The sequence below is a fragment of the Saccharothrix sp. DSM 118769 genome (assembly GCF_052936295.1).
On the sequence record NZ_CP193627.1, the window covers coordinates 4334427 to 4449769 of the forward strand.

The 115343-nt window shown below is 70.0% G+C and carries 82 protein-coding genes, 4 pseudogenes and 3 CRISPR repeat arrays (2 of these 89 cut by a window edge); of the genes and pseudogenes, 29 read left to right on the forward strand and 57 right to left on the reverse strand.

Annotated elements, in window-relative coordinates:
• Window positions 1-4405, reverse strand: the 5' portion of a protein-coding gene (gene mobF / locus ACRAKJ_RS18945) for a MobF family relaxase (RefSeq protein ID WP_447009060.1). Its footprint begins 614 nt before the window's first position; the window shows 4405 of its 5019 coding nt (coding positions 1-4405); the start codon lies at window positions 4403-4405; its stop codon lies off the left edge, out of view.
• A 422-nt stretch (window positions 4406-4827) separates the two neighbouring features.
• Here mobF and ACRAKJ_RS18950 point away from each other — a divergent pair, with 422 nt between their 5' ends.
• A complete protein-coding gene (locus ACRAKJ_RS18950; RefSeq protein WP_438923363.1) occupies window positions 4828-5397 on the forward strand; it encodes a hypothetical protein in 570 nt (189 codons plus the stop codon).
• A gap of 120 nt (window positions 5398-5517) precedes the next feature.
• Here ACRAKJ_RS18950 and ACRAKJ_RS18955 read toward each other — a convergent pair whose 3' ends face one another.
• From ACRAKJ_RS18955 to ACRAKJ_RS18980, 6 genes are all read right to left on the reverse strand, one after another.
• Window positions 5518-6621 (reverse strand): hypothetical protein, encoded by a 1104-nt coding sequence (locus tag ACRAKJ_RS18955; protein WP_447009061.1) that lies wholly within the window; start codon window positions 6619-6621, stop codon window positions 5518-5520.
• A gap of 963 nt (window positions 6622-7584) precedes the next feature.
• Entirely contained in the window at window positions 7585-8175 is a 591-nt protein-coding gene (locus ACRAKJ_RS18960; RefSeq protein ID WP_438924423.1) for a hypothetical protein, read from the reverse strand.
• A 95-nt stretch (window positions 8176-8270) separates the two neighbouring features.
• Window positions 8271-9323, reverse strand: a complete 1053-nt coding sequence (locus ACRAKJ_RS18965; RefSeq protein WP_438924424.1) for a hypothetical protein — start codon at window positions 9321-9323, stop codon at window positions 8271-8273.
• A 319-nt stretch (window positions 9324-9642) separates the two neighbouring features.
• Window positions 9643-10131, reverse strand: a complete 489-nt coding sequence (locus ACRAKJ_RS18970) for a hypothetical protein (RefSeq protein ID WP_438924425.1) — start codon at window positions 10129-10131, stop codon at window positions 9643-9645.
• A gap of 1017 nt (window positions 10132-11148) precedes the next feature.
• The gene (locus ACRAKJ_RS18975; protein WP_438924426.1) at window positions 11149-12192 is read right to left on the reverse strand and encodes a phosphotransferase; all 1044 of its coding nucleotides are present in this window, start codon (window positions 12190-12192) and stop codon (window positions 11149-11151) included.
• Between the two features lie 24 nt (window positions 12193-12216).
• Complete coding sequence (locus ACRAKJ_RS18980) at window positions 12217-13551, reverse strand: helix-turn-helix domain-containing protein (protein WP_438924427.1); 1335 nt, start codon at window positions 13549-13551, stop codon at window positions 12217-12219.
• A gap of 465 nt (window positions 13552-14016) precedes the next feature.
• Window positions 14017-14410: a CRISPR direct-repeat array (repeat unit 28 nt; unit sequence GTCTTCCCCGCGCGAGCGGGGGTGGTCC).
• Window positions 14411-14650: 240 nt separating this feature from the next.
• Here ACRAKJ_RS18980 and ACRAKJ_RS18985 point away from each other — a divergent pair.
• Window positions 14651-15148 carry a DUF6933 domain-containing protein gene (locus tag ACRAKJ_RS18985; protein WP_438924428.1) on the forward strand — a complete coding sequence of 166 codons (498 nt, stop codon included), beginning with the start codon at window positions 14651-14653 and terminating at the stop codon, window positions 15146-15148.
• A 60-nt stretch (window positions 15149-15208) separates the two neighbouring features.
• On the opposite strand, the gene ACRAKJ_RS18990 is transcribed toward ACRAKJ_RS18985, so the two are convergent.
• Both ACRAKJ_RS18990 and ACRAKJ_RS18995 read right to left on the reverse strand, forming a co-directional pair.
• Complete coding sequence (locus ACRAKJ_RS18990; RefSeq protein WP_438924429.1) at window positions 15209-15658, reverse strand: Imm1 family immunity protein; 450 nt, start codon at window positions 15656-15658, stop codon at window positions 15209-15211.
• Between the two features lie 6 nt (window positions 15659-15664).
• Window positions 15665-15940, reverse strand: a pseudogene (locus ACRAKJ_RS18995) (DddA-like double-stranded DNA deaminase toxin); the annotation flags it as partial.
• 101 nt (window positions 15941-16041) lie between these two features.
• Between ACRAKJ_RS18995 and ACRAKJ_RS19000 the strand changes: the two are divergent.
• Window positions 16042-16566 (forward strand): hypothetical protein, encoded by a 525-nt coding sequence (locus ACRAKJ_RS19000; RefSeq protein WP_438924430.1) that lies wholly within the window; start codon window positions 16042-16044, stop codon window positions 16564-16566.
• 143 nt (window positions 16567-16709) lie between these two features.
• Here the strand turns inward: ACRAKJ_RS19000 and ACRAKJ_RS19005 are convergent, their stop codons facing one another.
• The 6 genes from ACRAKJ_RS19005 to ACRAKJ_RS19030 all read right to left on the reverse strand — a co-directional run bounded on the left by ACRAKJ_RS19005 (window position 16710) and on the right by ACRAKJ_RS19030 (window position 21486).
• Window positions 16710-16844 carry a hypothetical protein gene (locus tag ACRAKJ_RS19005; RefSeq protein WP_438924431.1) on the reverse strand — a complete coding sequence of 45 codons (135 nt, stop codon included), beginning with the start codon at window positions 16842-16844 and terminating at the stop codon, window positions 16710-16712.
• Between the two features lie 69 nt (window positions 16845-16913).
• Window positions 16914-18041: a CRISPR direct-repeat array (repeat unit 28 nt; unit sequence GGACCACCCCCGCTCGCGCGGGGAAGAC).
• A 144-nt stretch (window positions 18042-18185) separates the two neighbouring features.
• A complete protein-coding gene (locus ACRAKJ_RS19010; RefSeq protein ID WP_438924432.1) occupies window positions 18186-18725 on the reverse strand; it encodes a pyridoxamine 5'-phosphate oxidase family protein in 540 nt (179 codons plus the stop codon).
• Window positions 18625-19545 carry an ATP-binding protein gene (locus ACRAKJ_RS19015; protein ID WP_438924433.1) on the reverse strand — a complete coding sequence of 307 codons (921 nt, stop codon included), beginning with the start codon at window positions 19543-19545 and terminating at the stop codon, window positions 18625-18627. The genes ACRAKJ_RS19010 and ACRAKJ_RS19015 overlap by 101 nt, the downstream gene beginning before the upstream one ends.
• Complete coding sequence (locus ACRAKJ_RS19020; protein WP_438924434.1) at window positions 19542-19859, reverse strand: hypothetical protein; 318 nt, start codon at window positions 19857-19859, stop codon at window positions 19542-19544. The genes ACRAKJ_RS19015 and ACRAKJ_RS19020 overlap by 4 nt, the downstream gene beginning before the upstream one ends.
• 436 nt (window positions 19860-20295) lie before the next feature.
• The gene (locus tag ACRAKJ_RS19025) at window positions 20296-21201 is read right to left on the reverse strand and encodes a phosphotransferase (protein ID WP_438924435.1); all 906 of its coding nucleotides are present in this window, start codon (window positions 21199-21201) and stop codon (window positions 20296-20298) included.
• Window positions 21202-21243: 42 nt separating this feature from the next.
• The gene (locus tag ACRAKJ_RS19030; protein ID WP_438924436.1) at window positions 21244-21486 is read right to left on the reverse strand and encodes a hypothetical protein; all 243 of its coding nucleotides are present in this window, start codon (window positions 21484-21486) and stop codon (window positions 21244-21246) included.
• 1314 nt (window positions 21487-22800) lie between these two features.
• Here ACRAKJ_RS19030 and ACRAKJ_RS19035 point away from each other — a divergent pair.
• Entirely contained in the window at window positions 22801-23283 is a 483-nt protein-coding gene (locus ACRAKJ_RS19035) for a hypothetical protein (protein ID WP_438924437.1), read from the forward strand.
• Between the two features lie 42 nt (window positions 23284-23325).
• Here ACRAKJ_RS19035 and ACRAKJ_RS19040 read toward each other — a convergent pair whose 3' ends face one another.
• From ACRAKJ_RS19040 to ACRAKJ_RS19065, 6 genes are read right to left on the reverse strand one after another with little or no spacing between them, the layout of a single operon-like run.
• Window positions 23326-24651, reverse strand: a complete 1326-nt coding sequence (locus ACRAKJ_RS19040) for an aminotransferase class III-fold pyridoxal phosphate-dependent enzyme (protein ID WP_438924438.1) — start codon at window positions 24649-24651, stop codon at window positions 23326-23328.
• Complete coding sequence (locus tag ACRAKJ_RS19045) at window positions 24648-26816, reverse strand: FAD-dependent oxidoreductase (RefSeq protein WP_438924439.1); 2169 nt, start codon at window positions 26814-26816, stop codon at window positions 24648-24650. The genes ACRAKJ_RS19040 and ACRAKJ_RS19045 overlap by 4 nt, the downstream gene beginning before the upstream one ends.
• Entirely contained in the window at window positions 26813-28294 is a 1482-nt protein-coding gene (locus ACRAKJ_RS19050) for an amino acid adenylation domain-containing protein (protein ID WP_438924440.1), read from the reverse strand. Before ACRAKJ_RS19050 ends, ACRAKJ_RS19045 begins: the two co-directional genes overlap by 4 nt.
• Window positions 28291-29430 carry an acyl-CoA dehydrogenase family protein gene (locus ACRAKJ_RS19055; RefSeq protein ID WP_438924441.1) on the reverse strand — a complete coding sequence of 380 codons (1140 nt, stop codon included), beginning with the start codon at window positions 29428-29430 and terminating at the stop codon, window positions 28291-28293. Before ACRAKJ_RS19055 ends, ACRAKJ_RS19050 begins: the two co-directional genes overlap by 4 nt.
• A gap of 9 nt (window positions 29431-29439) precedes the next feature.
• The gene (locus tag ACRAKJ_RS19060) at window positions 29440-32427 is read right to left on the reverse strand and encodes a beta-ketoacyl synthase N-terminal-like domain-containing protein (protein WP_438924442.1); all 2988 of its coding nucleotides are present in this window, start codon (window positions 32425-32427) and stop codon (window positions 29440-29442) included.
• On the reverse strand, window positions 32412-32732 hold the full coding sequence (locus ACRAKJ_RS19065) for a phosphopantetheine-binding protein (RefSeq protein WP_438924443.1): 321 nt from the start codon (window positions 32730-32732) through the stop codon (window positions 32412-32414). The genes ACRAKJ_RS19060 and ACRAKJ_RS19065 overlap by 16 nt, the downstream gene beginning before the upstream one ends.
• 411 nt (window positions 32733-33143) lie before the next feature.
• Here ACRAKJ_RS19065 and ACRAKJ_RS19070 point away from each other — a divergent pair, with 411 nt between their 5' ends.
• On the forward strand, window positions 33144-34478 hold the full coding sequence (locus ACRAKJ_RS19070) for an MFS transporter (RefSeq protein WP_438924444.1): 1335 nt from the start codon (window positions 33144-33146) through the stop codon (window positions 34476-34478).
• Window positions 34479-36304: 1826 nt separating this feature from the next.
• A CRISPR array of direct repeats spans window positions 36305-37309; the repeat unit is 28 nt; unit sequence GGACCACCCCCGCTCGCGCGGGGAAGAC.
• 130 nt (window positions 37310-37439) lie between these two features.
• Here ACRAKJ_RS19070 and ACRAKJ_RS19075 read toward each other — a convergent pair.
• The 11 genes from ACRAKJ_RS19075 to ACRAKJ_RS19125 all read right to left on the reverse strand — a co-directional run bounded on the left by ACRAKJ_RS19075 (window position 37440) and on the right by ACRAKJ_RS19125 (window position 48808).
• Complete coding sequence (locus ACRAKJ_RS19075) at window positions 37440-38357, reverse strand: bifunctional DNA primase/polymerase (protein WP_438924445.1); 918 nt, start codon at window positions 38355-38357, stop codon at window positions 37440-37442.
• Window positions 38358-38682: 325 nt separating this feature from the next.
• Complete coding sequence (locus ACRAKJ_RS19080) at window positions 38683-39741, reverse strand: DUF4192 domain-containing protein (RefSeq protein WP_438919831.1); 1059 nt, start codon at window positions 39739-39741, stop codon at window positions 38683-38685.
• 101 nt (window positions 39742-39842) lie between these two features.
• On the reverse strand, window positions 39843-40043 hold the full coding sequence (locus ACRAKJ_RS19085; protein WP_438919830.1) for a hypothetical protein: 201 nt from the start codon (window positions 40041-40043) through the stop codon (window positions 39843-39845).
• A gap of 738 nt (window positions 40044-40781) precedes the next feature.
• Entirely contained in the window at window positions 40782-41333 is a 552-nt protein-coding gene (locus ACRAKJ_RS19090) for a hypothetical protein (protein ID WP_438919829.1), read from the reverse strand.
• Window positions 41334-41631: 298 nt separating this feature from the next.
• Window positions 41632-42177, reverse strand: coding sequence for a hypothetical protein (locus tag ACRAKJ_RS19095; RefSeq protein WP_438919828.1), 546 nt, complete (start codon window positions 42175-42177; stop codon window positions 41632-41634).
• A 121-nt stretch (window positions 42178-42298) separates the two neighbouring features.
• Window positions 42299-42469 carry a hypothetical protein gene (locus tag ACRAKJ_RS19100; protein WP_438919827.1) on the reverse strand — a complete coding sequence of 57 codons (171 nt, stop codon included), beginning with the start codon at window positions 42467-42469 and terminating at the stop codon, window positions 42299-42301.
• Window positions 42470-42724: 255 nt separating this feature from the next.
• A complete protein-coding gene (locus ACRAKJ_RS19105) occupies window positions 42725-44146 on the reverse strand; it encodes a hypothetical protein (RefSeq protein WP_438919826.1) in 1422 nt (473 codons plus the stop codon).
• Window positions 44147-44225: 79 nt separating this feature from the next.
• Window positions 44226-45695, reverse strand: coding sequence for an ATP-binding protein (locus tag ACRAKJ_RS19110; protein WP_438919825.1), 1470 nt, complete (start codon window positions 45693-45695; stop codon window positions 44226-44228).
• A 256-nt stretch (window positions 45696-45951) separates the two neighbouring features.
• Window positions 45952-47202: a hypothetical protein gene (locus ACRAKJ_RS19115; RefSeq protein WP_438919824.1), complete on the reverse strand. Its 1251-nt coding sequence runs from the start codon at window positions 47200-47202 to the stop codon at window positions 45952-45954.
• A gap of 307 nt (window positions 47203-47509) precedes the next feature.
• Entirely contained in the window at window positions 47510-48190 is a 681-nt protein-coding gene (locus ACRAKJ_RS19120; RefSeq protein WP_438919823.1) for a hypothetical protein, read from the reverse strand.
• Between the two features lie 3 nt (window positions 48191-48193).
• Complete coding sequence (locus ACRAKJ_RS19125; protein ID WP_438919822.1) at window positions 48194-48808, reverse strand: hypothetical protein; 615 nt, start codon at window positions 48806-48808, stop codon at window positions 48194-48196.
• A gap of 848 nt (window positions 48809-49656) precedes the next feature.
• Here ACRAKJ_RS19125 and ACRAKJ_RS19130 point away from each other — a divergent pair.
• Window positions 49657-51837, forward strand: a complete 2181-nt coding sequence (locus tag ACRAKJ_RS19130; protein WP_438919821.1) for a tetratricopeptide repeat protein — start codon at window positions 49657-49659, stop codon at window positions 51835-51837.
• A gap of 853 nt (window positions 51838-52690) precedes the next feature.
• Here the strand turns inward: ACRAKJ_RS19130 and ACRAKJ_RS19135 are convergent.
• From ACRAKJ_RS19135 to ACRAKJ_RS19145, 3 genes and pseudogenes are all read right to left on the reverse strand, one after another.
• Complete coding sequence (locus tag ACRAKJ_RS19135; RefSeq protein WP_438919820.1) at window positions 52691-53047, reverse strand: hypothetical protein; 357 nt, start codon at window positions 53045-53047, stop codon at window positions 52691-52693.
• A 328-nt stretch (window positions 53048-53375) separates the two neighbouring features.
• A complete protein-coding gene (locus ACRAKJ_RS19140; protein WP_438919819.1) occupies window positions 53376-54299 on the reverse strand; it encodes an alpha/beta fold hydrolase in 924 nt (307 codons plus the stop codon).
• A gap of 102 nt (window positions 54300-54401) precedes the next feature.
• A pseudogene (locus ACRAKJ_RS19145) lies at window positions 54402-54536 on the reverse strand (IS5/IS1182 family transposase); the annotation flags it as partial.
• On the opposite strand from ACRAKJ_RS19145, the pseudogene ACRAKJ_RS19150 reads away from it, so the two are divergent.
• The 3 genes and pseudogenes from ACRAKJ_RS19150 to ACRAKJ_RS19160 all read left to right on the forward strand — a co-directional run.
• Window positions 54535-55071, forward strand: a pseudogene (locus tag ACRAKJ_RS19150) (transposase); the annotation flags it as partial. The pseudogenes ACRAKJ_RS19145 and ACRAKJ_RS19150 overlap by 2 nt on opposite strands.
• Window positions 55072-55271: 200 nt before the next feature.
• Window positions 55272-56489: a SpoIIE family protein phosphatase gene (locus ACRAKJ_RS19155; RefSeq protein ID WP_438919818.1), complete on the forward strand. Its 1218-nt coding sequence runs from the start codon at window positions 55272-55274 to the stop codon at window positions 56487-56489.
• A 400-nt stretch (window positions 56490-56889) separates the two neighbouring features.
• Window positions 56890-57300: an anti-sigma factor antagonist gene (locus tag ACRAKJ_RS19160; RefSeq protein ID WP_438919817.1), complete on the forward strand. Its 411-nt coding sequence runs from the start codon at window positions 56890-56892 to the stop codon at window positions 57298-57300.
• Window positions 57301-57699: 399 nt separating this feature from the next.
• On the opposite strand, the gene ACRAKJ_RS19165 is transcribed toward ACRAKJ_RS19160, so the two are convergent.
• The 7 genes from ACRAKJ_RS19165 to ACRAKJ_RS19195 form a co-directional block, all read right to left on the reverse strand.
• Complete coding sequence (locus ACRAKJ_RS19165; RefSeq protein WP_438919816.1) at window positions 57700-57912, reverse strand: hypothetical protein; 213 nt, start codon at window positions 57910-57912, stop codon at window positions 57700-57702.
• The gene (locus ACRAKJ_RS19170; protein WP_438919815.1) at window positions 57900-58220 is read right to left on the reverse strand and encodes a hypothetical protein; all 321 of its coding nucleotides are present in this window, start codon (window positions 58218-58220) and stop codon (window positions 57900-57902) included. Before ACRAKJ_RS19170 ends, ACRAKJ_RS19165 begins: the two co-directional genes overlap by 13 nt.
• Window positions 58221-58510: 290 nt before the next feature.
• Window positions 58511-58900 (reverse strand): hypothetical protein, encoded by a 390-nt coding sequence (locus tag ACRAKJ_RS19175; RefSeq protein ID WP_438919814.1) that lies wholly within the window; start codon window positions 58898-58900, stop codon window positions 58511-58513.
• 1096 nt (window positions 58901-59996) lie between these two features.
• The gene (locus ACRAKJ_RS19180) at window positions 59997-60125 is read right to left on the reverse strand and encodes a hypothetical protein (protein ID WP_438919813.1); all 129 of its coding nucleotides are present in this window, start codon (window positions 60123-60125) and stop codon (window positions 59997-59999) included.
• Between the two features lie 79 nt (window positions 60126-60204).
• Window positions 60205-60726 (reverse strand): hypothetical protein, encoded by a 522-nt coding sequence (locus tag ACRAKJ_RS19185; RefSeq protein WP_438919812.1) that lies wholly within the window; start codon window positions 60724-60726, stop codon window positions 60205-60207.
• 587 nt (window positions 60727-61313) lie between these two features.
• Window positions 61314-61682, reverse strand: a complete 369-nt coding sequence (locus tag ACRAKJ_RS19190) for a hypothetical protein (RefSeq protein WP_438919811.1) — start codon at window positions 61680-61682, stop codon at window positions 61314-61316.
• Window positions 61683-62168: 486 nt separating this feature from the next.
• Window positions 62169-64604: a DUF7617 domain-containing protein gene (locus tag ACRAKJ_RS19195; protein ID WP_438919810.1), complete on the reverse strand. Its 2436-nt coding sequence runs from the start codon at window positions 64602-64604 to the stop codon at window positions 62169-62171.
• A gap of 1024 nt (window positions 64605-65628) precedes the next feature.
• On the opposite strand from ACRAKJ_RS19195, the gene ACRAKJ_RS19200 reads away from it, so the two are divergent.
• Window positions 65629-66129 (forward strand): ricin-type beta-trefoil lectin domain protein, encoded by a 501-nt coding sequence (locus ACRAKJ_RS19200; protein ID WP_438919809.1) that lies wholly within the window; start codon window positions 65629-65631, stop codon window positions 66127-66129.
• Here ACRAKJ_RS19200 and ACRAKJ_RS19205 read toward each other — a convergent pair.
• From ACRAKJ_RS19205 to ACRAKJ_RS19215, 3 genes are all read right to left on the reverse strand, one after another.
• Window positions 66126-66659 (reverse strand): sortase domain-containing protein, encoded by a 534-nt coding sequence (locus tag ACRAKJ_RS19205; RefSeq protein WP_438919808.1) that lies wholly within the window; start codon window positions 66657-66659, stop codon window positions 66126-66128. The two genes, ACRAKJ_RS19200 and ACRAKJ_RS19205, sit on opposite strands and share 4 nt — an antisense overlap.
• A gap of 68 nt (window positions 66660-66727) precedes the next feature.
• Window positions 66728-67066 carry a hypothetical protein gene (locus ACRAKJ_RS19210; protein ID WP_438919807.1) on the reverse strand — a complete coding sequence of 113 codons (339 nt, stop codon included), beginning with the start codon at window positions 67064-67066 and terminating at the stop codon, window positions 66728-66730.
• 550 nt (window positions 67067-67616) lie between these two features.
• Complete coding sequence (locus tag ACRAKJ_RS19215) at window positions 67617-68252, reverse strand: haloacid dehalogenase-like hydrolase (protein ID WP_438919806.1); 636 nt, start codon at window positions 68250-68252, stop codon at window positions 67617-67619.
• Window positions 68253-68676: 424 nt separating this feature from the next.
• On the opposite strand from ACRAKJ_RS19215, the gene ACRAKJ_RS19220 reads away from it, so the two are divergent.
• The 5 genes from ACRAKJ_RS19220 (at window position 68677) to ACRAKJ_RS19240 (ending at window position 79867) form a co-directional block, all read left to right on the forward strand.
• Window positions 68677-69573 (forward strand): alpha/beta fold hydrolase, encoded by an 897-nt coding sequence (locus ACRAKJ_RS19220; protein WP_447009062.1) that lies wholly within the window; start codon window positions 68677-68679, stop codon window positions 69571-69573.
• Window positions 69574-69908: 335 nt separating this feature from the next.
• Window positions 69909-72674 carry a DUF6603 domain-containing protein gene (locus ACRAKJ_RS19225; RefSeq protein ID WP_447009063.1) on the forward strand — a complete coding sequence of 922 codons (2766 nt, stop codon included), beginning with the start codon at window positions 69909-69911 and terminating at the stop codon, window positions 72672-72674.
• 13 nt (window positions 72675-72687) lie between these two features.
• A complete protein-coding gene (locus tag ACRAKJ_RS19230) occupies window positions 72688-74808 on the forward strand; it encodes a hypothetical protein (protein ID WP_438919803.1) in 2121 nt (706 codons plus the stop codon).
• A gap of 17 nt (window positions 74809-74825) precedes the next feature.
• Window positions 74826-78248 carry a hypothetical protein gene (locus ACRAKJ_RS19235; RefSeq protein ID WP_438919802.1) on the forward strand — a complete coding sequence of 1141 codons (3423 nt, stop codon included), beginning with the start codon at window positions 74826-74828 and terminating at the stop codon, window positions 78246-78248.
• Complete coding sequence (locus ACRAKJ_RS19240; RefSeq protein ID WP_438919801.1) at window positions 78245-79867, forward strand: hypothetical protein; 1623 nt, start codon at window positions 78245-78247, stop codon at window positions 79865-79867. The genes ACRAKJ_RS19235 and ACRAKJ_RS19240 overlap by 4 nt, the downstream gene beginning before the upstream one ends.
• Window positions 79868-80009: 142 nt before the next feature.
• On the opposite strand, the gene ACRAKJ_RS19245 is transcribed toward ACRAKJ_RS19240, so the two are convergent.
• Window positions 80010-80582 carry a DUF6247 family protein gene (locus ACRAKJ_RS19245; protein WP_438919800.1) on the reverse strand — a complete coding sequence of 191 codons (573 nt, stop codon included), beginning with the start codon at window positions 80580-80582 and terminating at the stop codon, window positions 80010-80012.
• A gap of 953 nt (window positions 80583-81535) precedes the next feature.
• Here ACRAKJ_RS19245 and ACRAKJ_RS19250 point away from each other — a divergent pair.
• The 4 genes from ACRAKJ_RS19250 (at window position 81536) to ACRAKJ_RS19265 (ending at window position 83752) form a co-directional block, all read left to right on the forward strand.
• Window positions 81536-81685: a hypothetical protein gene (locus tag ACRAKJ_RS19250; protein ID WP_438919799.1), complete on the forward strand. Its 150-nt coding sequence runs from the start codon at window positions 81536-81538 to the stop codon at window positions 81683-81685.
• 931 nt (window positions 81686-82616) lie between these two features.
• A complete protein-coding gene (locus ACRAKJ_RS19255) occupies window positions 82617-82853 on the forward strand; it encodes a hypothetical protein (protein ID WP_438919798.1) in 237 nt (78 codons plus the stop codon).
• 255 nt (window positions 82854-83108) lie between these two features.
• Window positions 83109-83360, forward strand: a complete 252-nt coding sequence (locus tag ACRAKJ_RS19260) for a WGxxGxxG family protein (protein ID WP_438919797.1) — start codon at window positions 83109-83111, stop codon at window positions 83358-83360.
• Between the two features lie 257 nt (window positions 83361-83617).
• Window positions 83618-83752 carry a hypothetical protein gene (locus tag ACRAKJ_RS19265; protein ID WP_438919796.1) on the forward strand — a complete coding sequence of 45 codons (135 nt, stop codon included), beginning with the start codon at window positions 83618-83620 and terminating at the stop codon, window positions 83750-83752.
• Between the two features lie 8 nt (window positions 83753-83760).
• Here ACRAKJ_RS19265 and ACRAKJ_RS19270 read toward each other — a convergent pair whose 3' ends face one another.
• The 3 genes and pseudogenes from ACRAKJ_RS19270 to ACRAKJ_RS19280 all read right to left on the reverse strand — a co-directional run bounded on the left by ACRAKJ_RS19270 (window position 83761) and on the right by ACRAKJ_RS19280 (window position 87896).
• The gene (locus ACRAKJ_RS19270; protein WP_438919795.1) at window positions 83761-84894 is read right to left on the reverse strand and encodes a cytochrome P450; all 1134 of its coding nucleotides are present in this window, start codon (window positions 84892-84894) and stop codon (window positions 83761-83763) included.
• Window positions 84895-86302: 1408 nt separating this feature from the next.
• A pseudogene (locus tag ACRAKJ_RS19275) lies at window positions 86303-87316 on the reverse strand (IS481 family transposase); the annotation flags it as partial.
• A gap of 148 nt (window positions 87317-87464) precedes the next feature.
• Window positions 87465-87896: a transposase gene (locus ACRAKJ_RS19280; protein WP_438919794.1), complete on the reverse strand. Its 432-nt coding sequence runs from the start codon at window positions 87894-87896 to the stop codon at window positions 87465-87467.
• 367 nt (window positions 87897-88263) lie between these two features.
• Here ACRAKJ_RS19280 and ACRAKJ_RS19285 point away from each other — a divergent pair, with 367 nt between their 5' ends.
• A complete protein-coding gene (locus tag ACRAKJ_RS19285; protein WP_438919793.1) occupies window positions 88264-89289 on the forward strand; it encodes a calcium-binding protein in 1026 nt (341 codons plus the stop codon).
• Window positions 89290-91277: 1988 nt separating this feature from the next.
• Here ACRAKJ_RS19285 and ACRAKJ_RS19290 read toward each other — a convergent pair.
• Window positions 91278-91598: a hypothetical protein gene (locus ACRAKJ_RS19290; RefSeq protein WP_438919791.1), complete on the reverse strand. Its 321-nt coding sequence runs from the start codon at window positions 91596-91598 to the stop codon at window positions 91278-91280.
• A gap of 553 nt (window positions 91599-92151) precedes the next feature.
• Between ACRAKJ_RS19290 and ACRAKJ_RS19295 the strand changes: the two genes are divergently transcribed.
• The 9 genes from ACRAKJ_RS19295 (at window position 92152) to ACRAKJ_RS19335 (ending at window position 106299) form a co-directional block, all read left to right on the forward strand.
• Window positions 92152-93444 carry a hypothetical protein gene (locus tag ACRAKJ_RS19295; RefSeq protein WP_438919790.1) on the forward strand — a complete coding sequence of 431 codons (1293 nt, stop codon included), beginning with the start codon at window positions 92152-92154 and terminating at the stop codon, window positions 93442-93444.
• A gap of 119 nt (window positions 93445-93563) precedes the next feature.
• On the forward strand, window positions 93564-94859 hold the full coding sequence (locus tag ACRAKJ_RS19300; RefSeq protein WP_438919789.1) for a GDSL-type esterase/lipase family protein: 1296 nt from the start codon (window positions 93564-93566) through the stop codon (window positions 94857-94859).
• Window positions 94860-95258: 399 nt separating this feature from the next.
• A complete protein-coding gene (locus ACRAKJ_RS19305) occupies window positions 95259-95708 on the forward strand; it encodes a hypothetical protein (RefSeq protein WP_438919788.1) in 450 nt (149 codons plus the stop codon).
• A gap of 557 nt (window positions 95709-96265) precedes the next feature.
• Complete coding sequence (locus ACRAKJ_RS19310) at window positions 96266-97147, forward strand: hypothetical protein (protein ID WP_438919787.1); 882 nt, start codon at window positions 96266-96268, stop codon at window positions 97145-97147.
• Window positions 97148-97292: 145 nt separating this feature from the next.
• Complete coding sequence (locus ACRAKJ_RS19315) at window positions 97293-97523, forward strand: hypothetical protein (protein ID WP_438919786.1); 231 nt, start codon at window positions 97293-97295, stop codon at window positions 97521-97523.
• A gap of 420 nt (window positions 97524-97943) precedes the next feature.
• On the forward strand, window positions 97944-103937 hold the full coding sequence (locus tag ACRAKJ_RS19320) for a golvesin C-terminal-like domain-containing protein (protein WP_438919785.1): 5994 nt from the start codon (window positions 97944-97946) through the stop codon (window positions 103935-103937).
• A gap of 13 nt (window positions 103938-103950) precedes the next feature.
• The gene (locus ACRAKJ_RS19325) at window positions 103951-104340 is read left to right on the forward strand and encodes a hypothetical protein (protein ID WP_438919784.1); all 390 of its coding nucleotides are present in this window, start codon (window positions 103951-103953) and stop codon (window positions 104338-104340) included.
• Between the two features lie 106 nt (window positions 104341-104446).
• Window positions 104447-105463: a YncE family protein gene (locus tag ACRAKJ_RS19330; RefSeq protein WP_438919783.1), complete on the forward strand. Its 1017-nt coding sequence runs from the start codon at window positions 104447-104449 to the stop codon at window positions 105461-105463.
• A gap of 134 nt (window positions 105464-105597) precedes the next feature.
• On the forward strand, window positions 105598-106299 hold the full coding sequence (locus ACRAKJ_RS19335; RefSeq protein WP_438919782.1) for a hypothetical protein: 702 nt from the start codon (window positions 105598-105600) through the stop codon (window positions 106297-106299).
• 57 nt (window positions 106300-106356) lie between these two features.
• Here ACRAKJ_RS19335 and ACRAKJ_RS19340 read toward each other — a convergent pair whose 3' ends face one another.
• From ACRAKJ_RS19340 to ACRAKJ_RS19370, 7 genes are all read right to left on the reverse strand, one after another.
• The gene (locus ACRAKJ_RS19340) at window positions 106357-107010 is read right to left on the reverse strand and encodes a hypothetical protein (protein ID WP_438919781.1); all 654 of its coding nucleotides are present in this window, start codon (window positions 107008-107010) and stop codon (window positions 106357-106359) included.
• A gap of 717 nt (window positions 107011-107727) precedes the next feature.
• Window positions 107728-108165 (reverse strand): hypothetical protein, encoded by a 438-nt coding sequence (locus tag ACRAKJ_RS19345; protein ID WP_438919780.1) that lies wholly within the window; start codon window positions 108163-108165, stop codon window positions 107728-107730.
• Complete coding sequence (locus ACRAKJ_RS19350) at window positions 108147-108581, reverse strand: lanthionine synthetase LanC family protein (protein ID WP_438919779.1); 435 nt, start codon at window positions 108579-108581, stop codon at window positions 108147-108149. Before ACRAKJ_RS19350 ends, ACRAKJ_RS19345 begins: the two co-directional genes overlap by 19 nt.
• Window positions 108581-111673 carry a lantibiotic dehydratase gene (locus ACRAKJ_RS19355; RefSeq protein WP_438919778.1) on the reverse strand — a complete coding sequence of 1031 codons (3093 nt, stop codon included), beginning with the start codon at window positions 111671-111673 and terminating at the stop codon, window positions 108581-108583. Before ACRAKJ_RS19355 ends, ACRAKJ_RS19350 begins: the two co-directional genes overlap by 1 nt.
• 72 nt (window positions 111674-111745) lie before the next feature.
• Complete coding sequence (locus ACRAKJ_RS19360) at window positions 111746-111916, reverse strand: FxLD family lanthipeptide (RefSeq protein WP_438919777.1); 171 nt, start codon at window positions 111914-111916, stop codon at window positions 111746-111748.
• A 43-nt stretch (window positions 111917-111959) separates the two neighbouring features.
• Complete coding sequence (fxlM, locus tag ACRAKJ_RS19365; RefSeq protein WP_438919776.1) at window positions 111960-113195, reverse strand: methyltransferase, FxLD system; 1236 nt, start codon at window positions 113193-113195, stop codon at window positions 111960-111962.
• A 184-nt stretch (window positions 113196-113379) separates the two neighbouring features.
• A protein-coding gene (locus ACRAKJ_RS19370; RefSeq protein ID WP_438919775.1) for a thiopeptide-type bacteriocin biosynthesis protein crosses the window boundary here: on the reverse strand, window positions 113380-115343 show its 3' portion. 193 nt of this gene lie beyond the right edge of the window; 1964 of the gene's 2157 nt are visible here — the last part of the coding sequence; its start codon lies off the right edge, out of view — the gene reads right to left on this strand; it ends in the stop codon at window positions 113380-113382.

Consider the following 115343-nt stretch of genomic DNA (forward strand, 5'->3'; position numbering starts at 1 on the left):
GGTCGGCCTGCTCGCGGAGCCGGTGCAGGTGCTCGTCGAGCGCCCGCACGGCCGGACCGGTTTGGGCGTCGACCTGGATCCGCAGTTCGTCGGCCTGTCGGCGCGCTTCGCCGAGGGCACGGTCGAGGGCGGCGAGGCGCTGTTGCCCGGCCGCGAGCAGGCGGTGGAGGTGCTCGTCGTCGTGGCGGCCGTGTTCGCGTTCCGCCCAGTGCCACGCATCTCGCGCTTCGGGCTGCCGGACGTCGAGGCGGTGGCCGGCGCTTTCCGGGGCGGTCTTCGCGGGCTCGACCTGCTGTTGTGCGGCGCGCTGGAAGGCGGCGGCTGCCAATGCCGAGGGGTTGTTGACCCGCCGGCCGCTGACCTGCACCGGTGAGACCCGGCGGAGCGCGGCGTCCACGTCGACGCCGGCTTCGGCGGCCTGCTCGATGCGCTGGGCGAGCGCGCCGAACGCAGGCCCGCCGGCGACGAGGTCGACGACCTCGGGATGATCGGGCCACGCCTGATGTAGGTGTTCGAGGGCGATGCGTCGGCGGTGGCGCTCCGCGGCTGCCCGGTCGCTGCCCCGCTGCGCTTTGCCCGCCTCCCACTGGTGGGCCCCGGCGGTGCGTTTGATGAAGTAGGCGGTGAGGCGGGCCGGGTCCTCGACGTTGTCGTGGCCGACCTTGGCCAGCGGGACGCGTGCCAGCAGGGTGCGGGCGTCCAGTCCACCGACCGCTTGACGGTCGAGTTGGCGCACGACGGCGTCGAACGTGGAGCTGGTGATGACCGCTTCGGCCAGTTCGGGACGTGCGGTCCAGGTCTCGCGCATCAGGTCGGCGACCTGGTCGCGCAGCAGTTGCCATTGGTGTCGGTGTTCGGCCTGCTCACGCTTGGCGTCGACGCGGCCGTCGGCGAGGCGTTCGGCGGCGTCGCGTACAGCCCACGCGGTGAACGCCGCAGGGTCGGCGACCGCGTCGGAGGCGACGGTGCGCAGCGGCACCTGGCCCAGCACCTCACGCACATCCAGCACTGATTCCTCGGCCTCGGCCAGGCGTCGGGCCACGGTGGTGAACGCGGCTGCGGCGATGATCCTCTCCACCAGGTCTGGTTCGTGGCGCCACACCTCGCGCAGCAGGGCCGCCGCTCGGTCTCGCGATTGCTGGTCCCGTTCGGCGCGTGCCTGCTTGGCTTCGTCGCTGTGCTCGGCGCGCTCCTGGCGGCGGCGGACGGCTTCGCGTGCCGCTGCTTCGGCGTCGTGGGCGTGCTGCTCGCGGGTTTGGGCGTCGGTGAGGTCGCGGAACTCGGCGAGCCCGAGTTGGACGACGACGGGGAAGTCGTCGGGTGAGGTCTCGGTGGCGCGGGCGCGGTGGGCGAGTTTCTCCACGGCGCGTTCCATCCGCTCGGCGCGGGTGTGCGGCTCGGGTCGGTCGGTGGCTTCGAGTTCGGTGTCGAGTGCGTCGAGTGGGGCGAAGAGGTGCACGGCGCTGCGGTGGCGGCTGGTGGCGACGTGGGCTGCGGGGTTGTCGGCTCCGGCGGCGTGGAACAGCACCGTGCCGCCGGACCATTTGCCGTCGGGGCCGCGCCACTGGTCACCGACGGTGAGGCCCTCGGATTTGTGCACGGTCATGGCGTAGCCGAGGGACACTCCGCCGCGGGCGATGTACTCGGGGGTGAGCCGGCCGAGGCGAGTGGTGCGGCCGTCCGCGATGTCTTCTTGCCATTCGACGGTGAGGGTGCCGTCGTCGGCGATGTGGGTGACGACGGCGCGGTAGCCGTTGAGGATGTCGGTGTCGGCCAGCGTGCGGCGCTGCACGGCGTTGATGCGCATCAGTACGTGGTCACCGATGTGGAAGCGGATCTCGCCACCGTGTCGCAGCGCGTAGGTGCGTCCGGGTCCGAGTTCGTCGCCGGCCAGGCGCAGGGCTTGGGCGCCTTGGTTGAGCCGGTCGACCATGTCGCGGGTGGCGCTGAGCATGACCAGGCCGCGGATCTCGGTGTGCGGGTCGGGTGCTCCGGTGCGCATCCGCGCCCAGGCGGCGAGCATGGCGGCGGTGGCCTCCGAGGTGGTGTCGGTGGCGACCAGCCGGTTGTTGAGCATCCAGATCGCGAGGGATTCGCTGTAGCGGCCCTCGCGCCACATCGCGATGGCTTCGCGTTCGTCCTCGTCGCGCTGTCGCCGGTTGTCGACCAGTTCGGGGCCGTCGACGAGGCGGTGGACGTGGCCGAACAGCGAGCCCGCGCCGACGCCGCGCAGTTGGAGCTTGTCGCCGACCTCGACGATCCGGGTGCCGGTGTGGGCGGCCCGTTGGTAGAGCCGGGCCCGGTCGCGGTCGTCGGTGAGGTTGGCTTCGTCGACCACGAGCACGTCGACGCCGACGAGCACCGTGCTGTCCGGGGCCTCGACGCTGCTCAGCAGCGAGGTCAGGGTCTTGGAGGGGATGCCGGACTCGGCTTGGAGGTTGCGGGCGGCGACCGCGGCGCTGGCCGCGCCCCGCACCACGTACCCGGCTGCCTCCAGGATCGTGCGCAGGGCGCGCAGCAGGGTGGTCTTGCCGGTGCCGGGAGCACCGTTGACGGTGTCGATCATGCGGCCGTCGGTGGCCAGACGTGTCACAGCGGCGCGCTGCTCGTCGGAGAGCGGATAACCCTGGGCGGCCTCGACAGTGTCGAGGGCCATCTGGAGCAGGTCCGGGTCGGTGACGCGGACCGGTGACTGGTCAGGGTGGCTGGCCCGTGCGGCGCGCAGGATGATCGTCTCGGCGTCGACGACGTCGGTGGTGGTGAACTGCTGCGCGTTGACCATGTGCTGCGCGGCCAGGGACCGCTTCGCGCCCACCCCGTGCACCAGTTCCGCGCCTTGGGGTAGCCGGACGAAGCCGAGGTGGGCCAGGACGCGGTCGGTCATGGCCTCGATCGCCTCGGGCGACTCGTAGCCGCCGGGCATGGCGTCGGCGACGTGGCGCAGCGCGTCGGCGCGGGTGAAGCGGCGGCTGTGCGAGGTCAGCCCGACGGCCGGGTCGAGCAGCTGCCGGGCGATGGTCTCGGCGGTGACGACCGGCTCGGGTTCGGGTGGCTGACCGTCTTCGGGCAGGTGTCCGCCTGCGAGGACACGCCGCAACTGCTCGGCCGGGTCGCGTCCGGCGGCGAGTTCCTGTCCTTGCCAGATGTCCTGGAGGGTGGAGTCGGGCCTGTCCGCGTAGTTGCCGTGGGCGCGTCCCGGGGCGTGTTTGGGGCGGCGGGTCAGCCGGGCCGCGAGGTCCTGTTGGACGCGGGTCGCGGTGTCGGGATCATGTCCAAGCTGGGTGAGCAGGGAGCGGATGTCGGCGTTGCGTTTGCTGAACTGGCGCAGCGTGTCGTCGGCAATGCCGGCGATTTCCCACCGTCCGGTGCGTTCGCTGCGGCGGTAGCGCACCCCGAACCGGGTGGTCATCTGGTGCCGGATCAGCGCATGCACCATGTGCTGCACCACCGGGGCGTGCCGTACCAGGTCGCGGCCTCCGGCGGCGATGGTGCTCCACTTGCCGTCCTCCACTCCGCGGGTCATGTTGGCCAGGGTGAGGTGGACGTGCCAGTGCGGATCGCCCACGGGCATGCCCTCGACCGGGCGGGCGGTGCGTTCGATCATCGCCCAGCCGAGGAAACCGGAGCCGGGGACGGTGGCCGCTGTCTTGCCTTGGCCGTGTTTGCCGCGCATGCCGTAGGCGGTGCGCTTCTCCAACCAGTCGAAGGTGCGCAGCACCTGCTGGAGGTACATCGGTTCCGCCTGCGCGGCCAACTCCGGGGTGGCGAGAGCCAGGAAGACCGAGTCGCCCTTGGGGATGTCCACGGTGAGGTCGTAGGCGGCGTTGCCCGTGACGACCCGCCGCGGAACCCGCTTGGCGCGCGGCTTGCCGGTACGGCCGGTGGTCTGCACGACGGTGAACAGGTTCGCTGTCGCCTTGGCGAAAGCGCCAGGCTGCCACACCTCGTCCGGGGCCAGGCCCAGGGCGTCGAGGATGAGACCGGCATGGTCGGCGCGCAGACGTGCGGTTTCTCCGTCGGCCCGCCACACCCGCTCTGCGGTGGCGAACATGTCGCGCAGCTTCCGATCCGCGAGCACTTCCGAGACCGGCACCCCGGCTTGGGCGGCGATGCCGTGTACGGCGCGCACCAGCGGCGAGATCGGTAGCTTCGCGTCCTCCGGTACGGCCTTCTTCGGCTCCACCAGCACCTCGCCGGTGTGCGGATGATGGCCGGTGGCCAGGGCCCGTGCCTGAGGGAACTGGTCGCGGGTCAGCGGACTCAGCGGGGTGATACCGACCTCGCGCAGCCCCTGCCCGATCCACAGCAGCCCTTGCGGCCCGCCTTGGGGGTGTGTTGAGAGTCGTCGTTCGCGGTCGGAGCCGCTGCACGAGCCATGCTCGCCGAGTCGGTAGTCGATCTCCACCGGGTTGAACCCGATGGGCTTGACGTAGGCCACTCGATCACCTCCCCACGCGCCGCTCGGCGACCAGGAGTACGTCCTGTCGCCGTTCTGCTCTTGGCGTGGGGGCCGAGATCACCACACCGGGCATATCAGCTCGACGTGGTGATCTCGTCGATACCATAGTACAAACTCGTCGATCTTGCTGCGGATTGTTCGCAATGGGCGGTGTGATACCGACCTTTCGTCGGATGAAAAGGTATCCGACGGGCAAACGCAGTCGCACGCCCCAGGGTGCGTCACAGCAGGTCTGTGCCGCTGTGACGCGTGTTCTTTGTGCTGGAGTCGGGCCGAAGCGGCGTTTACTGTGGTGGTGCTCCCAGGGGGATGTGCGTGGAGCGGAGGTCGGGATTGTGGCTTTGTCGGCGAGGGATATCGCGCGGCAGGTGGCGGAGGAGGACAAGCGGCGGGCGCGGTTGCGCACGACGGCGATCCGGGATGTCGCGCGGGCCGTTGAGGCTGCCGAGGATGTGGAGCGCGGTAGTGACGAGCGGATCGCGGTGTTGCGGAGGCGGCATCGTGAGCGGGTCGCCGTGCTGCGTGAGCAGCTCGGGCGGGATGTCGGTGCGGAGCGGGCGAAGAAGCAGGCGGCCCGGGTGGGGTTGGCGCAGACGGTGATGGCGGCGCTGGAGGTGTTCGGCGAGGTCGAGTTGGCGCGCTACACCGGGATGTCGGATCAGATGGTGGCGTCGCTGGTGCGTGTGGCGCGTTCGGCGTCGGCCGGGGATGAGTCGGTTGAACCGGGGGAGGGCGTCGGCGACGCGGGCCGTGTCGGTGGGGATGTCACCGGTGTGGGTGTCGAGGGTGAACCGGACGTGCCGAGTGGCGTGGTGTCGCCGGACGGTGATGGTGGCGGTGGTGTTCGCGCGGTGGGTGGGGGGCAGCGCTGGGGTGCGGGCGGTGTGGGGGTTGGCGGGGGTGAGTATCCGCCGCAGGCGGGTTCGATGTCGCCGTGAGGCGGTCGGGGGTGGGTGGGTGAGGCCAGCTCTGTGGCGGGGTGGCCGGTTCGGTGCCGGCCACCCCGCTTACGCGGCGGGGCCGGCGGACGGGGTGGCCCGTCCGCCGGCGAGTGGGGATTAGGCGGCGACCGGTTCGGCGTGCTGCTGCGGCTGCTGGGCGCTCTCCTGCTCCAACCGTCGGCAGTCCAGGCACAGACCGTGCCGGACCTGCTTCACGTCTCCGCACGTCCCACAGGAACCACCGTTCACCGTGGGAATGTTCTCCGGCTCCGGCTCCGGCGCGGCCTGGTGCTGCGGCTCGGCTTCGGGCTGGTGCGTCTGTTCGGGCTGCTGCTGGGGTTCGGGGGTGTCTTCGGGGGCAGTGGCGGCGTCGGCGCAGGTGCGGGAGCAGTAGCGCGGGTCGTGCGGCGTGGCGCGCTCGTCGTGCTGGTTGGGCACGTCGAGGGGGTTGGGGCTGTTGTTGAGGTTGGCGTCGCAGTGGGCGCAGCAGGGCACGCCTTCGGTGATCGTGACGGCGGTGTGCCGCTGCTGGTAGGTGGTCGCCCACTGTTCGATGGTGGTGGCGGTGAGGTGGCGGTGTTGCCGCATGGCGCGTCGCCACTCGGCGCGCACGGCGGGCATTCCGGTGTGGGTGACGTGGTAGGCGCATCGGGCGTGGATGGCGTCGGCGTAGGTGTGGCCGGTGGGCAGCTCGGGGATGCCGGGGCGGTCGAGTGAGCGGCACTCGGTGCACAGCCCGTCGTCACCGTGACCGGCCTTGACGCGGTCGGTGTAGACGTCGATGACGGCGCGTTCCCCTGCGCACCACACGCATGGGCGGGTGCGCAGGTCGGCGACGGCGGCGCGGTCGTAGTCCAGTTCGTAGGCGATCGGCCGCTCTACGCGTGCGGGGGTGTCGTCCACTCCGGCGCGGGTCTCGCTGTACTCGATGACCGCGCGCGGTTCGGCCTGGGCGCGGGAGTGGCGGCGCTGCTCGGGCACGGTGCGGCGGGCGCTGCGCTCGTAGCGGGAGCTGCTGTCGCGCGGTGCCTGGTAGTTGCCGCGACCGTAGCGGGGCGCGTCGGCGGTGTCGGGGCTGTAGAGGCCGGGGTCCTGCGCGGGGACACAGGCGGCGATGACGGCGCGGTCCTCGGGGCTGGTGGTGCGCTGCCAGGCGTTGCGCAGCTTCGCGACGGCGATGTCGTAGGGGTAGCTGCTGAGCGTGGCGGCGCACTTGCCCATCAGGGCCAGTGTCTGTGGGTCGGTGTTGTTGACCACGGTACGAACGCGCCGCTTGGCGGCGGCCAGATCGCCGGACCTGACCAGCGAAGCGACATCGGCAAGGGTGGTCGGAATGGAAACGCGCTGCGACATGATTAACCTCGAAAGTGGAATTTACACGTCCGCCAGGCTTGGTCTTCCCGGCGTTTCTTGCAGTTTTAATCCTAGTAAGGATTGCAGTGGTTTGCAAGACGGAAGGCGTTTCGATTGGTCTCGTTGTCGAAGCGTTACTGTGTTCTGTGGGGCTTTGAACTGCGAGTTTGGTTTCCGGTGGCGCGAGAGGCACGCATTGCTGAGTGTGCACTGAATGATGGCTAACCTTTTTCTCCCGCCCCCCTCGCGTAGTGCCGGTCTCGTGTCGCGCAGGTCGGGTCAAGGTGGGTCCCAAAATAATTGTTCGGAGCTTGCGGAGAAGAATTATTTTGGGTGCCTTGATGCGGCCTGCGCGACATGGCAGCCTCAGGGCACGAGGGGGGCGCCGGTGACACGCGCCTCTGGAGACAGGGTCCGCTTGGTCGCGTACGCAACTGTGGACGCGACAAACCGCCAGTTCAGCCTCTTTTTGAGCTGTTCTGGCGCACTGTGGCACAGGGCTGTGGTGATGACTTAAGGGATCGCTACACTGAACCGTGTAGCGCATCGGGATAGGGCCCTTGGGAGCCTGCACGGTCCTGATGCGTTGTTTCCCGCGGTCTTGGTCGAGCCACCGCCTGGCGGTGGCAAGCCTTCGGGCTTCTGCGGGGGACGCGGGGCGTGCCTGGCTTCGGCCAGGCACGCCCTCACCGTCTCTCGGGCTTCCCGGGCTCCGCTCCTGCCCACCACGGCTTCTCGCGAGCGATCCGTCTGCTGATGGCTGCCGCCGCACCACCAGCTCCCGTGCTCGCTGATGCGTCCTCGGACCGGGGGCAGGCTATGGAGGACGGTCTACTCGCATGCGTCGGCTTCGCCAACCGTGTTGGTGTTTTGGACGAGGTCGGTGACGGCTTGGATTGCTGTGCTCTGCAACCAGTCGAGGAACGTTTCCGGCAGGCCGGTGCTGGTGCCCGTGGTCTCGTCGCGTCCGAGGAGCAGGCACGGTCCGGAGATGCGCGGCCTGCCTGCGGTGAGCAGCCGTCGGGCGAGGGCCTGGTCGCGGTTGGTGGCGGTGTAGGCGTCGGAGGCGATGTCGGTGAGCAGGTCGTCGAGCAGGGTGTTCACGGTCGGGTTGGGCGGGTGGTTCTCGAGGCTGCGGTCTCCGATCCAGAAGTCGATGCCGCGTACGACGTGGACGCGGTCGGCGAAGGGGTCGCCGACGAGGCCGATCGGCAGCAGGGCGAGTTCGTCGGGGTCGTCGGGCAGGGTGAGGAAGTAGACCTGGTCGTCGTGGCAGAACATGCCGAGTCGTGAGCGCGGTCGAGACGTCAAGGTGAGGCCGGCCGTGTCGGTGTCGGGTCGCACGACGGCCGGGTCGGCTATGGGCACGGTGGTGGGCAGTTGCTGGATCAGGGTTGTGGGCTTTGTGGCGGAGTTGTCCATGAGGTGGTGTCCCTTCGGTGGAGGTTGGGTGCGGTCGGTCGGGTGCTGCTTTCGTGCCGTCGGCTGTGCCTGCCGGGGGATGTGGGCAGTGGGTCTCACTGGTCCGCGGGTCGGTCCCAGACGTGGACGGTGTGGCCGGTCCGGAGCGGTTTGTCCTGTGGGCCTCGGACCTGGGGGTTGATCCAGACGAGGCGGCGTAGGGACCGGTCGGGGCCGTGGGCCTGGTTGCGCCAGTGGCCGCGCACCAGCCAGCGCACGGAGTAGCGGCGTTCACCGCCGCCGGAGGGTTGCTGGTTGGTGGGTGTGTCGTGGTGGCGGCGGTGTACGTGGACGATGCGGACCTCGGAGCCGCGTACGCCTTCGCGGGCCTCTCGGCGCTGGAGGCGCCGGTTGGGGGTGATCTGCTCGGTCTGGCTGATGCCGGGTTGGGTCATCAGTAGCCAGGCGGCGTAGAGCACTTTCATCCATGGTGCGACGGCCTGGCCGAGCAGGAGCGTGCTCATCTGGCCGATGAGGTCGAGGTCGGCGATGGTGGTGCCGTGGTGCAGGGTGATCTCGTTGTCCCACATCCACTCGGGTGAGGCCTTCAACGCGGCGTCGAGTTCGGCGTGCTTGGGTGGTCGGCCGAGGATGCGGGTCAGGCAGTGGCGGGCGTAGTCGCGGTCGCGGACGCTGTAGAAGGTGACCCCGGTGGCGTCGGGTACACCGGGGAGTGGTCCCCAGGAGGCGGCGGTGATGTCGACGCGCCGGTCGCCCAGTGCGTCGCCGAGGTAGGAGCCGATGGGGTCGGCGAAGACGATGAACCCGTGTTCGGCGGGCTGGTGGGTCTGGTCGATGCGCAGGTCTTCGGGCAGGGTGTCGGCCGCGGCGGTGGCGACCTGGGTCATTTCCGGGGAGACCCAGTACAGGGCGGCGTGGGCGAGGCGTTCGCGTTCGCCGTGGAGGATGAGCTGTGCGGCCTGTTCGGGGTGTGGTGAGCGGATCAGGTCTCGGGAGAAGCGGCCTTCTTTGACCATCGTGGTGTGGAAGGCGAGCGCTTCCGGTTGGGCGAAGACTTCGCGGAGGTAGAGCCGCACGGCGGGTAGGTCGTGGGGTGTGGGTGGGGTGTAGGTGCTGTCCCAGATGCCGGTGTCGGGGTTGAAGGGCATGACGGTGTGGCTCCCGAGAGGCGAAGAAGTGGCTGACGTGGTGCGCGGCGTGCTGGGCGCGCGCGAGCACCGCGGGCCCGGCTGAAGCTGGGCCCGCGGTGGGGTGCTGGGGGAGGTGGCCTGTGGGCAGGGGCGTCGTTGCGGCCCGCCGTGTTCGGGGCTGGTTACTGCTTCCCCGGCGGTGTCCGGTGGTGGCGTCGTCGAGGCGCGTGCTCCGGCGCGGAAGGCAGGTCGCTTGGTGGGACCTGGTGTTCCGGTGTGCGGTACCGATTGCTTTGTCGAGCAGGCCCGTGCCCGGTGGGGTGCGCTGGGACCGGGGTCAGGGCCGGGTGTCGATCGACTGCGGATCGGTTCCCGGTACGGGGCGCTGGTCCTGGTGCAGTGGGATGGTGCCGTGCCGCTGCTCGTTGAGCTGCCGTGGTGCCGGGATGCGGCGCCAGCCGATGCGCTGGCAGGCGTAGAAGCGGCCGTCGACGGCGACGACGTCGCCGATGGACAGCGACCGGTTGCCGCGGTGGCGGTAGCGGACGGCGCGCGGGTCGGGTCGGCCGAATTCGGGGTCGTCGCCGATGTTGCACAGTTGGAAGGCCGACTCGACCAGGTCCACGTCGCGGCTGCGGGTGCTCGGCGGCTCGCGGTAGGCGAGGACTTCGGCGACCGGCTGTCCCTGGTGGCCGACCAGCAGTGCGCGGTCGTGCAGGTTGTGGAAGACCCGGATGGTCACGGGGCGGCGTGCCCAGCGCAGCAGCGTGTGCCTGTACCGGTCGATGAGCGCTGAGAGGCGGTGTCGGGACGGTCGGATGTTCATCGTGTCGCACCCTTTTACGGCTCGGGAGTGCCCTGCGGTTGCGGGGTGCGTCCGCCGAGACAGGGGCAGGGGTGGGGGCGGCGTTGTGTGCCGCCTCCACCCCTGCCCCTGTACGGTGCGGCGCCCCGCAACCGCAGGGCGTATCCCGGGCGCGTCCGCAGCCCTCCGAACGCGTGGGCAGGTTCGAGGCCGAGTACGGGTTCTTCTTCCTGGGGAGGCAAGTAGCCAGCAGGGCAGCGGACCTGCGCGGTTGGCTACGTCTCAAGCGAGCCTGGCGCTGCCGGTTGTCTGCCGTGGGCCAGGAGCCGTTGAACTCTTTTCATCTTGAGGTCCATGTCGTTCACGCCAGGGCGTTGACATGCATGTCATACCGATGAGATTGCACCGGTGACGTCATGCCCTGCCGAGCGTCAGAGCGATATTCGAGACTCCGACGAACCGAATGAAAATGCGGGCAATGACCTGTAACGTTGCAGCTCAGGAAGTGTCTTCCCCGCGCGAGCAGGGGTGGTCCGCACCGCGACACCCGCCGGTACCTCAACCTCGAGTCTTCCCCGCGCGAGCGGGGGTGGTCCGTTCGCGATGCCGTGCGTCACGTGCTGCGCGGTGTCTTCCCCGCGCGAGCGGGGGTGGTCCTCGCTCCGCGCGGCGGGCGTCTACGCCATCGCCGTCTTCCCCGCGCGAGCGGGGGTGGCCCGCCCGGCAGCGCTGAGCGCCGATTCCACCTGTGGTCTTCCCCGCGCGAGCGGGGGTGGTCCTACAAGGGCGTCACGCCGAGGACGTGATCGGACGTCTTCCCCGCGCGAGCGGGGGTGGTCCGCCCGCGTGGGCAGGCATCCAGGTGGCAGCCTCGTCTTCCCCGCGTGAGCGGGGGTGTTCCCTCAGCCAGCTGCGCGGCGTCGACCTGCATCACGTCTTCTCCGCGCGAGCGGGGGTGGTACTACATCGGCACCGGCGCCAGGTGGTCTTCTCCGTGCGAGTGGGGGCGGGCCGGTCGTGGTTAGTCCTTTTCTAGGTCTACAGGATCCGCCAGCGCCGGTTCGGAGGGCCGTCGAGGCTATCGATGCGGCGGTGGACTTCGGCTGCGGGAGGGCTGGAGGGCTGGGATTTGCGTGCGTTGGTGGCGATCATGCGTAGTTCTCGCAGGTCACGGAGGTCGGGGTAGCTCGGCCAGTCGCGGATGTCGCGGCCGTAGGCACTGCAGAAGGTGTCGTAGTCGGCGGCGTCGTGGCCGAATCGGCGGTGGTGGATTTCGATGGTGACCAGGTCCCATTCGACGGGGCCGAGGGTGATGTCGTCGAGGTCGCACAGTACGGCTTGGTCCGCGGTTTGCTTGATGGACCGGCGAGGCCGGTCGGCGGGGTGGCGCCAGAGGGTGTTGCGGTGCTGGGGGTCGGTGTGGACGAGTCGGGTCGCCGAGTCCAGGCACAGCGAGGTCCAAGCGGGCATGAGCCGGTCGAGGCGTTCGAGCAGCATGTTCCGTTGGCGGGCGGTGAGGATGCGGCTGGCGGTGATCGAGCGGGTGATCGCGGTGTGTGGGTCCAGTGCAGGGCGGGGGATCGGTGGAAGAGGTGCCTGGTGCAGGGCCCGTAGCGGCGCGGCGATGGCCTGCGTGGTGATCGGCTGCTGCTGGTGTAGGTAGTGCCACATGGTGATCACGTGGCCGTCGATGAACAGCGGCTGGGGTGCTGTGTCGAGCAGGGTTGTGGTGGGGACGTCGTGGTGGGTGAGCCACTGGGTGAGTTCGACCAGGCCGTGGGCGTTGCTCAGATCCTGGTCGGGATCGGGTCCGGGGCGTCCGATTTTGACCACGACTTCGCGGGAGGGGGGTCCGACGAGGTAGACGGCGTTGCTGTGGTGGCGCAGCGTGCGGACGCGACTGGTGTCCAGGTCGGCGATGCGGCCTGCCTGTTCCAGCAGCGGTCGGGTGGTGGCGGTGGTGAAGTCGTGTGCGGTCGCCTCGTACGGCCCTGAAGTCACCGCTCCAGTGTCCGGGCGGCCGGGTCCGTCGACGTCTGCGGGGTGATGCAGGCGACGGTGGTAGTGGTTCTTCGGCAACACCGGGGGATTGCTGCCGCGAGGTGGCTACACCGCGGTGAGTTCGCGTAGCTGCTCCACGGCCTGCACCGCGTTTCTGTGCACACGGGGTAGGGCTTCGGCGACGGCGACGATGTCGCGGGCGCGGGTGAGTACGACGGCGGTGCGGTGAGCCGGTGTGAGGTCGGTGAGGGTGGTCACGGCGAGGTCGGCGCCACCGGCGGGGTCGCCCGAGGTGGCGTGGACGAACGCCCGGTCCAGACGGATCAGCGCCGGGTCGATGACAAGTCGCGGGTCGGCCGCATAGGTGTGCAGGGCCTGGGTTTGGGCCTCGTGGGCATGCGTGACGTCGCCGAGGTTGGACAGCGCGCCGGAGGCGTAGAGTGCCAGCCGGCCGTGGTTGAAGTGGTAGGCGGCGTGGGGATCGTCGCTGGTACGCAGTTCGGCAAGCCGGTCGGTCAGTCGGCGGGCGTCAGCGAGTGCCTGGTGGACCCCGCGGGTGTCGCCGAATTTGCCGAGGGCGCGGGCTTCGGCGGCTGCGGCGAGGGCGGCGGCATCGCATACCGCATCGGCGGCCAAGTCCCGTGCGCGCCGGGCCAGGCTGATCGTCCGCTCGGGTGTCTCGTAGTAGTAGGCGAGCATGGTCTGCTGGGCGAGGACGAGAGCGGCCAGCAACGGGTCGTCGCCGTCGCGGGCGGCCAACAGCGCCGTGCGGTACCAGCGCCGTGCGTCGACGATCAGCCCTCGCTTCATGTGCGCGTCGGCCACCAGCAACGTCAGCATGGTGACCGCCGTGGACAGGGTTCGATGGACCGCGATCGGATGGCGGCGCGCGGCCAACGCGTGGACCTCTGCGAGATCGGGGATCAGCAAAGCCAGGGCTTCGGCCGGGCCTGTGCGGGTGTACTGCGTGAGATGGTCGCGCACCTGCTGCTCGACCATCTCCAGCCTGGCGGATGACGCCGTCTCCGACAGCAGCGAGTCCAGGCGCGTCCGCAACCGCTCGGCATCACCGCTGTCCACCGCCGGAACGCAGGCGGTGTTCAGCAGCAGCGCGCCGCTCGCCGATTCCTGACTGTCGGCTACCGGTGTCGCCTTTGCTACGTCGTCACGTAGTGCGTCGGGCATGTGGAACCAGAGTAGGTGTCGTGGGATGCGGAGGGTGTGCGCCCAGCGGGTGAGTTTGGCCAGGTTGTTGACGGGTTCGCCGTTCTCGATGCGGCTCAGCCGCGTGGAGGACACACCGATCCAGGCTGCGACGGCCTCCTGCCGGAAGGGCCGACCGTGGTGAGGGTGTCTGCGGTAGGCGCGGATGACGGCGCCGATATCGCGGGTGGCCAGGGCAGTGCGCAGATCGGGGCGGTCCCAGAACTCGGCGGGCACCTCGGGAGGTTCGGTCGGGCCACGCCGCCCGGCTCGAGTACAGGCGCCGCAGCGGGAGGTGCGGTTGTCCCGTGCGAGTCGGGTGCCGCACGCGCAGTGCCGCACCGCGTCCGTCTCGTTCATGACGACCGCCTCCCCTCCAGCACCGGTCACGTCACCGGCCGTGCCGGTCAACCCGGTCACGCTACCGATGCCCCAACGTAGCGATACTTGCGTTTTCCGCAGATCAACCCGCCCCTCTACGACACCGCTGCCACCTGATGGGGGACTTGCCGGGCAGTGCCCGGCGGAGTAGCACTCGACACGCGGTACGACGATCCGCACGTGTCGCACGCCCTCCCCGATCACGACGTGCCGCACCTGCCGACGTGAGAAGACCGGCGTCAACCGACCACCGATATCCGATACCGCGACGAACCGAATAAAAAAGCATGCCGGGGCCTGTAAAGTCGCTGGTCACGAAGTGTCTTCCCCGTGCGAGCGGGGGTGGTCCGCGGGCGGTCCACCGCGCGCGTCGACGCGGGCGGTCTTCCCCGTGCGAGCGGGGGTGGTCCGTGCACACGATGTGCCTGCTCAACCCCGGCATGGTCTTCCCCGTGCGAGCGGGGGTGGTCCGTGCACCCGGACGTCCGTCGGCCGCCCGAAGTCGTCTTCCCCGCGCGAGCGGGGGTGGTCCGGCGGCCCAGGAGGTCGTCGGGCTGAGGTTGTGGTCTTCCCCGCGCGAGCGGGGGTGGTCCGACCAGCCCGGCCCAGGACGGCATCAACCGCCTGTCTTCCCCGCGCGAGCGGGGGTGGTCCTCGCCGGGTCTGGACGTACTTGATCCGGGCCGCGTCTTCCCCGTGCGAGCGGGGATGGTCCGATGTGTCAGCGACCAGCGAAGATTCCCCGAGGACGGCTGGCTGTGGTGGCCAGTTGCAGTCCCCGTTCGCGGCCAGATGCGCGGTCGGTGACGGGCCCGGGCTTGCCTCGGTGCTCGTCACGTCGGACGGGTTCGCGCCGCTGCGGACAAGCCGTGTCGGGCCGGGCTCCGTGGCCGGCATCGGCCTCGACGGCTGAGGTGATGGTGTGCCGTAGGGGGGATCAGGGCAGGATGGTCGGGTGTTGATCGTGCGTGCCACCAGGAAGCTGCTGCGTCTGACGGGTCCGCCCACCGCGCCCGACGGCGATCGTGGCACGACGTTGCTGGGACCCTGGTATGCCACGGTCCTGTTCTGGCGGCCTCGGGTCGTGTTGCTGGTCAACGAGGTGACGTTGCTGCCCGTGCTGCTGCCTTTGGCGCCCGCGAGGACACTGACCGGCAGGATCTCCGAGCAGATCGGCACGGTGCTGACCACCCTCGACGCGCCGTCCGCGATCGTCGACCGGGAACGGCAGCACATGCGGACTGCGCAGCTCGGTGTCACCGCCAACCGCAGCGTCGTGGGCGTCATGACCGACTTCGCGCGCCTCGCGGAGATCCACCACCACAACGATCCCACCGTGGACCTTGTCGCGCTGGCGGTCCGACTGGCCTCGACCCCCTGCAGCCCGCTGTACGGCAGGAACATCAGTCCGGACCGTGAACTCGCCGCCACGTTGCAGGCGATCACGATCTGACATCGGGCACGAGACCGGTCACGTCCGCGTCTTAGCTGTCCGCGTAGAGCGGCAGGAGCGTCAGTCCGTCTCGACCCAGGTCATCCCGCTCGGTCGCCCACCGCGGCTCGTCAGCAGTCCCCAAAGAGCTTCGCGGACGAGGCTTAGCCGCACTGCGGCATCGGCCGGGAACTCGGCGGCCGTGCCGAAGTAGCCGAAGGACACGTCCTCGGGGTTGGTCTGCTCGCCTCGGAGGTAGTACGTGCCGTCTCCGCCGGAGTACCGCACGGCACCGAGGCCGGTTTGCCCACTGGCGCCGATGAGCAGCTCGTGGTCAGGGAGCACGTCACTGCCTTCCTCGACGGCGTAGGCAGTCGCGGCACTGTAGGCCGGGCCAAGAGTCACCAGCTCGTCAACGAAGGTGTCGACGTCTTCGCGCGTGCGGAGGTGCCTGGGCTCCTGGTCGTGCCGGTAGGCGACATCAAGCACGTACCCCACCGACTGGCGCTCCTTCCCGGTGTAGGTCTTCACGCCACCCGGCCAGTAGACCGTCAGGCTTTGCCCCGGCCGAAGCACCCTCGGCACGATGCGGTCACAGGACAACGGGCCGAAGTCGCACGGCCGATTGTTCACCGCCAACGTAGCGTCAGCCCCGCCGGCCCCTTGCACCTGCACGGCTACTTGCACCTCTACGTGGTCGGCAGCGGTAAGGGTTCCCCGCGCAGGGGCGAGGCCAAGGCGACGCAACCCCTCTACGGCTTGCTCACGCAGCTCGCCCCGGCCGCTCATGATCGGCCCGTGCACCTGGCCGCTCCGGTCGACCCAGTAGCTTTCTGGTAGTCATCACCCACCCGGACAAGATCGCGGACAAGCCCCTGCGCGGGCGCCGACATCGCCGAGGAGCAGAGCTGCTGATGACCGCCCCCACGGTCACCCACGACCTCGAAGTCCAGATCGACCACGGTCAGCTCTACATTTACTCGCACGCCCCCTGGAACGACGACCCCGACAGCGACGCCAGGGAACGCGCCCTCAACGACGCCCGCAACTCACACCGATGGGTGGGCATCGCCGACGGTCTGGTCGATCTTGTTACTCCGGTCCAGTGGAATCTGAACGCACCGATCCGCGTCGAGATCTGGACGACGGAACCACCTGCCGACGACGACCGATGGGACCATGTGGTGGACGTCGACCTCGACCTGATGGGCGACACACTTCACTTCCAGGCGTCCGGGGGCTGGTCGCCGATCACGTGCGAGCTACCCAGCGGCGAGTACCGAGCACGCGTCGCAGGACGGGGATACCAGGAGGCGGGACGCGAGGGGGCCGAAGGGCTCGACGCCTACCAACTTCGGTTGTGGCCCCGGACGACACCGGCCGAACCGGCGTTGCGGAAGTGCTGGCCCGGATGGTCGGTAAGTGCTGATAAGAGCTGAACAGGTGACCCGGTAGCGAGGCATGAACGTGGTGGGGAGACGGCTGTCCCCCCACCGGCTACCTGGTTGGTTCCTCGGGGACCAACAGCCTTGATGAGCAGCTCAGGACCCTGAGCAGCCACAACTGAGTTCATGCTGTGGCCTCAGCTCCCCCGCTCGCGCGGGGAAGTATTGACGACGAGGTACGCGGCCGGGCCGCCGTGGAGCGTGTCGGCGCCGGTGCCGTCGTCCCCGGCGTAGATGGTGTCGTTGCCGCCCAGGCCGCAGATCACGTCCACCGCTCGAGACCGCCCCCCGCTCGTGTGGGGAAGACCGACGACCCCGTGCTCATCCGTTTCCAGCAGGGCGGACCATCCCCGCTCGTGCGGGGAAGACGAACACAATCGGGCACCGCAGCGCCCCAATCTGGGACCACCCCCGCTCGCGCAGGGAAGACGTGACGGTCCGTGTGCAGGACTACAACCAGCACGGACCACTCCCGCTCTCGCGGGGAAGACGAGTCCGGGTTGCAGTTCGTGCTGGGCGTCGGCGGACCACCCCCGCTCGCGCGGGGAAGACAACGCCTGCTGGACACGCTGGTCGACCGGCTGGGACCACCCCCGCTCGCGCGGGGAAGACCTTGATTTCCGGCGCGCCCGGGGCGGGCCACGAGGACCACCCCCCCGCTCGCGCGGGGAAGACGTCGAGACCGGCGACGGTGATGTTGCGGCTGCGGGGACCACCCCCGCTCGCGCGGGGAAGACGTGTCGATCGTGGCCTGATCGGTCGGGCAGTCCGGACCACCCCCGCTCGCGCGGGGAAGACATGCTGACGTTGTTCAGCTCCCGCACGATCGGGGGACCACCCCCGCTCGCGCGGGGAAGACAGCAGGCCCGACTTGCCACTGCCCGTGACCTCGGGACCACCCCCGCGCGCGCGGGGAAGACGTGAAGATGGGCCACCGGACGTGATCGGAGAGCGGACCACCCCCGCTCGCGCGGGGAAGACCACGGCGCGAGGTCGGCCGGCCGGGCCAGCATGGGACCACCCCCGCTCGCGCGGGGAAGACCGGCGCGGTCAGGACCCCGTCGGGCTGCTGATCGGACCACCCCCGCTCGCGCGGGGAAGACGGACCGGGGCGCCGGACGCGTTCGGTGCGCCGCGGACCACCCCCGCTCGCGCGGGGAAGACCCAACGATGATGCGTTGCTGCTCATCGCGTCCCGGACCACCCCCGCTCGCGCGGGGAAGACGCGCCCGCGCCGCTGCTGCTCGTGGTGTGGGCGGGACCACCCCCGCTCGCGCGGGGAAGACCGCGCCGGCAGCGAGCAGGCGGTCCGGTGGGACGGACCACCCCCGCTCGCGCGGGGAAGACAACGGCTCGGGCAGTAGGCGGGCGCCGTCGAGCGGACCACCCCCGCTCGCGCGGGGAAGACAAGGACGACAGCGTGACCGAGTTGGCGGACGGGGGACCACCCCCGCTCGCGCGGGGAAGACACTTCCTGAGCTGCTACGTTACAGGCCGATGTCCGCGTTTTCATTCGGTTCGCGGCGGTCTCGGATATCGCCCTGACGTCTGGCTGAAGATGTCAACCTCGGCTGGCTTCGGGGTGACGGCCTGGGGGCCCGCGCGTGCTTTCGTCAGACCGGCGGTTGTTGGTCGAGCAGCCCGACGGGGTCGGTGCTGTAGGCGACCATCCAGCTGGGGTCGATGCGGTACCAGACGTTCTCGTCCCAGAACGGGTCGTCGCCGTCGCCGTCGTAGTGGGTGACGAGGTGGTCGCGGACGGCCGGCCAGGTCGGGTCGCCGCTCGTCCCCTCGGGGTTGAGCGGGACGGCGTGTCCGTGCGTGAAGATGCCGAACTGCTCGCCGCGCAGGAAGGTCGCGCTGATGCCGGGCCGCGCCGCGAGATGACGGGCCTTGGCGGCCTGGCGGTGGGTGCCGAAGATCCAGCGGCCGTGCAGGAAGTGCCCGTCGACGCCGCTGATGCGCGGCTCGCCGCGCCGGGTGACCGTGGCGACGGCCAGGGTGCACATGCCGCGGCAGACCCGGACGACCTGCTCGGCGTCCAAGGTGCTGTCACCTGGCCGGATGATGGATGTGAGGTGGCTGCCGGAGCCGGCCAGGGACGTGTCGAGCAGGACCTGGAGGCTGCGGATCTCGTCGGGGGTTTCGAACACCCGGCCAGTCAACCAACTCCCACCGACAGTGTCGGCTCGGTGCGGTCGCCGACCGGGCGTGGGCGAGTCGGTAGGAGGTGGTGCCGGTCCCGAGGATGTCACCGGCGAAGGCGAGCCGGTCGACGATCGCGGCGCGGAGACGTGGGTCGGTGAAGGTGTGGGTCCGGCCGGGGAAGGGCTGGCTGGAGGCGATGGGGTTGGTCTTCTCGCGTTCAGTGGGAACTTGGAAGAGCGGTTCGGCGCCGCGGCGGCCGGGTTCCCTGTAGCCGAACTCGTCGATGCGGAGCAAGTCGATTCGGCTGTAGTGGGCGGTGGTCTTGGCGAGCCGGCGTTCGTCGGCGGCCTCCGCTGGCTCGTTGGCCGGCTTCGTGGCCAGGGCGTGGCGGACGCGGAACCTTTGCCGGGCGGCGGTGCCCAGCCCGATGAGCGGGTGGGACTTGCCGGTGCCGGAGTCGCCGATCAGGCGGAGCGGCTCGCCTGCGGTGATCCAGGCGCCGGCGGCGAGGGTGCCGACGCTGGCGGGGTTGATGTCGAGGTCGAAGTCCTCGGGCCACTTCTCCCGCAGGAACCCGGCGGCCTTGACCTGGGCGCAGCGGCGACGGTCACGGTCGTCGCACTCGCCGAGCAGGAGCTCGGCGAGGAACCCGCCGTAGGGACAGCTGCTCGTGCCCGGCCGCGGTGACCATGTCCTCGACCGGAGTTCGGACCGTCGGCAGCCACGGCGCTTGGCATGCCCGGTCGATCGCGGTCGTGGCGGCCTGGTCGGACAGTCCCCGGCTGCGCCGGCGCGATCGGGCCGGTGGCGGGTCGGGCTGGTCACGACACCTCATTCCTGGTCGTCGTCGGACCGTCCGGGACGGTTGTCGGGTGGGGGTCGCGGCGGCGCGCGAGCAGCTCGTCGTGGGCGTCAACGCTTGGGAGCGGCCGGATGTCGGCGGGCAGCGCAGCGATGGTGGCGGTCGGATCTGCGAGCCGACACCCGGTCAGGCTCACCACCCGCCCGGCCGGTGCGGTGAGGGTTCCGCCGCCCTGGGTGGTCCTACTGGCGTTGCCGTGGTGCTCGGCGATGCGGCGGGCCTCGACGGCGACGACGTCGGCGTTGGTCGCCCCGACGGTGGCGGCGGCGCGCAGCACGGCCAGGACGTGGTCTCGATGCAGGTGGCTGTGGCTGACATGCCCGGCAGAGCAGAGGGCGCTGCATCTGACGCTGTGCCCGGCTGGAACCGGCCGATGATGGCCTGTCATGCCCGGAGGTCCGCTTCGCCGACCTGACCACGTCCTCAGGTGTTGAGCGCGAGCGGCAGTTCGGATCGGCGAGTTCGCGGCAGGCGGCGTCGGTGGTGGGGTGCCCGGGTCGAGGCCGCCGTCGGGGAGTTCCCGCCAGTGGTGGGTGGGCTGGTCGGAGTCGCCGGCGTGGGCGGGCAGGGCGCGGTCATGGGGTCGTGTATGAGGACGCGGGCGCCGATGCGGGATGGGGTGATGGTCAGCCGATCACCGGGCTGGGTACGGGGTGGTCGGTTGTGGAGCCTGTCGGCGTCGTGCGATCGGGTGAAGGACATGGCCCTGCCGGTCACCCGGTCGGGGAGGGTGGGGCGAGTCGGTGGTGGAGCCAGGTGGTGGCTGCGGTGGTGAGGTGGTGGCCGGTGGGGGTGGGGCGTAGTCGGGTGCGGCGGTGCCAGAGGCCGGTGAGGGTGATGGCGTAGGTGGTGATCGCGCTGGGTGCGGCGGTGTGCCAGGAGGGGGTTTGTTGTGCCCAGGTTTCGGCGTCGTCGGGGGTGTGGCCGGTGGCGATGAGGCGGACGACGGTGTAGGCGGTGTCGGCCCAGGCGGGGCCGGTGCAGGCCAGGGCCCAGTCGATGACGTGCAGTCGGGTGGTCGGCTGGTGGGTGATGAGCAGGTTGTGGGGGTTGAGGTCGGCGTGCAGCAGGGTGTCGCCGTGCAGCAGGTCGGGAGCGGCCGCTTCGGCGGCGAGGAACTCGTCGAGGTGGGCGCGGGTCCACGGGTCGAGGGTGTCGGGGGTGGCGGCGAGGGCGTGCCAGCCCGGGCGCGCGGCCCAGCGCCTGGCCATGGGCACTGCGTCGGCCCAGGGGTTCGGGGTGAGCGCGGCGACGTTGTCGGTGAGGGTGCGGGCGAGCAGGGGCAGGTCGGGGGAGTGGGGGGAGAGGTCGGCGTGACGGCCCTGGACGTGTTCGAAGACGAGGGCGAGCCAGCCGTCGTGTTCGATCCGGGCGAGCAGGCGGGGCGTGGTGCGGGGGAGATGGGGGTTGGCGGCTGCTTCGGTGCGGTGCATCCACGCGGTCGGCGCGTCGGTCAGGGTGGCTTTGCAGAACACGCGGCCCTGACCGGTGTGCAGGGTGGCGGAGAACGCGGAGTTGACGCCGGTGGTGGCGGGTTCGGTGGTGGTGACGGCACCGAAGCGGTCCTCGATCGCGGTGGTGATACCGGCGGGGAGGTCGTGCCAGAGCTGTCGGGGCACGCGTGCCGCTCCTCGATGGTGGCGTGGTCGGGGGTGGGCAGTCTAGGAGGAGCTGTCGGCGTAGCACTGGGTGCAGTCCGCGCCCGCTCGCGGCCACAGGGCGGGGTCGATCCGGTAGCCCAGGGCGTGGATGGCGGTGACGGTGGCCGTCACCCGGTCGGTGGATTCGGCGGGGTCGGTGGTGTCGTCGGGGACGTGGTGGATGAAGCGTCCGGCGAGCCCCTGGCAGAAGCGGGCGTAGTCGACGGTGTTGAGGATGAAGGTGTGCCGGCCGGTGTCGACCACGCGGCTGGAGGCCAGGGTGTACCGAGGCCGGCGCCTGGCGAACCGTGCGCCGGTGCACCCATAGTGGCGGGCGAGCTCACGCCCCCCCGGCATCCTCGCGCCGGATCGCCTCGAACAGTTCCACCCTCGACGACCCCGTTCCGGCCCACGTCATGCCCCAGCGCTCTTCGCCAGGTGGGGCCACTTCAAGCCGTCACAGGCCCCGGCGTGCCGCCAGGTGGGGCCAACTCGAACCGTCGCAACCTCCCGGCGAGCCAACCCCGGTGGAGCCAGAGCAGACTGTCACGGTGGGGCCAGAACAGCCTCACACCCTCACATCCGCAGCTTCGAGGCGATCTCCTCGGTCTTCTCGCCCTGGGCGAACCGCGCACCGGCCTGCAATCGGATGCGCTTCCGCCTGTTGCTCGTGGAACGTCAAGCCGCCACCTTGCGTACACCTCGTCCATCCGGCTTGCCGTGATGATCAAGAACCGTCGCGGGGCCGGTTCAATCCGCGATACGAATTCAACCTCTGTGCCGAATGTCTCGCCACATTGTGGTCACCGCACGCCGCCGGTCGCCACCTTTGAAATACGACCTAGTCCGGTTGGCATCCAGGAGTATAATTTGGTACCGCAGTGCCGGGATATCCGTGCCTTTGTCCCGGTCGCTCAAGGGCGGCAGGCGCGGCAGTGCGAACACCTTGGGCACGCCCGGGTAGGCCGGTCGGAGCAGCGCAGTCGGTCATCATGCCAGGACGGTCGACGAAGTGTGGATCACGGGCACTTCTGCGGGCTGCTCGAGCCCTTGTCCTGCTCACGCGTCTCACCTGCATTGATGAGGTTATCGGCAGGCACACCGGGTGCGACGACCTCTTCCGGTGACGCCGCAGGGAGTCGACGCCGCCATCAGGGAAGAAGAACCATGGTCGTTGACCACTGCGAGTAGATGGATTGTGTATTCCGTGGTCGCTCTTGGCGCTGCTGCGACACCGAGGATGTAATGACGGACACGGCGGCGTTGCCGCGCTCACCGCATGCAACGAGATTTGCGGGGTGGATGTGTTCCGGGTCTTCGCCTCAGTGCTGTTGCGGTGGAACAAGTCCGAGGATCGAGCTGGATGCGATCATTGCCGACAGATGGTGTGATGGAGGTGTGAGCATAGAAGACGTGGAAGATTTAAGCATCACAGCAGGCGGGCTCCTTCCAGTCGCTATCGTGAACGCGCCGCCAGCTTATCGGAGGGGTCTGATGTTGGCACTTGCCGCACGGGGCTGCGGCCCGTCGGATCCACAGGACCCGCTCCGCTGGGCCGAGAAGCAGGAACGATGCGCCGTGCTCGTGGTGGTCGACGGCCCGGGGAGCGCCGCGAAGCAACTGCTCGAGTACACCCGTCTCGACAACACCCACGTCGTGGCCCTGCTGCGCGAAACGACGGGCACGGCTGCGGCGGCCGCCATCAGGGTCGGTGCGGACGGCGTGTGCGCGTGGGACTCCACGACCGAGCAGTTGGTGGTAACGATCACCGCCGCGGCCAGCGGCTTCGTCATGCTCCCCGCGTCCATCGCCCTGCAACTCGTTCGGCCGGAGCGGCGCATCCCGGATGACCTGGCCTGGGTGTCCGACAGTCAGCTCCGCTGGCTGCACGAACTGGGGCGCGGCTCCACCATCGCGCACCTCGCGCGCACCGCGGGCTACTCCGAGCGCGCGATGCACCGCCTGCTGCGCGACCTCTACAGCAGGCTCGGGGTGCACAACCGCAGCGACGCGCTCGTGCTGGCGGCGCGCTGCGGTCTGTTCGAGAAGGAGATGGCGTGATCCTTCAGAGCCGGTGACCGCCACGGACCCCGGGCGGTCGGATCAGGTGTCGAACGGCGGCTGCCACCAGCGCTCGACGGTGCGCCTGGTCGCTCCGAACGCCTGTCGCCCGAAGGCTATCGCAGGTTCCCACGACGGACGGCTCAGTGCGCTGCGGTCCTGCGGTTTCCCGGACCGGCTCCGCGCGTTCTGCAGGATCGACCGGAACGCCCGCAACAGACCGGCCACGTCGGAGTCGCTCATTGCGCAGGAGAGCATGTGGGTACCGCCGAACTCGGCGAGGAAGCCGGCCCGGCGGAGCCCGGCGTAACAGCGCTCGCCGAGGTCGAGGTCCTCGAAGACCACGTGGAAGACCGCAGGGTGGCGCAGGGCGACGGCGGCGGTGTCGAACTCGTCGAACAGTGCGTTGAGGCCGTCCATCACGGTCGTCCCGAGCTGGTGGACCCGGGCCAGTGTCGCCGGGTCGGTCATGATCGGCAGCGACGCCAGCGCAGCGGCGAAGGGGGTCGTCTCGCGCTGGTAGGTGTTGCCGACGTAGGTGTGCTCCAGCGCCTCCAGCACCTCGGCCCGCCCGAGCACGGCCGACAGCGCAGTGCCGTTGGCGATGCCCTTGCTCATCGTTATCAGGTCCGGGGCGAGCCCGTGGTGCCCGTGGTAGCCGCCTGCGGCGTAGCGCAGGCTGAGGATGATCTCGTCGAGCATGAACAGGGCACCGTGCTCCCTGGCCAGCTCCTCGACGCCGCGGGCGAACTCCGGGGGGAAGAAGTTGACCTCCGGAGTCAGGAAGACCCCCGCGACGGCACCCCGGTGCTCCCGCAGCAGCCCGGCCAGCACCTCGAGGTCGTAGCCGAAGTCGATCGTCGCCGGATCCCGGCCCTCGACGCGCATGTCCGGCTTGTACTGCAGTTGCCAGTCGTGCCAGCCGTGGTAGCCCGCCGTGAGGAGGACCGGGCGTCCTGTGCTGACACGGGCCGCCCGAGCTGCCGCAGTGGTGGCGCAGGATCCGGTTCGGAGGAACACCACCCGCTCGGCACAGGGCATCGCGTCGACGAGCAGTTCGGCGACGTCGGTGCGCGCTCGCGAGACCGTTGCCGGTGCGATGCCGCCGGAGTGGCGCAGCTCGGCGATCATGGCCCCGATCACTTCAGGTCTGCCGGAGCCGAGCGGCGCGGCACCGCTGCACGAGGTCAGGTCGGTGTAGCGGGTGCCGTCCAGGTCCCATACGTACGCGCCCTCGGCGCGGTCGACGACGAGCGGGAACCGCTTGTCGAGGTCCCAGCGGGGCGACGAGGTGACCGCGAGCGCCCGTTCGAGCTGAAGCTCCCGGTCGGTGCCCGTCGTCCCGGCCGGCGCGGGTGCGGCGCTCATCGCGCGATCCGGCTGAAGTAGACGCGGTTCTCGAAGTCCGGTACGGGGCGGATCAGCTCGTAGCCGGCGTTGAGCAGCGCTCGCCTGCTCGAGTGGTTGTCGGCCTCGACCCCGGTGTAGACGACCGCCACGCCGGATAGCTCCGGCACGCCCGGCAGCGCCCGGACGGTGGCCTGTCCGTAGCCCTTGTTCCGGTGCTGCGGCGCGACGACTCCTGCGAAGCCCGCTGCGGCACGCGAGTCGACCGTGATCACCGTGAGACTGCCGTCCGCAGCCTGCTCGTGCAGGTTGAACCGGTCGTAGACCTCGCCGGTGTGGAAGGCCAACGGCTCGGACGACCGCTCTGCCACGGTTACCCACGCGTAGTGCCCGAGGACCTTCGCCCCGCGGACCGCGCGCTGCCCGCGGTCGTGGCTGAGGGCGAGTTGGCCGTGGAACCAGTCGCGGCCGCCGAGCCGGCGTTCGACCGCTTCGTCGTCGAACCAGGGTTCTACGGTCGAGCGCATGTCATCGGTGTAGGGGACTAAACGGACGTCGGTCACGGGGGCGTTCACGTGGAGTCCTCCTCGATCGGGGTTGACGGGGGCTGCCGGTCCGGAGCGCAGTTGCCGGGCGACGATCTCGCTGATGCGGGTGGCGTTGGCCTGGATGGTCAGCGTCGGGTTGACCCCGCCCGCGAAGGGCAGGTAGCCGCCGTCGATGACGTGCACGTTGTCGATGTCGTGCAGGCGGCCGTCGGGGTCCGCGACGGAGGTTCCCGGGTCTTTGCCGGCGCGGCAGGTGCCGTGCAGGTGGCTGGAGCCGGTCCGGTACAGCGAGGCCGTCCGATGAACACCGGTGGCGCCCGCCTCGCGCAGGAGGACCTCGGCTGCCGACGCGAGGTGGTCGAGCCTGAGGGTGTCGACCGGGTGGGTGCGGTAGTCCATGGCGACGTGCGGGAGACCGAACGGGTCGGTCGTGTTCGCCAGCAGCACCCGGTTGGTCGTCATGGGCTGGTCACCGGCGAGGTAGTGCACCCGCAGGGTGCGGCGGGTCGCGTCCGGGTCGCTCACGACCGGGTTGGCCTCGTACAGGAGTCCGCCCAGCCCGGTGGGGAAGGTCGGGTCGAGGTAGAGGTCGGAGAAGGCGACGGTGGAGTGCATGCCGTTGCGATCCTCGGTGCCCGCCGCCGGCATCGCCAGGTCAGCCAGCTCTCCCTCGCTGTAGCCGCTCACCTTGAACGACAGTCCGCGACCGACCATCCTCGCGTGGTTGCCGAGACCTGCTGGTGCCCAGCGGGAGGCGGAGCGCAGCAGCAGCGCTGCGGACTGCACCGCGTTCGCGGCGAGCAGGACGTAGCGGGCGGCGGTGTGGTGCCGGCTGTGCTGCCTGGTGTCCACCCACTCGACGGCGTCCACCCGGTGCGGTCCCGTCTGGACCAGTCGTATGGCCTTCGCATCGGTCCGCACCACCATGCCGTCCACGTCCACGGACGGTGTGAGGATGCGGTCGAGCACGTCGGCCTTGGCGCCGACCGGACACCGCCGCTCGGTACAGGCACCGATCCGGTCGCACACCGACCGGGTCGGGTTGGTCGTGGAGTTGATCGCCAAGGGGGTCGGGAACGGCCGCCACCCGATCGCCAGTCCGGCGTCCCGCAGGATCCTCCCGCGCGGGCTTGCCCGGTGTGGTGGCAGCGGCGGCGGCGCACCCGCCGGTTCCAGCGGATCGGCGCCCGCCAGCCGGGCCACGCCGAGCCGGGCCTCGACCGCGTCGTACCACGGGCGCAACTCGGCCGGCGAGAGCGGCCAGCGCGGGTCGAGGTCGCCGACCACATGCCCGGTGGCGTCGAAATCGACATCGCGGTACCGGAAGGAGATGCCGGCGTAGAAGACGGTGCCCCCGCCGAGCGCACGCACGGTGTAGCCGTTGCCCGTCGGCGTCCACCGGCCGCGGGCGTCGCGCACGAGCGTCGGCGGTGTGCAGGCCCTGATCTGCTCGTAGGTGGTGCCCCGGCCGAGCCGTGGTCCCTCTTCGAGGACGACGACGCTCAGCCCGGAGGCGGAGAGACGTTCCGCGGCCACCGCGCCACTGGCTCCGCTGCCGACGATGCAGACGTCCCAGATTCGGTCCGGTGCGGTCTCCGCATCGCTCGCGCGTGCCGGCGACACCGCGTGCCGGCTCATCGTGCCGCCACCGTCTGGTGCAGCCGCAGGCGGTCGACCTTGCCGTTGTCGGTACGGGGCAGTTCTGGAACGACCCGGACGTCGTCGATGGACATGTACGCGGGCAGTCGTTGCGCCAGCCACGACCTGGTCGACGCGAGCGTCACGTCACTGCCGGGTTTGACCTGCAGGAAGGCGACCAGGCGGACATCCAGGCCGAAGCCGTCCGCCACGACGACGGCGCGGTCCACGACGGGATGGGTTTGGATCGCCGCCTCGATGTCGCCGAGTTCGACGCGGTGCCCCCGGACCTTCACCATCTGGTCGAGCCTGCCGAGGTACTCGAACACCCCGTCCTCGAGCACTCGGACGTTGTCCCCGGTTTCATACCTCGGGGGTTGGCGGTCCCGGCCCCAGTAACCGAGCATCACGGTCGGACCGCTCACCAGGAGCTGACCCTCCTCCCCGACGCCGGCCCGTCCACCGTCGTCGAGTTGTGCCCACACCTCGTCCCCGCTGACGGCCGAGCCGATCGGGACCGGCCGGTCGAGATGCCCCGGAAGGTCGGCAGGCACCGTGTAAGCCGTGCAGACGTTGGTTTCCGTCGGCCCGTACAGATTCATGAGCAGGGCGTCGGGCAGCTGCAGGCGAAGCTTGCGGAGGTGTTCGATCGGGTAGGGCTCCCCGGCGAACAGGACGACCCGTAACCGGGACAGGTCGAGGTCGTGCAGACCACCCAGCTCCGCCATGAGCACGAGGGCGGAGGGAACGGAGTACCAGACCGTGACGGCCTGCTGCACCAGGAACCGCGCCAGCGCACGAGGGCTGTAGGACAGCGTCCGCGGCACCAGGTGCACCGAGGCCGCACGGGCGAACGCCGCGTAGATGTCGAGCACCGAGATGTCGAACGCGAAGGAGGCGTGGTTGGCCAGGCGATCCCCTGCCGTGATCGCGCAGGCATCCACTGCCCAGTCCACGAAGGCCAGCGCGTTGCGGTGGCTGATGCAGACGCCTTTCGGTGCGCCGGTCGAGCCGGAGGTGTAGAGGATGTAGGCCAAGTCGTCTGCGGTACCGCGCGGTTCTTCGCCAGGCTCGGTGCCGTCCCCGTCACCGTGGTCGACGACGTCGTCGTGGAGTCGCAGCACCGCGGCACCGCGGCCGTCCTCCGGCAGAGGGCCGCAGCGGTCGGTGATGATCGCCGCCGGGGTGCAATCGGTGAGGATCGAAGCGACCCGGGAGTCCGGACTGCCCGGGTCGAGCGGGACGTAGGCGGCACCGAGCCTGAGGACCGCCTGGAACGCCGCCAGCACCGGACCGGACTTCTCGGCCAGCACCGCGACCCGGTCACCGGGGCGAACACCTGACCGGGCCAGCGCCCTGGTGAGGTCCGTGGCGAGCAGGTCGATCTCCGCGTAGCTCCAGGCGCGCCGTCCGTCGTCTACGGCCAGGTGATGGGGGTATGAGCGCGCCGCGGTGCGCAGCAGTTCCTCGAGTCTCACAGTTGAAGCTCCCTGGCGATCATCTCGCGTTGCATCTCGGACGTTCCGGAGAAGAGGGTGGTGGGCACGGCGTCGCGCAGCATCTGCTCGACCCCCTGCTCGGCCAGGTACCCCGCTCCACCGAACACCTGGATGGCGTCCAGGCTGGACGCGACGGCGGCCTCGCTGACGGCAAGCTTGGCCAGGGCGACGTCGGTCGTCTCCGACGCGTCCCGGTCAAGGCTCCAGCAGGCTTTGTAGAGCATCAGCCGGGCGCTCTGCCAACGCCCGTACATGTCCACCAACCGGTGCGACACCGCCTGGTTGGCCGAGATCGGTCTGCCGAACTGCCTGCGCTTGCGCGCGAAATCCCGACACAGCTCGAACTGGCGCTGGAGCATCCCGACGTAGCAGGCGAACAGGCAGCTGCGTTCCCAGCGCATCGAGTCCTGGAACACGGCATGACCGCCACCCGCGGAGCCGAGCTGCTGGTCGGCAGGGGCGTAAGCGCCGGCGAACTCGACGATGCTCGCCGCACAGCTGTGCAAGCCCATCTTCGCGAAGGCCGGCCCAACCCGCACACCCGGCTGGTGGCGGTCGACCACCACCGCGACCGTACCGAGGAAACCCGATGCGGGATCTGCGGTCCCCAGGACGACGTAGAAGTCGGCGACCGGGCCGTTGCTGACGTAGGACTTGGTACCGGTGATGCGCAGTCCATCCCCATCGGGGACCACCGCCGTGCCGGGCACGGAGATGTCACTGCCGTGTTCGGCCTCGGTGACGGCGTTGCCCGCCACCAGTGAGCCGTCTGCGAGCCCCGGCAGCAGCCGCTTCTTGGCCGCGGGCGTCCCGTGCAGGACCACTGGCATGCAACACGCCAGTAGGTGCGCCGCAGCGGAGAAGGCCAGACCGGTGTCAGTGCAGCCGTAGCCGAGGGCCTCGAGGGCGTGGGCGGTGTCGACGGCACCGAGGCCGGACCCACCGAACTCGCGGGGGATCGACAGGCCCAGGATTCCCAGCTCCGCCAAAGCATTCCAACGATCGCGGTCGAACCTCTGCTCCGGGCCGGTCCCCGAGCCGGTGTTCAGCCGCCGGGCACCGTCGACGACGTCGGCGAACCGGGTCAGCCGGTCGGGGGAGAAGGCGAAGTCCATCGTTGCCTCTCAGTCACGGGCTGTGGCGACGATGGTGCCGATCAGGCCGTCGAGGCTGCTTGTGCCCAGAACGAAGTCCTGGCCGAGGGCGATGCCCAGGCGGTGCAGCCCACTGCGCAGCTCGCCGGCACCGACGGAATCCATGCCGAGGTCGGCCAGCGCGGTCCGGCCGTCGAGGCGGGTGTGGGGTGCGAGACCGAGCACGGACCGCACCACGACGGTGACCTGCCCCGCAACGCTGTCATCCGCTGTGTCCTGCGGCACTGCCGGTGGTGGGAACACCCGGGGTGAAACCACCGGCGGGGGACCTGCGGCCGGCGCACCGATGGCCGGGTCGACTGCCCGGACCCGTGGTGCCGTGCGCTGGTCGGACAGGTCTTCGGCGCGGTCGGCGGGCGTGGACCACAGCGGCTCCCGCTGCCACGCGTAGGTCGGTGCGGCGGCCGGCAGGCCCGGTCCGGGAACCAGCACGTCGACGTCGACGTCTGCGCCCGCCACGAACAGATCCCCCACGGCTGTGAGCAGGTGGGTTCGCGCAGGCGTCCCACGACGAGCCGAACTGGTCACCACCGCCGGTACGGATGCCGTGGCGGCGAGCTCGGCGACGGCGCGCCCCAGTGCCCGCCCAGGCCCCAGCTCGATGAAGATCGTCCACCCGTCGGCCAGCGCGCGGCGTACCGCTGCCGAGAAGTGCACTGGCCGGACCATGTTCGCCACCCACTCTTCGACCGGGTCGTCGGTGGGCTCTGCGGCAGTGGACGAGTAGCGCCGCACCGCGGACTCCTGGTGGCGCAGCCCTGCCAGCTTCTGGCGCAGGGGAACGGTGAACGGGTGCATCGCGCGGCTGTGGAAGGCGTGCTGCCCGCCGAGCACTCGCGCGAACGTGCTCTCGCGCGTCAAGCGATCTGCCAGCTCGGCGATCTCTTCGGCCGGGCCGGCCAGCGTGCACGACCGGTCGGCATTGACGCACGCGATCTCGATCGCGGTACCCGAGACGGCCTCGGCGGCCTCCGCTGGTGACAGGCCGGTGGCGAGCATCCGTCCAGTGGGCCCCGCGGCGTTCATCAAGTGGGTCCTGGTTTGTACGATCCGCAGGGCGTCGCTCAGCCCCACCACCCCGGCCACGTACGCGGCCGCCACCTCGCCGAGACTGTGGCCGATGACGGCACCCGGCCGCACCCCGAGGTGCTGCCACATCGCAGCCTGGGCGACTTGGAGCGCGAAGGTCGCGCCCGGGGTCAGCGCCGGATCGGTGACGTCGTCGCTGGACGGATCGTCGAGCAGCCCCGCGAGCCGATGCTCCCCCAGGCCGGCCGCAGCGCGACGGCAGCGGTCGAGCGCCGTGCGGAACACCACCCCCGCCCCGTCGGGTCCGTCAAGCATGCCGGGCCACTCGGTGCCCTGACCGCTGAAGACGAAGACCGGCCCGGGGCCCGGGTCGTCCAGGACCCGTCCCACACGCACGTCCGGCGACGCGATGCCTTCGGCGAGGGAGCGGGCCGCGCTCTCGCCGTCCGCGGCCACCAGGGCCAGCCGCTCATCGTAGCGGTCACGATGTCGGACCGCAGTGGCGGCGAGCGGTGCGAGGCGGTCGGCCCGGGTGCTCAGGACATCGGCGTAAGCGACCGCGGTTTCGGCGAGACCGCGGCGGGACGGATGGCTCAGCAACAGCAGTGTCGACCCGCCCGGTGCGCCCCGCCCGTCACGCGGGGTCGATGGCGGCTTGACCGGATCAGCCTGCTGCACCAGCACGTGGACGTTGGTGCCACTCAGGCCGAACGAGCTGACTGCGGCGCTGCGTGGACGGGGGCCGCCAGGCCACGGCTCCAGCCGCTGCGGCACCCGCATCCCGAATGAGGAACGGCGGGCCAGCGGCGTCAGCTCCGAGGCGTGCAGTTGCACGGGCACCTCGCCGTGCCGCACGACCAACGCCGCCTTGAGAAGGCCCGCCACCCCCGCCGCCGCATCGAGGTGGCCCAGGTTCGCCTTGATCGAACCGACGAACGGACCGGTCGCCGCGTCGCGACCGTAGACGGCGTCGAGCGACTCGAGCTCGATCCTGTCGCCCAACTGGGTGCCGGTTCCATGCGCCTCGAGGTAGCCGACCTCCTCCGCCCGCACGCCCGCTACGACAGTGGCGTCGGTGTAGAGGCGCCGTTGGGCCTGCCCGTTGGGCACGGTGAGACCGGCACTGCGGCCGTCGTGGTTGACTGACGAGCCGCGCAGGACGGCCAGGATGTCATCCCCGCTCTCGCGGGCGTCGCTCCACCGTTTGAGCGCCAGCACGATCGCGCCCTCGCCCCGCACCATGCCGTCGGCGTCCGCCGCGAACGGCCGCGAACGGCCGGATGGCGACAGGGCGCCGACTCGCGACATGAAAGCGGCGATGTCCGGTGCCAGGATGAGATTGGCCCCACCGGCCAGCGCGAGGTCGCACTCACGCATCCGCAGGGCCTGACAGGCGAGGTGGACGGCGAGCAACGACGACGAGCACGCCGAGTTCACCGTGAACGCCGGGCCGCGCAACCCGAGCAGGTAGGAGATCCGCCCGGCGGCGAAGGCGGGGTCGCTACCGGTGAGCCAGTAGCGGTCCTCCGGGTCGGCACCTGCTCCGCGTAGCTGGAGGTGGAGGTAGTCCGAGGCGAGCAGCCCGACGTAGACGCCGGTCCGGGTTCCCTCGGCCGCCGCGCGGGTGGTTCCGATGCGCAGGAGCGCCTCCGAGGTGACCTCCAGCAGAAGCCGGTGCTGGGGATCCATGCTCTCGGCCTCGCGCGGGGACAACCCGAAGTACCCGGCGTCGAAACCAGCCACGTCGTCGAGGAAGGCCCCGCGGGCGAGCGGGTCGTCGCCCCGCTCCAGTGGCATGCCGCCGATCAGATCTGCTCCACTGCGCAGCAGGTCCCAGAACTCCTCCGTGGACCGGGCGCCCTTGATCCGGACTCCGGCGTCGAGGAGGGCGATCGGTTCGCCGACCCCCGGACTCATCGCCGTGTCCATATGGCGGGACCGCCGGCGGCGGCAGCACCTTCGACCGAGAACGGTGCCGGTCCGTTCGACCGCAGCTCCGACACCAGGTCGGCGATAGCGGACACGGTGGCGAACCGCTGTCCGACGACCTCCGCCAGTGGCACCTCGACCTCGAAGTGCGTCTCCAGGAACGACACGAGCTGCATGAGGGTGAGGGAATTCAGGATCCCCGTGCTCAGCAGAGGCGTGTCGTTCTCCAGCCCGGTCGCGGTGTGGCGCAGGACGTGCTCGTCCAGATAGGTGGAGATCGTTTTTTCGGTGGAGGCGACGTTCAAAGTGACTCCTTGCGGTGTGGGACCGGTCCTCTGCGGAGTTGACCGGAGGCGGAAGGTGATAACGGGAAAACCACGCCGCGCCGTGTCGTCTTCGCGCCGTCCGTTGATCACGCGCCACCCACGAGCGCCGTCACGGTCTGCAGGCGTCGCGCCGTCCCGGACCTCGTACGCCGACTACCGACAGGATGTGGCACGGCTGCGCCCGCGCCGTCGGCAACCTGCCAGAGGTGGCGGTAACGGAAGAACCACCCAGCGTGAAGGCTGCCACTCGTCGAACATGGGGGGGTGAACACGAGGCGGTGGTCGGCGACAGGGTCGCTTCCGGGGAAAGCACGAGGACTGGCGGGTTCGGCGACCACACCGCTGCCCCCTCCCGCGGTGCTGCTTATCGCAGTGCTGTGCGGAGCCCAAGTGCTCGAAGTGCTCGGCGTCACTGTCGTGATCGTCGCCCTGCCGGTGATCGGGGCGGACCTGGGATTAGCCGGTGGTGGGCTGCAGCTGGTCGTGAGCCTTTATGCGGTGCTGTACGGCGGCCTGTTGTTGGCCGCCGGGCGGCTGTCTGACGTGGTGGGGCGCCGGGTCGTGCTGCACGTCGGGTTGGTCGTCACGGGGATCGGCACGATGCTCTGCGCCACAGCCGCGGGGAGCGTGGTGCTCCTCATCGGTAGGGCGATCCAAGGGGTTGGTGGCGCACTGGTTACCCCAGCAGCGCTTGCTCTGCTGACAACGGCGTTCAAGTCGGGGGTACCGCGTCGCAGGGCGATCAGCGCATGGACGGCGGCCGCCGCTGGAGGGGGCGCGCTGGGCTTCGGAGCCGGCGGCGTCATGGTCGGCCTGGTCGGCTGGCGTGCGGTCTTCTGGCTGCTGACTGTCGTCGCAGGGGTCGTGCTCGCGCTGTCGTGGCGGGTGGTACCGGTCGATTCACCGGTTGCAAAGCGCCGAGGTCTGGACCCGGTGGGTACTGTCACGGCCGTCGCCGGGCTGGTCCTGCTGGTGATCGGCGCCGGTTTGGTGGGGATCCCCGGTGTCGCGCCGGTGCTGCCGGCTGTCCTGCTGGTGGCGGGAGCGGTCTCGCTCGGCGGTTTCGTGCTGACCCAGCGGTACGGCCGTGACCCGCTCCTGGAGTGGTCGGCGCTTACCCACCGGCGTTTCCTGCGCGCCAACGGCGTCGCCTTCGTCAACACGGCCACCACCAGTGCGTCCGGTACGTTGGTGGCCCTGGTTGCCGGTGACCTCTTCGGGCTCCGTCCGCTGCTTACGGGCTTGGTGTTGCTGCCGTTCTCGATCATGGTGGTGGTCGGGTCATCCGTAGGCGGGTACTGGCTGCGACGGCCAGAGCGCATCGGGATGGCGACGGGACTCGCGGTTGTGGCCGTGTCCATGGGCGGAATGGCTGTTGCGACCGCGACCCGGTCGCTGCCGGTGCTCGCGGTCGCGGTCGCCGTAGCCGGACTGGGACTGTCCTGGGCTGCGATGACGTCCACCGACGCCGCGACGGCGGCCCTCCCCGGCGAGCGGCAGGGCACAGCCGCAGGAGCGGTTAACACCGCCGCACAGGTGGGGACGGCACTAGGGGTCGCCGTGTTGGTCACCGTCGCCTCGCTCGTCGACGGCGAATCGGCGGTCGAAGGGCGCGGGTACGTCATCGCCTTCGCCGTGGCCGCCGGACTCGCCGGAGTCGTGGCATTGGCCCTGGCTATCAAGAGGTGGGACATGACGCGGACATCGCCGACACCATCCGCATGACCAGGTACGTCCTGTGCGGCTGGAAAGTCATCGCTGATGGTCAAGCATATATTGGACCTTTCCAACCTCACCCGGCGTTGAGGTGAAGTGTGAGGACGGCTCTCGCTCGCGCGGGGAGACGCCGTGTGTATCACCGCCCGGTAGTCGCCAGCCGGGCCACCCCTGCTTGCGCGGGGAAGACCGCCCCAACCGCCACCGGGCAGGCTGCCGAACGAACCACCCCTGCTCGTGCGGGGAAGGCAAGCGTGGGGCGCCCGTGCGCGGGCTGCTGCGCGAACCACCCCGCTCGCGCGGGGAAGATGCGACTCGGCCCGCCACGCCGCCGGATCTCGCCGGACCACCCCGCTCGCGCGGGGAAGACGGGCTTGGTGGGTTGGTGCTGCCCCTGCCCGGGGGGACCACCCCCGCTCGCGCGGGGAAGACTCGTCCTCGGAAATCAGCCACGCATTCCAGTGAGGACCACCCCCGCTCGCGCGGGGAAGACCCAGAAGGGCAAGCCCCCGGCGCGTGCGGAGGACGGACCACCCCCGCTCGCGCGGGGAAGACCAGCAGGGCTGACGGTCCTGTGGCGCTGGGCAGGGACCACCCCCGCTCGCGCGGGGAAGACCCGTAGCCGCCCACCCGGGTGATCTTCTGGTCCGGACCACCCCCGCTCGCGCGGGGAAGACCACGTGCGCGGCATCCGCGCCTCGCTCGGGGTGGGACCACCCCCGCTCGCGCGGGGAAGACAGGGCAGCCGCCCGAGGTACGCGACGTCCGCCGGGACCACCCCCGCTCGCGCGGGGAAGACAGCTGCGCGCCCTGCTCCTCCAGCGCCTTCGACGGACCACCCCCGCTCGCGCGGGGAAGACGCGTTGCCGCCCGCCATGAGCCCGGTCGCGAGCGGACCACCCCCGCTCGCGCGGGGAAGACCCGACCGACGACATGGCGACGCCGCCGTACGGCGGACCACCCCCGCTCGCGCGGGGAAGACGCGCGCGCCGGTAGATCTCGGCGATCTCGGCGAGGACCACCCCCGCTCGCGCGGGGAAGACCTCCTCGGGCTGGGCGTGTGCCTCGGCATGTGGGGACCACCCCCGCTCGCGCGGGGAAGACATCGTCCGCCTGCCCGACTGGCGCAGCGAGTCGGGACCACCCCCGCTCGCGCGGGGAAGACGCCGAGACGCTGATGCTGATCAACGCCGCGGTGGGACCACCCCCGCTCGCGCGGGGAAGACCTGGGAATCGGGTGGTCCTTCTGGCGGCAGGTGGGACCACCCCCGCTCGCGCGGGGAAGACACTTCCTGAGCTGCTACGTTACAGGCCGATGCCCGCGTTTTCATTCGGTCCGCCGCGGTATCGGATATCCCCCTGATGTCTGCGGTGCAGATGCCGTCAGTGCTGTCCCATCCATCTGGCCTGCTTGTCGATCCTGGTCTTGAGACGACCCTGATCGAGGGAAAGAAGTGCGACCCGACCCGGTCGGCGTGCGGCAGTCCGGACCGCCTCCGATTGCGCGGGAAGGCAGACCAGGACTGCTGTTACGCCCTGGTCGGGAACGGGCCACCCGGCTCGCCGGGGAAGACGGTCGAGCGAAGCACGTGCAGCGGCGTGACAGCGCACCACCCTTGCTCGCGCGGAGAAGACCGGCAGCATTTGCTCGTCAACCAGTAGGCGCCGCGAGCACCCCTTGCTCGCGTGGGGAAGACGGCGCGATCCTCGCGGGACCATCCCCGCTTGCGCAGGGAAGACCGTCCGGCGCCGTAGGGAGTCGTGGGGCCGGGCGGACCACCCCTGCTCCCATGGGAGAAGACTGTGCCTGCTGGTGGCGTCGATCGGCATATCGCGGACCACCCCCGCTCGCGCGGGGAAGACCTGGCGAACGGCACGGTGAAGGAGTTCACCGAGGGACCACCCCCGCTCGCGCGGGGAAGACCTCGTCGTCGTCCTGGTCCCGCTGGTGTTCAGCGGACCACCCCCGCTCGCGCGGGGAAGACGGGGTCGTCGCGGTCACGTCGCGTCCCACGCCGCAGACCACCCCCGCTCGCGCGGGGAAGACGCCTCGTGCTGTACGGCGAGTGCCGCACTCAGGGGACCACCCCCGCTCGCACGGGGAAGACAGCTCCGCGTCGGCGGTGTGGATCGACCCGGGCGGACCACCCCCGCTCGCGCGGGGAAGACCACCACACTGACGTACTGATTCACCTCGAATTGGGACCACCCCCGCTCGCGCGGGGAAGACATGCGGACGCACTCGATCCGGAGTCCCGCCTTCGGACCACCCCCGCTCGCGCGGGGAAGACACCGCGAAGTTCAGGAAGAACTGGCTGACCGGGGGACCACCCCCGCTCGCGCGGGGAAGACTGCTGGAGCTGGACCGCATCCACTGGCGGCTGCGGACCACCCCCGCTCGCGCGGGGAAGACGTCGTGGGCCAGGCGGCGGCCGCGGGCGGCCTGGGACCACCCCCGCTCGCGCGGGGAAGACGTCGTGGGCCAGGCGGCGGCCGCGGGCGGCCTGGGACCACCCCCGCTCGCGCGGGGAAGACCTCGACGGCCGTGCGACGACGGCGGACGTCGCGGGACCACCCCCGCTCGCGCGGGGAAGACGGGCGCCGGCCTGACCGGGCCGGCTTCATGCAGGGACCACCCCCGCTCGCGCGGGGAAGACCCCGGCAACGAGGTGATCGTGCCGTCGATCACCGGACCACCCCCGCTCGCGCGGGGAAGACTGCGCTGGTCGCGCCCCCTGCCGGGGTCAGTTGGGACCACCCCCGCTCGCGCGGGGAAGACCCTCCCTGAGATGCGCAACGCTATCGCGATAGCGGACCACCCCCGCTCGCGCGGGGAAGACACTTCCTGAGCTGCTACGTTACAGGCCGATGCCCGCGTTTTCATTCGGTTCGCTGCAGTCTCGAATATCGCTCTGACGTCTGGCGGAGCGTGTCAGGGCATACACGCATTTCTGCGTCGTTCACGGTAGGTCAGAGGCGTTTCAGCCTGCGTGGTCGGAGCATGCCCCAGGTGAGCCCGTCGCTGATAGTGATCTCGGCTTCGTGGGCGCTCCAGCCTTCGATTCCGTGGTGCTGGGCGGCGGCGGCATGTAGCACGGCGCGGACTTCGTGCTCGTCGAGTTCGCCGCCGCCCACCCATCGACCGAGTTTGTTCGCAGCGCGTAGCAGGCTGTCGTGCCGTTGCCCGGGAGTGGCTCTGCGGACCTTGTCCGCTTCGCCGGTGACGATGGCGTCGAGGTAGGCGTCCGGGTGGTGTGGTGCCTTGCTCGTTGAGCGCGGTGGTGTCGGTGGTGTAGGCGGCAGCAGGAGGGGAATCAGCCATTGGGGCAGCGCGGCGATCGGCGCGTGGGTGATCGGCCGGTAGATGCCGCGGTTGCTTACTGAGCCTGCGGCGACGATGTAGCCGCCGGCGCCGCGGGTGTCGATTCGCCATCCGAGGCGGCCGATCGTGTTGCGCAGCTCCGGCTCGACGGGGGCGCGGAAGTACAGGTGCTGTCCGCCGGAGGGGGTCCGCACGGTGTAGGTCCGGTTCGGGTAGGGCTGCCCAGCTGCTGCGGCGAGGCGTGTCAGGACGTCGCGGCCGTGCCGGGCGCCTGCCCACTGCGGCGGTGGTTGGTGGCCGTGGGCGTCGTCGAGGTCGATCACGTACAGCCCGCTGGGCCGGCAGGCGATGCCGATGTTGAACGGCCGGGTGCTCCAGATGTCGCGGATCCGTTCGGGGTCGCTGGTGGCGACGGATTGCCAGCCTTTGTCCTTCGGGATTTTGCTGCGTGGCCACAGCGGGATGACGTGGTGACCGTCGCGGGCGGCGTTGAGCGCGACGCGCATCAGGCGCGGTAGTGAGGGTGTACTGGTGCTCGGCGATCCAGCGGTGGTCGCGATGTCCAAGGAAATTCAGTCCTTTTGGTGTCGGTGATGTTCGGACTCACGGCCTGGGTGAGCTGCCAGGGCCGGGGCCGGGCCAGCTGGCCCGACCGGAAGAGCTCCGCGCTCCCGTGGAGCGGTCGCAGGCCCTGTGCCCCACTGAGGCGCGCGGTCTCGTTGCCACGCTGGCGCGATCGCGGCGCTCTGCTTCCGCGCCGTTCTGGTGGGCCGCAGCCCGTGCGCGTGCAGGAACTGCCGGGGCAGCGCGCCTGCGCGGCGACAGGCGTCGGGCCTGTCGCCGCGCGCTGCGCAGGCACGCTGCCGCCGGTGTGGGCGCGGTCTGCCGGGGTTATTCGGGTTCGATCAGTCCCCTGCGCTCGATGTCCTCGACCGCTTGGTGCACGAGAGGGCGGAGGGCCTCTGGAGGCATCTGGAGGTCCAGGGCGGTGCGCAGCAGTCCGGCGAGGCGGTGGCCGGGGCGGGCGGTCTCGGCGCGGTCGAGCGCCAGGGAGGTGAGGACGCCATCTCCGCGCAGATAGGCGGACATGGCCAGCAGGGCGGCGGGCTCGGCGCACTGGGGGGCGGGGCACTGCCGGGTGAGTTCGGTCCACAGTCGTTCGGCGGCACGGGCATGCTCACCGGCGGCGGTGGCGATGCACGAGTCGCGCACCAGGCTGTCCGACAGGGCCACGGCCAAGGCGGCGACGTCCTGGTCGGAGAGCGCCCCGGAGCGTGTAGCGGTTCGCTTCACGTACCGCATCACCAGGCGGTAGGAGTCGTTCGTCGATCGCGGCCGGTCGTGCCGGCCGACCAGCTGGTCGATGAGGCTCGCCCGGCGGGCCAGGGCCTCTTGGGGGTCGGGGCGCAGTGTGGCGGTCAGGTCGTCGCGGCTGCCGAATGTGCGCTGGCCTTGCATTACGGAGGTCACGGCGAGCACGGAGGTGTTCGGGTCCGGCACGGTGCCGGTGTGGGTGGGGTCGTCGTAGTCGTGCCATCGGGCTCCGGCGGTGATCGTCGAGGTCCAGAACATGTGCAGTGGCATGTCGTGCTCGGCGAGTGCGGCCCGTATCTGTGCGACCAGGGCGTCACGCGGCAGGAGGTCGTCGTCGGGCTCACCGCCTCCGACGACGACTCCGAGGGCGATCGCGCCGGGGTGGCGCGCCGTGATCACGGTGACCTGGCCGATCAGGTTGCTGGTGAGCGTGTCGGAGGGCAGCGGGAAGCACATCGTCATCGTGATCGTGGCACCGGCGAGGACGTTGATCACCACGGCGTCGGCCGGGTAGTAGCCCATCAGGTGTGGCGCGGCGGCGATCAGGTCGCCGGGCTGGGTCAGTGTGGCCGGCGCGACCTGGTCCAGCGGGGACGTGGACGAGCTCGGGGTCGGTTCGGGCGTCGGATCGGACATCACAGGTGTGCTCCTTGAACAGATAGTGAGGATGTGATCGGGCAGTGCGGATGCCGCGAGGTGGCCGTGATCGGGCGCCTCGTGAGCGGGACCGGACCGGGTCAGGGCTTGCCCTGTTCGGTGGGTCGGTCGTGCGGGGCGGTGCGCTCGACGCGCATGCCGGCCTGGGCGGCGAGCAGGACGTAGACGTCGTCGGCGACGGAGAAGCCGTCCAGCGCGTGCCATTCCCAGCCGTCGTAGGGCACCTGAGTGCCGTCGAGGTGCTGCATGACGCCGGCGGGCAGGTATTTCAGGTGGTACATGCCTCGGGCGCGGAATGTAAAGGACGACTTCCCCGTCGGTGGTGTCGAAACGCGCGATCGGCGCCCTGTCGAGGACGGTGAACTCATTGCAGCGGCACAGGAAACCGGCCGGTGGACTGCAGGCTGCCGAGGCTGCTGTGCGTCCTGCGGGCCGGGTGTCGTGGACGGTGTCGCCGACTGGGGCGCCGATGGCGGTGACCAAGGGCCAAGCTCACTCGGCAGCGCAGTAGGGTTGTGAACTGGCGGTCCTTCACGGTGTGGCGGTTGCGCCCGAGTCGGTGCGGTTTCCATTCGACATCGGACGGAAGCGCGCGCGGCGACCGCCTGGGACAGCTGCGGCATATCCGGTTTGTTTGTTCGCCGGGTGCTTTGCGTGATGACAAGTCGGCGTCGAGTCGCGGGCCGCGCACAAGCCACAACAAGATCAACAACTTTGCACTATGGTATCCATGGATTTTTCGAGCTACGGCGGTGTCGAGTGCGGTCATTCCGGCTCTGCCATCGGTCAGCCGGGAGACGGTGGGGAAGGCGCCATCGTCGCCGTGCCCGGCTCGTGCAGCGGCCTGATCGTTGACCGCTACTGCCGTCGGCCGGTGTCGACGGGGCGTCGACGGGCGGCGTACGGGGCAGTGCGGAGTGGGCATGCCGCCACCGCGACGGCCACCGTGGTCTTGACGGAAGCGGCATGGTGGAAAGCGGATGTCTGCCCGGGGTGGTAGCTCCGGCTTCTCACGCTGGTCACCGCGCTCGGTGGTGGCTGGGGTGGTTGTCGCGTACTGCTGCGAGGCGCAGCTCCAGCGAGCGCAGGTTCCGTGAGTCGGCGGGGCTGGTGGCGCGCGTGCGGGTGCGTCGCACGAGGTCGACCGCGAGGTCGATGCCGCCGAGGATGGTCAGACTCGACTGCTTCCCCGCGGTGAACCAGCCGTGTGCGGTGTCCACTCGGCACAGCGCGGCCAGTGAGGGCACCGCGTGGGTGAGCAGCGTGTCGATCTCGACCTCGGGAACGACGAGCCGCACGGCCGCGCCGTCGACCAGGTGCGCGGTCAGCGCGGCGAGGGCGTCGTCGACGGCCGAGGCCATCGCCCGGCAGGTGGCGGTCTCGGCCGCGGACCGGCCGTCGGGGCAGGTGTCCTCCCACGTGTCGCGGGCATCGGCCAGGCGCCTGATCACCTCGACCAGGCTGTCGGGGGCGATGTCGGATATCGCGAACGCGGCGACGCGCTCGTCGTCCCAGGCAGGGTCGGGCGACTCCACGTCGAGAACGTCGAAGTCGGGGTTGTCACGCTTCACTCGGGTTACCTCATGAACTTTCCAGTGTCGAAGGGGAGATGACCGTTTCCCGGGTGGTGTGTCGGTCAGTGGAGCGAGGGTTCGTTGCCGTGGCCGCCGGCTGGCGCGTGGCTGTTGTGCGGTCGCGCAATGAGACCTCCAGCGTTGCGACGAGCATGATGACTTCGGCGCAGGCCGGGTGCGACCAGGTGCTCGGCGGGCATCGGCTCGGCGAGCACCTGGGCGAACGTGCCCATCGGGGCGTGGACCAGGGCATCGGTGTCGGGAGACGGGCTGCCGCTTCGGTGACCGGAGACGGTCATTCGATGCCTGCCGGAACCTCGTCGGCGATGGGAGCGCGCACCATCGCCGCCCCGGGCGGCCAGGGCGTCCACGAGTCATCGCCGGCCGTGACGATGACCGCTTGGGCGCGCTGCTGGAACTGCTCGGAGGTGATGCAGCCGACGGTGGCCTCCAGCGACAGCAGGTAGTGCTCGGCCTCGGCGTGCCGGTTGGCCGCGACCACCTCGGGCACCCTGTTCAGGGAGGTGACCAGCAGTTCGGGCAGTGTGTCGCCGTAGGTGAGGCGGGCCATGCGCCGAACGGCTGCGAGGCGTTCGTGCAGGTTGTGCACGTGGTGCGGCGGGCCGTCGGGCATGAGCGTGAAGGACGTGCGTCGTACCTGGTTGAGGACGATGTAGTCGTGTTCGTCGACGAGTTCGTAGCGGAGGCCGTCGGCGGTGTCGGTGATGGACGTGATCCGGTAGCGCCCCCAGTGGTCGTCGAGTGATCCGTGGTAGTTGACCCATCGGCCGACTTCGGCATGAAGCGGCGAGGTCGCGGCTGAGGCGTGCGGTGGCTGCATCGGCGTCTCCTTCTGGTGGGTTGACGTGATTCGGGGTTGCGGTCGGCCCGGCGAGCCGGGTCACCCGGTTGTGGCTCGGATCGCCGTGGCCGGTCTTGACACGCTGAGGTGGTCAGGACGTCTACTCGGCCCACTGGGCGAGTTCGACGGTGTGTTCGGCACCGGAACCCGGTCCCTCCCAGTACCGGTCGTCGACGTCGATGAGGCGCACCCGGGCGGTTGCGTCGCCGTTGTCGTGGAGCAGTTCGGCGGTGGCGCCGGGGTAGTGCGTTGACATGTGAATCTGGCTCATCGGTGCCTCCGGTGGGACGTCGGTGGATCGCGGCCCGGTTAGCACAGCGGGGGAGGGCCCGAAGGGCGTCACGCGCGCGGTGCTCGTTCATCCGGGCGGGATCGCGTAGCGACCGAGCGCAGCGAGGCTGGTCTCGCCTGGATGGACGGGCATGGAGTGCGTGACGTGAAGCCCTCGCCCGGTGTGCTGCCCTTGGCGCGGTTCACCGACGTCTCCCACCGGAGGGGCGTGTCTACGGCTTGGGGGCTGTGACGGTCAGGGACGAGCGGCGTCGAACTCGTGGACGGCGCGGTGCGAGAGGGCCCGGAGTCGAGCGGTGACGGTCTCGTGGTCGACGCCGGCGAGGCTGGAGGGCAGGATCGCCCACCGGTCGGTGGCGATGTGTCCGGCCTTGAGGAGCGGGGAGTGCGGGCCGTCGATGGTCTTCAGTTCGATCGGCGGGGTGTGCCCGGCCGTGGGATTGATCAGGAGCAGTCCGCTGCCGTGTGCGGGTGGGGTGGTGATGTCGTTGACGGGGATGGCGAGGCGTTCGGTGCCGCCGACGGTGCCCAGCGCCAGGTACTGCACCGGGCCGGTGACCTGCACGACCGTCAGTTCCCGCCCCCAGGCCGGCTGGTCGAGGAAGGCGATGACGTCGCCGGGCTGGACCCGGCGCAGCAGTTGCAGCTCGATGGGGGCGGGGGAGAACAGCTCCGCCAGCAGCGTCGCCGACTTCCGCAGCATCCCGGCGCGGTCGGCGGGGATGTACCAGGCGTCGATGTCGTCGAGCTGATCGGCGCGGTGCCGCAGCGCGTCGACCGCCCGGCGGGGCTGCCCGTTCAGGGCGGTCAGCGTCGCTTCGACGATGACCGCGGTGGACACCGCGTCCTCGACGCGGGTCTCGGTGGGGCGCTGGTCGGCGCGGCCGGTCTTGCGGCCGCCGTTGAGCTCGTCGAGCACGGTCCTGATCGGGCGCAGGAACGGTTCGGGTTTGCGGCCGTGCACCCAGGGCAGCGGTCCGTCCAGGATGTCGCGCAGGAGGGTGACGACGCTGTGGGAGGCGGCGTCGCGGGCGGGTGCGGCGGCGAGCGCGTGCAGCATCGCCGCGGTGTGCAGTGCCCGTGCTCCGGCGGCCAGGGCCGGTTCGGCGGTGACGTGTCCGGCGAGCAGGGGGTCACGCCAGGAGGCGACCTGTTCCAGGACTTCCCGCGGGTCGCGTCCCCAGTCGATCGGGGCGCCGGTAGTGCCGGGCAGGCGTTCGAGGGCGTCGAGGTAGTCGGCGAACGCCTCGTCGGACAGGTCCAGGCCGGCGTGGGTGGCGTCGGCGTGTGCGTAGGCGAGGGCGGCGAGCGTGGGCACGTGGGTGGCGGTGGCGATGTGCACGACGTGGCGGCGGCCGAGGCGGGTGGCGGGGGTGGAGCGCGCGGTGAACGACAGCAACCGGCGGGTGGGCGACAGGCGCAGGTCGGTGGCGGTACCGATCATGGCGATGGTGCGTGCCCGGCCGGTTTCCCAGGACCTGGTGGCGTGTGTGGAGGGCGGTGGGGTGGCGTCGCGCAGCACACGCAGCACCTCGTCGATGCCCGTCCACGGCGCTTCCTCGGAGACCTCGGGGCGCAGGGTGCGGCGTCGCAGCAGCGGCAGCGGGGCGTCGATGATCGGCTCGATGTCGATGTCGATGTCGGGGTCGGTGCTCATGCGGTGGTCCTTGCTGGTCGGTGATATCCGGATCGGCAGGGCGGTATGACTGGCGGTATGGCGGGGGCCGCCGGCCTGTTCAGGCCGGGGTGGGGCGGCTGTGCAGGCGCAGGGCGAGCGCTTCCTCGACGTGGCGGGGCTCGGGGTGGGTGCAGGCGTCGAGGTCGGCCAGTGACCAGGCGACGCGTCGGACCTCGTCGACGCCGTGCTCGCTGAGCACTCCGGCCCGGTGGTGGCGGTCGAGCAGCTCCCAGGAGGTGCGGGGGAAGACGCTGCTCATGGCCAGGGCGGCGGCGGGCACCTCGGCGTTGGTGGACACCCCTGTGTCGCGCCATCGGTGGGCGGCGCGCAGGCGCGCCGCGGCGACTGTGTCGGCCAGCACCGGCAGCGTCACCGCAGCCTGCCCGTGCCGGTCTTGTTCGGGCCGGTGGTCGCGGTCGGAGCGGATGACGTGCAGCCGGACGGAGACGCGGTCGTAGACGAGCGGCGGCACCTGCCGCATCTCGGAGGCCAGGTCCGGGCAGGACACCACGAGCAGCGGGTCCGCGGTGAACGAGGTGGGCGTGCCGTCGACGGCCAGGACCACGTCGCGGTGGTCGAGGACCGGCAGCAGCGCCTCCCACTGCTCCGGTGGGCGGCGTCCGGCGGAGGTCAGGTGGAGCACGCCGTAGGTGGTCAGCAGCGCCGCTCCGGGCCCGTGCGAGCTGCCGATCAGCGCCGATACCGACGCGCCGCCGTAAGGAGCCCGGTAGGGCGGGGTGTGATCGAGCGGCACGTCGTGGGCGGGATCGCCGTGGCGTCGGTTCCGGGCCAGGACGAGTGCCTGCTGGTCGGTCAGCGCGGGCAGCAGGGCTGCCAGTGTGTGGGCGAACAGGCCACGGTCGGCGGGGTCCGGTCCGGTGAGCAGCACGTGGTGTCGACCGGCGGCTGCCGCCGCCAGCCCCCGTGCGGCCCACGGTGAGAGCGCCACGTCGTCGAGGACGGGCGTGATCGAGCGCTCGGGCGGCTGCCAGGTAGAGGGGGCCTGGGTGAGTGCGTCGCGACGGCCGTGGGCGTAGGCCACCACCGAGGCCAGGGTATCCGCGCCGAGAACCCGGATCCCGTCGAGCGCGGGCGCACCGGCCAGCCCCGCGGCGGGAACGATGACCCGGCGAAGGTCGGTTCGGTCTTGGAGGGACCGCAGGCACGCCTGGATGTCCGATGTCGGGTGCACGCTGCCGTCGAGGCCCAGACCGCCCAGGAAGACGGTGTCCTCAAGCGGCGGCATCTGGCCGGAGGCGGTCAGCACCGCGACGGCGACGGCGAGGTCGTGCACCGGGTACTCACCCCCGGTGGCGGGGTCGCTGTCGATGCTCACCGGCCTGACCGGGTAGGGCAGGTCGGAGTTTCGGATCGCGGCCTTGACCCGGTCCCACCGCTCCGGTCTGACACGACGACGGCCCGGCGGAGAGGTGTGGGCGTGGTGGCCGACTTCGACAACGGTGGTGATCACGAGGTCCTGAGCGCCGCCTGCGATCGGCAGGAGGGAGCGGATATGAGCTGTGGCCATGGTCTTCCCTATGGATAAACCGAAAAGATCGGGGGGAGTGCGCGGACAGGACCGCGTCGAGGGAGGCGGTGGGGGAGCCCGTCGGGCAGGCGGTGGTGGTGAGCCCGCGGTCGGAGGGCCGCCCGAACGCTGTGGTTGGCCGCACCCGCCGGGGCGGGGCCTGGTGACGAGCTCTGGCACCGGCAGCACGGGCCCACCCGGTCTGGACTGGGTGGGCCCGTGCTGTGCACGCGGACGCCTGGGAGGCGGTGGCCTGCTACTTGACCAGGGCCATGGCGCGCAGGGCGAGGTCGTCGAGGGCGTCGGCGCGGGCGGGGTCGGCCACGGTTTGGCTGTAGCTGGTGATCGCGTTCGCGATGCCCGCCGCGGTGGGCTGGGCTGCGGCGATGAAGTGCCGCAGCACGCCTTCGCGTTCGGCCTCGGTGAACCCCAACTCGCGGCCCAGCACCTGCACGGTCGTCTGCGGCTCGGTGACCGGCGCCCCGGCCTGCTCCTCCAGCGTCGTGACCTGTCGGGCCAGGAACGCAGGTGAGAGCCATTCGCGGACGTGGTCGCGGGCCTGTGCTGCGATGACGTCGAGCTGCTTCTTGACGGTGTCCTGCGACCAGCTGATCGTGCCGCCCTCCATGCGCTGCCCGAGGTGGACCTTGCGGAAGGCCAGCGCGGGCAGGGTGAGGCCGTTGCGGCAGATCCGCACGAACAGCTCCGGCTTGAGCGTCACCGATCCGGAGCCGACCTCGGAGTTGGAGAAGCGGAACCCGGCGAAGACCACAGGCTCCGAGCCGGGCTCGTAGCCCTGGCCCTCGGCGGCGGCCAGGCGGCGCCCGGTGTCGAGGTCGGTGGTGACCCGCTGCCGGTCGGCTTCCAGGTCGGGGTTGGTGAAGGGGTTGCGGTAGCCGGCCAGCAGGCGTGGTGCCAGCCGCTCCACGGTGGGGGAGTAGACCTTGCAGTGCATGGAGGAGTCGGTCAGGTCGCAGGAGCGGATCTCGACCTGCACGTCGGCCTGCTTGATGCCGTCGAGCACGGCGGTGAGCAGGTCGAGGTTGTCGACCATGCCGAACCGGTCCGACAGCATGGCGCGAAGCACTCCCGGCTCGCCGTCCTGGCCGCGGAAGAGCCGCAGCAGGAACGAGCGGGAGTCGGCCGGGTAGACCACGCTGGTCGCGCCGGTGGCGGTGCGCTTGGACTTGCCGTGCAGCAGGCCGTTGACGTTGGCGTCGAACAGGTCGGGCCGCTCGGTGCGCAGACGCCGCAGGTACTTCGAGCCGATGCCCAGCTTCGCCGCGATCGTGGTGTCCGCGGCCGCGGTGGGCACGTAGAGCCCGTCGACCAGGGTGACGCCGTGGTCGTCGACGACCGGCTCGACCCCGGACAGCTCGATCGCGCCGCCGCGGGCCCGCAGGGTGGTGGCAGGGGCCACCACGTCGATCTTGGCGGCGTTCTGGGTGCGCAGCATGTGCAGCATGTGCTCGAAACCGGCATTGCGCACAGGGGTGGTCAGGGACACGAGAAGCTCCATTCCGCGAGGGCCACGCACGCCGTGGCGTACGTGGCCCTCGCATTCGGGTGATCGACAGCGGCGTGGTCGCTCGCCGTCATCGGGTGTGGTGGCGGTGGTGCCCCGCCCCGGTGTCGGCGGGGCGCGGCCGATCGGCCGTGGCGGCCGCAGGAGGGCACGCTGCGCTGATGGCGGCGTGCCTCTCGTGGCGTCGCGCTACGGCAGGCCGTCCCTGCCCCGCCGAGGCAGGGGGAGGCGGACAGCGGCGCAGGTGAGCGCCGGAGTGGGGTGAGATGACCTGCCTGGGGTGCCGCGGTCAGCCGCAGTCGCACTCGGCGGTGCCCGCGCTGGTGACGAAGGCGCAGCGCGGGGTGTGGAACGTGGTCAGGATGACGCCGCCGTCGTCGGACCGGATGACGATCAGCGGGTGGCCGTTGCGTTCGGCCCACCGGAACTGCTTCGGGTCCAGGCGCACCGGGTCGGCGTCGTAGCCGACGATCGTGGCGACCAGCGTCTGGAGGATTTCCCACAGGTCCGGTCCCGGTGTACCGGTGCTCTGCGGTGGTGCGGGGTGCTCGAAGCGGGCGAGCAGGCCGCCGTCGCAGTTCGACAGGTCGATCCCCGTACCCGGCCCGAGCACCCCGGCCAGCGCCCGCAAGGCCGGGTACACGAGGTGCTCGGGCTCGGGGTGGTCGGTGCCGATCCGGACGCTGTAGGCGCCGCGGGCGGTCAGGGAACCACCGGGACGGCGGCGCACGGCCAGCCGCAGCTTCTGCGCGGCGGTCATCGCATCGTCGTCGAGGTCGACGCCCAGCGAGTGGAACCACTGCCCCAGCAGTTCAACGGCGTCACCGCCGGACACGCTGCGTTCCGGGTCGTCGTGCTCAAGGTCCTTGTAGTGGCGCAGCAGACGCATCACGGCCGCGCCTTCGACGCTGTCGGGATCGAAGCCGGCGGCCTGCGGGGTGATGTCGCCGGTGGGTGGTTGTGGCGTCATGCGCTACACCACCAACGAGGAGAACATCGGCAGCCGGTATGCCTCCGACGCCGGGATCAGGTCGATGATGTCGCGCTCGCCCGTCCACCGTTCGACGAACCGCAGATGCACCGACAACCACTGACGGACCCACCCGGGCATGGCATCGCTGACCGGCCGGTGGCCGTGGCCGCCGTAGAAGGTCATGAACATCCAGTGCTCGTGCCGCCATGCGAGTTCGGCGGCGATCCGGATCGGGATGGAGGCCAGTTCGGCGGGATGCCACCGGGCGCCGTAGGCGGTCCAGGCGTCTCCGCCTGCCATGAGCGGCTGCACGACCAGCCGCCACGGCTCATCGTGGCCCACCAGCCTTCCCTTCGGGTCGACCGGGCGGACCTGCCGGCACTGCGGGCACCGGCCGTAGAGCGAGGTGGGGCGAAGGTTCGAGCGCGGCCCGATGCTGCCCTCCAGGGCAGGCTGACGACGACCGGCACAACGAATGGTGTCCAAAAACAAACCGTTGGAATTTTTCACGCGCATGATAATCTTTCCGTTGACATTCCGATCCTCGACGATTTCGCGATTATTGGGCGAGGTCGGCCGGTTATCCGACTGGGTATTGACGATCGATAAATACATGTGCTCGGCGACGGTTCTTTCCTGCCGCCCACCCGGTCGAAGCCCCCGCCGTCGTCTACGGCGTCGGGCCCCGTCCGGTGGGGCGCACTCGGATGGCGTCCGCGGCGGGGTAAGGGGGCAAGCCCTCTTTTCGGGCTTGCCCCCGGCCCGACGCGGGCGCAGAGTGCGCAGCCCCACCAGACGGGGCACCGCGCCGGATCCAGCCCCTCACCTCATCAGTGCCAGGCACAAGAGGGCTGGCACAAGCTTCCGGACACCGGTGGCGAGGCGCCGCGCCGCCTTCGAGGCGGGCGGGTGCGGCCGCATCAGCGCGAGCTGGGCCAGCGGCGAAGCAGTCGCCGCCGGTGTCGGCTGAGCGTGTTGAGCACGACCCGCAGGCCTCGTCGCTGTACTCGTACAAGGGTGGTGTGGTCGGAGAGCAGGTGCGCTGCCGCGAGCGGCGCGCGACCCCGGGCCTTCCGTCGCAGCCCCTCGGCCACCGCGGCCCGTCGGCGCTGTGGACGCGGATGGCCCGCTCGTTCCCGCCGCACACATACCGGCTGGCGGCGATGTGCCCCCGGTGACACATGCCCGACCTCGGCCTGTCCGGCGGCGCATCGCAGCGATGCGGCATCCGAAGTCGCGCAGCAACCGGTGGGCATCGCCCTCCGACGCGGCCCGGCGACCCGGTAGGCGGTGGACGGTGTGGTCCTCCGCGGGGCGATCGGCCCGACCCGCCCGGTCCGCGGCGCGAACGCGCCAGGGACCGACACATGCGCGGGTCCGCCTTTGTGCGGAGTGGCTCGGTGCGGCGCGGTGTATCGCTGGGTGTCCAGTCGTCGACCGGATCGGGGAGGTGTCATCCGTTGGTGACGTCCGAACCGCAGCTGCCTCGTGGTCCCGACTCCGCATTCGCCGGTGTCGGCGGCCCTGAGGTGTCCAACACGGCGTCCGATGTCGTGGGCGCGGTGGTGCAGGCCGGTGTGGTGCACGGTGGCGTGCACCTGTACGCACCGCCGCCCCGCACCTCGGTGGTGCCCTGCCAGCTGCCCTCCGCGCCGGCGCTGTTCGTGGGACGAGCGGCGGAGGTGGACCTGCTGGACCGTGCCCTGGTCGCGGCAGGGGTCTCGACAATCGGCGGCGCCGGCGGGATGGGCAAGACCTGGCTGGTCCTCGCCTGGGCGCACCGTCACCTGGACCGGTTCCCCGACGGGCAACTGTTCGTGGACCTGCACGGCTTCAGCCCCACGCGAGAGCCGATGGACCCGGCGGTGGCGGTGCGCGGGTTCCTCGACGCCCTCGGCGTCGACCCCGGACGCATCCCGGCCGACCTGGACGCGCAAGCGGCGCGCTACCGGAGCCTGGTCGCGGGGCGGCGCATGCTGATCGTGCTGGACAACGCCGCCACGAGCGGGCAGGTCGTGCCGTTGCTGCCGGGCGGCTCGACCTGCACCGTGCTGGTCACCGGCCGCACCAGGCTCTCCTCCCTGATCGACCGGCACGGCGCCCGCCACCTGACCCTGGACGTGCTGACCCACGACGAGACGCACGCCCTGCTGGCCGCTCGCCTGGGCACCGCCCGCGTCGTCGCCGAACCCGATGCCGTCGAGGAGCTGGTCGGACTGTGCGGGCGCTACCCGTTGGCCCTGGCGATCACCGCCCGCAACGCCGCCACCCGGCCCCTCGTCCCCCTGGCCGAGATCGCCGGCGAACTGCGCGAGCTTGGCCTGGAAGCGCTCGACCACGACACCGACCCCGCGGCCAGCCTGCCCGCGGTCCTCTCCTGGTCCCTGCGCCGGCTCACCGACGAACAACGCACCGTGTTCGCGCTGCTCGGGATCGCGCCCGGCCCCGACACCACCGTGTCCGCCGCGGCCGCCCTCACCGGCCTGCCTCCCGCCCGTGCCCGCAAGGCGTTGTCGGCGCTGGAAGAGGCCTCACTGGTCGAACGGCGGTCGCACGGCCGGTACGCGATGCACGACCTGATCCGCGACTACGCCACCACCACCGCCCACGACCTGCCCGACGACGTGAGGCAGACCGCGCTGACGCGGGTGATGGACTTCCACCTGCACACCGCCACCACCGCCGACCACCTCCTCAACCCCCACCACCCGTTCCTGCCGCCCGCCGAGCCCGCGCCCGGAGTGCGGCCGCTCCCGCTGTCCGACGACGCGGCGGCGGCCGACTGGCTGCAGGACGAACACGCCACCCTGCTGGCCACCCAGCACGTCGCCGCCGCTCTCGGCCACCACCGGGTCGTCTGGCACCTCGCCTGGGCGCTGAACAACTTCCACATCCGGCGGGGACACCTGCGCGACTCGCTCGCCTCGTGGCGGGCGGCGCTGGACGCCGCCGCTCACCTGCCCGATCCCGCCTCCCGTAGCCGCGCCCACCGGCACCTCGGCCGCGCCTGTGCCCGGCTGGGCCGCCACGAGGAGGCCGCCGCGCACCTCGACCGCGCCCTCGACCTGGCCACGCGTCACCGCGACACCGTCGAACAGGCCCACACCCACCGGGTGCTCGCGTTCTCGTGGGGCCGCCGGGGGGACGATCGGCGGGCCTTGGACCACGCCCGACACGCCCTCGACCTCTACCGCGCCGTCGGTCGGCCGCTGTGGGAGGCCGACGCGCTCAACTCGGTGGGCTGGTACTCCGCGCGCCTGGGCGACCTCGACACCGCGCGCGACCACTGCCACGCCGCCCTCACCCTGCACCGCCAGCACCACGACCCCGACGGCGAGGCGTCCATCATGGACAGCTTCGGGTTGATCGCCCACCGCGGCGGCGAGCACCGGCAGGCGATCGGCCACTACCGCCAGGCCCTCGTCCGGTACCGCACCCTCGGGAACACCTACTTCCTCGCGTACACCCTCGACAACCTCGGTCACCCACACGCCGCCCTCGGACAACACGAGCAGGCGCGCACGGCCTGGCAGGAGGCAATGGAGTTCTACCGTGAACAAGGCCGCGACACCGATGCCCGACGCCTCCGGCGACAACTCGACGATCTCGACGATTCCCTCGACACAAGTCCCGGCCGTACCTGATCGCTGAACCGGCCCGTGCTCCACCCTGCGTGGCGACCCGACGTGCCGCTTCGCCCCTTGCACCGGGACGTCCTTATCGGGAGACCTACTTCCTGGCTGCCCCTGGGCCGCACTCAGGGCCGATGTCCGGGTCGGGGTGGGCGAACAGTTCGGTCTGTACACCTGTGGGACGGCGGGGCCGCAGCACGGTCTTTACGCACCGGCGGCCTGCTGGTGACGCCCCGGCAGGCCGCGCAGCGGTTGCGCGCCGAGGCCGGTACGGCACCCACGGCGGTGTCGGCGTCGAGTCCGCCGCCCTGCGCGCACCGGTACACCACGTTACCGACGGGGGCCCGGCGAGTTCGCATGCGGCGTACGTGCCGCTGAACACGATGCTCTCGGCGAGACGCTCGGCAGCCTCTCACGATCCGCGCCCGCCAAACAGCGTTGGGAACCGCCGTTTACCGCTGGTGGTCACAGCCTCTGTGACCACCAGCGGTAAACGGCGGCTTCAGAGTGCAGGGCCTGTTGTTGTTCGAGCGTCGCCGGATCCGCGTGGCGGGAAGCCCCAGCGATAGTTGGCGGGCGAGGCGGATGCAGGACCGAGCTGCTACCGCACCGGTGGGCAGGTCGGAATGTAGGGCAATCCGGGGACGTGCTCCCCCCACTCGCTCTTGGGAATCCGCGCTCCGCGACCTGGCAGGCGAGGCTGCGCTCGGGGGCGCAGGCGAGGTCCCGCCGCGCGCTCAGGTCCCACACGAACGATCCGTATTCGTCCGACCTGAACACGATGGAGTCACCGACGACAAGGGGATGTGCCTCCACGACGTGTCCGACAGGAGGATTCTGGGCCGTGAATCCGGACTGAGCGGGTTCAGTCGGTTCCCGCCCTCGCCTTGACGGCGAGTATCCCGGTGCCGGGCGCCACCGTCATCGCCGTCTGGACCGTGCGTGGCAGCGTCGCGGTCAGGTCGTTCGTGGCCACGGATCGGATCTCGGTTGCGTCGGTGGTCGTGCTGACGACGTGTTGCAAGTCGTCGGTCAGGTGGGCGGAGGACGGCAATTCCCGGGTGGGGACGGCGCCGGACAGGTCGACCAGCCGGCTGCCACTGTCGAAGCCCAGGAGTGTCCACCGGCCATCGGCGCCGAGGTCAGCCGCAAGTGGCTGCCCCAGGTCCCGGGGAGTCCGGTCGTCGTGTCCCAGAACTCGGTGTGACCGTCGCGCAGCCACACCAGCGTGTGTCCGTTGGACGCGCTCGCCCGCACCTCCCGGACGTCGCCGCGAGCGATCTCGCTGGCGGCCGAGTAGAGGATCGTTACCGCGCTGTCGCCGACGATCGCGTGTCCGTTGTCGATGAACTCCACGTTCGGGGCGGCCGACGTCCCCATGTCGACGGCGTGACGACCTGCGTCGTGAGGTCCACAGTGGGCAAATGAGATCCTCGGTCCATGACGATCGCGTGCCGACCGTCCGGGGCGACGCTCGGGCTGACGGGGGTGATCGGGACGCAGGACGGCGATGGTCGGTGCTCGCCCGCCTCGTCAGGACAGGTGTTCCGCTACTCGTCGAGGTTGTCGGATGGGTGGCGGACCGAGGCTGCTTCGGCGCGTTGCGCCAGTGCGACGACGCGCTCGGCGAGTTCGGGCCACAATTCCCGCGGCAGGTTGTGGCCCATGCCGTTCACCAGCACCAGTTCCGCGTCGGGGATGGCGTCCGCCGTGGCACGTCCGCCGCTGACGTCGATCACACGGTCGGCGGCGCCGTGCACGACCAGGGCGGGCACCCGCAACGACCGCAGCCGCGCGGTGCGGTCGCCCGTCGCCACGGCTGCGAGCCCCTGCCGCTGGAGGCCCAGGGCGTCGTACCCCCGGTCGTGCACGACACCGGCCCGCTCGGCCGCCTCGGCCTCGTCGAACGCGAACACCGGTGACGCGGCGATCCGCGCCGCCCGCACCTGCCACCGGACGAATGCCTCCCGCTCGGGCGGCGGCAGGCCCAGTTCCGCGAACACCGCGAAGTCGGCCTCGCCCACGCCCGGCGCGCCGGTGCTCGACATCATCGACGTCAGCGACCGCACCCGCTCGGGATGCTCGATCGCGAGAACCTGCGCGACCATCCCGCCCAGCGACGCCCCGACCACGTGCGCCCCGGTCCACCCGAGCACGTCGAGCAGCCCGGCCGCGTCCGCCGCCATGTCCGACAACGTGTAGGACACCGTCGACAGCTCACCGGCCAGGGCCGCGGCGAAGTCGGGGACGGGCGCGTCGGGGAAGTGGGTGGACCGACCGGCGTCGCGGTTGTCGAACCGGACCACCTGCACACCGCGGTCGACCAGTTCCCGGCAGAACCCGTCCGGCCAGTCGACCAGCTGCGCGCCCGCGCCCATGACCAGCAGGACGGGCGGCGCACCGGGGTCGCCCAGGCGCTCGTATGCGATCTCGACGCGGGACGGGCCGACGTCCCGTGCTCTCTGCTCTGGCATGACCACGACGATAGATCGAACGAACGGTGGGGAAATCGTTCTGCGGTCCGATGTTTTCCCTTGAACCCAGGTCGTATGGTGGGAATGGGAACACTGAGTGTTTCATCCTGTGGGGGTCTCGTGGTTCTGGAGGACGTGGATGGCTTTGGCCAGGCGTCCGGCGCGGCAGGGGCAGCTGCGTAGTTTGCGCGGGACGCGCCAGGTCTTGAGGTGGGCGTTGGCGCGTTCGCCCGGTCGCGAGGTCTGCCCTGGCACCCGCGCGCAACGCCGCTGGTTCCACAAGATCGGCAACGTGCTGTCCGCGTTGCCGAAGTCAGCGCATCCCGGGGTGAAGAAGGTCCTGGCCGAGATCTGGAACGCCGAGGACAAACGGCACGCCTTGGACACTGTGACGGCCTTCGACACCGCCTACGGCGCGAAGTTCCCCAAAGCCACCACGAAGTTCCCCAAAGCCACCGCGAAGATCACCGATGACAGCGAGGAGCTGCTGGCGTTCTACGACTACCTCACCGAGCACTGGATCCACCTGCGCACCACGAACCCGACCGAGTCCACCTTCGCCACCGTGCGGCACCGCACCAAGGTCACCAAAGACCCAGGATCCCGCGCCGCCGGCATCGCGATGGCGTTCACACTCATCGAGTCGGCCCAGATCCGCTGGCGAGCGGTCAACGTTCCACAACCGGTCGCCCTCGTCCGCGCCGGCGCCCGCTTCGAGAACGGCAAACTCGTCGAAGGACCCGAGGAGCACGCACCACCCACCGCAGCCTAAAGATCTTCATCCACAGGTCTTGACTATTACTCTCGGATCGAGTAGAGAGATCCGATCGAGCAGTCGGTGGTGGGACGAAGGTGAGTGCCGTACTACGCTCGCAGGCACACCCAGTTCGTTCCGCGCCGGCTCGCATGGCCCCCGTCACGCGCTTGTGCTGTCCTTTGGGTGCGCGTCGGCGTGTCGGGGAGGGAGTGCGGATGACGGATGTCCGGCGGTTGGCCCGGCGGCTGCAGGTGTTGGAGGCGATCACCGACAGCGCACTGCGCGAGCTGGACCTGGACAAGCTGTTCGACGTGCTGCCCCGGCAGGTACGGGAGCTGTTCGCGGTCGACACCGTCACCGTGCTGCTGGTGGACGCCGGCGGCGGGCACTTGGTGGCCAGGGCGACCTCCGGCCTTGAGGAGGAGGTCCTTCAGGGCGTGCGGGTACCTGTGGGCTCGGGTTTCGCCGGCGCGGTCGCCAACCGCCGGGAACCGGTGCAGATCGACCACGTCGACCCCTCGACCGTGGTCAACCCGCTGCTGTGGGAACGCGGTCTGCGGGTCATGCTCGGCGTGCCGATGGTGGCCGAGGGCAGGTTGATCGGGGTGCTGCACATCGGCAGCACGGCCGAGCGCCGGTTCACCGACGAGGACGTCGACCTGCTCCGGCTCGCAGCCGACCGGCTGGCCACGGCGGCGCACCTGCATCGCTCGCGCTCCGAACTGGCGGCCGCCGCCCTGCTGCAGGACAGCCTGCTGCCCGACCGGCTGCCGACCACACCCGCCTGGGAGTTCGCGGCCCGGTACGTGCCCGGCGCGGAGAACGGTGTGGGCGGCGACTGGTACGACGTGTTCGAACTGCCCGGCGAGCGCATCGGCGTGGTCATCGGCGACGTGGTCGGCAGCGGGCTGCCCGCCGCCGTCGTCATGGGACGACTGCGCAGCGCCCTGCGCGCCTACGCCCTGGAGTTCCCCGACCCGGCGGACGTGCTGGGCAAGCTCGACCGCAAGGCCAGCCACTTCGAGGCCCACACCATGGCCACGGTCGCCTACGCCGTGATCGACACCGTCACCGCCCGCGTGGACCTTGCGCTGGCCGGCCACCTGCCGCCGGTGCTGGCCGGCCCCGGTGAACCGGCCCGGCTCGTCGACTCCCCGGTCGGACCGCCTGTCGGGTATAACCTGGCCGTTACCGGCCGCCGGGGCACGGCCCTCGACCTGCCACCCGGCGCGCTGCTGGCGTTTTACACCGATGGGCTGGTCGAACGGCGTGGCGTGGACCTCGACAGCCGACTGGAGCAGTTGCGCCGACAAGTGACGGCGACAACCGCGGAGACCGTCTGCGCCGGAATCATGGCGGACCTGGTCGGCAACCAACCCGCCACCGATGACATCGCCCTGCTCGTGTCTCGTCACCGTCCCGAACCCACCTGACAGGTCCCGAGACGGGGGCCTCGTGACCGGCGCGCGCAGGTGGAGGTGAACCGCCCGGAAGCGGCCGCAGGCGCGCGACGGGGTGGGGCGCGGTCACGACGACACTCGTCCGGGACGGTGGGGTACGGATCGGGCCGCTGGTGTTGTGCTGGAACAGCACCGCGCAGGACGGTCCGCTGAACCCGACCATGCGGAACACGACCCGGCGTCGGCAGACGTCGGACGCCGAACTGGTGTCGACCATGTGACGCACCTGTCCTGCGACGTCCGGCCGGGGACTAACCGTGTGGAGAGATGACGCCGCGCTTGATCCGCGACCCGGCCGGTGACCGGGCGGGGTTGAGAAGCCGGCTCTTCGACGTGTTGAGAGGCCGGGAGGACGTGCGTTGATGAAGGCGACGTGGGGTCGGCGCCGGTCACGGTGCAGTGGGACACCGCGGGTGGGGTGCCGGTGCCGAGGGTGGTGGGCGAGATCGACCCCGAGAGCGTGGAGACGCTCGGATACGAGCTGCTGACCTGGTTGGAGGAGGCGACCTCGGACCTGGTGATGGACCTGACCGGGATGCGGTTCCTGGTCTCGGCGGGACTGGCGCTGCTGATCCAGGCCGCTGCCCACGCCCAGCGGTGTGGAGTGGCGTTCGTGGTGGTGGTGGCCGGTCGACGCGCCGTGCTGCGCCACCTGTACGAGACCAGGCTGGACAAGGTGTTGACCATCTGCCCCGACCTGGACCGCGCCATGTCCGCCGTGCGCGGGATTGCCGCCGCCTCATCCGGTACATCGCCACTCGATGTGACAGCGGTGGCGGAATAAGCCGTTCCGACCGGGGGCGCACTCGGTACACCGCCAGGACGCATCATGGGTCTGCTGCACGGCGGGCCCATCCTGGGGGCCGGGTCGGAGCGACCGGGGATGTTGAGGATTGAGCGAAGTCCGTGAGCGGACATCCGCCGGCCACGCAGATCCCGAAGTCGGCGGACAGCGACTGATCGGCCACCGTCGCGGTCGGTACTGGGAGCGATGGGATGCCGGTACAGCTGCTGATCCCGAAGCCGGGATGCGTCCGCGCGGCGACGCCACGACATCGATGAACAGCATGTGATCTGCATCATGATGTTCGTGTACTGGATGGTGCGTCCCGCTTCCGCGGTTCAACGGTGCGGCCGGACGCATCTGTCGGGGAAGGATCGCATCGGTGGGTGACGTGGTTGGTCAGGGCATGGGGATTCGGCCCCAGACGACCTTGTGGTCGGTTCCTTGGCGCACGCCCCAGTCGTTGCAGATCGTTTGGATGATCTTCATGCCGTTGCCGCGGTGAAGGCTGGTGCTGGAGGACCCGACGACCGGGGTGCGGTCGGGGGTTGCGTCGTGGGCTTCGCCGAGCCGGTCGTGCCTGGCCGCGGCGGTGGCCGTCAGGTTGGCCATCGTCCCACCGGGGTGAACACCCCGCAGCTGCCGGCCGGCAGCCCGAGCAGCTCCGCGAGCCACCGTGCGGTGACCTGCTCGACGGCGACCGGTCCGGCGCCGATGAACCACGCGCCGGGGGACACGTTGAACCCGGAGACGAGCAGGTCACCGAGGAAGTTGTTGGCGCCCGGGATGAACGCGAAGCAGCCGGGGTGGCCCAGGCTCAGCGACCGGGACAGCACCTCGGTGGCGAGGAAGTCGACGAGCCCGCCCGGGTCCTCCGGGGCGGGCTCGGCCAGGATGAGGTCGACCTCATCGGCTTCCACTCGCCGGTGCACAGGCCGGTTCCGCTGCCCGCGCGGGTGATCCACCACCAGGTCGACGACCCGATGGCCGAGCGCGCGCATCTGCTCGGCAGTCAGATCCCGCTCGTGCGGGGCAAAGGTGGTCACCGCGGTGGGGCTTCCACGACGGTCGTGGCCCGGTGGACCGCGTTGACCCAGGCCCGGGCGACGGGGTTGAGTGCGGGCCGTTCGCCGACCGGGGCCGCGCGGTGGAGCAGCCGGACGAGCTCCAGTTCCTCGCCGGGTGCCCGGTCGCCGGGCCAGGCGTGCTGTCACAGCAGCGCCTCGCCGGGGCGCAGGTCGGTGAGCTGCTTGTGCCCGAGCGGCCGGAGCTCGCCGGTCTCCAGCCGGTAGCACCCGGATCCGGGGATCGCGTCGAGCATGCCGTGGTGGGTGACGGGCACGACGAGCTGGCTCAGCGGCAGGCAAGCGGTGCGGACGCGGCTCACCGGCACGGACGGGAGCAGCGACGCGAGGGCGTGGGCACCGACCATCGGCAGCAGGCCCGCGGTGATCTCCGGCGCTTGCACGAGCGACACCACGGTCTGGAACCGGGATTGATCTACGGCGAAGACCGTGCCGTCGACAGCCGCGACGAGGTCGAGCCCGAATGCGCCGCGAAAGCCCAGCTCGCGGAGTTGGTCGCCGACCTGTTCGCACACCTGCCGGCACCGCCTGCCGACCCTGTGGGCAGCCCGTCGTCGGCTACCAGCTGGTTGCCGCAGTGCGCGCCCCAGTACGGGTGAACTCGGGCAGGCCGACCAGCTGGTGCGACGCCGCGGAGCCGCGGTGCCATTGCCGGTGGCGCATCCGCTCACGGTCAGCGGCATGCCCGGCGTGAAGGCGGACACCCGCAGCGGCTCACCGCGCCAGTCGTCGAGCACCGCGCGCAGCTGCGCGACGTCGGTCGCCAGTCGGGTGCCCTTACCGGTGAGGTTGTTGGCGCGGCGCTGTACAAGACCGGGTGGCCACCGCCCACCGCCCAACAGGACTCGGCGTCACCGGGGTCGGCGAGGACCACCCCGGTTGCCGGCACGGTCACGCCCGCGCGCTCGAACAGCCGCAGGGAGTCGATCTCGTCAACGGCGATTTCCGCGGCGGCTCGCGGGGGCGTGAGCAGTCGCAGCCCGCGGCCGGCCGCCCAGGACTGCACACCCGTGCCGTCCTCGGGGGCGAAGGTGATCCCGACCCGTCCGGCGGGACCGAGCGCGCAGGGGCCGGCGGACCGGGTGGCCCGCCGGTCCCGGCGCTCGTACCCCCGTGACGCTGCTACCGGTGGGCGACAGGCAGGAGGTGTACCAATCGTTGACCTGGGTGACGACCGGCCTCGGCGCCGGCATGACACCCGGCGAGTAGCTCCAGGTCGAGGTCGTGGTGCACACGACGACGCCGGTGGCGGGCGTGTCGTCCGCGGTCGCGACGCCGGTCGGCGCGACTACCGAGGAGACGGCGAGCAGAGCGGAGCCGCACGCGACGGTCACGAGACGGCGACAACGGGAGCGGAACACGGCTGGTTCATGTTCGACGACCACTTCCGGGTTCGCGGTGCGGGTTCCGGCTGGATCGGAGGCGGGCCTGGCGGTCGCCCGGTGAACGGCCAGGCCGTGGTCGTACCCCGAAGAACGAGGGTGGGGAGCACGGGTGCGTTCCCCGTCGAGAACGCGTTCTTCGTCCGGCGGGCTCCCGTTGCGATCGCCCGGTACGGCTCGACTGATCGGCCGGCTTGCCCGGTACCAAGGTGCCGTCAGCCGGTGCGGTTCACGTCGCGGTCGCGGCGACGTCGAGCTTCTCCAGGTCGATGGGGCGCAGGGACGAGACCTCCACGCCGCCCAACTCGATGATGATGACGATCGGTCCGCCCGATCCGATGACGATGTAGTTCGGCATTGGTTCCTCCTCGTTCGCAAGTGGACTGCTGTCGATCGGGTGTGGCTGCCGCGGTGCCCGTCGCGCGGTGTCTACGGGTTCAGAGCACGGCGGTGAATGAGGTGGTGCCGCTGACGCTGGTCAGGCCTTGGGGGGTGAGGCAGGCGGTGAGGTCGGTGGCGGGCAGGATCTTGGTCTGCACGACGGTCGCGCCCTGGAAGAGTCCGTCGACCACGGTGCCGGTCAGGACCAGGACGGTGGTGCCGCCGGGTTTGAGGTTGATCTCGAAGCCGCCCTGGACGGTGCTGTGGTGACCGGTGTTCCAGTGGTAGGTGGAGGTGTTGGTGGTGGAGCCGGACAGGCAGCTGAACGTGCCGCTGACCAGGGCGGTGAAGGTGGAGCCGGTGATGTCGGGGTGGGTGGGGGAGACGCAGCCGCCCAGGGTGCCGGTGGCGGCGAAGTCGATCTGGCGCGGCAGCAGCGTCATGCCGGGGGAGTAGGTGCCCACCTGGGTCCCCAGCGGACAGTTGACGTCGACCACGGACGCCGACGCGGGGGAGGACAAGCCGACGGCGGCCGACAGGGTGACCACGGCGACGAGGATCAGGGAACGCAGACGCATGGGCTTCCGCCGTTCTCCGGAATCTTTCGGGGAGTCCGAGTTTCGCCGCCCCACCGTCTGTCCTCAATCGACCAAACGGCTTGCGGCGCAACACCGTGGGTATGCCGCCCACCGCAGAAGTGCGGAATCGGGCCGGACGGGATGGCGGCGTGCTTCATCGCGTGGGAAGCGGGGATCTTCGGTCGCGCGTACGGACGAGCGATCGACAGGATGTCGGTGGCGCGACAACGGTGCGGAACGACACAAGGACCCAATGGTCCGGTGGAATCGTTTTCCGGTGGTCACACGAGGCTTCCGGTGCAGACCGACACGTTCCGACCGGATGCTCATGCCATAGTGCCACGCTGTGGCATGCGGTCCACGACGGCCTCCGACGGCCGCGGTGGGCCCATGTCCGCATCCCGACGGACCTTGGTCGGGTTGACGAGCCGATCGCCGGTTGCGGCGGAGTGCATCGGCACCGGTGCGGCCGAGCAGCGGGTGGCGGTGGTCGCCACGTTCGTCGAGGCCGACACCCACTACCGCTGGGGCGGAGCCGTGACCGATACGTCACGACGATCCAGGACGCGCCTCCGCCGCACCGGGCTCTACTCGAAGGTGCCGACTCCGCCGAGGGTCCCGTACTTCAGACCGGTCAGCGCGCAGTCGACGTTCGGGAGGAACCAGGCGACCGGGATCATCTGGTCACCGGCCATCGCCCCGCTGGTGATGGTCGGCGACAGCTCGATCGGGCCCTGAGCCGGGTCGGTGTTGAACACGTAGACGAATTGGCTGGTTGCTGTGGGTGTCCACGTGATCGTGCCCGTGGCGACGACGCGGATCACCACCGAGCACGGGGTGTCGATGGTCGAGGTGGCGGTGGCGGTGTCCTCGACCACACCGGACTGCATCGTGTAGCCGGCGGCGGAGACGCAGTTGATCGAGCAGCCGCTGATGTCGCCGGGCCTGTCGGTCACCGGTCCGGTGATCGGCGGGTGAAATCGGTCTGGATCTGGATTTCACAGGTCAGGTCGCCCGGAGTGGCGATGGCCATTGGGACGGAGAGAAAGCCGAGCAACGCGATTCGGTTGGCCGTCTGTCGAGGTAGGTTCGAGTGGACAGGAGTGCGAGCCGTTGCCGTGGTGGATGCGTCGGGCGGGATCGTCGCAGGAGCCGGCACAGCGGTGCAGGACCGTGTCGGTACGTGCGGATGGGTTGCCCAGTAAGCAGATCGCCGTGCATCCGAGAGGCGAACCGATGACTGTCGCCAAGTGGCGCACCGAATCCTCGACGCCGCCTCGACGATCTGACCGACGAGTTGCGGCCGGGCGGATCCCCGCCGGCTGGCGGGCAGAAGGGAACGCCTGCTGTCGCCAAGGAGCGTTGCGTCGGGTCTCGCCATGCCGACAGCACCGGGGGCTCGACCGGTGGGACGTCGGGACGCCCCACCGGTCGGGGTCGGGTCAGCCCAGCAGGCAGAGCAGGGAGCAGGCGGTCGCCGAGGACCACGCCGAGTAGGACGGCGGGGTGTTGGCGGGCGAGTTGCGCGGCGTGTAGCTCGCCTTCGCCTGGTTGGTCAGTGGGAACAGGGTCAGCACGGCGTAGGTCGAGCAGTAGAAGCGCTTGGTCTCACCGGGTTGCAGGGTGAAGGTCCCGGCCGCCGCTTCGCACGCGGGCTCCTCGTAGTCCACGACCCGCGCGTCGGTGATGGCCACCGGGCCCTGGTTGGTGACCGTGATCCGCCAGTAGGCGGTCGCGTTGAGCAGGCCCAACGTGCCCACCGGGGCCTTCTTGGCCCATGGCCCCGCCCCGTTGGGGCCGCAGTGGGACGCGGTCTTCGAGGCGCAGATCTCCTTGTCCACCGTGATGACCGGCTGACAGGCAGGCCCCGGCGCGACGGGGACGGTGACGGTGTTGGAGGTGAACGCGCCGGTGGTGTCGACTCCGGTGGCGGTGTTCGACACGTCGGCCACGGCGCAGTCGGCGCTGATCGTGGTGCGGAAGCACACCTGGGGCGGGTCGCCGGTGAAGTCGACGACCAGCCTCGGTTGGTTGCCGCCGCCGAAGTCAGCGCCGTTGTTCAGCACCAACGTGGTGGTGACGGAGATCGTCGGGTGCGCGGTCGGCGAGACGCCGCTGAGGTCGACCGTGCCGTCGGGCGCGAAGCCGGGGGTGGCCACGGTGTCGCCGTTCTGGTCGACCACGGTCACGCGGGACGCGCCGAAGTCGACGTTGCCGGGAGTGACGCCGACGAGCCGCGCGGAGCCGTACCCCTGCACGTGGCCGGACGCGCCGTCGCAGTAGAAGTCGCCCGGGGTGAGCGAGACCTGGCCGCCGGAGCGCACGCACGGCGACGCGCCGGTGAGCGGGTCCATCGAGAACAGCACGCCCGCGTCGCCGAGACCGATCATGCAGCCCGTCGGGGTGTCGTAGGTGTAGCCGTAGTCACGGGTGACACCACCGTTCACGGTCGGGTGGGTGATCGGGTTGGGCACGCCCGCGCACGCCGACGCGGTGGTCCAGTCGTGGCAGATCGCCGCGCCGCCGTACGGGCCGCCCCAGATCGCGAGGTAGCTGCGGACGTGGCCGTTCGGATCGGTGATCACCTCGGGGTTGAACGCGATCACGCCGGCGGGCAGCCCCGCCGCCGAGGACGGGGCGGGCAGCGGCGAGCCGTCCAGGGCGTAGCAGGTCGTCACGCCGGGCGAGGACCCGGTCATGGTGGAGCAGGCGCCGACCTGCGCACCGGTTGTGCTGTAAGCGGTGTAGGCGTTGTAGGTGTAGTCGCCGGCCGCGCCGACGGGCCGGGGCGAGGCCCACCCGGCGCAGGCGGTGGAGGTGGCCGGGTCGAAGCAGCCCATGGCCGCTTGGCTGCCGGTGCCCGGCCGTGACGAAGAGGCGAACACCTTGCCCGCCACGACGGTCATCGCGCCGTAGAACCACGGGTTGCCGGGCTGGTCGCCGCTGGGCGGGACGATCGGCGCGTACGGCTGGCCGGGGCAGGCGGTGCGGGTGGCGACGTTCCAGCACAGGACCGCGCCCGTGCCGGCCAGGCCGTAGAGGTTGCCGCCGACTTCGACGAAGCCGGCCGTGTTGTTCGCGCCCGAGATGCCACCGGGGGTGGCCAGGGGCCAGTAGCCGCAGTTCGCCGCGGCGGCCAGGTCGAGGCAGCCGACCCCGACCGACGAGGTGGTCGCGGCGGTGTAGAGGACCTGGGACGGCGCGGCCGGGTCGCGGAAGTACTGGTGCGCCATCGGACTGCTGATGTCACCGGTCGCGCCGCTGCCCAACGGCCCGACGGCGGTGTTGAGCGGCTTGGGCCACGGCCCGCCCGCGCAGGGCTGCCCGGAGGCCAGGTCGATGCACACCACCTTCGGCGTGGTCGGGGCGGCGTGGTGGTAGATGTTCCAGGACTGCAGCGCGCCGGTGGGTGTGCGGTGCAGCAGCGGGGTGAAACCGTCGCCGCCGGTGGCCGTGGTGCTCGCCTGCACGGGCGGGGTCAGCAGGCCCGACAACGACGTCCCGTCCGGCTCGGCGGCCGGGTTCTGCGCTCGGACCGCGACGACACCGGAGGCGGGCTCGGCGGCTTGGAAGGTGGTGCCGTCGGTGGACCACGACGGCGTCCACCCGGGCGGCACGTCCAGCGAGCCGGTCACGTACGCCTGGCCGGCGCCCACGGTGTCGGTGATGGTGGCCGATCCGACACCTGTGCCGTTGTTGTCGTAGCCGACGACCCAGGTCGCGGCGGCGCCGTGATCGGCCGGGGAGGACACACCGACGACGGACTTCGCCAACGTCGACGTCGCGGCGGGCGCGGGATCGGCCGCCGCCCCCGGAACCGCCAGGACGGCGGCGACGAGCGCTCCTGTCGCCGACCAGATGACCACACGTCTTCGCATGACGATCCCTCATTTCGCTCTACCGGACAGCGGTCGTCGCTGTTCGGACTCAGGCACGTTAAGGATCTGTGTCGATGGAGAAACGCGGAGTCACCCGCCTGCCGCGCACGAGCGATCCAACAGCGCAGCACCCGACGGCACTCTCCTACCGACGCGAAGTATTCCAAGTGAAGGCCGCATGCGGTTTCATCCGGATGTCCCCGAGTTCGGCGTACTGCGCTTTACCGGAACGCGATAGTGCGAACTGCCTCCTACCGCGTCCGACGGCAATGGTGGGCGGTGGCAACCTCCTGTCACGTGCGAACGGCTCGTCCGCTCCACGCGGACCGCCGGCGGCGGCGTCTCGGGACGGCGGCAGGACTTGCGGCCGATTGCCGGTGACCAGTCTCGCCAGGCGTCCACCGACCGGCGGTGAAGCCTTGTCGAACAGAGCCCGTCGATCACGATGGGACAGCCACGTCAAGGTCATGGTTTCCGTCCGGTTCATCCGTTGGCCGGTTCTGCTTGGCCACTCGCCGGCGGCCGAGAACGTCACGTTGCCGGTGTTGCGGTACGAGGTCGCCGTGTCGCCCCGGACGAGTCGGTGCCCAGGGCTGGACCGGGCCGACCCCGCAGTACCCGGTGCGCCGGGCACCTTCCCGGACCGCCGCGAGAGCACCGGTTGGTGAGGCCGGCACTGTTCCGCGGTGGCGCCGGTCGCCTGATGACCGGGAAGCGGAGCTACTCGAACCAGAGCGGGCCCACTCGTCGCAGATACCGTGATGGTGGAGTGGTTCGGCGGTAGTCGAATCGGCCACCGATCCGGCGACTGCGGAGTCGGCAGGTGGGTGTGGTGACCACGTGTCACCACACCCGATGGCAGGGGGAGTCGTCAGCCCCGAGCAGGTGGTTCGAGAACACGGCCGAGGGACCGAACCACGTCTTCCGAGAACTCGTGCACATACTCGGAAGCGGCAATGGCAACGAAGCGGTTTCCGCAGTCCGAATCCGCCGGAGACCGTAGATCGAGGAGGGCAGGCAGCACATGTTCCACCGCACCTGGGCAGCGGTTCTCACAGCAACCGCTGTTCTGCTCGGCTCGTCACCCGCGGCTGCGGACCAGGACGAGTACCTGGTCTTCGTGGGCGGCGTCGACACCCGGACAGCTGTCTGGGAAGCCGGTCCCGTTCCCGGGATGCCGGTCTTCCTGAGGGAGTTCGAGAACGACCACGACGCGCACCAGTACTGGTACTGGAACCCCGAGGCGGGAACGTTCCGGAACCAGGCGAGCGGCCAGTGCCTGACCGCCGACGGCACAGCGGTGCGGCAAACGCCGTGTCGCGCCGGCGCGGAGGACCAGGTGTGGGACTGGCGTCCGGTCGACGACCCGGACATGTTCCCGGCCCTTCTGTCCAGCGTGGCGGACAGCGGCTCGTGCGTGACGCATGCGGGGCTGGACGATCCGTTGGTGCTGGAGCCCTGCGATGTCGGCCGGGCGGACCAGCAGTGGAACGTCTACGTGGAAGCGATGCGCTCCCTCGATTAGCCTCTGCGGCTTCGCTTCCCCGTGTGAGCGCGCCGCCGGGGATGGTGGCCGTGCCCTGTCGCCGACGGGGTACGGCCACCTGTTTTTCGGGCCAGGTCGGCGTAGACGATGACGTTGTCCCGGTAATCGCCGGTGGCGGGGTCGAAGGCGCCACCGCAGCTGATCAGGCGCATTCGTGGTGTGGTTGTTTCGCAGTAGACGGCGTCAGTGGGGAAGTGGTCATTGGGGCCGCGGTCGACTCGGCTGATGGCGAAGGTAGCGGTGGTGTCGTCATGGTGGATGACTTCGAAGCGGTCGCCGGGGTTGAGCTTGGCGAGGTCGTGGAAGATGCCGGGTCGGCCGTGGCCGAGCAGGACGGTGGGGCCGGTGTCGCCGGGTGCGGGGCCGTGTTTGTACCAACCGGCTTGGAGTGGCTGGTCCAGGGACGGGACCTCGGCGGTGTCGGCGTTGCTTGGTGGCCGGTCGGGCCGTGCCGGTGCGCGGTGCTCAGAGCGACTGAGGGTGCGCAGCATGGCGTTGGACTCGCTCAAGCTCCAGCTCCGTTCGAAGGTGCCCTCGGACGCGGCCAGGTACCGCCGGGCCGCGCCTATGGGGCGGACTACCGCCTGGAGCCCAGGCCGTGCAGGAAGGCGAGCAGGTGGGTGGCGGTGCAGAAGATCTCCTCGCTGACGAGGAACGGCATGCCCCCGTCGTCGCGGACTGCCTTGACCAACGCGGAGATACCTTCGTGGATCACCGGGTGACCGGGCACGATCCGGTGCAGGGACAGCAGCGCGAACAGGTGGGCGAACACGCCGCCCTCGACGATGTCCCCGTTCTGGCCGAGGCCGGTCGGACGCAGCAGGCGGGTGGTGGGTTCCGGGGCGACCGGAGTGACCCCGTTGTGGTGGTCGAACGCGTGCGACGAGGCGTCGACCCGGAACGGTTCGGGACCCACGACGACGGGGGATCGCCTTCAGTGCCGGCTTCTTGCGGTCGGAGGAGTGCCGGGCGGCGCCGGCGAAGGTGTGCTCGATGAGCCGGTGCCGATCGGGCACCGGGGTGCCGTGCAGGGGCGAGCCGATCACCGCGGCGTCGAAGGCATCGGCGTTCGCGGCACTGCGCGACAGGCATCCACGCAACCGGCCCCGCACCTGGGGCAAGAGACCCTCGCGCGCAGCAGGGGCAGCACCAACGCCGACTCGGTGACCCGGCTGCGCGGATCACCGACCACCGCCCCGCGTCCGGTCACCGAAGCCAGCAGCCGCTCGGTCAACCGCCGCGACGCGGCGGACATCGCCGGCACCGGCCGAAGAGACGGGAACGCCGGCACCGGCAGATCGACCCCGTCGCGCAGCAGCGCCGGCAGGCTCGTCCGATCGCACACCGGCCAGGACCGCTCACGCGACGGTGCCCTCGACGCGGGCGAGGGCTCGAACACCACCGGCCGGCCCGACCCGACGACACGTCGCCCAACGAGTCGCCGACCGCCACGGACCCGGGCCAATTCACGCCCACTTCCGCGCACCCGGCCAACTCCGCGCCGCCATCGCGTCCTTCGTCGCGAGCACCCACGAGGCCACCCGACCGGTGTACGGCCCGTCTGCCGTCTCGAACCGCGTGCCCCGGAACAGCTCCACACCCAGTTCGACGGCCAAGCAGGCCGCCAACTCCTCCGGTCCGCCCGAGATCAACGCGGGCAGGTAGCCGGCGTCTTTCAACGCCACGACCAGCGGAGCGGCGAAAGGGAACACCCGCCGACGCTGCCGCGACCACATCCGAGCCGCCACCGCCGACACCGCCCGGCACGCCACACCGGTCAGCATCGCGGCGAACAATCCGTGCAACCGCCCCGCGACCACCGAATCCTCCGGCTCTCCGGTCGCCGAAGCCCACCGCAACAACGTCAGCCGATCCCGAGCCGCCAACCCGGCATCGGCTGACATCGCCGGCAAGGGAGCCTCGACCAACGTCCCGTCGACATCCAGCACCGCTACTCGTATCCCAGGAGCACTCCCGACACCTCGACGTCGTCGAGGGGGAACACGATCATCTTCACCCGAAAGAGGTCCCGATCTCGCAAGGACGCCGGTCGCCTGACCGCCCAACAGTACTGCGCCCCAAGGCAAAGGGGGCGGATGCATCGACAGGACCGCACTGCACGCGTCCGCCGGGCTGGCGACAAGCCGGATATCACCGGAGAGTGAGAATTCGCCTCATCTGTCCACCCTGAGTAGGTCCCGGCAGGACACAGTGGTGTGAAAAGCGTCCATCCTGCTGATCCGGCCCTCGTCCGGACCAGGGTGACGACACTTCACGTGGTCGATCACGCCATGGGCACACGGGACTCCACCATTTACAACATGGAGTAGCACTTTGACTACTGTGGGTTCACTCCTATGGGGAATGGTCGGAATCGCAGATGCCCGCCAGGCTCGGAACCACACGGCGTGCGGGCCCACCGGGCGGAAAACGCCGACATCGGATCAGCAGCGCACCGGTCACCGAAACCAAGCCCGCGTAACCACGCCTGTCCATGTGAGCCCGTCCCAACGGAAAGGCAACGTCGTGACCACGCCCGACGAACCCGGCGACTACGCACCCACCAACGGCATCCGACTGTGGTACCGCGACGAGGGCGACCCCTCCGGCGATCCGCTGCTGCTGATCATGGGCCTGAACTCCCAGCTGATCCTGTGGCCCGATGAGATCATCGCCGCGCTCGGCGAACGCGGCTACCGGGTGATCCGCTTCGACAACCGCGACAGCGGCCTGTCGGACAAGATCGCCGCCACCATTGATCCCGACCTGGGCAAACCGGTGTACCACCTGGTAGACATGGCCGCCGACACCGTCGGGCTGCTCGACCACCTCGGTATCGACCGGGCGCACGTGGTCGGTGCCTCCATGGGCGGGATGATCGCCCAACTCGTCGCCATCCACCACGCCGAGCGGGTCGCCAGCCTGTGCTCGATCATGAGCACCACCGGCGACCCGCGGGTCGGCCAGCCCACCTTCGAAGCCGCCCTGGCCCTGCTGGCGCCCACGCCCCCCGAACGCGACAAGGCCATCGCCCACATCGCGAACATCTACCGGATCATCGGCTCCAAGACCCACGCCGACACCGAACGCGACCGCCGCCGACAAATGGCCGAGGCCTCCTACGACCGGGGCCTGCACCCCGCAGGCGCCAAACGGCAGTTCGCCGCGATCGCGGCCGCCGTCAACCGGACCCGGGGCCTGCAGCAGCTCACCATCCCGACCGCCGTCATCCACGGCGTCGAGGACAGCCTGATCAACGTCAGCGGCGGCCGGGCCACCCACGACGCCATCCGTGACTCCACCTACCTCGAACTCCGCGACATGGGCCACGACCTGCCCCAACCCCTCTGGCCGCAGCTGATCGACACCATCGACGCCAACGCCCGCAAGACCGTCGACACCCCTGCGGCCACCGGCGCCTGACGGCCGGGTGCCGGCGCCCCGGCAGTTCCGGTCCCGGCCGCCGGGTCGGACCGACACGGCGGCGGAAGTGAAGCGCTCCGGGATCGGCGAAGACCCCGGTGCGCCCTGGGTTCACGGGGTCGCGTTTCCGGATCTCGTGCCTGTACCGCGCCGGCCACCACCCCCTGTTCAACGCCGCCACACGGCAGTGTGGCCCCGATTCCGACACAGCGAAGGCCGCCCTGGTCGGTGCAGCGCCGCGAGCGTGCTCCGGCCGACAGCCCGACGACGGCTGGACGATGACGTTGGACAAGGCCCAGCTCGACATTCGTCGTTCCCAGCTCCGAGGAGTGTGGATGGTCATGCAGGTCGGCGAGTTGCGCGAACTGCTCGAGGACGGGCAAGGACGGGAGGTGGTCTTGTCCGACTCGGTGCTCGGGGTCGGTGATCCCTTCCGCCTGCTGACCCACGACGGCGTGCTGCGGGTCGACGCCACGGCGAGCGATCCGGTGGCGCTGCGGGTCACCGGAACCACCCGCACCGCGCTCGCCGGAGAGCCGGTGCCGGTGCGCCTGGTGTTCGAGCACCACGGCGAAGCGGTGGTCCGGGTGGTCCTCGAGACCGAGCTGCCGGAGCCGGGGGTGCGTGCAGGAGATCTCGCCCGGCGACTGGGTGTCGACATGCCGGACCTGCCCGACAACGGGGTGACGCGGCTGCGGCTGGTGGCGGAGCCGGCCTTGTTGACGCTGAGCGGACTGGGGGAGCACGACCGGATGGCGTTGCTCCGCCGGGACGACGAGCGGCTGCTCTTCGTCGAGAACACCGGTTGGCGGGTGCTGTGCACGTCGAACGAACTGACCGAGCAACGGCTGGCCGAGCTGGACCTGCGTCTGCCCGCGGGGCTGGCCGCCGGGGACTGGCTCCTGCTCCCGGACGGCACGGCGGTGCCCATCCGGGGCGAAAGGGTGCGGCCCCCGCTCGACCCCCGGCGCGTGGACGGCCTCGGTCGCGCCCTGCCCGCCGCGCCCACGACGACCGGGTCGACACGGGTCGGCACCGCGAGGGCCGTGCCGACCCGTGACGGCTTCGCCGTCCTCGGCCTGCCCGGCTCGGGCCGCAAGGCGGGTTGGGGCGGCATCGGCGATGCGGCGCAGGGCAAGGGCGTCAGCATCGACCACGACGCCCCACCGCTGAAAATCGCGGGCGCGTTGAACGTCGTGCCCGCCAAGGCCCCCTACCGGGTGATCGTGGGCGGGGTGCTGCTCTGGTCGTTCAAGGCGCTTTACGGCAGCGCGATGGGTGCCGTCGTGGTGCCCGAGTCCGGTACCGCCCCGTCGTTCTTCGGGTTCGGCGCGGTCGGCGCGGACCCCGGCATCGGCATCCCGGGGCTGCGGATCAGCGGGATCGCCGCGGGTATGGGCTACAACAGCCGCATGCGGGTGCCGGGTTCGGTGGACGACCTGGACGGCTTCCCGTTCCTGCAGGCCCTCAAGGACCCGGCCGCCATCGGCGGCGACCCGGGTGACCCGGTCTCCGTGCTGGGATCCCTGGTCAAGGGATCATCTCCCTGGGTCGCCCCGAAGCGGAACGAGCTGTGGCTCGCCGCCGGACTGGCGTTCAGCGTGGCCGAAATCGTGCACGCCCGCGCCTTGGCCGTGGTGCAGACCGGCGACGAGCTCACCATCGCCCTCATGGGCTTGGGCGGCACGGAGTTCCCCAAGGGCGGTGGGAAGAAGTACGCGAAGGTGGAAATAGGGCTGTTGGCGGTCATCAAACCACGCCAGGGGGAGCTGATGATCAGCGCCCAGCTCACCCCCGACTCGTTCCTCCTGGACGAGAACTGCAAGCTGCGGGGCGGGGCGGCGCTGAAGGTCTGGTACGGCGACAACTCGCGCGCCGGCGACCTCGTCTTCACCCTGGGCGGCTACCACCCCAACTACCAGGTGCCGTCGGCGTACCCGCTGGTGCCGCGGGTGGGGTTCGACTGGGCGCTGGGTGGCAACGTCACCGTCTCCGGCGACGCGTACTTCGCCATCACCCCGGAGGCGGTGATGGTCGGCGGTGGCCTCGACGTGCGCTTCCACGCGGGCCCGGTCCGCGCCTGGTGCCTGGCCGAGGTCGATGCGCTCGTCCGGTGGAAGCCGTTCTCCTTCGACGTCGGCGTCAAGGTCTCCATCGGCGTCTCGGCCTCGGTCAAAATCCTGTTCGTCCGGATCACCATCACGGTGGAGGTCGGGGTGAGCCTGCGCGTGTGGGGCCCGCCCACCGGCGGGCAGGCCAGGATCCACCTGTGGTTCATCTCCTTCACCATCGACTTCGGCCACTCCCGCAGCGCTGTGCCGAACACGCTGGACTGGAACGGGTTCCGCGAGATGCTGCCGCCGGCCGGGAGCAACGTGCGGGTGATCCCCGGCGCCGGGCTGATCGAGGTGCCGGTTCCGGGGGGCAGCCGTTCCGGCGACGCGTGGCTGGTCTCCTCGGCGGGGTTCTGCTGCACCACCGACTCCACCGTTCCCGTCACCGAGCTGTACCTGGACGGGCGCACCGGTGCGCCCGCCGAGCGCGGCGGCACTCTGAACATCCGCCCCATGCAGGAGACCGGTCGCACCAGCGTGCAGGTCGTCTCGCTCACCCGCGACGGAACCGAGCACAAGCTCACCGCGTGGTCGCGGATCCCGGTCACCGCCACCGTGCCCCAGGCGTTGTGGGGCACCGGCACCGGCACCACGCTGCCCACCGGCGACGGACACCTGATCAAGGATCAGCTCGTCGGGATCCGCCTGGCGTCGCCGCCGCTGCGCAACGGCACCTCCACCGGTTACATCGGCGAGGACGCCCTGGCCTTCGACCCGATCCGCCCCAACGGCCCCCGCCCGCTCGATCCCGACGCGCCGCCCACCGGTGCGGTGCCCCGACGTCCCGCCGGGGGAGGGGTGATCCGCCGCATCGTCGACACGGTAGCCGCCGACCGGCAGGTCGAGGCACGTGAGCGGCTCGCCGGCCGGCTCGCCGACGCGGGCCTGGACCTGGGGTTGCTCGACAACGACCTGAGTGCCTACAGCCGCGCCGCCGGGACCGCCTTCACCGCCGAGCCGATGCTCGCACCCGCCACCAGCCGATAAGAGGACGCACACCATGGCCACTGTCGGCCACCGCACCCGGTTCTTCGACCACCGCCTGCCGTCGCTGTCCGCGGGCCGGTACGTCCTCACCGTCGAGCAGACCATCACCGGACTCGACACCGGCAATTCCCTGCCCACCCGCCGACAACCGTTCGACGTGCGGCAGTCGCGCTTCACGGTGGATGCCGACGACATCCACGCCTGCTACCCGGTCCCCGGCGCGGTCGGCGCCTTCCACGAGGTGCTGCCGCACATCACCCTGGACACCCCCGCGCTGCCGTGGTTGCGGCAGCTGAAGGAGATCGCCGCGGAAGTGCCGTGGCTGGCGCTGCTGGTCTTCCGCGAAGGCGAACTCCCCGAGGACCCCGAGGCTGTGGGCCAGGTCGTCGTGTCCACGGTCGACGAGCTCCTGGCGGGTGGAGCCGGTCCGGGGCAGCCACCGGCGATCGGGGCCGAGAGCCTCTTCGACGACGAGCGCGAACTGGCGTGCCACAGCATCCACGTGTCCGCGCAGCTGTTCACCACCCTGTTCCCCAAGCCGTCCGAGATGGCGCTGCTCGCCCACGTCCGCGAGGGCGGACCGCCCGACGCGACGCGCAACTCCGACCCGGAGCCCGAGGAAGAGGACCTCAACGCCGTCGTTGTCGCCAACCGCTTTCCCGCCCAGTCGGGCGGGCAGCACGCGGTCCACCTGATCTCGCTCGACGGTGTCGAACCGTACCTGCGCGGCACCAGCACGCTCCCGAGCGGCGGGCTGCGAATGGTCTCACTGCACTCCTGGTCCTTCGAGGCACTCGCCGGCAACACCTCCGGGTTCGGCGGCTTGGTGCAGCACCTCGCCGCCGACCCGGCCCCGCAGCTGCGACTGCCCATCGACACCTCCGCCATGGACCCCGACACCCGGCAACGGCTCGACAGCGGCGCCACCGCGCTGCCGCACCGCCTCGAGTCGGGGGAGCGCACCGTCGGCTTCTACCGCGGCCCGTTCACCGCCACCCCCGCCCAGCCGCTGCCCCCACCCGCCGCGGCGCGCCTGGAATCCCCCGGCGAAGCGCTGATCTACCTGGAGCAGCACGGCGTCTTCGACACCGGCTACGCCGACGCGTTCAGCATCGGTCGCGTGCTCGCCCTCGCCGACGCCCCGTTCCGCACCGGACTCCTCGCGTTCCGCAAGGCCGCCCGCCGTGCCGCCCGCCGCCTGCTCGCACACCCCCGACTCGTCGACCGAGGATCCCGCGAGGCCGCCGCCCTGCTCGGGACCAACCTCGCCCGGAAGGACTTCGACCGGCTGCTGACCACCGAGGGCCGGCTGATGGACGCGCTCACCCGCACCGGCGCCCAACTCAACCAGGCCGAACGCCGCCCCGTTCCACGCCGGCCACCGCCCGCCCCGCCGAGCGCCGACGACCTGCGCACCACCTTGGCCGACGCGGACACCCGCGACGTCCTCAGCCGTGCCACCGCCACCCAACTCGACCCGGTCCGGGCCTGGCTCGACCGCCTGGTGCTGCTGGAGATGGTCCCGTTCGAGCACCTGGTGCCCGACGAACGCATGCTGCCCGAGGAGAGCATCCGCTTCTTCCACGTCGACGCGGGCTGGATCAGCGCCGCCGTCCACGGAGCGCTCAGCGTCGGCGTCGGACACGCGCTCGACGCCGACCTCAACAACCTCGCCGCCCGGGTGCGGGACGCGCCCGCGTGCGGGGTGCTGCTGCGTTCCCGACTCGTCCCGAACTGGCCCAAGACGGTCATCGCCGGATTCCGCGGCGACACCGAGCTCGAACCGGTGCGCCGGGCCGTCTACGGCACCGATGTGCTGCTGCTGCTCTACCCGCGGGTCATCGACACCTTCGCACTCGCCGAACCGCCGCAAGGACTGCACTTCGGAATCGGCCTGGGCGGCACCATCGAGCTGCGCAAACTCACCCCTCCCGACATCGGCACCCCCATGGACGACTTCCCCGACCCGCCCGGTTTCGGCCGCTTCCTGCGCCCCGCGGGCGATGTGCTCGACATCGCCGACAAGCTCGCGCCCGCGCTCGCCGCCGCACACGGCCGCGACGGGCTGTCCCCGGCGCAGTTCGCCCTCCAGATGATCAAAGCCCCGCAGTCGCAGACGTTCGACCGCCGCTGACCAGAACGGACCCCGCCATGCCCAACCCGACTCTGGTGGTCCCGGTCGAGGTGTCCGCGTTCGCCGTCAACGCGCAGACCCGCGACGCCGCCGACCCGTACGTATTCCAGCGCTGGCAGGCCAACTTCCGCGCCCTGACCGAGGAGAACAGGCCCTCCGAGCCGATGCCCTTCGACGGCACCGAGCAATGGCGGGACAAGCCCGAACGACTCGGCGTCTACCTTCAGTGGCAGCTCCCGGAGGCACTGTGCCGAGGCCACCAGGACGACGACAGCGGCGAGGTCGGCGACTTCCCGCTCGTCCCCAACCGCTGGCTGGTCACCCGCCGCGGCGCCGCCGGCATGCGGTCGTGGATCGTCGAGAGCGACCACCTCGACCCGGACAGCGGCACCGTGTCCTACCTGGACCCCGCCGCGCCCACCCCGACCGCCACCAAGATCGGGCGACGGCACGAACTCACCGCGCAGTCACCGTGGCGCGAACCCGACGGCGTCCGCGAGCCGTTCCTCACCGCCCTCGGACCGGGCCTGCTCACCTTCTCCGTCTTCCAGCCCTACAACACCAACGTGTTCTCGCTGCACGACACGCTGGAGGACGTCGAGGGCGACGCCCGGCTCAGCTACCACGTCGTCGGCTGGTACGCCGACGAGAGCAGCGACATCCTCAACAGCGGTGAGGACGTCACCGACATCCTGGACCGACTGGAGTGGAGCCTCGCCTCCACCCTGGGCAGCCCTCGCCGCTCGCTGCACGTCGGCAGCGCCCTGGGCGTCGACTGGCAGCCCGACGGCGACATCCCCGAATCCGACTGCCCCGACCCCGACGACATCGCCGTCTCCATCGGCAACAGCGCCGCCGAGGCCGCCGCCGTCCTGCAGGACACAGCCGGCGGTGCGAACGGGCTCAGCGAGGACGAGGCCCGCCTCTACCGCGGGTTCCTCCTCGGCGTCCTGGCCGAACTGGACCGGCCGGACGGGGACCTGTTCCCCGATCGCGCCGCGCACCACAACGGTTTCGGACCGGTACCCGGTGGATACGCCTGGCGCGTCGTGGACCGCGGCGCCCCCACCGGCCTGTCCGCCGGCGAGCGCGCCCGGCAACGCGACGTCGAGCAGGACCTCGTCACCGGTCTCAACGCCACGCAGGCCCGGCTCGACGCCCGCGAACGCGCCCTGGCCGACGCCCAGCAACACCTCTACCACCTGTGGGCCCTCGACCGGGAAACCCGCAAACCCCCCGAGTTCACCCGCCGCGTCGGCACCGAACTAGACCCGACGAACCCCGACGGCGCGGCGGGCGTCGTGGCCGCGCTCGCCGCCGAACTCCGCACCCTGCGGGAGGAGATCCCCTGGGCACGCGACGCCGACACCCTCGCCCGACGCGCCCACGCCTACGCCGTCGACCACGGCCTACCCGCCGGCCGCGTGCTCCAGCGCGTTCCCCTCGACCCGTACGAGCAGCACGCCGACCCCGTCCTGATGTTGCAGGGCGCCAACCTCAACGCCCCCATGACCCGCGGCAGCGCACTTCCCTGCCGCACCGGGGAACGCCTGGTCACCGCGGTCGGCTCGATCACCGCCGCGAGCGTGGCCGCAGACGTCGCCCAGGTGAACACCACCGGGCTCTCGCCGGTCGTGCCGGCCCTGCTCACCGAGTTCTGCATCCTCGACCGGGCACGCGAGAACGATGTGGACCTGGGCGGCGCCACCGGCACCCTCCCGGCCCTGGGCAGCGACCCCTGGCGGCAGCCCTGGCAACCCCTCTACCTCATGTGGAAGGCCGAGTACACCGCCCTGCCCTTCCAGGACGCCGACGGCACCCAGCGCTGGGAGTTCGACCGCTACCGGTACGGCTGGCAGGGCGGGGAGTTCGGTGACGCCATCACCGTCTCCGGACGCCAGACCCTCGCCCCGACCAGCGGCCACGACCAGGACGGCAAGTTCGCCGCCTACGCCCACGGCCGCGGCGACCTGCCGCCCGGCCTCATCGACGCGCTGCGTGCCCAGGTCCGCAACCTCGACCAGCTCTCCCAGCGCCTGGACGGGCTGAGCGCCGCCGTCGGCCAACGCGACCCGCGCGCCACCCTGCGCGCCATCGGCCCCGTCGCCGACCTCATCGGCAACGGCGACCAACTCGCCCCTGACCCCGGACCGCAACCGATCTCCGACTGGGACGAGTGGGAGCCCTCCGACTTCCAGGAACTGCGTTGCGGCCAGCTGCTGTTCACCGACCTGTCGGTCGTCGACCGGTTCGGCCGCGCCGTCAACCGCATCGACAACCGCCTGCACTTCGACCTCCACATCCCGCGCACCATGATCCCCCGGCACCCGGTCGGTGAGATCGCCGTCGACCGCTACGTCGAGCTGAGCCCTCGCCTGCTCCAACCGGCCCGGTTGCGCTTCGACTTCCTCTCCGCGCGGACCGACCAGGACGTCGCCCTCACCCCCGGCGCCAACCCGGTCTGCGCCTGGCTGGTCCACAACCGCCTCGACCGGTCGGTCGCCTGCTACGACCCGGCCGGGCACGCCCTCGGCGACCTGCGCACCGTCCTGGGCACCGACGGCGCCCGGACGGTCGGCTGGACCGCACTCCCGGACTCGCAGGCGCCCGAATTCGACCAGCTCGCCGAAGTGGCCCCGCACGCCCACCGCTTCCTCGACCCCATCCGGCGTGGCGGACCACAGGTGCTCGACACCTTCCGCGCCACCCTCGACGACGCACTCACCACCGTCGACCCGGAAGGCCCGGACGACCAGAGCCTCGCCTTCCTCCTCGGCCGCCCCCTCGCCCTGGTCCGCGCCCGCCTGGACCTCGACCTGTGCGGCCCGGTCCGCACGGACGTGACCTGGCTCAACGTCATCGACCGACCGCAGCCCCGCATGCCGCACTACGAGTGGATCGTGCGGCTGGGAGAGGCCGCGCAGACCGACGACGGCTTGATCGGCTACGCGCACAACGACGACTACGACCACTTCGAGACCATCGTGCCACCGAAAGGCGACTCCCGCGGTTACCTGCGCTACATCGACAAGGGTGAACGGTTCAGGCTCGCCTTCGCCGGCGAGAGCAGCGCGCGGGTCACCCTCCTCCTCGATCCCCGGGCGGCCGTCCACGCCACCACCGACATCCTCCCCGTCGCCGCGCTCCACGTTCCCGCGGAGTTCACCGACGCGGCCCTGACCGGCATGACCGTCAACTTCCGGGCCGGCCCGATCCTCGCCGGCAGCGCACAGGACGGTGCGACCGTCCTGCCGCACCCGGCCACCGCCACCGGCAGCTGGACCTGGGTCCAACGCACCGGCGCCAACTGGGCGGAGACCCCCATCACCGTGCCGGACCCCACCGAGCTGCCCGACTCCCACCACCCCGAAATCCGCTCGGGTTTCCTCGTCCTCAACGACGCCGCGCAATCGGCCCGTACCCGTGGAGCGCAGTCATGAGCACCGTGATCCAGAGCATCACCCACACCCCCGAGACGCGGACCACCGCGACCGCACTGGAGTTCGGTTACGACTCCGACCCGAGTCCGGTCCGGGTCTCCCCGTCCACCGGCAACCCGGAGTTGGCCAACCTCTTCATCGTCGGCAGCCGCCGCAGCCGCGAAGCCATCGAGTGCCGCAAGATCACCCTCGTCATCCCGACCGGAACCGCGTCCCCCGACCTCGCCCTGGACCTGGAGGGGATCAAGGCCCGGGTCAGCCTGGAGGACTGGACGCCCACACCGAACCCGCAGCAGAAGACCATCACCTTCCTGCCCACCTCCGGACACTCGACCATCAGCAAGGACGAGGGCATCACCATCGAGCTCCTGGACGTGCGCGTCAACCGGGAGGTCGGCGTGGCCCCGCTCCGCATCGAGACCGAACACCGCGTGGTCGGCGAACAGAGGTGGGAGACCGACACCGTCACGCTGGAGATCGGCAAGTTCCCCGCCAGCTTCTACCTGCGCAACTTCATCGCCACGCCGCTGTTGATCGACAACGGCGACGACGTGCGGCTCACCTGGGAAGCCGGCGGCTACGGCACCCTCCGGCTGCTCTACGACACCAGCGACTGCAACATGCACGGACAGGCGAGCCACACCGTCGCCGAGGTCACCAACACCACCGTGTTCTACCTGCGCGCCACCGTCCAAGTCGGCACCGGCACAGCGGAACACATCCTCAGCACCACCGTGAGCGTCCGCGTCCCAGACCTGGAGGTCGGCGACCTCTACGTCTACGGCAGGATCGGCAACCTGCGTTCGGCCACGAGGCCCGCAGGCGGTGGCTTGTGGACCGCGTCGAACGTTCCCGGTCTCTTCGGCACCCAGACACCCGGCCTTTTTCGCTACGGCAACCAACTGCACTGCGCGGGCACCGGTTTCCTCACCGACGATCTCCGGTGGATCACCTTCATCGACGGCTCCTGGGCCGACGTACCCATCCGTCTGAGTCTTCCGGTCGGAGCCGAACCCGCCTTCACCGAAGTTCGAGGCAGGGTGTGCTGCGTCTACCGAACCCCTGATGACGCGATGCACGTCACCTACGGTGAACGGGACGGCGCGCAGCTGTCCTGGAGTTCCCCCACCCGTATCACCGCAGCGAACTGGACAACCAGTCATCGGCCGGCCCTCACCAACGAAAACCCCAACTTGGTCAACTGCGTGTTCCGGCGACCGGACGGATCGCTGTACTGGGGCTCTGTTCCCACCACCGGGTCATGGTCTGCCGCCGAACCGATCGCCAGCGGCAACAAGACGACCCACGCACCGGATGCGGCCATGTGGGGCCTGATCCCGATGTGCGCGTACCGCACCGAAGACGGCTCGATCTACGTCCATGCCGTCACCATCTCCAACCCCAGGCCCATGCCCGGAGCACGCACCTCGGAAAAGCCCGCGCTGGTAATGAGCCCTGGTTTGAGGTGCGCCTACCTCGACGAGAACACCCGTCTGCAACTGCGCACGATGTCGGCGATCAGTACGTGGTCGCCACCGGTCGAGATCTCTCCTCTGCCCGCCACCACCAGCCCGTCGCTGGCCGTGCTCGACGACGTACTGCACGCCACCTTCCGGTAGCCGACCCCTTGGCCGGCATTGGTTTCCCGCGTGGTCAGCAGCAAGTAGGTGATCAGTCCACGCCCCTGGCCGAACGTCAGGTGCAACAGCCCGCCATCCGGACTGTCCGGGTTGAGCGGACCGCCCCGCTCGGGGACCGGGGTCAGGATTTCGAACGCCTCGCCGAGCGCGACAAGCGCCTCGGGCGGGAGCGCCCGGATCTGCTCCTGCGCATCAGGATCGATGTCGAGGGTGTACGCCATGATCGTCGTCGCCGCCCGGGCCACCGGCGACTACAGAACCAACTCCGCCCGCAACTCGTCCCACGACACGCTGCCAGGCCGGGGGCACTCGTACGACGGACCTCGACGGTGGTGTCCACCAGCTGACGGGCCGCCCCCCGGGTCTCACGGGTCAGCACCGCGACCCGCCGCCACACCTGCGCGGTCGACCGCAACTGGTCCAGACGCAGAGTCCGTCGGGCCGCGGTCAACGCGGCATCGAAAGCGGCATCGAACTCGTCGGCGTGCTCCGGCAGCAACGCGGCACGGATCAACTCCGGCGAACCGAACAGCGCGGCCGCCCCGCCATCACCAACCCACTCGGGCACCGACTCCAGACCGTCCACGTCCGCAGCCCGGCCAACAGGCCTGTCCCGCTCGGGCGAGCGGGCAGTCGGAGAGCTCACACACCGGATAGCAGGCCCGACCACCGCCACCGGACGCCGGGACACCATCGCGACCCGGGTGTCGCCCGCCGAGGTCCTCGCAGGAGAGCACGCCGGACGCGGTACCGGTGCGCCGACCGCTGTGCGAGGCAAGTCGTCCTCCAGGCCGCACACCTCGACCAAGGTGCGATGTCGACCACTGAGGGGTGCCGGGACGCCGCACTGCACCGCCGTCCGGGAGAACCGGGTGCTCCCGGACGCCCCAGCGCACGCCGCGTCGGTGGTCGAGCACGCCTTCCTCGCCGTGCGACGCCTGCGCACCGCCCGTTCGCCCCAGGCGGCGCGACCCGCGTCCACCGATTGGCCGGCACGTGCGCGCCCGCGGAGGCCACATGGACTCTCACTGGGCACACAGCCGCCCCGGCTACCGCCACCCAGGTGCGAGGCCTGAACAGGACGAGAGAGGAGCGGTGAAGAAGCTCTGCACCGGAGAAGGCGAACTGTTCAGCAGACTTGCTGCGTTACCGTCCCCGGCGAGGAGCGCCCGGTCCGGTCGCCGCACGCCGCGAAGAGGACGCATGGCAGGTCGTGGCCAATCCCGGCTTCTCGGCTCCGGCCGACCGCACCGGCCCGGACGTGGACCTGTACTGCCTGGCCTGCGCCTGGCGTTGTTCATGTCACTGACCTCGGCGATCGACCAGTACTCACCCGGGGGAGGGCTGGATATGGCCTGCGGCGCTGCCGGCGTGCTGTACGCCCCGCTCGGAACCGGCGCCCCCATTGCGAACCGGCCGAACAGTGGCTGATCCGACACAGCGCGAACGGGTCACCCCGCACTCCGTCGGGTTTCTACGACGGCCTGTCCGGCACGGCCTATGCGCTGGACCGTCTGGGACACCGCCAGCACGCACTCGTCCTCGTCGAGCGCGTGCTGGCCGAGGACTGGTGGCAACTGCCGTCGGACCCGCGCGGTGGCCTGGCCAGTATCGGGCTCACCTGGCCCACCTGGCGGAGTCGACACCATGGCCTGGTACGCCATGCCCTACTGCGGTGAACTCGCCTTTCCCGGTGAACAACTCATGTGCCTGTCCATGGACCTGGCCACCGGAACCACGGGCTGCCTGCTCGACCCCGGCGCGGCACTGCACCCCGACCAAGAGGGCTCGGTGTAGGTGGTTGGGGCGTGCCTCGACCCGTACACCGGCGGATCAACGAGCCGGAAGACTCCGACCTGTCGGAGGACGAGCCGGCGCGATTCCGCCGGTCGGTCAGCGGTCGAAGTGGAAGAGCACCGTCGGCTCCACCGCGCCGGGATTCCGACGACGGCACCGCCGCGAGCGGTGGATCGTGATCGCTCGGACCATCCGTGATCGCTCACGTTGAAGCTTGGCGCGACCACCGCTGCTGTTCCCTGTTCGCGATCGTGAACGACTCCGACCGAGCCTGCGCCCCCTGCTGCCGATCCGTCGCCCGTGCGTGGTCAGTTCCGTACAAGGAGCTGAAGATGTGAACTGCACAAGTCGATCGCGGATGGGTTGAAAGCATACGAAGCTCCCGGCGATGGTCTTGCTTGCTCGAGAAGTCATCCACCAGGATCGTCACCACATCTCCACCACGGTCACCACCCACGACGCCGGGTCGAAAAGAACTCGGGTGTCTGCGCCACTGCGGAACATGGCGGTGTCGTAACACCGTCGCCGCCTGCGCGACCGACCGGTATGCACCGTGCGATTCCTTCTGCCTTGGCTACTGTATCGCCGCTGCCCTGTCCGCCGCGTGCACGTCGACTCCGGATGCCGCGCCCGCCGCCGACGCCGCCGCCGCGCCGTCGGCGACATCCACGACGAGTACCGCCGCCGCGTCTGCCATCTCGCCCCGTGGCCTGGAGGTGAAGGCCGTCGAGCAGTCGGCCAGTGTGACCAACGCAGAGGGTGTCGTCCTGGGCCGATTCACGCTCGGCGCCGTCACGGTGGACGGCCCTTGCGCAGGTCGGTTCTCGCGGCCGGCGCAGCATGGGCACATGATCCTGCTCGCGATCCACCTCGACATGTCGTCGATCGTGACCGTCAACAGTCGGCCCATCCGCGCGGACGACTTCACCTCGTGGACCCGGACGGCGTCACCGCTACCAACCTCCACACCGCGGCGTCGGATGCCTGCCTGCCGGACGACGAGCGGTTGCCGGCGGGGCCGTACGAGCCGATCCGGAAGTACATCGGCTGGCTGGCCCTCGACGCTCCGCACGCGAGCGGGACGATCACCTACCAGCCCACCGGCGCGACAGGGCCTGTCAACATGAAAGGTGGCGCCGGATGGGAGTGGGTCGTACTCCCGGCGTGACACCGCGCCGCCATGTTGTCGGTTCCGTCAAACGAGTTCGAGTGACGTGCCTTGAGTGAGTTTCCACCGAACGGGCGTGGTTGAGACCGCTGTGCGACGGCCGCCGCCATCCTTGACCGACCCGTCGTCGAGGTGCTCACCGCAGGTACACCATGCCAGCGTCACTCGGGTGGGTGTTGGTCGTCAGGGTCCGCATGGTCCGCAGCTTCGGCGGTACCCAGCCACCAAGACCATCGACGGATCTGAGGAGATGACATGGACAAGGTGAAGCGCTTCATCGCGGCACTCGTTCTGGGCGCGGGCCTGGCCGCCGTTCCCGCCGCTGTCGCGTCCGCGGACGAGACCGCCCCTCGTGCCGTGGCGACGGTGACGGCTCAGGAGAACAACGATGACGACGACGGGAGCGGCAACTGGGGCTTGCTGGGGCTTCTCGGTTTGTTGGGTCTCGCGGGCTTGGCGGGCCGCAAGAAGCGCAACGTGACCGACCACAACGTGGCCGGGCGGTGACCTGACCCGGCAGAAGGACTTCCATGCGCTTCGGCAACACCAGCGTCGAATTCCTTGGTGGCCGTGCTGGCTGCCTGACGATGCTGGTGATCTCGATTCTGGCCTCGGTGCTGCTTACCGTCCTGCTGAATGCCCTCCTGTGACCACCCGTGCGAGGTCCAAGATCAGAAGAAGCAGACGCGACCAGATCGAGCACCTTGCGCTGGAACTCGGGTAGGTAACGCCTGGGCGTTGTGGGCTCCCCTCAGGACTTCTGAGTGCGTTTCGAACTCGGACCTGGCTACCGCTGCCTGACCATCCGCTACGAACGTCACGCCCGCGACTTCTGCGCCTTCCTCACTTTCGCCACAGCACTGATCTGCTTCAAACGACCCACCGAACTCGCCACGTGAGACGTGGTCTACGCCGCCGGGATCAGGCGCAACCGCAGGTGGCGGGGGGCGTGCAGGGTGTCGAAGGTCGGTGTGGGGGTGCGGTGAGGAGCCAGGTGGTGGTTCCTCAGCACGGCCGCGAGGACGACGGTCAACTGAGTGAGGGCGAATTGCGAGGCAGGGCAGGTGCGAGGGCCGAGAGCGAAGGGCAGGTACGTGCCGGGCGCCGGGTGGAAGTTCTGGCTCCAGCGCTGCGGGTGGAACCGCGAGGGCTCCGGGTAGGCGTTCGGGTCGTGGTGGTTGAGGTAGGGGCTGAACAGCAGGCCCGCCGCCGCCGGAAGGCCGCGGGCCGGCGCGGTGAGCTGCCGGCGCAGCCGCCACACCGGTGGGTGCAGGCGCAGGGTCTCGCGGATCACCGCCCGGCACAGCGGCAGGTCCGCAGTCGGGTCCGTCCGCGCGGCGGTGACCTCGGTCCGGGCCTGCTCCTGGATATCGGGGTGGGTGGCCAGCTCGTGCAGGGCCCAGGCCAGGGCAGTGGCGGGTACGTGGTGGCTGGACAGCAGCATGGTGCGCAGCGCCAATGTCACGGTGTGCTCGTCGAACCCGTGGTCGATCAGGGCGGCCGCCAATCCGGTGGCTGGAGGACGGGTGCGGACGTGGTGTCGGATGGCGTTGTATGTGGCGCGCTGGGCGTGCCGCAGCCGGAGCCCGGGCCGGAGCGTCCGACGGGCCCGGTCTGCCAGGACCAGTTCCCGTTCGACCAGGGAGGACAATGCCTCGGACGGTTCGCCGAGCAGGTGTCGGACGTTGATGGCGGAGGTCAAGGCGATGGTTTCGTGCCCGATGTCGACGACGCCGGGCGACGGCCAGCCGGAGACGACCCGGGTGGCCTGGGCCGCGATCACCGGGATCGCCGAGGTCAGCCGGGACGCGGTGAGGAAGGGGTGCACGACGCGGCGCACCGCCATCCAGGTGGCCAACCCATCCGGTCCCCACGACGTGATCCTGGTGCGTCGTGCGGCCCTGGCCGTGGACGTGTCCCTGCTCGCGAGGAAGCGCTCGGTCTCGGTGGGGTCGGTCACCAGCCACAGCCCGCGTTCGAGTTCGGTGACGCCTCCACCGGAACCCGCCGCCGCGATCAGGACGTCGAGTGGTTCGGTCATGGCTCCTCGCCCGCGCGTGGAGGGCGACTTCGCCCGGACCGCCGGCGACGCTCGGTCCGGGCGAAGCGGGTCACACCGTCGGGTAGGCGTAGTAGCCGGTGTTGGTGGAGCGGCGACGACGCATGATCTTTCGCAACAGTTTCATCGCACCCGTCCTCGTGTGGGGGAAATCCAGTATTGCCAGGTTTTTTCGCCGAGGTCAAGGAATCGCGAACACGATTCACCCTGATGCGTCGACATGGATGAAGGCCGCAGGCCGTCATTCGGGCTCGGTAGGTCAGCGAAGAGACAGGTGCCGATGCAGAGGCTGTGGTGAGACCGGTTCGGTGAGACTGGCGGAGGGTGAGGTCAGGCAGCTCGACGACGTGCGTGGTGGAGCCGCCGGGTGAACTTACCCGCAGTCCCTGTTCTCGGCGACGACCAGAGTCCCGGCACGGTGCTGTTTGCCGATTCACAGGACGGCGGTGACGGTGCCGCTGACGCTGGTGGGTCCTTGGAGGTGAGGCAGGCGGTGAGGTCGGTGGTGGGCAGGATTTTGTTCTGCACGACGGTGGCGCCTTGGAAGAGGCCGTCGACGGCGGTGCCGGTCAGGACGAGGACGGTGGTGCCGTCGGGTTTGAGGTTGATCTCGAAGCAGCCTTGGACGGTGCTGCTGTGTCCGGTGTTCCAGTGGTGGGTGGAGATGTTGGTGGTGGAGCCTGCCAGGCAGCTGAGCGTGTCGCTGATGGTGGAGGTGAAGGTGGCTCTGGTGATGTCGGGGTGGCTGGGGACAGGCAGCCGCCCAGTGTGCCGGTGGCGTGGAAGTCGATGTGCCTGGGGAGCAGTGTCATGCCGGGGGAGCAGGTGCCGATCTGGATGCCCAGGGCGCAGTTGACATCCACCACGGACGACGAGGCGGAAGCGGGCACGGGGGACAGGCCGGCGGTTCCGAGGAGTTCGCCCACCAGGGCGACGAATAGTGAACGCAGACGCATGAGGGTTTCCATTCCGTAATTCCAGGGGGTAGGTCGAGTTTGGTGATCCCGGCGTCCGCTCTCAATCGGCTGAACGGCTTGTAGCAGAATGCCGTGCGCGGGTGTTGTCCGCCGCAGAACTGCGGAGGCTTGTGGTGGGCGGCTTCGCCTGAGGTGGAATATCTTTTCACCGCTTGGACCTGTCGCGTTGGTTTGCGTCCTCGGTAGGAAGGAGTGCCGCATCGCCGCACACGTGATCGGAGCCGCTTGTGAGCACCTCTGCGGAACGCGACTGGACCACCACTCCGGCCACCGCCGAGGAGTAGATCGACCGGGCTCGGAAGGTCGCCGTGCTGTTCGCCGTCGACGCGGTGGCCCGTGACCGGGCGGGCTCCGCCCCGCACGCCGAGGTGGCCCTGCTCAAGGACTCGGGTCTGATCACCCTGCTCGGTCCGGTTGTATGAGGCCAGGACGTTGGTGACGTCGGTGTGGAGCCGTGTGGCTGGTGGTCGGTTTCCGGCGGTGGTGTGGGGGCGATGGTAGTTGTAGTGCACGTTCCACACCTGTAGGGCGTCGGTGCGGTGTTGTTCGCTGGTCCAGGCGTGGGCGTAGAGGAATTCCTCGGCCAGGATGCGCTGGTGGCATTCGACCTTGCCGTTGTGGCGTGGGGTGTAGGGCGTGATGCGCTGGTGGCGGGCTCCGCGCAGCACGGTGGCGAAGTCGTGGGCGCGGTAGCAAGGGCCGTTGTCGGTGACGATGCGGTGGATGTGGGTGATGCCGTGGGCGGTGAAGAACGCCCGTGCGCGGTGGGTGAAGCCGATCGCGGTGACGGCTTTCTCGTCGGGCAGGGCTTCGGTGTAGGCCAGGCGGGAGAACCCGTCGACCGCGGAGTGCAGGTAGGTGTAGCTACGCTGCCTGCCGGACTTGCCGGTGGTGGTGTTCTTGGCGCGTTCGACCTGTTTGGCCTGCTCGCTGCCCCGGCCGTGGACGCGCCAGCCGCCGCCGTCGGGGATCACGCCGACCTTCTTGACGTCCAGGTGGACCATGTGGCCGGGCCAGCGGGCGGCGGTCCGGCGGGGCACGCGGTTGTTCTCCCCGGTGGGGTCGAGGAACCGGCGGCGGTTGAGCCCGAGGTGGAGCAGGTGCCGGCCGACGGTGCGCACCGACACGGCCGTGCCCTCGGCGGCGAGTTCCAGGGCGATGCGGCGGGTCGAGTACTTGCGGTCCCGGCGCAACCGCTCGATGTGGACGACGACCTCGGCGGGGGTGGCGGTGGGCTGCCGGTGCGGCGCGCTGGGACGATCCAGCAGGCCGGCCTCGCCGAAGCGGCGGTGGCGGTTGACCCACTTGGAGGCGCACTGCCGGGAGATGCCCATCTCGGCGGCGACGTGGGCGATCGGACGGGTGCGGCAGCGCTGGACCAAGCGGTGGCGGCCTTCGACGGACAGCGGGGCGTTACGGTGGAGCACGGACGGGTCTTTCCGCTCGGCGGATGTGTTGGTCGCACTTCTCATCCTGCCGCCGAAAGACCCGTCCCTCGTCTCAGGCCCTACCAGCCGTCACCAACGTCATGACCCGCAACATCTAGTGGTCGTGCCCGTTAGTTCGTCGGGTTGATCATGCTGTCAGGGGTTGTGGTGCGTGGCGGTCGTGACGGCCGATCCGTGTGAGTAACTGGTTGAGGTCGTGGGGGGTGAAGGTCCAGTCGAAGGGGTGGGCGGTGGCGTTGTAGTGCTCCTGGAAGGACAACAGCCGTTCGGCGACCTCGTCGAGGTCGCCGAAGTCGTCGGGGGTGAGTGTTTTGCGTTGCACGGCGGAGAAGTAGATCTCCACCTGGTTCAACCACGAGGCGTGTATCGGTAAGTGGACCATGTGGGCGTTGGGGAAGGCGTCGTTCATCCGGGCAGCGGCGGCCCAGTTGCGGTGAGACGCCCCGTTGTCCACGATCCAGAACACGCGGCGGGCACTGGCGTAGGGCTCGGTGGTCATGACCTGGTCGACCAGACGGGAGAACGGGACGATGCCCGTGGTGGGCTCGCAGCGGCCCATCACACGGGCATGCCGGACGTCTTAGGCGGCGAAGTAGGCCAACGTGCCGCCCGCAGGAGTATTCGGACTCCACCCGCATCGGCCGGTGGGCAGGGTGTCGTGGAGCCGGTACCGGGCCTGCACGACCCGATCGCCCACAAGCGCGCCGAGGTCGGCCGCTACGCGCTGCTCGACGAGGTTCCCGAACCCACCTGGTACACCTGACCGTCGAGCCACAGGTTACCCGCCGTCGCCATTATGGGAGTATTCCTCGATTTTCGGTCGTAACGCGCTTTCCGGTGCGGGCGATGACACGTACGAGTTGCGCAACTCTCCCAAGTGTGGTCGACCGGTTCCGCGTCGCGCGGTGAACTGGAAGGAGATCGCTGTGCGCAGATCCAGTGCCAGACCCACCCTCGGAGCGGTGGTGAGCCTGGTCGTGGCGGCTTCGTGGTCGCTGGTGGGTGTGCCCGCCGCGCACGCCACGACGACCTGTGACGGACTGCCCGCCACCATCGTGGGCTCCGCGAGCGGCGATACCCTCACGGGTACGAACGGTGACGACGTGATCGTCGGCTTGGGTGGGGACGACACCATCGTCGGGCTGGCCGGCAACGACCGGGTCTGCGCCGGGGACGGTGACGACACCGTCTACGGCGAGTTCGTCGTGGTACCCGACGCCCTCCCCGGCCTGCCCGCCCCAGGCCCGCTGGAGAACCTCTCCGACCGGGTGTTCGGCGAGGCCGGCGACGACATCCTGGTCGGCAATTCCGGGACCGGCGTCATCAGCGTCTCGGCGGCCTACGTCGCCGACAACGACCACATCGACGGCGGTCCGGGTTCTGACGTCATCTCCGGCGGGTTCCTCGACGTGACGATCACCGCCGTCTCCGGCGGGATCGTCGGCCTCAACGACACCCTCATCGGCGGTGACGACCCCGACACCATCTACGGCTACGGCAGGACCATCACCGTGGGGACGGGCACCGGTCTTGCCGGAGCGGTGCTGATCGGCAACCTCAACGACACCATCTCCGGCGGCCGGGGCGGCGACACCATCTACGGCGACGCACAGACCGCGACGCTCGGCGTCAGCGCACCGGTGACCGCCGAGACCTCCAACGACACCATCACCGGCGGGGAGGGCGACGACACCATCTACGGCGACTACGAGACCCTGAACTCCCTCTCGGGCGCGAAGGCGATCACCAGCGGCCACCGCGACACCATCGACGCCGGACCGGGCGACGACGTCACCTACGGCGACGCCAAGAACGGCAATGCCAACTTCATCAGCCTGGTCATCGGCAACATCGACAACCTCGATGGCGGGATCGGCACCGACACCGCCGACGCCGGTCCGAGCCTCGACACCTGCGGCAACATCGAGAACAAGATCAACTGTGAGCTGTGACCACGACGAACACCGCGACGGTGGGCACTTGCTCACCGCCGCGGTGAACGCCGGATGAAGATCGAGATCGGCTCGAGGGGCGCGAGCAACCGGTTGCGGTAGCCCTCGCGGGCAAGGCCGCGTGCAATCCACGCCGGTTCGGGATGTCCGGCAGGCCGGATAGGTCCGCTTGGGCCTGAGTCCCACCCTCGTCCGCGTCCCCGGCACCGGGGAACTCTCACTCGCCCGCCGGGCACCCGAACCGCCCGGCCCGACCACTCCGCCACCGGCCGCGTGGAACGGCCCGGGCCTGTCGACCGAGGACGGCGGGACCATCCGCCGTGCGGTGGAGCGCACCGGAACCACCCACTGGCAGGCGAACCACGCCGGCGCGGTTCACCTGCACCAGCCAGGAGTTCGGCGTCTCCTCAGTGTTTCTGGAGACCAGGCCGTGGTCCTGGGCGCGTACTTCGGCGGGATGGTCTTCGCCGAGATCGCGCCAGGGTCCAAGTGCTACCGCGCCGAGATCAGCACAGCAGCATCCCGCGCGGCGACGAACGCCCTGCCCGCCTTGGGCTACGCGACGGCCCGGGGGAGCCGACCAGCCTGCCGCGCCCGCGGGCCACATCGACGCATCGGCCTGGACCGGCGGTAGATGTTCGGTGATCAAAGATCGGTCGGGCACGACTGACAGGTGAGCCGGACGTGACCGCAGAAATCGGTCGCCTCACCCACGAAAACCATTGCTCGCACCGGCAGTGTCGTAACGCGATTTCTCGTGCCCCACCGCTGGCGGCTTGGCCGTAGCACCCGCTGCGACGACGATTTTTGTTACGTTCCACGACAGGACTACCCTTTCCGCCTGTCGGGTCGATCGGCGATCCGCCGCTCGGTGGGGGTCGATGGCCGGGTAAACCAGCAGGAGATCGGCCGTGGTCGGCGCGGCGCGCGGACTGCCTGGTTGCCCTTCTGCAAGCACGGCGGTGTATGCCACTCCGGTTCGTTCGCTTTCATCGTGCCTGCGGGGATCACCGGGGTCACTGTGTCGGTGACCGCGGCCGGTGGTGGTGGTAGTAGCACGACGGGGGGCATCCTGCCCGGTACCGGCGGTGGTGGTGCGAGTGGTGGTGCCACGGTGAGCTGCACGTTGACCGTCAACCCCGGCACGGTGCTGACCATCGCCGTAGGAGGTGGGTAAGCGACGGGTCAGGCCGCCGCCAACGGTGCCGCCGGAGGCAGCTCCACTGTCTCGTTCGGTGGCACGGCCAAAGCCGTCGCCAACGGTGGCGGTGGTGGTGGACGCGGACTCAGGCCCTCGGGTGGTGGTTCTGGGGGCCTGAGTGGCGGCGCGGTGAGCTGCCAGGGCACCTCACCGTCCCTGCTCTCCGGTGCCGCTGGCGGCAAGGGCGGCGACGGAGGGTTCGCCAGCAACGCCGGAGGACCCGGTGGCGTGGTCGGCGGGCCTGTGCCGGCCGCGTGCCCCACTGGCGCCGGCCGGGGCGGTGACGGCGCCAACGGCGGATCTTTCCAGGGGTTCCCGGCTACAACGGCTGCGTCTTCCTGACCTACTGACCCCATTCCCGTTCCCACATGTGGCACAGGATTGCCGTGGTGCGTCCGACAGTCGTTGTCGGGCGCACCACGGCAGTGCTCACGCGTTGCGAACCCCGGTTCACCAGGGCGAACCGTCTCCTGTTCGGTAGTCGGTGCTGCCCGATGCTGTGAAGATCCGTGGCGGCGGCCACCGTTGTGCCGGTGGTCTGTGGGTCATGACGGCTGTGGTCATCGCGGCACCGAAGCGGCGGGTCGGGTCGCCCGGACCGACGCGCGGTCACTCCCGACCGGTCGTGAGCACCGTGAGCCGTGCTTCACTGCCCCACCGCACGCTCGTCCGCTGGCTTCGTGGAGGGGGTGCGGGTTTCGAGAGCGGGAGTTGCGTGGGCAGGGGGCGACAAGTGTCCGGGCCGGATGGGCTTGCGGAACGACAGTTGCGCTGCCTTGTGGCTTGATCAGGGGAAGTAGATCGTATATCCGGCGGGAAGCGTGAGGGTCTCGCCGCGGTGGAGGAACCGCTGGGTGAAGTGCTCGGACGTGCACTTGGTGGCGTCGAAGATGTAGCCGACGGTGTCGGTCCTGTTGTGGAAGGTGGCGTTGCCCTTCGTGGAGTCGCTGGCGATGCAGGCGCGGGCGGGTGGGTTGGCGTGCGTGGTGGTCCGGCCGTTCTGCGTGACGTACAGCGTGCCGCTGGCCGCACTGGCCGGTGCGACCGGTCCTGCGGTGAACAGGCCCGCGATGATCAGGGTGCCGACCGAGGTGCCGATCCCGCGCATGTCTCCTCCTTGTGGTCATGGTTGTCGGTGACCTCTGTCGGGACCGTAGTGGCTCCATCGCCGACTCGTCGCGGATTGTCCCCCATACGAATGGCGTACACGAGTGCATTCTGCTGGACCAATGCCCGTACCAAGAGTAGTCGGAACACTCTCTAAAGAGTTGCAGGTGATACCCGACCGTGTCGTGGGAGGTGCTCGATAATGGGTACTGCTTCGTCGGAAAGGTCGCGGGCGACCCATACCTCGCTAACTCGCGGTCAGTGTGTCTCCGGCGGGTGACCACGTCCGAGGGAGTGTGATGGCCAGGCATGGACCGAGTGCTGTGAGATTCCGCTGATCGTTCCCGTCGGCTCGCCGTCGATGATGTCCGGTCCTTCTCCGAAGGCCGTGGATTTAATCCCGCGGCTCGACGTTCTCGTGTCCTTTCTCGATGCCCGCATTGCCGAATCGCCTCGACATGGCCGCACACGGCAATGCGGCCTTCCGCATCATTTCCCTTACCCGACCGTCCAACCGTGGCCGGTCAACCACCCCTTCCCCCCGAAAGGCCGTCATGAGCGAGACGACACGTCGTGACCTCCTCCGATTCACCGCAGCGGCCGCCGTGGTGGGTGTCGCCGGGGCCGCCTCGGGCGGCTTGGCGCCGTCCGAGGCACTCGCGGACCCGAACCTGCCGGCCTCCGAGGGGCAGGAGCGGGCCTTCCTCGCGCAGAGCCCGGACGCCATCCGGGGTCTGAAGTGGCGCGGGGCGATGCTCGCCCCGGCACCGAACGTGAAGCTGACGGCCAGGTTCGACACCCGCGGCCTGCCCTACGCCACGGCGGCGTTCTCACTGGCCAACAACAACCTCGACACGGTGGCGCTGCGGGTGGCGAACATGGCCGACCTGCCCGACGGCACCACCAAGCGGCAGCGTGACGACGAGGTCATCAAGCTGCTGCGTGAGCTGCACCGCCAGGGGGTCGGGGCCTACTTGTTCAAGCGCCAGTGGTTCCAGCGCAGCGGCGTCATCATCAGCTACCAGCGGCCCTTCACCGAGGCCGGCGCGGACGAGTTCATCGACGACATGAGCAGGTTGATCACCCGCGCCCGGGAGGAGGGCATCGCCGGCGCGCTGCGCGGCGTGGCCGTGATCGAGACCAACCTGAACAACTGCGCGGAGCTGCGGGAACGCACCCTGTACGTCGCCCGGGGCATCAACGACCGCACCGCCAACTGGCTGAGGTCCCGCACGCTGCTGATCCCCGGCGCGGGCATGGGGCCGTACTTCAAGGGCATCCACAACGGCGGCGAGGCGTGGTTGAGCCAGGTCAGGGCCCAGACGGGCCACTTCGCCCTGATCTACAAGCACATGCCCAGCCAGGCGAACGGCGTGTGCCGGCTGGAAAGCCTCAACGACCAATGGGACGACGCCGTCGGCAAGACCGCCGCGAAGACCCCCGAGCAGCAGATCCAGTTCCTGCGCGCCACCATGGGCATTTCCGACCTGGAGTGGTACTTCCGCATCCACCGGGCCGAGTACCCCAACCACACCCACGTGGTGTTCTGGGGCGACGACGGCGACGGCGTGGCCGGACTGTCCGCCCGCGGCGACCAACCGTGGAACTACAACACCATGCGCGCCCTGCACCGGCTGCTGGTCAAGGCCAACCGCTGGCACGGCCACTTCTTCAACTTCCCCTTCACCCGCGAGGGCGCCACCGAGCACGACATCTGGCGGTACCTCATCACCGTCGCCGGCGACGGCAGCAACACCCGCCGCAAGAACTGGGCGTGGAACCGGTCTGGCACCCACCGGATCTGGGACGAGTGGCACATGTGGTCGCAGGAGAACGCGGCGTACTGAACACCTGCCCACCTGCACCTTCCTCCGACGCCACAGCCCGATCAGGGCCACCGTGGCCGTCCAGCCCGATCGCGGCCATCACCCAACGACCAAGCCCTGCATGAAGGAGACAAGCTGACATGAGACCGACGAAGGCACTGCTCGCGGGTTTGGTGGTGGTGGGCGTGGTGGCCTCCGGTGCGGTGTCACCGGCCGCCGCGACGCCGGACGCACCCACCTCCGGCACCGGTGAGGTCGCGGTGGACGACCGGGCCGCGGACGTGTACTGGAGAGGCACCTGGGCGGCTGCTCAGCAGCCGGTCAACCCCTTCGTCCCCGGTTGGTCGCAACGCGGCTTCACCAACCAGTCACTGCGGCAGGTCATCCGCATCAGCGTCGGCGGCACCCACGTGCGCATCCGCCTGTCCAATCTCTACGGCGACACCCCGCTGCCGGTCACCGGTGCCACCATCGCCCGCACCGAAGCCGGCGCCGCGCTGCAACGCGGGTCGCAACGCCACCTCACCTTCGGCGGCCGCCAGTGGGCCCAGATCCCCGTCGGGACGGAACTGGACAGCGACCCGCTGCTGATGCTCACCACGCCGCTGGAACAGCTGACCGTGACGCTGTACTTCGCCCGCCACACCGGCCGCGCGACCTACCACAGCCGAGCGACCGCGACCAGCTACCTGGCCAACGGCGACCACCGCGTCGACCCCGCCGCCACCGCGTTCACCGGCAGATCGGGCTCCTGGTACTTCCTCACCCGCGTGGACGTCCGAGGCGACCAGGCAAGCCCACCCGACGGCATCGTCGCCTTGGGCGACTCCATCACCGACGGCTACGGCTCCACCCCCGACGCGAACAACCGCTACCCCGACGAACTCGCCGAACGCCTGGTGCGCAACAACACCCCACGCCCGGTCCTCAACGCCGGCATCAGCGCCAACCGCGTGCTCAGCGACTCAGCCTGCGGCGGCGAACCCGCCATCACCCGCTTTCGGCGCAACGTCGCCACCCAACCCGGCGTGCGCACGGTCATCGTGCTCGAAGGCATCAACGACATCCGCACCCAGGGCGGCACCACCGGCTGCGCCCAGGGCGCACCGGTCATTACCACGCAACAACTCATCGACGGCCACACGTACTTGATCAGATGGGCACGCGACCGCGGATTCACCGCGATCGGCGCGACCCTCCCACCGTGCGGCTGCGGAGGCGGTGAAGAAACCATGCGCACCCAACTCAACCGCTGGATGCGCACCACCGCAGGCACCGCGAACGGTTACGACGCCGTGGCCGACCTCGACACGGCACTCGCCGACCCCACCAGCCCTCGCACACTGCGCCCCGCCTACGACAGCGGCGACGGCCTACACCCCAACAACGCCGGCTACCGCCGCATCGCCGACACCATCCCCCTCACCAGACTGTGATCACCACGCCGCCGCACCGTCGACCGGATCGGGAATCCTCATCGAGATCTTCGGCGCGACTTCCCACACCCGCCGGTCGAGCAGGTGCTGGCCGAGTGGGTACAGCCGATCTGCGGGTAGTCGCAGACACGGGCTCGAGTTGAATTCTGCCCATCCGTTTCGTGCCGAGGGTGGGAGAGCCAAGCCGCGGAACGGCGGCACCGAACCCGCCGTTCCGCGGCGGCCGACACCTACCACGATAGCCGTCACTTTGGACCAAGGCGGACGCCCAAGCTGCTCTGACAAGTGATATGGCGTGTACTACTCCATCCGGGCATGTCTCGAACATGTTTCGTCATCGCAGGGACGGTGCTCCGTCACCTTGGCGCCCAGACCCGTTCTGATACTAAGGACCGCGCCGTGACGGTGTCCGCCCTGCCGCGCCTCACTCCACTCGCCGAGTGGATCGCCGCGACCATCCCGCCCGGTATCCCGGCGATGGATGCCGAGCCGGTCGGAAGTCTGCGGTTCCTGTTCTACGGTCGCGCTTCCACGCGTGAGCACCAAGATCCGCGTACCTCGCGGGCGTGGCAGCTGGATGTCTCGCGCAGGATCACCAGTGGGCACGGCCCGATCGTGGGGGAGTACTTGGAGATCGGGTGTTCCCGTCAGGTTCTCTGGCATCTGCGGCCTCGTGCTGCGGCGATGCTGCGCCACATCGCGGCCAACGCGGATCGGATCGACGCGGTGGTGGTCGGCGAGTACGAGCGTGGGTTCCTCGACGGTGCCCAGGTGCGGGACCTGCGATCAGTGCTGGAGCGGTTCGGGGTGCAGCTGTGGCTGCCGGAAGCCGAAGGGATGCCGCGTTGACCGCGGCCCGGCGGACTTTGCGCCTGGACCAGTTGCGGCTGACCTTGCAGGTCTGATGCACATCAGGATTGCTCCAGCAGCCTGAGCCCTGGAAACGCGACTCCGTCTAACGCAGGGAGGATCATCGGGCATGGCCGACGCCCTCGCGACCGCCGGACGTGGCGAGCGGGTCACCGTCACACCGGACAGCCCACTCGGCGAGCACGTCCGCGCACGGCTCACCGGGGCGAGGCGCCTACGGCCGACTTCGTCGTCGGCAAGCCGCACAGCCGGGTCCTGATCTCCTGGCCACGGCCCGCGCACGCCGCCGGCCAGGACGTCCTTCACCACCCCAACCACCAGTGGAGCAGAATCCTGACCGATCGTTCAGAGGCAACCAGCTGCGGGTCGTCGAAGTGCTGCTCGCGCCTGACGCCCGTCCTGGGCGTCAGCAGCGAGCCCTGCGGTCACCGGAGTATGGGGATTGCCGGGCACCCGGCCGCCGGACCGACGCCTCAGTCGCACCCGAAATCGGCTAACCGGGAACGTTCCGCCCGCTCGACGGGGTAGCGTGAACCGTGCCCGACGACCTGGACTATTCCCCGCTCGCCGCCCCCGTCGCCCCGGCCACGGCATTGGCGCACGCGAAAGCGAACGGCGACCACCCGGGCCGTGACATGGCGTGCTGCGCACTCGTGTTCGCCGTGATCGTTGCCGCCGTCTTCGGTTTCCTGAGCATTCCGCTCAACATGTACCTCACCGGCGTCCATCCGGACGGCGGCATGGGTGTCCGGCTCCTCGGGCTGCTGCCGCTGATGATCGGTCTCGGGCTGATCGTCCTGGTCGTCGTCCGGGTCCGCAAAGGTAACGGGCGGGAGCGGATCGACCACTACCGCATCATGCAGTTCGCCGCCCGCAACGGCATGGGCTACCGGATGAAGGTCAATAACCCGGAGCAACCCGCCGGGGTCTTCGACGTCGGCAACAACCGCTGCGCCGTCGACGTCGTCACCATCGAAGGGCCACGTCCGATGGAAATCGGCCAGCACCGCTACGTGGCCGGCTACCGCGGCGCGGAAACGTACCACTTGGGCTATGCGACCACTCCTCTCGACGCCCACCTTCCCCACCTGCTGCTGATCCCGCGGGCGAAAGGCACGGGCGTTCCGCACGTGTCCGGCGGAGCTTCCCTCGGGAACCCCGACCTGCGCGGCCCCGGCACCGAAGCTTTCAAAGTCTTCGGGCCGTTCGGCAGGGCCGGGGAGATTCAGGCCCTGCTGGACCGCACCCTCTTCTCCTCCGACCTCCTGGCCCGGTACGCCGAACGCCCGGTCCACATCGAAATCGTCCAGAACCGCCTGTACTTCTTCTCCCCCAAGCCGCTGTCCACCACCGACCCGGAAATCTGGCGCTGGCTCCTCGCCCTGCTCGCCGACACCGCAGAGCGCCTGGAATCCTGAACGCTGTCCGGGAGCGGGCCCGCGTCGGAACTCGTCAAGGTGATTGAGACCAGTGGGTGTCACAACCTGTCTCACTTGAATTGACAACTACCGCTACGGCCACCGTCACCCTTGCCCACCAGTTGCACTACGCGTCGACCGACCGGTGCACGCGTACCGCTTGCTGCGGCTGGCCACCACGATCCGGGAGGAACTGGCAGTGCCGGTGCCCGCGCAGGAGCGGGCTTGGCTCCAGCAGGCCCAGGAGACGCTGACCGGCGGCTCTCGTCGGCCGAGCGAGCGGTACGCCGTCAGCCAGCAGACGGGCCTCTCCGTGGCGGACGTGCTCGCCGAGCCCACCGGTTCGGACGGACTGGATCGTTCCTTCCAGCGATGAACTGTTGGTAGGTATGCACTTCTGCCTCATCACGTGGAATACGCACGTGGGTGCCGGTCCTACGCGGAGTAGGTCCACGACAGTCGTCTCGTCACCTGGAAAGCCCATTACCGACCACGTCCGCTGTGCTTGAATGCTCGCAAGGCCGCCTTGGGGGATCATGAGGCCTTGTTGTTCGTAGGGGTGGAACGCAGATTGCTCACGTCGGCAGCGTTCTTCTAGGACCGCCGGTGGGTGGAGCGTGCCTGCGCACGGCGCGGGGGGAAACGCGTGAACAAGGGGAAAGCACGTCTGTTCTGGTCTGCCGCTTCGCTGCTCGCACTGGTGGCGGCAGGATTGTCACCGATGCCGGCACCGGCCGCGAGAGCCGCGGAGACCGTCCCCAGGGTGGCCGCGCCACCGTCACCGAGGTGCACCCAGGTGGCCGTGGCGGCGGAGGCGACCGAATCGTCCGCGCAGGCTCCTGAGAGCAGGCCGATCCAGGCTGATCAGGCGCCCGTCGCCTACGCGGCACCGGACACGCCGCGGCGGATGATCCCGGGCGACGAGCACCCCGTGCGGGTGACCGTCCGCAACACCACGCAGTCACCGCTGGTGGCGGGCAGGCACGTGCTGTCCTACCACTGGACCCTGCCCAACGGCGGCGACGCCACGGCGGGGAACCGGCTGGACACGGCGTTGCCGGCGGACCTGGCGCCGGGCGCGGAGGTCACCCTCGACGCACGCGTGAAGGCCCCGGCGCTGGCCGATATCGGCAACGACCGCGAGCAGTTCACGCTGCGGTGGGACGTCTACGACACCAGCACCCGCAGGTGGCTGTCCGAGACGGCGGGCGTACCCGCGCTCGACCTGGACGTGCGCGTGGAGGAGCCCACTTCCGACCAGCTCGGGCTGGAGCACTTCTACTCCTACGCCAGCCTGCCCACCGGCGCGGGCGGAGACCTGTCGGTCAACCAGTTCTCCGGCAACGCCGTGTGGAACTACGACGTGCTGACCAACCCCAGCCGCGGCCTGGCGAGCTTCAGCCGGCTGTCCTACAACTCCTCGGACACCTCGAACTCCTACGCCGGCCCCGGGTGGTCGGTCACGGCGTCGACGCTGAACCGGCTCGGCACACCGCTGGAGTTCGACGGCCTCCTGCCGGGGCTGCTCGGTTGGCCGACCACGGTGAGCCTGGTCGACGGCGACGGCACCGGGCACCTGTTCGAGCTGAACAAGCACGACAGCGCCGACAGCCGGAACTGGACCTACGACGCGCCGGCCGGCGTGCACCTGTACCTGCGGTACCTCCCGGGCGGTGATGACGAGCGGCGCTGGGTGTTCACCACGCCGGAGCGCACGGAGTTCTTCTTCGACGCGCAGGGCTACCACACGGCGACGGTGGACAAGAGCGGCAACACCATGTCGTTCACCTACGAGCGGGCGCTGCTGGGCAACCGCAACACCGGTGTGCTCAAGCACGTCACCGACGCCACCGGCCGCCGCACGCTGACCCTGGACTACTACCAGCGCGGCGACGCGTTCTCGTACATCCTCGGCGGCAGGAAGCTGACCGGAACGAACCTGGACAACCTGTTCATCATCAACAAGCTCAAGTCCGTCACCGACGTGTCCGGTCGGGTGGTGGCGTTGACCTACACCGACAAGGGGCACCTGGGTGAGGTCGTGGACGGGCTGGGCAACCCGGACGCCAAGCCCTTCACGTTCTTCTACGACGAGGCCAACGCCAAGCTGCTGTCGGTGGTGGACCCGAACGGCGGCACCACCAGGGTGGACTACTTCACCGGCGCCGGTGAAGCACTGCGCAAGTGGAACGTCCGAACCGTCACCGACCGGGGCCAGGCCGCGACCGGCTTCGACTACGTCGACCCGGACGGCGACGGGGGGTCGAAGGTCGACTCCACGGTGGTCGACGGCAACGGCCACACCACCCGCACCCTGCTCGACGGCTACGGGCGGGCCGAGCGGAATACCAACGCCAAGGACGAGACCACCCAGCTGCACTGGGACGCCGACAACAACGTCATCCGGCTGGTCGAGCACAACGGCGCCTCGCAGACCTGGACCTACGACCAGAAGACCGGCTTCCCGCTGGAGATCCGCGACGCGGAGGCCAACCGGACGAACGGTCCGGCCACCCGCCTGGGCTACCGCACCGAACTCGGCGGGCACGTCGCCGACCTGACCGAGAAGGTCACCCCCGAAGGTCGCAAGTGGACGTTCGCGTACGACGACAAGGGCAACCTGATCGCCGTCACCGACCCGAAGGGCAACGCCACCCCGGCCCCGGACGACTACACGTCGCGCTACTCCTACGACGGCTTCGGGCACCTGATCGAGCAGACCGACGCCAACGGCAACACCACCAAGTACGGCGACTACGACGCCAACGGCTACCCGCGGCTGATCACCGACCCGCTCAACTGCACCACGGCCTTCCGCTACGACGACGTCGGCAACGTCACCTCCATCACCGACGCGCGCGGCAAGACGGGCACCTACACATACGACATCTTCAAGCGCCCGCTGGACACACGCGAGCCGAAGGACCAAGCGGCCGGCGCCTACATCGTCACGCCGGGCCCGCGGTACGACCGCAACGACAACGTGGTGACCAGCACCGCCGCGAACGGCGCCGTCACCCGCGCCGCCTACGACGCGATGGACCGGCAGGTCGGCGTCTACGCGCCCAAGGACGACCCCGGTGGTCCGGAGAAGCTGACCACGTTCGCCTACGACGCGGTCGGCAACCTGCTCAAGCAGACCGAACCCAAGGGGACGCTGACCCCGCAGGACCCGGACGACTTCACCTACACGTTCACCTACGACCAGCTCGACCGGATCACCCGGGCCACCGACGTCAACGGCAACGTGATCAGCGCGGAGTACGACGACGTCGGCAACCTCGTCAAAGAGGTCGACGCGCGCAAGAACAAGACACCGGACCCGAACGACTTCACCACCCGGTACGTCTTCGACGCCAACCACCAGGTGCTGGAGACCGTCGACGCGGACGGCCACTCGGCGAAGACGCGTTACGACCGCGACGGCAACGTCGTCGCCAGCACCGACGAGCAGGGCAACGAGACGCTCATCGAGCTGGACGAGCGCGGCATGCAGCGGGAGGTCCGCTCGCCGCACAGCTCCGACGGCGGCACGATCCGGTACTTCACCACCCGGTACGAGTACGACCAGGTCGGCAACCTGACCCGCACGATCAACCCGCGCGGGGTGGACACCCCCGACAAGGCCGACGACTTCGTCACCGAGACCGTTTACGACGAGCTCAACCGGGTGCGCGAGGAGATCCTGCCCTACGACCCGGACGACCCGGAGCACAAGACGCCGGTCGGCACGATCAAAACCTACAACGAGGTCGGCGACCTGGTGGAGGTCAGTGCCCCGCCGTCGCACGGCGAGTCGGTCCGCAACACCACCAGGCAGACGTACTACGACAACGGGTGGCTGCGCACGTCCACCGACCCGTGGGACATCAGGACCGCCTACGACTACACCGCCACCGGGCAGCAGTCCAACCGCACGGTGACCAGCGCGGGCGGCGGGGCGCAGCGGGTGGAGACGTGGGAGTACTTCCCCGACGGGAAGCTGAAGAAGCGCTCCGACGAAGGCGTCCCGGTGGGGCGCAACGTGGTCGTCGTCGACAACTCCGACGCGGCGCGGACCCAGGCGAGGGGCAACTGGCGGACCGAGGAGTCCGGCAGGGGGTTCCAGGGTGCCGCGTACCGCGCCACCGACGCCGACGACGCCACGTTCGCCTGGAAGGCCGCCGTTCCGGCCGACGGCACGTACGACGTGCTGGTGCGCCACCCCGGCGGGACGGCCACGGACGCCGCGTACACCGTCGAGCACAACGGCGGCACGAGCACCGCACGGGTCGACCAGACGCAGCGGGCCGGTGAGTGGACCAGCATCGGCAAGTACGCCATGTCGGCGGGGCAGTCCCGCACCATCACGCTGTCCGGCGAGGCCGACGGCACCGTGGCCGCCGACGCCGTGCAGCTGGTGCGCGACAACAGTGCGGACGCCGACGACGAGAAGAAGGTCTTCGAGCACCGGTACGACCCGAACGACAACCTCGTGCAGATGACCGACTCCACGCCGAACACGCCGGTGGACGCCTACCGCGTCGCGTACAACGGGGTGGACCTGGCGGAGAAGGTCGAGGAGCTCAAGGCCGGCGCGGTCAAGCACACCACCGACTACCGCTACGACGAGAACGACAACCTGACGTTCGCCAAGTTCGACGGCAAGTCGGCGCTCTACGAGTACAACGCCCGCGACCTGGTCACGAAGGTCACCAACAAGAAGGACGACGGCGACCAGGGCAAGGTCAACTCCTTCACCTACACCGCCCGCGGGCACGTCGAGCGGCACGTCAAGAGCAACGGCAACACCGTCGACTACACCTACTACCTCGACGGGCTGCTGCGCCGGCAGCTGGAGAAGAAGAAGGACGGCGGGCAGGTCGTCGTCGAGCACAACCTGGAGTACGACTCCAACTCCAACAAGGTCCGCGACGACGGGCGGAAGCAGAACGCGGACAACCACGGCGCGACCATCAACGCCGACGCCACGTACACCTACGACCCACGCGACCGGGTGCGGAAGGTGACGAAGAAGGGCGGTGAGGGCGAACGCACCGAGGAGTACAAGCACGACGACAACGGCAACGTCTGGGACCAGCGGGTCGGCGGCGCGCACACCGCGTTCGACTACGACCGCAACCGGCTGCTGTCCACCACCACGGACGGGCAGCGGGCGGACTACGACTACGACGCGTTCGGCCGCCTGCACCAGGTGACGCAGTCCGGCAAACAGCTGGAGAAGTACACCTACGACGGGTTCGACCGCAGGGTCGAGCACGTCAAGGACCAGGGCGCCGGGCCGAAGACCACCAAGTACACCTACGACCCGCTGGACCGCCAGCAGACGAAGGTCGAGGGCGACAAGACCACGGCGTTCCACTACCTGGGTCTGGCCGACCAGGTCCTGACCGAGGACGAGAACGGCAAGCTCCGCAAGGCGTACCAGTACTCCAACGACGGCGAGCTGCTCGCCCAGGTCAAGTACTCCGACGACGGCAAGGAGGAGGACTCGGTCTACGGGTTCAACCCGCACTCCGACGTCGAGCAGGTCACCGACACCAACGGCGACACGAAGTCCACCTACGGCTACACCGCCTACGGCAAGGACGACGAGAGCGAGTTCTCCGGCGAGGACAAGCCCGACCAGGCGAACCCGGACAAGCCGGAGGAGAACTCCTACCGGTTCAACACCACCCGGCACGACAAGAGCACCGACACCTACGACATGGGGTTCCGGGACTACTCGCCCGGCCTGAACCGGTTCCTGACGCTCGACCTGTACAACGGGGCGCTCGCGGACCTCGGGATGACCACCGACCCGTGGACGAACAACCGGTACGCCTTCGGCGCCGGCAACCCGCTGTCCCAGGTGGAGATCGACGGCCACGGATGGCTCGACGACGCCGCGGACTGGGTCAAGGACAACGCCAAGGAGGTCGGGCACGCGGCACTCGATGTCGCCGGCGTGATCCCCGTGGTCGGCGAGGCCGCGGACCTGGCGAACTCCGCCTGGTACGCCGCCGAGGGCGACTACGCCAACGCGGCGCTGTCGGCCGCGGCCGCGGTGCCCTTCGCCGGGTGGGGCGCCACCGCGGTCAAGGCGGGCAAGTACGCCGTCAAGGGGGCCGAGGCGGCCCAGGGCGGAGCGAAGGCGGCCGCCGCCGGGCGGAGCACGGCGAAGACGGCCGGTCAGGCGGCTGATGCCGGGGCCAACGGCGCGAAGGCGGCGCCCGCGCCGAAACCGGCGCCGAAAGCCGGTGGCCCCAGCGGTGGCAAACCCTCCGGTGGCGGCGGCGGCAAAGCCGGCGGCACGGCGTCGACGGGCAAGAAGGCCTCCGGCGGTGGCTCGGGTGGCGGCAAGGCGGCCAACGGCGGCGGCACCAGCGCCACGAAGAGCGCCGACGGCGGCGGCGGGGCGTCGGCCGACCTCGCCAACTACCGCAAGGGCCAGGGGATGCCCCGCGCCGGATCTCCGGAGGACGCGCACACGGCTGCTCGGCTCGACGTCGGCGGTAGGTCGTTCTACGGGCACAACGCGCATGGCCGGAAAATCGACATCAAGGTCAATGCGCAGACCAAGACGCATGCCGAGGCCGATGTGTTCCAGCAGGCCAAGAATGCCGGGGTGTCTGCGGACAGGGCAACCTTGCACGTCGATCGGGACCTGTGCACGGCGTGTGGTGTCAAGGGCGGGGTCGGCTCTCTCATGCGGGGAGTCGGGATATCCCGGCTCACGGTAAACTCCCCTTCGGGTCGGTTTGAGATCACGGCGAACCGCCCATCGATTCCACGGCCAATGAACGGATAAGGGGAGCCGACGGTTGGGTAACGTCCGGATTCAACGCTGGCATGGTCAGTCGGCTGAGTCGGAACTGGTTGAGAACGCGGACACCGCCAAGTTGACGGCGGCGGTCGACGCGTTGGACAACAAGGTGACCACCGAGGTCTCAGTGGAACTGGACAACGGTTCCTATCTGCTGGTAGGTGGCGGTTCCGGCCGCTACCACGTCGCCTACGGAAATGTCGAGGACGAGTACTTCACGTTGTGGGACGAAGCGCGGGCCGGAGGCGAGGAAGAGCTGGTGACCGGCGGTCAACTAGGTGTTTTCGACTCGGCCACTGTGGTGGACAAGGCGCTCGCGTTGAAAGCTGCGGAGACCTTTTTGAACTCGGGCGTGCTCGACCGCGGGCTTACCTGGAAAGAGGATTGACGCAATTCTTCGGTGTACGGTGGTGCGCCTTACCGCCGCGTGATTCGCGATGCTTGCCGTAATAGGGACGAGATGGAGGGGGAACGGCATGGGGCGGGGTGCGTTGGTGGGGTTGGGGGTCGTTGTGCTGATGGCGGCGTCGGTGGTCGCGGCGCCGGTGGCATTGGCGGCGCCGGTGCTGCCGTTGTCGGGATTCGGCGACGTGATGGTGGACAGCGCCCACCAGAGGGTGTTCGTCTCCGGTGGCGCGTCGTCCAACGGCGTGGCGGTGGCGGACTTCTCCGGTCGGGTCCGCACGGTGATCGAGAACCAGCCGGGTGCGGACGGGCTGGAACTGAGCGCGGACGGCACCCGGCTGTTCGTGGCGCTGTCGGCGGGTGACGGCATCTCGGTGATCGACACGTCGACCCTGGCCGAGACCGCGCGGTACTCCACAGGGGCGGGGACGTGCCCGACGCACCTGGCCCGCACGGGTGGCGTGATGTGGTTCGGGTACGGCTGCGTGGACGGCAACTGGTCGGGCAAGATCGGCAGGCTGGACCCGGCGGCGGCCGAGCCGGTGCGGGGCGAGCAGCAAGGAGCCACCCGGTTCCAGCGGGCCCCGCTGCTGGCGTCTTCCGGTGCGGAAGCCGGGCCGCTGGTGGCCGGGCAGCTGTCGTTGAGCCAGTCGACGGTGCAGGTCTACACCCTCTCCGGCGGAACGCTGACGGCAGGCACGTCCGGTGACGTGGTCGGCGCCGGGCTCACGGACCTCGACGTGACCGGCGACGGGGCGACGCTGTTCAGCGCGACCGGGTCCCGTGACCGGGTTGAGGCGTTCGCGACGGCGGACTTGGCGCGCCGGGGTGCGTACGCGACCCGGCCCCGACCCGCCGCGGTGTCGTTGTCGCCGGACGGCGCGTACGTGGCCGCGGGAGCGCTGACCAGCGACGCCAACGACGTGCTGGTCTACCGCGTCGGCGGCGCGACGCCGATGAACACCGTCTCGCTGGACAGCGGTGAGACGGTGCAGCCGCGCGGCTTGGCGTGGTCGGCGGACCAGCGGACGCTGTTCGTGGTCACCCGGTACAACAACGACCCGCAGCCGCGCCTGGAGGTCGAGCGCTACCCGGTCGGGTGGTGAGCCGGCTACCCGACGAGGCGGCCGAACTCCACATCCGCGGTGGTGCGGGGTTCGGCCGCTCGGCGCGCGCGGCAGCGGAAGGCGGCCGCGGCCGAGGTCCGGACGGCCGACCCTTGCCACGTACGCTGCGGTGCGTGAACAGAACTGCTCCCGCCCTGCTCGTCGTCGCCGCGGTCCTGCTCGTCGGCGCGTGCGGTGGCGGAACTCCGACCGCCACGTCCTCCTCGTCGGCGACCACCACCACTGCGCCGTCGGTCGACGCCGCGGCCGAGGAGAAGGCGATCCGCAAGACCTTCGCGGACTATCGGGAGGCCGCCAAGGCGAAGGACGGCGTCGCCGCGGCCGCGCTGCTGTCGCAGGAGATGCTGGGCTACTACACCAAAGCCCGCGACCTCGCCCTCACCGGTTCGGAGCAGCAGGTGCGCGAGCACGGTGTGACCTCGTCGATGTTGGTCTACGTGCTGCGTGCCGAGTTCGGTGCCGACGAGCTGCGGGGGATGTCGGCCGAGCAATTGGTGTCCGCGGCGGTGGCGAAGGGCATGGTGAGTGAGAACAGCATGGCCAACGTCGACCTGGGCACGGTGGTCGTGGACGGCGACACGGCGCGGGCGGACATGACCTCGCGCGGCCAGTCCGCAGGTGTGGAGCTGCCGTTCCACAAGGAGTCCGGCTCCTGGCGGTTCGACGCCCGACCGCTGATGGCCGCCGGTGACGAGGCGCTCAAGACCGTCGCCGGGCAGCGCGGCGTGACCGTGGACCAGCTCGTCGACACGGCGCTCGGCACGCTCTACGGCGCGGAACAGGTGCCGGGCCTCAAGCAGCCGCTACAGGGCTGACCTGCCCAGCACGCCCGCAACCGCACGGGTGCCACGTCGCGGTCACCGTTGTCGTGGTCAGTCGCCGCCGACCATGTGGGCGCCCTTCGCGGACTCGTCGGTCGCCGTGAACAGGCCGCGCACGTGGGCGGACAGCTCGGCCCAGTCCAGTCGGTCGTCCGCGTCGATGTCCATCGCCCCGAACGCCGCCTCGGCCACCTCCGGGTCCGAGACCCGGACCCCGCGGTAGATCGCGATGAGATTCCCCCGGTAGCTCGACGGTGGCACCATTGGCGACCACCCGCACTGAGCAGGCTCGACTTGGGCGGCCTGCTGTGCCCGACCGGCTCGACGCAACGCTTCCACCAGGCGGGACATCGTCAGCGGCTCGGACGTGCGGCCCTGCAGTGAAAGCGACTCGTGCTCCAGCGACTCCCGGAGCACCGAGACGGCCTCGTCGTGCCTGTTCTCGAGGCTCAACGCATCGGCCAGGGACACCGCCTGATCGGCGAGGTCGCCGTGGGTGGTGTGGTCGGATGTGGCCCGCGCCTTTTCGACGAGGTCGAACAGGTCGCCGGAGTGCATCCGCCGTGCCGTGACGATCGGCTCGGCTCGACGTCGCCACGTCCGTGCCTCCTCGTCCGCTCCGCGGAATGCGCACAACGCCGCCATCAGTTCCATCGCGTCGGTGTCACCGGTATCGGCGACGGGGAGGGCGAACCGTGCCGCCAACCGGTAGAGCCCTCGGCTGAACGCTGTCACGGCCAGTCGCCCGCAGTCCTCGGCACCCGATGGCCGCCCGGCACCTGGTGGCCGCCCGGCCAGCGATCCGGTTTCGAGGTCTCGTGCAGCAGGTAGTCGTGCAGGACGCAACTGTCGGCAAGACCCACGCCCGGCGCCACCCTGACCGGTGTCACGGCCGCAATACCGTGCCGCGACCGCCGCGTCCTTCAATGCCGCGGTGAACCACCCTTCCTCGACCACTCGCTGCGACGGGTCGAGGTACTCCCGGTGGCGTACCGCTTGTCTGTAGGTTGACGTGCGGGGTCTATCTCGCGATCGGCTCTGGCGCACTTTCGGTGGTGACGGTGAGTGGCCGGTTGTTCGTAATCTTGTGTTTCCTTGCGGGGGCAGCATTTCCGGACTGTCGGTTTCGGTCGTCGGGCGGGTGGCGGAGGGTGGTGGTCGCGGTCCGCATCCGGGGTTGCGGCCGTGCCGTCCGGCGCCCAGGGCTGCGATGACGAAGGCGTCGACAGCCCGAAAGCACTTCCCCGCAAGGGGATCGATCTCCACCATAAGGTCACGGCCGCGACCGGCTACTCACCGTCACCACCGGAAGTGTGCCATAGCCGATCTTGGAACAGTCCCCGGGTCGGCAGCGACGCGAGCGCACTGGTCCTCGGCTTGGGGTGGTGGTGAAGCGTGCATGAGTCGATGGCCGGTGCAGTTTCAGGTGGTGGTTGGGGAGTTCGATTGGTCGGGTTCGCGAGCGGAGGTGAGTAGGTCGGCCAGGGTGGTCAGGGCATGCCGGGTGGCGGTGGTGAGGGAGTTCAGCAGGTGCTGCGGCGGCATGGCGCGCGCCCTCGTGCCCGATGCCTCGATGACGTGTGTGAGTGCCCGCTGGTCTGCTGCCAGGTGCGGCCACCCATCGATGTGCGTGAGGAGGCTGGCAGTGTGTGCGTCGCCCGTCTGCAGTGCGAGCTGGACGAGCGCTGTTGCGATCTCCTTGGCTGCGATGGGACGGGTTGCCTGGGTGAGTTCGGCGATGCAGTCGGTGAGCCGCACGAGGTAGGACAGGACCTCGGCGGTGATCTCGTGCTGCGGGTGGCGGTGCAGGTGGTAGGCGCCCAGGCCGGACAGGCCGCAGATCAGGTCGTATTCGGCCATCGGCGGCCGGTCCGCCCGGTCGAGCCGGCATGTGCCCGGTCCAGGCGTCGACGGGTCAACTCGACCGTGCCCGCGTCGAGTGTCCGCAGCGCCCGGTCGAGCTTTCCCGGTCGTTCGACGGCGGTGTGGACGACGAAGGCCAGTGCCGGAGTGCCGAAGAACAGCCCGGCGTTCGGGCCTGCGCTGAGCTCGTCGGCGACGGCAGCGGACAGCCAGGCGTGCGCGGTGTCCCAGCCGCCGTGGCCGGTGCGGGCGCGTTCGATGTGCAGAAGCGCGATCCCGGCCGCGCCGCCGGCCAACGACTGGGGGCCGCGCCTCCAGCCGGTGGGCAGCGACGACAGTGTGCTCAGGTCGGTCACTCGTTCGGCCAAGGCCGCCGTAGTGTCCAGTGCGGTGCTGTCCTGTGTGGTGCTCATCATGCTCCTCGGTTGATCCAGCTCAGCGCGGCGGCGCGGGCCAGGCGCAGACAAGCAAGCTCGGCGTCGCGGTCGACTCCGGCGACCCGGATGCAGTGCAGGCGCAGCAGATCCGGCAGTACGGCCTGTCGCGTCATCCCGATGGCCGCCTCGCGGATGGTCGTGTCATGGGAAGCGAGGATGTCGCGGTAGCTCGCGAGCGCGGTTCGGCGTTGTCGCCAGCGGGCGCTGATCAGGTCACCACAGGACAGCGTGCGCAGGGCCGCGAAGTCGGCTGCTGGGTCGCACAGTCGGATGGTCCGGGCCTGGAGGTCCCGTGCGAGCGCGGGGGTGGAAATCCGGTCGACGTGATCGATCAGCCAGTGCAGGCCTGCGTGCCGGCTGCCGGTGAAGCCGACGGTGAGGTCGACCAGGCTCGCCGCGGTGATCGAGTGCGGGTGTGGTGTACCGGCGGTCAGCTGTGCGACGGCAGCGGCGGAGTCGGCGGCGAACACCGCTTCGGCGGCCGCGAGGGTGGGGCCGTCGCCGAAGCGGCCGATCTCCGGGTGGTAGGTGTCCAGTTGCAGTCTGCCGAGCAGACCGAGGCGGTGCAGTTCGTCGGCCCACGATCCGACGCTTCGTGCGGTGTCGGCGAAGGCGTCGGGGCGGGGGAGGCGGATCCGCAGCCGTAGATGGGGTTGCGGATCCTGGTAGCGGATGAACCACCACGGCGGCTCGTCGTCGAAGTGGTGCCACAGGCGAGGAAGGTGGTCGGTGAGCAGTCCGGTGTGCCGATCCGGATGGACGTACAGCTTGGCGTAAAGCCAGCCGGACTCCGGATCGCCGGGAAGATGCCCCGGCTGCGTGCTGGTCGTCACGGTCGAGGCAGGGGGGCGCCGTGGCGGTGCGGGCTGCGGCGGTCGGCACGTCGCCAACGGCACGGCGATCTCATGGGCACGGCCGCCATGCCACCCGAACGCGTCAGACGGGGCCGCCTCACGCAGGGTGACGTGCCCCGTGCGGTCGAGATCCGCGCGCAGCAGGTGAAGATGCGCCGGATCATCGAGGTGCAGCAGCACCCGACGGTCATCCTCGCCCACGTACACCCGGTCCGGCACGTCGAACCGGTGACGCCAGTGCGCGACCGCGTCGGCCCACTGCGGCCAGGCGGTGCCCGAGGGCGAAAGCTGCGTGCTCGTCATCCTCCACCGCGCCGGGGACAGGATCGTCCGCCTGTACCGCACGCGGGGCAGGAACGGCAGGCGCTCGGCCGCACCCCAGGAGAACGGCACGCAGGCGGCGGAGGATGCGGCGCTGATCTCGCACAGGAACCGCAGCAGCGGATGGGCGGCGTGGACGAACTCCACCGCGCTGAAAACCGTCGGCTCCAGGACACGGCGTCGGGTCCGCGACATCAGGTACAGGCGGGTGGCGTCGGCGGTCACCACGAGGTCGTCCACTGCGATCCTCTCGCCGCCACCGTGGTGTTCCCCGAGCGTGATGATGTGGGGAAGCACGACAGGGTGCCGGGTGATGTTCTCGGCGCGCGGACGCAGCGGCGGGCAGGACACCTGCACCGGCAACGCTTCGTCGATGGCGGTGGGAAGCGCCGCCAAACCGGTGATCATGCGCGCGCGGTTGGCGGGGTCGAGCAGGTGCAGGAACCGGCCGATCGTGGTTCCTGCCGCGCGGGACACGCCCATGATCGCGAGGTCGAAGTCGCCGTGTGCGAGCGCATCCTGGTCCGCTGCGTGGATGCGGAAGCGGAGTTCGGTGTGCGGCTGGACATATTCGACCTCGGTCACCGCCAGGTCGGCCACGCCGGGGTCGTCAAGGACGACTTCCCGGCGATGCTCCAGCGCGGCGGTCTGTGCGAGGGCGAGCAGTGCCACGTCGCGGTCGGACAACGAAGGTGACGGGGGCGTCGGTAACCGCGAGTCGCGGTAACCGGAGGGGAAGCCGAGCCCGGTGTCGGCGTGCACCAGCTCGATCAGCGGAACGACCGCGCCCAGGCCGTAATGCTCGACGAACCGACCGTGGTAGTCCCGCCAGACCGGTGGCCCGGACGGGTACGGAGTCAACCGGGCCAGCACCGCCGCCGCCTTCTCGGCTTCACGAGCGACCTGGGCAGGCAGCGTGACGGCGTCGCCGAGACGAAGGTCGATCGCGATCGGCCGATTGGTGTCGCCGAGGCTCGTGATCCGGGTCGAGACCGCTGCACGGATCCGCCGCTGTGCCACCGTGTCGGCCCGCTCGTGCTCGGACAGGTCGGCGAGGATGTCGCGCAACAGGAGTACCTGGTGCGCGATCTCGGGCACGTCGTCGACGCCGGCTGAGCGCAGTTCCTCCAGCACGTGCCCCAGTGGGTTCGTCGCTGTCATGGGTGGATACAGGCTGGTGAGCAGGATGCCCTGCTCGACCAGGCTGGCGAGCATCGCCTCGATCCGCGGACGCGGCGTCGAGGGGTAGCCGGCCGCGAGCTTGTCGATCAGGTGGTTCATGCGGATGGGAGTCGCCGCTGCGGCGACCGCGGTCTGGACCGGTTCGGTGTGGCGGACGGAAATCTCGGAGGCGCCGCTGGACGAGGTCGGATGCCGACGGCAGCCGATCACGAGCCTGCCGTCGCGCACGAACAGCAGATTGTTCGCGGTCACGGGCAACAGCGGCCGCAGTCCGGGCATTGTCTCCAGGTGCCGGACGACCGTGGCGAGCCATTCGGCGTCGACCTGCGCGTGAGCGCGGTGCCCGCCGTCGCGACGCAGCTCCACCCGCGGGCCGAACCGTGCGGGAGCGACTCCGGCGAACAATCCGAACGGTGTCGCCCTGCTGGTGCCGCGCAGCCGGTACCGCACCAGGGTCAGCACCAGGCTGCGTAGTTCACGTGTCGGGACCGGACGACCGGCCAGAACCTGCTCAGCTCGGCGGGCCAGGATCGGGCTGGCCACCTCGACGGCCGCGGCCAGCGTGCCGGCACCCCAGACCAGCCTTATCCACTCGCGCCACCGCGCGAGGTGCTCCGGGGAGGAGCCGGTGAGGTCCGGACACGCCGGTAGATCCTCCGGGACGGATTCGACGGCCGACCGCAGAAGCGCGGCATCCAGTAACCGGTACAACGCGTCGTCCCTTCGCCTCGCGGGTGCCCGGCCCCGATGACGGGCGTTCCGTCACCGGGGCCCGGCAGGCCGTTACGGGCAGCTGACGCACGCGCTCTCGCACGTGGCACCGCAGTTGTCCCCGGTGAGCTGCACCAGCACATCGAGCGCCGGACCCGATTCCGCGAAGCGGACATCGAGGTCGAACAGGTCCGGCTCCGCTGGCGCCGGTGCAGCCACCCCGAGATCGGTCTGAACGGTCATGGACATCTCCTCCTTGTCATGGTGTTTCTTCCTCGGCGGCTCGTCAGGACCAAGTCACGACGACCCGCGTGTGTTTCTTGTCCAACACGAGCCCGCCCTGCGGAAGCTGTTCGTCCGGCGTCGCGGACGGATAGGCCCCGATCCGGGCGGACAGGCTCTGGCCGTCCCAGGACCGGATGCGCTGCAGCACCTGCTCCATCAGCCGTCCGGCGTCGGGGCCGTGCCCGTAGACCCCGAACTCGCGCGCCGACGGGTCGTCGGCGACGGGCCGCAGACCGAGGTAGGCCAGGCTCTCGCCCGTGGCGACGGCGGGCACACCGAGCGGCCAGGCGTGCGCCACGATGTCCTGCGACTGCGCTTGCCTGCTCGCCATGAGCAGGCCGAAGCCCGGCAGGCCCAGCGCCATCCACAGGTGCAGACCGTCGAACCGACCCTCGCCGCCCATCGTGACGTTCGACCACGCCTGCGCACGCGGCTTCGTGAGCACCTCGCCCAAGCGGTCGACATCCACACCAAGGGCGTTGTCCAGCCGCAGTACCACGTCGTCACCGTGCAGCGGGATGGTCAGCTCGCTATGGGCACCCAGCCCGCGCATCGGCACGAAGGCACACAGCTCGTAGTCCCGGCTGACCAGGTGGTCACCGACTCGTTGGAACACCACCGACCGCGTCAGGCTGCGCAACAGCAGCGGGACGCTGATCCTGCCGTCCTCCGCCAGCTGCTCCCACCATGCCCGCGGCAGGTCCCACGCGGCGACGGTGACGATGATTCGGTCGAACGGCGCATGCCGGGGCACCCCGTGTTCGGCGTCGGTCTCCACCACGTTCACCGCGTGGTATCCGGCCGCGGTCAGGCAGTCGCGCGCCCGGGTCACCACCTCGGGGTCGATGTCGACCGTGGTGACCTCGCCGGTCGGACCGACCAGCTCGGCGATCAGCGCCGCGTTGTAGCCGCCCGATCCGATCTCCAGCACCCGCATGCCCGGTCGGATGTCGGCCTGCTCCAGCATCATCGCCTGGATGTGCGGGGCCGACACCGTACTGACGGCTTCGCCCTGCTCGTTGCACCTGGTCAGCAGCGTGCCCTGGGCCGCATACGCCTTGTCCAGCGGCTCACCGGGACCGAACAGGTGCCGCGGCACCTTCGACAGCGCGGCGACCACGGCGTCGCTGCGCGCGGCACCCATCTCGCGCAACTGGTCGACCATCGCCTGACACAGCGCCTCAGGGCTGGACGCCGCAGCGTCCGCGCCGGCATCAATGTCACTTGCAGTGTTCACCGATCACCTTTCCCGAAATTCATCGCCGTCGGTGTGGGTCTCACGGCCGCTGGTCCTTCATCGCACGTCGCAGAACATCGCTTTCTAGCGCCGTTCCAGTCCTGCGGGACGCGTTAGGGCGGCACACAGCGGCAGCGACAGTTCACGTCGGTCGAGCCTGATAACGCCGTCAGGGGTGGGGGACTCACTTGAGGGCGTGGTTCAGGACACCGGCGGCTTGTTGGGTGGCGTTACGCAGCCGACCTTGGAGTTGTTCTGGGATCGTTCCTTGCTGTAGTCCGGCTGATGCGGCGAGATTTTTCAATGCCGTCACATGCCGTAATGGCGAGGATGGCCTGTTGGCGTGGTCGTCGAGCACTTCACGGGCGGCGTAGGCGCTGCCGGAGCGGTGGGCGTCGTCTGCGGCTTCGGCGCGCAGGAGGTCGGCCTCTCGCTGGTGGGTTGTCGCGGCGAGGTGTGCGGTTGCAAGGCCGAGCCGGATGCGGAACATCGTCATGACCGGGTCGACCGCTGCCGTGCGGGCGGCCTGGACGTTGGTGATCAGCGTGTTGATCGCGGTCGGTTCGGGGTGTCCTGTGGTGATGTCGGTGTATGCGCGAAGGCAGGAGGCGATGGCGTGGTGCCACGGATGGGTGGTCGTGGCGGTGTCGATGAGGCGGAGCGCGTCGTCGCGGTGTCGTGCGCGGGCGAGGGCGATGATGCGGGTCTGGCGTGCTTCGTGCAGCAGTTCCGGCGTGTCGTCGTAGCCGGAAGCGTGGTCGGCTGCCTTGTCCCAGTCGCCTGTGGCGACGAGCGCGCGGGTTCCGTCTTCGCGCAGTGTCCGACGTAGCCATGCCTCGACGGGGGCGCGGTCGCCGCCGGGGGCGATGAACGTGTCGAACGGGATCGCCCGACCGGCGATGTCGGCGGTGCCGCCGGAGCGGACGGCGTGGTCGACCTGGACGAGGGTGTCGTAGCAGTGTTGGGGGTTGCCGGTGCGCTGGGCCAGTCGTGCGAGGTTGACCAGCGGTTGCAGGCCGGCGATGGCGGGGCGGCCGGACAGCGGCCAGGACTGGTGGAAGACGTCGAACTGTGCGAGGCAGAGTTGTTCGGCCAGGTCGGGCATGGCGCAGTCGGCGGCGATGAGGGCGGCGAGGTTCCAGGCCGCGGATGCGTCGTTGATGCGCTGGTCAGGGTCGTCGTAGCGGGCGCTGTTGGCCGCGTGTTCCTCGACGAGCCCGACGCGTGCGGGCAGGTCGCCGCAGAACTGGCGGCCTTGCTGGATCAGCGGGAAGCGGATGACGGCCTGATCCAGGCTGGGCGCGGATACCGGACCCGAGGAGGCGGGGGTCGGGCTCAGGGTGCGTGGCGCGGCGGGTTGGCCGGTGGGGCCGAGGATGGCGTGACGGGCCGAGTGGGCGAGGATCGCCTGGGTACGGGCGGTGAGTCCGAGGCGGTTCCAGTGGAAGATCACGTGGTAGCTGAGGACGTCGCGGAGTCCGCGCGTGAGGTGTCCGGTGCGGTTGGCCTCGGCCAGGGCGCGGCCGGTGTCGCGGAACGCCGTCGCCCAGCCGGATTGCGCCGCCAGCGGTCCGTCTGCGGTGAACAGCGGTCCGTCGGGTCCGGTGTCGGCGAGGGCGAGGGTTCTCAGATTTTCCGCCATCGCGACGATCCTGTCGCTGTCGATGTCGGAGGGCAGGGGGCGTTCGGCACTGACGCGGTCCCAGACGTCGCCGCGTTCGTACCATTCCAGTGCGGCGCCGTTGCGCATCAGCGTCCCGCACAGCAGGATCGACAGTTCCCTGCGTCCCAGTCCGGTTCCACCGGCCGCGGCGAGTTCCAGGACACCGCGGCTGTCCACGGTGAACAGGCGGTGCCCGGCGTCGAGGGCGCCGGCGCCGCCGAAGGCGGCGGTCTCGGCTTCGTAGAGGCCGGGCCACCAGGCGTCGATGTGGCCTGTTGCGGCGAGTTCGTCGAGCGTGGTGGCGAGTTCGGTGATCGCGTCGTGCCCGTGGCCGGGGCGCAGTCGTAGCCGCCAGCAGGGGTGTTTGCGCATGAACCACCACGCGGTGATCGCGCCGCTGTGTTCGGCGCGGGTCAGTACCGGCAGCAGGTGGGTTGCCGTGCTGTGTTCGGCGCGGGTCCAGTCCTGGAAGCGGAGGTAGACCT

What these genes read in the sequence shown, in the direction of transcription:
- ACRAKJ_RS18955 (WP_447009061.1), bottom strand. Translation starts at nt 6,621, where the DNA reads ATGGGCAAGTGCGCCGCCACGCTCAGCAGCTACCCCTACGACATCGCC.
- ACRAKJ_RS18960 (WP_438924423.1), bottom strand. Translation starts at nt 8,175, where the DNA reads ATGGACAACTCCGCCACAAAGCCCACAACCCTGATCCAGCAACTGCCC.
- ACRAKJ_RS18965 (WP_438924424.1), bottom strand. Translation starts at nt 9,323, where the DNA reads ATGCCCTTCAACCCCGACACCGGCATCTGGGACAGCACCTACACCCCA.
- ACRAKJ_RS18970 (WP_438924425.1), bottom strand. Translation starts at nt 10,131, where the DNA reads ATGAACATCCGACCGTCCCGACACCGCCTCTCAGCGCTCATCGACCGG.
- ACRAKJ_RS19000 (WP_438924430.1), top strand. Translation starts at nt 16,042, where the DNA reads ATGACCGCCCCCACGGTCACCCACGACCTCGAAGTCCAGATCGACCAC.
- ACRAKJ_RS19040 (WP_438924438.1), bottom strand. Translation starts at nt 24,651, where the DNA reads ATGAGCGCCGCACCCGCGCCGGCCGGGACGACGGGCACCGACCGGGAG.
- ACRAKJ_RS19045 (WP_438924439.1), bottom strand. Translation starts at nt 26,816, where the DNA reads ATGAGCCGGCACGCGGTGTCGCCGGCACGCGCGAGCGATGCGGAGACC.
- ACRAKJ_RS19055 (WP_438924441.1), bottom strand. Translation starts at nt 29,430, where the DNA reads ATGGACTTCGCCTTCTCCCCCGACCGGCTGACCCGGTTCGCCGACGTC.
- ACRAKJ_RS19060 (WP_438924442.1), bottom strand. Translation starts at nt 32,427, where the DNA reads ATGGACACGGCGATGAGTCCGGGGGTCGGCGAACCGATCGCCCTCCTC.
- ACRAKJ_RS19080 (WP_438919831.1), bottom strand. Translation starts at nt 39,741, where the DNA reads ATGTCCGATCCGACGCCCGAACCGACCCCGAGCTCGTCCACGTCCCCG.
- ACRAKJ_RS19085 (WP_438919830.1), bottom strand. Translation starts at nt 40,043, where the DNA reads ATGTACCACCTGAAATACCTGCCCGCCGGCGTCATGCAGCACCTCGAC.
- ACRAKJ_RS19095 (WP_438919828.1), bottom strand. Translation starts at nt 42,177, where the DNA reads ATGCAGCCACCGCACGCCTCAGCCGCGACCTCGCCGCTTCATGCCGAA.
- ACRAKJ_RS19100 (WP_438919827.1), bottom strand. Translation starts at nt 42,469, where the DNA reads ATGAGCCAGATTCACATGTCAACGCACTACCCCGGCGCCACCGCCGAA.
- ACRAKJ_RS19105 (WP_438919826.1), bottom strand. Translation starts at nt 44,146, where the DNA reads ATGAGCACCGACCCCGACATCGACATCGACATCGAGCCGATCATCGAC.
- ACRAKJ_RS19110 (WP_438919825.1), bottom strand. Translation starts at nt 45,695, where the DNA reads ATGGCCACAGCTCATATCCGCTCCCTCCTGCCGATCGCAGGCGGCGCT.
- ACRAKJ_RS19120 (WP_438919823.1), bottom strand. Translation starts at nt 48,190, where the DNA reads ATGACGCCACAACCACCCACCGGCGACATCACCCCGCAGGCCGCCGGC.
- ACRAKJ_RS19125 (WP_438919822.1), bottom strand. Translation starts at nt 48,808, where the DNA reads ATGTATTTATCGATCGTCAATACCCAGTCGGATAACCGGCCGACCTCG.
- ACRAKJ_RS19140 (WP_438919819.1), bottom strand. Translation starts at nt 54,299, where the DNA reads ATGCCAGAGCAGAGAGCACGGGACGTCGGCCCGTCCCGCGTCGAGATC.
- ACRAKJ_RS19155 (WP_438919818.1), top strand. Translation starts at nt 55,272, where the DNA reads ATGACGGATGTCCGGCGGTTGGCCCGGCGGCTGCAGGTGTTGGAGGCG.
- ACRAKJ_RS19165 (WP_438919816.1), bottom strand. Translation starts at nt 57,912, where the DNA reads ATGGCCAACCTGACGGCCACCGCCGCGGCCAGGCACGACCGGCTCGGC.
- ACRAKJ_RS19180 (WP_438919813.1), bottom strand. Translation starts at nt 60,125, where the DNA reads ATGCCGAACTACATCGTCATCGGATCGGGCGGACCGATCGTCATCATC.
- ACRAKJ_RS19185 (WP_438919812.1), bottom strand. Translation starts at nt 60,726, where the DNA reads ATGCGTCTGCGTTCCCTGATCCTCGTCGCCGTGGTCACCCTGTCGGCC.
- ACRAKJ_RS19195 (WP_438919810.1), bottom strand. Translation starts at nt 64,604, where the DNA reads ATGCGAAGACGTGTGGTCATCTGGTCGGCGACAGGAGCGCTCGTCGCC.
- ACRAKJ_RS19200 (WP_438919809.1), top strand. Translation starts at nt 65,629, where the DNA reads ATGTTCCACCGCACCTGGGCAGCGGTTCTCACAGCAACCGCTGTTCTG.
- ACRAKJ_RS19215 (WP_438919806.1), bottom strand. Translation starts at nt 68,252, where the DNA reads ATGCATCCGCCCCCTTTGCCTTGGGGCGCAGTACTGTTGGGCGGTCAG.
- ACRAKJ_RS19225 (WP_447009063.1), top strand. Translation starts at nt 69,909, where the DNA reads ATGGTCATGCAGGTCGGCGAGTTGCGCGAACTGCTCGAGGACGGGCAA.
- ACRAKJ_RS19230 (WP_438919803.1), top strand. Translation starts at nt 72,688, where the DNA reads ATGGCCACTGTCGGCCACCGCACCCGGTTCTTCGACCACCGCCTGCCG.
- ACRAKJ_RS19235 (WP_438919802.1), top strand. Translation starts at nt 74,826, where the DNA reads ATGCCCAACCCGACTCTGGTGGTCCCGGTCGAGGTGTCCGCGTTCGCC.
- ACRAKJ_RS19240 (WP_438919801.1), top strand. Translation starts at nt 78,245, where the DNA reads ATGAGCACCGTGATCCAGAGCATCACCCACACCCCCGAGACGCGGACC.
- ACRAKJ_RS19245 (WP_438919800.1), bottom strand. Translation starts at nt 80,582, where the DNA reads ATGGTGTCCCGGCGTCCGGTGGCGGTGGTCGGGCCTGCTATCCGGTGT.
- ACRAKJ_RS19250 (WP_438919799.1), top strand. Translation starts at nt 81,536, where the DNA reads ATGGCCTGGTACGCCATGCCCTACTGCGGTGAACTCGCCTTTCCCGGT.
- ACRAKJ_RS19260 (WP_438919797.1), top strand. Translation starts at nt 83,109, where the DNA reads ATGGACAAGGTGAAGCGCTTCATCGCGGCACTCGTTCTGGGCGCGGGC.
- ACRAKJ_RS19270 (WP_438919795.1), bottom strand. Translation starts at nt 84,894, where the DNA reads ATGACCGAACCACTCGACGTCCTGATCGCGGCGGCGGGTTCCGGTGGA.
- ACRAKJ_RS19280 (WP_438919794.1), bottom strand. Translation starts at nt 87,896, where the DNA reads ATGGGCCGCTGCGAGCCCACCACGGGCATCGTCCCGTTCTCCCGTCTG.
- ACRAKJ_RS19290 (WP_438919791.1), bottom strand. Translation starts at nt 91,598, where the DNA reads ATGCGCGGGATCGGCACCTCGGTCGGCACCCTGATCATCGCGGGCCTG.
- ACRAKJ_RS19295 (WP_438919790.1), top strand. Translation starts at nt 92,152, where the DNA reads ATGAGCGAGACGACACGTCGTGACCTCCTCCGATTCACCGCAGCGGCC.
- ACRAKJ_RS19300 (WP_438919789.1), top strand. Translation starts at nt 93,564, where the DNA reads ATGAGACCGACGAAGGCACTGCTCGCGGGTTTGGTGGTGGTGGGCGTG.
- ACRAKJ_RS19345 (WP_438919780.1), bottom strand. Translation starts at nt 108,165, where the DNA reads ATGGCCGAATACGACCTGATCTGCGGCCTGTCCGGCCTGGGCGCCTAC.
- ACRAKJ_RS19350 (WP_438919779.1), bottom strand. Translation starts at nt 108,581, where the DNA reads ATGAGCACCACACAGGACAGCACCGCACTGGACACTACGGCGGCCTTG.
- ACRAKJ_RS19360 (WP_438919777.1), bottom strand. Translation starts at nt 111,916, where the DNA reads ATGACCGTTCAGACCGATCTCGGGGTGGCTGCACCGGCGCCAGCGGAG.